The 115,343-nt window shown below is 65.7% G+C and carries 82 protein-coding genes and 1 pseudogene (1 of these 83 running past the window's edge); 46 read left to right on the top strand and 37 right to left on the bottom strand.

Annotated elements, in window-relative coordinates; translation table 11 throughout:
• On the top strand, positions 1-1,077 hold the 3' portion of the coding sequence (locus ACI2JO_RS13620) for a glycoside hydrolase family 3 N-terminal domain-containing protein (RefSeq protein ID WP_404721238.1). The gene continues 1,179 nt to the left of window position 1, outside the view; 1,077 of the gene's 2,256 nt are visible here — the last part of the coding sequence; its start codon lies off the left edge, out of view; the stop codon is at positions 1,075-1,077.
• 48 nt (positions 1,078-1,125) lie between these two features.
• Here the strand turns inward: ACI2JO_RS13620 and ACI2JO_RS13615 are convergent, their stop codons facing one another.
• On the bottom strand, positions 1,126-1,692 hold the full coding sequence (locus ACI2JO_RS13615; protein ID WP_404721237.1) for a glutathione S-transferase family protein: 567 nt from the start codon (positions 1,690-1,692) through the stop codon (positions 1,126-1,128).
• A 91-nt stretch (positions 1,693-1,783) separates the two neighbouring features.
• Here ACI2JO_RS13615 and ACI2JO_RS13610 point away from each other — a divergent pair, with 91 nt between their 5' ends.
• From ACI2JO_RS13610 to ACI2JO_RS13550, 13 genes are all read left to right on the top strand, one after another.
• Positions 1,784-2,485, top strand: a complete 702-nt coding sequence (locus ACI2JO_RS13610; RefSeq protein ID WP_404721236.1) for a helix-turn-helix transcriptional regulator — start codon at positions 1,784-1,786, stop codon at positions 2,483-2,485.
• 89 nt (positions 2,486-2,574) lie between these two features.
• The gene (locus ACI2JO_RS13605; RefSeq protein WP_404721235.1) at positions 2,575-2,937 is read left to right on the top strand and encodes a hypothetical protein; all 363 of its coding nucleotides are present in this window, start codon (positions 2,575-2,577) and stop codon (positions 2,935-2,937) included.
• 148 nt (positions 2,938-3,085) lie between these two features.
• Positions 3,086-4,141, top strand: coding sequence for an exo-alpha-sialidase (locus ACI2JO_RS13600; protein ID WP_404721234.1), 1,056 nt, complete (start codon positions 3,086-3,088; stop codon positions 4,139-4,141).
• Positions 4,142-4,144: 3 nt separating this feature from the next.
• The gene (locus ACI2JO_RS13595) at positions 4,145-4,324 is read left to right on the top strand and encodes a hypothetical protein (protein ID WP_028964939.1); all 180 of its coding nucleotides are present in this window, start codon (positions 4,145-4,147) and stop codon (positions 4,322-4,324) included.
• Positions 4,325-4,652: 328 nt separating this feature from the next.
• On the top strand, positions 4,653-7,889 hold the full coding sequence (locus ACI2JO_RS13590) for a TonB-dependent receptor domain-containing protein (protein ID WP_404721233.1): 3,237 nt from the start codon (positions 4,653-4,655) through the stop codon (positions 7,887-7,889).
• 71 nt (positions 7,890-7,960) lie between these two features.
• Positions 7,961-8,944: a 2OG-Fe(II) oxygenase gene (locus ACI2JO_RS13585; RefSeq protein WP_404721232.1), complete on the top strand. Its 984-nt coding sequence runs from the start codon at positions 7,961-7,963 to the stop codon at positions 8,942-8,944.
• 56 nt (positions 8,945-9,000) lie between these two features.
• Entirely contained in the window at positions 9,001-9,144 is a 144-nt protein-coding gene (locus tag ACI2JO_RS13580; RefSeq protein ID WP_404721231.1) for a hypothetical protein, read from the top strand.
• Positions 9,145-9,181: 37 nt separating this feature from the next.
• A complete protein-coding gene (locus tag ACI2JO_RS13575) occupies positions 9,182-9,457 on the top strand; it encodes a hypothetical protein (protein ID WP_404721230.1) in 276 nt (91 codons plus the stop codon).
• Between the two features lie 73 nt (positions 9,458-9,530).
• Positions 9,531-10,886 carry an O-antigen ligase family protein gene (locus tag ACI2JO_RS13570; protein ID WP_404721229.1) on the top strand — a complete coding sequence of 452 codons (1,356 nt, stop codon included), beginning with the start codon at positions 9,531-9,533 and terminating at the stop codon, positions 10,884-10,886.
• A gap of 134 nt (positions 10,887-11,020) precedes the next feature.
• Positions 11,021-11,515, top strand: coding sequence for a hypothetical protein (locus ACI2JO_RS13565; protein WP_404721228.1), 495 nt, complete (start codon positions 11,021-11,023; stop codon positions 11,513-11,515).
• A gap of 172 nt (positions 11,516-11,687) precedes the next feature.
• Entirely contained in the window at positions 11,688-13,778 is a 2,091-nt protein-coding gene (locus tag ACI2JO_RS13560) for a carbon starvation CstA family protein (RefSeq protein WP_404721227.1), read from the top strand.
• Positions 13,762-13,950 carry a YbdD/YjiX family protein gene (locus ACI2JO_RS13555; RefSeq protein WP_404721226.1) on the top strand — a complete coding sequence of 63 codons (189 nt, stop codon included), beginning with the start codon at positions 13,762-13,764 and terminating at the stop codon, positions 13,948-13,950. Before ACI2JO_RS13560 ends, ACI2JO_RS13555 begins: the two co-directional genes overlap by 17 nt.
• A 73-nt stretch (positions 13,951-14,023) precedes the next feature.
• Positions 14,024-14,614, top strand: a complete 591-nt coding sequence (locus ACI2JO_RS13550) for a hypothetical protein (RefSeq protein ID WP_404721225.1) — start codon at positions 14,024-14,026, stop codon at positions 14,612-14,614.
• Between the two features lie 126 nt (positions 14,615-14,740).
• Here ACI2JO_RS13550 and ACI2JO_RS13545 read toward each other — a convergent pair whose 3' ends face one another.
• Positions 14,741-15,145, bottom strand: coding sequence for a hypothetical protein (locus ACI2JO_RS13545; protein ID WP_404721224.1), 405 nt, complete (start codon positions 15,143-15,145; stop codon positions 14,741-14,743).
• Between the two features lie 504 nt (positions 15,146-15,649).
• Here ACI2JO_RS13545 and ACI2JO_RS13540 point away from each other — a divergent pair.
• The 3 genes from ACI2JO_RS13540 to repC all read left to right on the top strand — a co-directional run bounded on the left by ACI2JO_RS13540 (position 15,650) and on the right by repC (position 19,128).
• Complete coding sequence (locus tag ACI2JO_RS13540) at positions 15,650-16,000, top strand: DUF3147 family protein (RefSeq protein ID WP_404721223.1); 351 nt, start codon at positions 15,650-15,652, stop codon at positions 15,998-16,000.
• A gap of 368 nt (positions 16,001-16,368) precedes the next feature.
• Positions 16,369-17,280 carry a replication initiator protein A gene (locus tag ACI2JO_RS13535; protein WP_404721222.1) on the top strand — a complete coding sequence of 304 codons (912 nt, stop codon included), beginning with the start codon at positions 16,369-16,371 and terminating at the stop codon, positions 17,278-17,280.
• Positions 17,281-17,889: 609 nt separating this feature from the next.
• On the top strand, positions 17,890-19,128 hold the full coding sequence (repC, locus tag ACI2JO_RS13530; protein ID WP_404721221.1) for a plasmid replication protein RepC: 1,239 nt from the start codon (positions 17,890-17,892) through the stop codon (positions 19,126-19,128).
• A gap of 204 nt (positions 19,129-19,332) precedes the next feature.
• Here repC and ACI2JO_RS13525 read toward each other — a convergent pair whose 3' ends face one another.
• From ACI2JO_RS13525 to ACI2JO_RS13505, 5 genes are all read right to left on the bottom strand, one after another.
• Positions 19,333-21,513 carry a S8 family serine peptidase gene (locus tag ACI2JO_RS13525; protein ID WP_404721220.1) on the bottom strand — a complete coding sequence of 727 codons (2,181 nt, stop codon included), beginning with the start codon at positions 21,511-21,513 and terminating at the stop codon, positions 19,333-19,335.
• Between the two features lie 145 nt (positions 21,514-21,658).
• The gene (locus tag ACI2JO_RS13520) at positions 21,659-22,453 is read right to left on the bottom strand and encodes a PEPxxWA-CTERM sorting domain-containing protein (protein ID WP_404721219.1); all 795 of its coding nucleotides are present in this window, start codon (positions 22,451-22,453) and stop codon (positions 21,659-21,661) included.
• 32 nt (positions 22,454-22,485) lie between these two features.
• A complete protein-coding gene (locus tag ACI2JO_RS13515; RefSeq protein WP_404721218.1) occupies positions 22,486-24,576 on the bottom strand; it encodes a LamG-like jellyroll fold domain-containing protein in 2,091 nt (696 codons plus the stop codon).
• Between the two features lie 175 nt (positions 24,577-24,751).
• Positions 24,752-25,252, bottom strand: coding sequence for an O-antigen ligase family protein (locus tag ACI2JO_RS13510; protein ID WP_404721351.1), 501 nt, complete (start codon positions 25,250-25,252; stop codon positions 24,752-24,754).
• A gap of 24 nt (positions 25,253-25,276) precedes the next feature.
• Entirely contained in the window at positions 25,277-25,417 is a 141-nt protein-coding gene (locus ACI2JO_RS13505; RefSeq protein ID WP_404721217.1) for a hypothetical protein, read from the bottom strand.
• A gap of 164 nt (positions 25,418-25,581) precedes the next feature.
• Here ACI2JO_RS13505 and parA point away from each other — a divergent pair, with 164 nt between their 5' ends.
• The 4 genes from parA (at position 25,582) to ACI2JO_RS13485 (ending at position 31,464) form a co-directional block, all read left to right on the top strand.
• Positions 25,582-26,238, top strand: coding sequence for a ParA family partition ATPase (gene parA, locus ACI2JO_RS13500; RefSeq protein WP_404721216.1), 657 nt, complete (start codon positions 25,582-25,584; stop codon positions 26,236-26,238).
• The gene (locus ACI2JO_RS13495) at positions 26,235-26,552 is read left to right on the top strand and encodes a ribbon-helix-helix domain-containing protein (RefSeq protein WP_404721215.1); all 318 of its coding nucleotides are present in this window, start codon (positions 26,235-26,237) and stop codon (positions 26,550-26,552) included. The genes parA and ACI2JO_RS13495 overlap by 4 nt, the downstream gene beginning before the upstream one ends.
• 403 nt (positions 26,553-26,955) lie before the next feature.
• Positions 26,956-29,319, top strand: coding sequence for a TonB-dependent receptor domain-containing protein (locus ACI2JO_RS13490; protein ID WP_404721214.1), 2,364 nt, complete (start codon positions 26,956-26,958; stop codon positions 29,317-29,319).
• A 66-nt stretch (positions 29,320-29,385) separates the two neighbouring features.
• Positions 29,386-31,464, top strand: a complete 2,079-nt coding sequence (locus tag ACI2JO_RS13485) for a phosphocholine-specific phospholipase C (protein WP_404721213.1) — start codon at positions 29,386-29,388, stop codon at positions 31,462-31,464.
• Positions 31,465-31,506: 42 nt separating this feature from the next.
• Here ACI2JO_RS13485 and ACI2JO_RS13480 read toward each other — a convergent pair whose 3' ends face one another.
• A complete protein-coding gene (locus ACI2JO_RS13480; RefSeq protein WP_404721212.1) occupies positions 31,507-32,166 on the bottom strand; it encodes a PEPxxWA-CTERM sorting domain-containing protein in 660 nt (219 codons plus the stop codon).
• Between the two features lie 168 nt (positions 32,167-32,334).
• On the opposite strand from ACI2JO_RS13480, the gene ACI2JO_RS13475 reads away from it, so the two are divergent.
• The gene (locus ACI2JO_RS13475) at positions 32,335-35,058 is read left to right on the top strand and encodes a Calx-beta domain-containing protein (protein ID WP_404721211.1); all 2,724 of its coding nucleotides are present in this window, start codon (positions 32,335-32,337) and stop codon (positions 35,056-35,058) included.
• A gap of 123 nt (positions 35,059-35,181) precedes the next feature.
• Here ACI2JO_RS13475 and ACI2JO_RS13470 read toward each other — a convergent pair whose 3' ends face one another.
• From ACI2JO_RS13470 to rfbB, 9 genes are all read right to left on the bottom strand, one after another.
• Complete coding sequence (locus tag ACI2JO_RS13470) at positions 35,182-35,961, bottom strand: glycosyltransferase family 2 protein (protein ID WP_404721210.1); 780 nt, start codon at positions 35,959-35,961, stop codon at positions 35,182-35,184.
• Positions 35,958-36,308, bottom strand: coding sequence for a capsular biosynthesis protein (locus ACI2JO_RS13465; RefSeq protein WP_404721209.1), 351 nt, complete (start codon positions 36,306-36,308; stop codon positions 35,958-35,960). The genes ACI2JO_RS13470 and ACI2JO_RS13465 overlap by 4 nt, the downstream gene beginning before the upstream one ends.
• Positions 36,309-36,349: 41 nt before the next feature.
• A complete protein-coding gene (locus tag ACI2JO_RS13460; RefSeq protein WP_404721208.1) occupies positions 36,350-37,810 on the bottom strand; it encodes a hypothetical protein in 1,461 nt (486 codons plus the stop codon).
• A 6-nt stretch (positions 37,811-37,816) separates the two neighbouring features.
• Positions 37,817-38,752: a lysylphosphatidylglycerol synthase domain-containing protein gene (locus ACI2JO_RS13455; protein ID WP_404721207.1), complete on the bottom strand. Its 936-nt coding sequence runs from the start codon at positions 38,750-38,752 to the stop codon at positions 37,817-37,819.
• Positions 38,749-39,570 (bottom strand): glycosyltransferase family 2 protein, encoded by an 822-nt coding sequence (locus ACI2JO_RS13450; protein WP_404721206.1) that lies wholly within the window; start codon positions 39,568-39,570, stop codon positions 38,749-38,751. The genes ACI2JO_RS13455 and ACI2JO_RS13450 overlap by 4 nt, the downstream gene beginning before the upstream one ends.
• 10 nt (positions 39,571-39,580) lie before the next feature.
• Complete coding sequence (locus ACI2JO_RS13445; protein ID WP_404721205.1) at positions 39,581-40,087, bottom strand: GtrA family protein; 507 nt, start codon at positions 40,085-40,087, stop codon at positions 39,581-39,583.
• Positions 40,081-41,742, bottom strand: coding sequence for a hypothetical protein (locus ACI2JO_RS13440; RefSeq protein WP_404721204.1), 1,662 nt, complete (start codon positions 41,740-41,742; stop codon positions 40,081-40,083). The genes ACI2JO_RS13445 and ACI2JO_RS13440 overlap by 7 nt, the downstream gene beginning before the upstream one ends.
• A gap of 309 nt (positions 41,743-42,051) precedes the next feature.
• Complete coding sequence (locus tag ACI2JO_RS13435) at positions 42,052-42,825, bottom strand: FkbM family methyltransferase (protein WP_404721203.1); 774 nt, start codon at positions 42,823-42,825, stop codon at positions 42,052-42,054.
• A 264-nt stretch (positions 42,826-43,089) separates the two neighbouring features.
• Positions 43,090-44,148 (bottom strand): dTDP-glucose 4,6-dehydratase, encoded by a 1,059-nt coding sequence (gene rfbB / locus ACI2JO_RS13430; protein ID WP_404721202.1) that lies wholly within the window; start codon positions 44,146-44,148, stop codon positions 43,090-43,092.
• Positions 44,149-44,505: 357 nt separating this feature from the next.
• Here rfbB and ACI2JO_RS13425 point away from each other — a divergent pair, with 357 nt between their 5' ends.
• The 4 genes from ACI2JO_RS13425 to ACI2JO_RS13410 are packed head-to-tail and all read left to right on the top strand — an operon-like array spanning position 44,506 to position 49,892.
• Positions 44,506-45,693, top strand: a complete 1,188-nt coding sequence (locus tag ACI2JO_RS13425) for an O-antigen ligase family protein (protein WP_404721201.1) — start codon at positions 44,506-44,508, stop codon at positions 45,691-45,693.
• A 37-nt stretch (positions 45,694-45,730) separates the two neighbouring features.
• Entirely contained in the window at positions 45,731-46,438 is a 708-nt protein-coding gene (locus ACI2JO_RS13420; protein ID WP_404721200.1) for a polysaccharide biosynthesis/export family protein, read from the top strand.
• 8 nt (positions 46,439-46,446) lie between these two features.
• A complete protein-coding gene (locus ACI2JO_RS13415; RefSeq protein WP_404721199.1) occupies positions 46,447-48,651 on the top strand; it encodes a GumC family protein in 2,205 nt (734 codons plus the stop codon).
• On the top strand, positions 48,648-49,892 hold the full coding sequence (locus tag ACI2JO_RS13410) for a hypothetical protein (protein ID WP_404721198.1): 1,245 nt from the start codon (positions 48,648-48,650) through the stop codon (positions 49,890-49,892). Before ACI2JO_RS13415 ends, ACI2JO_RS13410 begins: the two co-directional genes overlap by 4 nt.
• A 273-nt stretch (positions 49,893-50,165) precedes the next feature.
• Here ACI2JO_RS13410 and ACI2JO_RS13405 read toward each other — a convergent pair whose 3' ends face one another.
• Entirely contained in the window at positions 50,166-50,336 is a 171-nt protein-coding gene (locus tag ACI2JO_RS13405; RefSeq protein ID WP_404721197.1) for a hypothetical protein, read from the bottom strand.
• A 26-nt stretch (positions 50,337-50,362) separates the two neighbouring features.
• Between ACI2JO_RS13405 and wecB the strand changes: the two genes are divergently transcribed.
• The 3 genes from wecB to ACI2JO_RS13390 all read left to right on the top strand — a co-directional run bounded on the left by wecB (position 50,363) and on the right by ACI2JO_RS13390 (position 54,497).
• Positions 50,363-51,484, top strand: coding sequence for a non-hydrolyzing UDP-N-acetylglucosamine 2-epimerase (gene wecB, locus ACI2JO_RS13400; RefSeq protein ID WP_404721196.1), 1,122 nt, complete (start codon positions 50,363-50,365; stop codon positions 51,482-51,484).
• A gap of 99 nt (positions 51,485-51,583) precedes the next feature.
• On the top strand, positions 51,584-52,849 hold the full coding sequence (locus ACI2JO_RS13395) for a sugar transferase (RefSeq protein WP_404721195.1): 1,266 nt from the start codon (positions 51,584-51,586) through the stop codon (positions 52,847-52,849).
• A 55-nt stretch (positions 52,850-52,904) separates the two neighbouring features.
• Positions 52,905-54,497 (top strand): hypothetical protein, encoded by a 1,593-nt coding sequence (locus tag ACI2JO_RS13390; RefSeq protein WP_404721194.1) that lies wholly within the window; start codon positions 52,905-52,907, stop codon positions 54,495-54,497.
• A 33-nt stretch (positions 54,498-54,530) separates the two neighbouring features.
• On the opposite strand, the gene ACI2JO_RS13385 is transcribed toward ACI2JO_RS13390, so the two are convergent.
• Together ACI2JO_RS13385 and ACI2JO_RS13380 are read right to left on the bottom strand one after the other, a co-directional pair.
• A complete protein-coding gene (locus ACI2JO_RS13385) occupies positions 54,531-55,613 on the bottom strand; it encodes a glycosyltransferase (RefSeq protein WP_404721193.1) in 1,083 nt (360 codons plus the stop codon).
• Between the two features lie 70 nt (positions 55,614-55,683).
• A complete protein-coding gene (locus tag ACI2JO_RS13380; RefSeq protein ID WP_404721192.1) occupies positions 55,684-56,817 on the bottom strand; it encodes a glycosyltransferase in 1,134 nt (377 codons plus the stop codon).
• A 268-nt stretch (positions 56,818-57,085) separates the two neighbouring features.
• On the opposite strand from ACI2JO_RS13380, the gene ACI2JO_RS13375 reads away from it, so the two are divergent.
• The 3 genes from ACI2JO_RS13375 to ACI2JO_RS13365 all read left to right on the top strand — a co-directional run bounded on the left by ACI2JO_RS13375 (position 57,086) and on the right by ACI2JO_RS13365 (position 60,790).
• Entirely contained in the window at positions 57,086-58,474 is a 1,389-nt protein-coding gene (locus ACI2JO_RS13375; RefSeq protein ID WP_404721191.1) for a hypothetical protein, read from the top strand.
• Between the two features lie 147 nt (positions 58,475-58,621).
• Complete coding sequence (locus tag ACI2JO_RS13370; protein WP_404721190.1) at positions 58,622-59,635, top strand: EpsG family protein; 1,014 nt, start codon at positions 58,622-58,624, stop codon at positions 59,633-59,635.
• Positions 59,636-59,641: 6 nt separating this feature from the next.
• On the top strand, positions 59,642-60,790 hold the full coding sequence (locus ACI2JO_RS13365; protein WP_404721189.1) for a glycosyltransferase family 4 protein: 1,149 nt from the start codon (positions 59,642-59,644) through the stop codon (positions 60,788-60,790).
• 73 nt (positions 60,791-60,863) lie between these two features.
• Here the strand turns inward: ACI2JO_RS13365 and ACI2JO_RS13360 are convergent, their stop codons facing one another.
• The 4 genes from ACI2JO_RS13360 to ACI2JO_RS13345 all read right to left on the bottom strand — a co-directional run bounded on the left by ACI2JO_RS13360 (position 60,864) and on the right by ACI2JO_RS13345 (position 66,881).
• Positions 60,864-62,021 carry a hypothetical protein gene (locus ACI2JO_RS13360; RefSeq protein WP_404721188.1) on the bottom strand — a complete coding sequence of 386 codons (1,158 nt, stop codon included), beginning with the start codon at positions 62,019-62,021 and terminating at the stop codon, positions 60,864-60,866.
• Positions 62,022-62,063: 42 nt separating this feature from the next.
• Positions 62,064-63,095: a phytase gene (locus tag ACI2JO_RS13355; protein ID WP_404721187.1), complete on the bottom strand. Its 1,032-nt coding sequence runs from the start codon at positions 63,093-63,095 to the stop codon at positions 62,064-62,066.
• Positions 63,092-65,914 (bottom strand): TonB-dependent receptor, encoded by a 2,823-nt coding sequence (locus ACI2JO_RS13350; protein ID WP_404721186.1) that lies wholly within the window; start codon positions 65,912-65,914, stop codon positions 63,092-63,094. Before ACI2JO_RS13350 ends, ACI2JO_RS13355 begins: the two co-directional genes overlap by 4 nt.
• Positions 65,915-66,134: 220 nt before the next feature.
• Positions 66,135-66,881, bottom strand: coding sequence for an SIMPL domain-containing protein (locus tag ACI2JO_RS13345; protein WP_404721185.1), 747 nt, complete (start codon positions 66,879-66,881; stop codon positions 66,135-66,137).
• A gap of 160 nt (positions 66,882-67,041) precedes the next feature.
• On the opposite strand from ACI2JO_RS13345, the gene ACI2JO_RS13340 reads away from it, so the two are divergent.
• The 3 genes from ACI2JO_RS13340 to ACI2JO_RS13330 are packed head-to-tail and all read left to right on the top strand — an operon-like array spanning position 67,042 to position 68,523.
• A complete protein-coding gene (locus ACI2JO_RS13340; protein ID WP_404721184.1) occupies positions 67,042-67,311 on the top strand; it encodes a WGR domain-containing protein in 270 nt (89 codons plus the stop codon).
• A gap of 52 nt (positions 67,312-67,363) precedes the next feature.
• The gene (locus ACI2JO_RS13335; RefSeq protein WP_404721183.1) at positions 67,364-67,963 is read left to right on the top strand and encodes a hypothetical protein; all 600 of its coding nucleotides are present in this window, start codon (positions 67,364-67,366) and stop codon (positions 67,961-67,963) included.
• Between the two features lie 11 nt (positions 67,964-67,974).
• Positions 67,975-68,523, top strand: a complete 549-nt coding sequence (locus ACI2JO_RS13330; RefSeq protein WP_404721182.1) for an RES family NAD+ phosphorylase — start codon at positions 67,975-67,977, stop codon at positions 68,521-68,523.
• Between the two features lie 3 nt (positions 68,524-68,526).
• On the opposite strand, the gene ACI2JO_RS13325 is transcribed toward ACI2JO_RS13330, so the two are convergent.
• From ACI2JO_RS13325 to ACI2JO_RS13315, 3 genes are all read right to left on the bottom strand, one after another.
• Positions 68,527-71,556: a TonB-dependent receptor domain-containing protein gene (locus tag ACI2JO_RS13325; RefSeq protein ID WP_404721181.1), complete on the bottom strand. Its 3,030-nt coding sequence runs from the start codon at positions 71,554-71,556 to the stop codon at positions 68,527-68,529.
• 107 nt (positions 71,557-71,663) lie between these two features.
• Positions 71,664-72,851 (bottom strand): histidine-type phosphatase, encoded by a 1,188-nt coding sequence (locus ACI2JO_RS13320; RefSeq protein WP_404721180.1) that lies wholly within the window; start codon positions 72,849-72,851, stop codon positions 71,664-71,666.
• A 124-nt stretch (positions 72,852-72,975) separates the two neighbouring features.
• Positions 72,976-75,777, bottom strand: a complete 2,802-nt coding sequence (locus ACI2JO_RS13315; RefSeq protein WP_404721179.1) for a TonB-dependent receptor — start codon at positions 75,775-75,777, stop codon at positions 72,976-72,978.
• Positions 75,778-75,956: 179 nt separating this feature from the next.
• Between ACI2JO_RS13315 and ACI2JO_RS13310 the strand changes: the two genes are divergently transcribed.
• Complete coding sequence (locus ACI2JO_RS13310) at positions 75,957-77,711, top strand: chloride channel protein (RefSeq protein WP_404721178.1); 1,755 nt, start codon at positions 75,957-75,959, stop codon at positions 77,709-77,711.
• 365 nt (positions 77,712-78,076) lie between these two features.
• On the opposite strand, the gene ACI2JO_RS13305 is transcribed toward ACI2JO_RS13310, so the two are convergent.
• The gene (locus ACI2JO_RS13305) at positions 78,077-78,550 is read right to left on the bottom strand and encodes a hypothetical protein (protein WP_404721177.1); all 474 of its coding nucleotides are present in this window, start codon (positions 78,548-78,550) and stop codon (positions 78,077-78,079) included.
• Between ACI2JO_RS13305 and ACI2JO_RS13300 the strand changes: the two genes are divergently transcribed.
• From ACI2JO_RS13300 to ACI2JO_RS13275, 6 genes are all read left to right on the top strand, one after another.
• The gene (locus ACI2JO_RS13300; protein WP_404721176.1) at positions 78,549-80,522 is read left to right on the top strand and encodes an energy transducer TonB; all 1,974 of its coding nucleotides are present in this window, start codon (positions 78,549-78,551) and stop codon (positions 80,520-80,522) included. The two genes, ACI2JO_RS13305 and ACI2JO_RS13300, sit on opposite strands and share 2 nt — an antisense overlap.
• Positions 80,523-80,539: 17 nt before the next feature.
• Positions 80,540-80,917, top strand: coding sequence for a GFA family protein (locus ACI2JO_RS13295; RefSeq protein ID WP_404721175.1), 378 nt, complete (start codon positions 80,540-80,542; stop codon positions 80,915-80,917).
• A 70-nt stretch (positions 80,918-80,987) separates the two neighbouring features.
• Positions 80,988-82,550: a cryptochrome/photolyase family protein gene (locus tag ACI2JO_RS13290; protein WP_404721174.1), complete on the top strand. Its 1,563-nt coding sequence runs from the start codon at positions 80,988-80,990 to the stop codon at positions 82,548-82,550.
• Positions 82,551-82,638: 88 nt separating this feature from the next.
• Positions 82,639-83,214 carry a hypothetical protein gene (locus ACI2JO_RS13285; protein WP_404721173.1) on the top strand — a complete coding sequence of 192 codons (576 nt, stop codon included), beginning with the start codon at positions 82,639-82,641 and terminating at the stop codon, positions 83,212-83,214.
• 60 nt (positions 83,215-83,274) lie between these two features.
• Positions 83,275-85,674 (top strand): M10 family metallopeptidase C-terminal domain-containing protein, encoded by a 2,400-nt coding sequence (locus ACI2JO_RS13280; protein ID WP_404721172.1) that lies wholly within the window; start codon positions 83,275-83,277, stop codon positions 85,672-85,674.
• 304 nt (positions 85,675-85,978) lie between these two features.
• Positions 85,979-89,035: a TonB-dependent receptor domain-containing protein gene (locus tag ACI2JO_RS13275; protein ID WP_404721171.1), complete on the top strand. Its 3,057-nt coding sequence runs from the start codon at positions 85,979-85,981 to the stop codon at positions 89,033-89,035.
• 48 nt (positions 89,036-89,083) lie between these two features.
• Here the strand turns inward: ACI2JO_RS13275 and ACI2JO_RS13270 are convergent, their stop codons facing one another.
• Positions 89,084-89,644 carry a septal ring lytic transglycosylase RlpA family protein gene (locus ACI2JO_RS13270; protein ID WP_404721170.1) on the bottom strand — a complete coding sequence of 187 codons (561 nt, stop codon included), beginning with the start codon at positions 89,642-89,644 and terminating at the stop codon, positions 89,084-89,086.
• 180 nt (positions 89,645-89,824) lie between these two features.
• Between ACI2JO_RS13270 and ACI2JO_RS13265 the strand changes: the two genes are divergently transcribed.
• Positions 89,825-91,585, top strand: a complete 1,761-nt coding sequence (locus ACI2JO_RS13265; RefSeq protein WP_404721169.1) for a von Willebrand factor type A domain-containing protein — start codon at positions 89,825-89,827, stop codon at positions 91,583-91,585.
• A 63-nt stretch (positions 91,586-91,648) separates the two neighbouring features.
• Here the strand turns inward: ACI2JO_RS13265 and ACI2JO_RS13260 are convergent, their stop codons facing one another.
• Positions 91,649-94,609 carry a TonB-dependent receptor domain-containing protein gene (locus ACI2JO_RS13260; protein ID WP_404721168.1) on the bottom strand — a complete coding sequence of 987 codons (2,961 nt, stop codon included), beginning with the start codon at positions 94,607-94,609 and terminating at the stop codon, positions 91,649-91,651.
• Between the two features lie 251 nt (positions 94,610-94,860).
• A complete protein-coding gene (locus tag ACI2JO_RS13255) occupies positions 94,861-95,355 on the bottom strand; it encodes a hypothetical protein (RefSeq protein WP_404721167.1) in 495 nt (164 codons plus the stop codon).
• Between the two features lie 214 nt (positions 95,356-95,569).
• Between ACI2JO_RS13255 and ACI2JO_RS13250 the strand changes: the two genes are divergently transcribed.
• The 3 genes from ACI2JO_RS13250 to ACI2JO_RS13240 all read left to right on the top strand — a co-directional run bounded on the left by ACI2JO_RS13250 (position 95,570) and on the right by ACI2JO_RS13240 (position 102,471).
• Complete coding sequence (locus ACI2JO_RS13250; RefSeq protein WP_404721166.1) at positions 95,570-98,755, top strand: TonB-dependent receptor domain-containing protein; 3,186 nt, start codon at positions 95,570-95,572, stop codon at positions 98,753-98,755.
• Positions 98,756-99,110: 355 nt separating this feature from the next.
• Positions 99,111-100,595, top strand: a complete 1,485-nt coding sequence (locus tag ACI2JO_RS13245) for a putative 2OG-Fe(II) oxygenase (RefSeq protein WP_404721165.1) — start codon at positions 99,111-99,113, stop codon at positions 100,593-100,595.
• Between the two features lie 10 nt (positions 100,596-100,605).
• Positions 100,606-102,471 carry a tetratricopeptide repeat-containing sulfotransferase family protein gene (locus ACI2JO_RS13240; RefSeq protein WP_404721164.1) on the top strand — a complete coding sequence of 622 codons (1,866 nt, stop codon included), beginning with the start codon at positions 100,606-100,608 and terminating at the stop codon, positions 102,469-102,471.
• A gap of 3 nt (positions 102,472-102,474) precedes the next feature.
• Here the strand turns inward: ACI2JO_RS13240 and ACI2JO_RS13235 are convergent, their stop codons facing one another.
• The 6 genes and pseudogenes from ACI2JO_RS13235 to bamA form a co-directional block, all read right to left on the bottom strand.
• Positions 102,475-102,684: a hypothetical protein gene (locus ACI2JO_RS13235; protein WP_404721163.1), complete on the bottom strand. Its 210-nt coding sequence runs from the start codon at positions 102,682-102,684 to the stop codon at positions 102,475-102,477.
• Between the two features lie 126 nt (positions 102,685-102,810).
• Positions 102,811-103,191 (bottom strand): hypothetical protein, encoded by a 381-nt coding sequence (locus ACI2JO_RS13230; protein ID WP_404721162.1) that lies wholly within the window; start codon positions 103,189-103,191, stop codon positions 102,811-102,813.
• Positions 103,192-103,388: 197 nt separating this feature from the next.
• Positions 103,389-112,097, bottom strand: coding sequence for an autotransporter-associated beta strand repeat-containing protein (locus ACI2JO_RS13225; RefSeq protein WP_404721161.1), 8,709 nt, complete (start codon positions 112,095-112,097; stop codon positions 103,389-103,391).
• Positions 112,098-112,431: 334 nt separating this feature from the next.
• A pseudogene (locus tag ACI2JO_RS13220) lies at positions 112,432-112,815 on the bottom strand (integrase core domain-containing protein); the annotation flags it as partial.
• A gap of 160 nt (positions 112,816-112,975) precedes the next feature.
• Positions 112,976-113,695: a Spy/CpxP family protein refolding chaperone gene (locus ACI2JO_RS13215; RefSeq protein WP_404721160.1), complete on the bottom strand. Its 720-nt coding sequence runs from the start codon at positions 113,693-113,695 to the stop codon at positions 112,976-112,978.
• A 199-nt stretch (positions 113,696-113,894) separates the two neighbouring features.
• A partial coding sequence (gene bamA / locus ACI2JO_RS13210) for an outer membrane protein assembly factor BamA (protein ID WP_404721159.1) occupies positions 113,895-115,343 on the bottom strand: 1,449 nt, incomplete at its 5' end.

Below are 115,343 nucleotides of genomic sequence, written 5' to 3'. Positions count from 1 at the left end.
CTGCGCACGCCGGAGACGCTGGCGCTCGCGCGCGAGGCGGGCGCGCGAAGCATCGTCATGCTGCGCAACGAGGGCGCGCTGCTCCCCCTGCCCCGTTCGGGCAAGAAGATCGCGCTGATCGGTCCGTTCGCGGGCGGCGGCCACGATCTGATCGGACCGTGGAACGTCTATGGCACCGATCGTGAGGCGGTCGACCTCGAGACCGCGGTGCGCGCGATCGCGCCGGGCGCGACCGTCGACGACGGCAGCGACGTGGCGCGCGCGGTCGCCGCGGCGCGCGCGGCCGATGTGGTGGTGCTCGCGATCGGCGAGACGCAGAACATGTCGGGCGAGGCGCAGTCGCGCACCGAGATCGTCGTGCCGGCCGAACAACAGGCGCTCGCCGAGGCGATCGCCGCGACGGGCAAGCCGTACGTCGTGCTGCTCCGCACCGGCCGCGCGCTCGCGCTGGCCGGCGCGGTGGCCAAGGCGCCCGCGCTGCTGGTGACGTGGTTCCTCGGCTCGCAGGACGGCCCGGCGATCGCCGACGTGCTGTTCGGCGCGGTATCACCTTCGGCGCGGCTGCCGGTGTCTTTCCCGCGCGCCGGCGGGCAGGTGCCCTATTATTACGCGCACCGCAGCACCGGCCGCCCCAACCCGCCCGGCGCGCTCCAGCCCTATAAGGCGCATTATCGCGGGGTGCCGAACAGCGCGCTGTTCCCGTTCGGCCACGGCCTCACCTATGGCGAGATCGCTTATTCGGACCTGCGGCTGAGCGCGAAGACGCTGACCGACGCCCCGCTGACGATCCGCGCGACGATCGCCAACACCGGCCGCAATGCTGCGACCGAGGTGGTGCAGCTCTACGTCCACGACGTGGTCGCCAGCGTGACGCAGCCGGTGCGCGTGATGAAGGCGTTCACCCGCGTCACGCTCGCGCCCGGCGAGCGCCGGACGGTCGAGTTCACGCTCACCCGCGCCGATCTGGCCTTCATCGGGCGTGACCTGAAGCCGACCGTTGAACCCGGTGCCTTCCGCCTGTGGGTCGCGCCCTCGGCCGAGGCCGAGGGGCTGGCGGGGACGTTTTTGCTGGGGTGAGGCGGTGCCCATCTCCGTTGCCCGCCGCCTCTCCGACCGGCCGTTATGTCACCCGGCGCTCATCCGCTCGCGGCAGCGGGCGACCCAGTCGCGGATCGCCGGGTCGGCGGGCATCATCTCGGTGAACCAGAAGAACGGCGAACTGCACAACATGTCGGCGGCGGAGAAGCGCTGGCCGAGCAGCCACGGCCCGCGCCGCAGCGGCTCGGCCAGCCGCTCGATCATCGTGTCGAAATCGCGCAGTCCGGCGGTGATCGCGGGATGGCTGATGTTCGCCCACTTCAGGATGCAAAGCGGTTCGATGACGCCCTGATAATAGAACAGCCACGACAGATAGTCGCCGCGCTGCGCCTCTCCGGGCAACGGGCCGAGCCCCGCATCCGGATAGGCGTCGGTCAGATAAAGCATGATCGCGCCGCGCTCGCGCACCGCATCGTCGCCATCGACCAGATAGGGCACCTTGCCCTCGGGATGCGGATTGGCGGGGTCGCGACGTCCCGACCCGTCCTGTCGCACGATGGTCACTTCGCGCAGATCGACGTCGGCGGACAGCATCCTGACGAGGGTGACGACCGTGTCCGAACGCGAGTTGGGAGAGAAATACAGGATCGGCATCGGGTTGCTCCTTGTGCTTGATGAGGTGCTCGATCTACGAGCGGCCTCCTGACAATTTCGGGCAGCAGGGATGGCACGTTCGGATCGCCTGATGCGCTTGCTCGACACGCTGCGGCGGCTTCCCAAGCCGGTGACGGCGGCGCGGCTCGCCACGGAGACGGAAGTCTCCCCGCGCCAATTGTACCGCGACATCGCGACCTTGCGGGCGGGCGGCGTGCTGATCGACGGCACCGCGGGCTATGGCTACACGCTGACCGAAGACCCCACCCTTCCGCCGCAGAGCTTCTCACGTCTCGAGATCGAGGCGCTGATGCTGGCGGTCGCCGGCCTCGGTGACCTGGGCGACGCGGCGCTGACGACGGCGGGACGCGATGCGCTGGCGCGGATCGTCGCGACGCTTCCCGACCGGCAGGCACGGCAGGCCGCCCATGTGACGATCCGGTCGTGGCGACCGCCCGAGCCGCGCGCCGCGGTCACGATCGATCTCGACCAGCTGCGCCAGGCCTGTTGGGACGAAGTGAGTGTCCGCATCAGCTATCGCGATGCCAAGGAACGGCGGACCGACCGCGAAATCCTGCCGCTCGGCATGTCGTACAGTCCGCGAACGCTGATGCTTGTCGCATGGTGTCAGTTGCGCGCCGGCTATCGGACCTTCGAGGTGCCGCGCATCGAGGCGCTGGAGCGAGGCGCGGTCAGCTTCCGTCCGCGCCGGGTGCAGCTCCTCCGCGACTATGTCACGCTGCGCACCGCGGAGTGGAAAAGGCAGGAACAGCGCGCGCGGGCGGCCTCCTGATCGCACCGGACAGTCGCGGCGATGATTAATCGTTCATCGACAATTACATAGTACGATGGTCGGCTTCGACGAGAAAGCTGGCCGCCTCCATGTACACCATCGACTATGACGCAGCGACCCGCACGCTGCACATCGTGACCGAGGGGTTCTGGACGCCCGGCGTCACCGCCGCCTTCGTCGCCGAGCTGCTCGCGCGCGGCACCGCGATCCGGTTGCGGCACGGGCCGTTCGTGGTGCTCGCGGACCTGCGCGCCGCGGCGATCCAGCCGCCGCAGGTCGTCGATGCGCTCGCCGCGATGATGCCGCGCGCGCTAAGGGTCACGTCGCGGCCGATCGCGGCGGTGGTCGCGAACAATCTCGCGAAGCTGCAGACCGAACGCTATCTGGTCGGCGCCAACTGCCGCACCTTCCTCGACGCCGACGACGCGAAGCGCTGGCTGGCGGCGGCGTAACCCCGTCATTGCGAGCGTAGCGCGGCAATCCAGGCGTCCTGATCCGGCCTTGGGTTGCTTCGCGTGCGCTCGCAATGACGGTCGCGGCCCCTCCCCCACCCGCAAAGGCGTTTGGGCCCCCCGCCGCGCTGCGCTAAGCCGGCGCGCAATGCCCCTCCCCTTCCCTACCCGCCGGCTGCTGCTCGCCGCGCCCGTGCTGCTCGCGCTCACTGCCGCCGTGCCGTCCGCCATCGTGACGTCGGAATTCATCGACCCCGCCCCACCCTATCCGCAGGCGCACGCCTCGACGATCGTTGCGCTGGCCGACGCCACCATTGCGGCTGCGTGGTTCGGCGGCTCGGGCGAAGGGCGTCCCGATGTCGCGATCTGGTTCGCGCGCCGCGGTGCCAGGGGTTGGGAGACACCGATCGCGGTCGCACGCGACGCGCGCTTCCCGACATGGAACCCGGTGCTGTTCCAGCCGCCCGGCCAGCCGCTCCACCTGTTCTACAAGGTCGGACCCAACCCGCGCGACTGGTGGGGAATGGTCATCACCTCCAGCGACGGCGGCCGCCACTGGAGCGCGCCGACCCGGCTGCCCGACGGCGTACTCGGCCCGATCAAGAACAAGCCGGTCGTGCTCGCCGACGGCACTTGGCTGGCACCGTCGAGCCGCGAGGTCGGCACGCCTGAGCGTAATCGCTGGTTCCTGCGCATGGAACGCTCCACCGATCGTGGCCGGACCTGGACCGCCGGCCCCGAGATCGCCTCGCCGGTCGGGCTGGAGGCGATCCAGCCGAGCGTGCTGACCTTGAGGGACGGCACGCTCGCGCTGGTCGCGCGGACGCGGCAGGGCGTGGTCGCCACCAGCCGTTCGCACGACGGCGGCCGGACATGGTCGCCGCTCGCCGCGCTCGCCTTGCCCAACCCCAATGCCGGCACCGACGCGGTGACGCTGGCGGACGGGCGGCAGCTGATCGTCTACAACCATGCCGCGCACGATCCCGCCACCCCCGGCGATGGCCCGCGCTGGCCGCTGAACGTCGCGCTGTCCGACGACGGCGTCCACTGGCGCGCGGTGCTGACGCTGGAAAGCCGGCCGATCAGGGACGGTTACGCCTATCCGGCGGTGATCCAGTCGCGCGACGGGCGTATCCACATTACCTATACATGGAACCGCACGCGCATTCGCCACGTCGTGCTCGATCCCAACAAACTGAGGTAAGTCATGGCCGAACGCTTCGAACGCCACCGCCAGCCGTGGCGCCCCGACGAGATCCAGAAACTCCACCAGCTCGCCAAAAAGGGCATGGCGCTCAAGGCGATCGCCAAGGCGCTGACCCGCAGCGAAGAATCGGTCAAGGACCGCGCGAAGGAAGACGGGCTGTCGATTGCAAAGTTGCGATAGCATGACGCAGCCGTAACAGTCGGATGATTATTTCGCCGAACTATTAATATGTTGCGCAAAGTGATTGTTTAATTGCGCGGGCATCGTCTTGCAATTTTCAGTCGTGAGCGCGGACCAGCGGGCAAGCCAAATGCCTAAAATAGGGCATAATTGTAATTTTCTGGCAGATAGCTGCACATGGGTACGAAGCGGCCATGTCAGCGCTGTGACTTTTATGTGACTATCGTTTAAGAAACATTTATTACAGTTCGGCAGAAGCCCGCTCGCGGCTTGTCACTGATGCGATCCGCCGTCTTCATGAACCCCATATGAAAAAGGGGTTAAAACCATGAAGTTGTCGCGTTACCTTTGCGCCACGGCGATCATCGGCGCTTTCGCCGCCATCCCGTCCGTCGCCAGCGCGCAGACCGAGACCGGTGCGCTCGCCGCCCAGCCCGAAACCGCCGGTGAAGACCTCGGCGGCGACGTCGTCGTCACCGGTTCGCGCATCCGCCGTCCGAACGAGGATTCGGCGATCCCGATCACCACGATCACCCCGCAGGAAATCCTGCAGACCGGGCGCATCTCGATCGGCGACGCGCTCAACCAGCTGCCGCAGCTGCGTCCGTCGCTGGGCTCGCAGAACTCGACCTCGGGTCTGGGCACGCGCGGGCTCAACTTCCTCGAGCTGCGCAACCTCGACCGTGCGCGCACGCTGACGCTGGTCAACGGCCGCCGTCATGTTACCGCCGACATCATCAACAACGGCAACGCCGTCGACATCAATACGATGCCGACCGACCTGATCGAGCGCGTCGACATCCTGACCGGCGGCGTGTCGTCGGTGTACGGGTCGGACGCGATCGCGGGCGTCGTCAACTTCGTGCTGAAGCGCGACTATGAAGGCGCGCAGATCCGCGCGCAGGGCGGCATCAGCGACAAGGGCGACGCGGGCAACCAGCTCGTCTCGCTGCTCGCCGGCAAGAATTTCGCCGACGGTCGCGGCAACATCGCGATCAACGCCGAATATGCGCACCAGCAGGATTATTACGCGTCGGGCCGCCGCAACCTGCGCCAGAACGACGCCTTCGTCGTCGTCGACACCGATCCGGCCAGCGCGCCGTCGGACGGCGTGTTCGACCGCAAATTCTACCGCGACATCCGCAGCACCACGATCGGGCTCGGCGGCCAGCTCGGCTTCCGTTACGCCAACAGCGCGCCGGGCTGCGGCTCGGACGCGGTCGGCTCGGCCTTCACCTGCGCCTATCTGTTCCAGCCCGACGGCAGCCTGGTGCCGCAGACCGGCGAGCGCGTCGGCCTCGGCCCGAACGGCAATTTCGTCGGCGGCAACGGCGCGACCGGGCGTGACGGCAAGCTGCTCGTCCTGTCGCCGGACACGACCCGCTACGTCGTCAACGTCCTCGGCCATTTCGAGGTCACGCCGGCGTTCGAGCCGTTCATCGAGGCCAAGTACGTCCGCACCGAGGCGTTCGGTTCGCAGAGCGGCCCGTTCTTCTCGCAGGGCACGACGCTGGGCGATGCCGCGACCATCGCCGGCTTCACCGACCGTTCGTACTCGAACGCGGGCACCAGCAACGTCAACCGCGAGGGCATCCGCCTCGACAATCCGTACCTGTCGGCCGCGGCGCGCGGCACGATCTCGCAGCAGCTGGTCGCCGCCATCAACTCGGGCGTGAACCCGAACACCGGCGCGGCATTCAAGACCGCCACCAACACCGCCGCACAGGCCGCCGCCAACCAGGCCGCGGCGCTGGCGCAGGTCGCGGCGGGCACCTACCGCTTCTCGTCGCGTCGCAACTGGGTCGACCTCGGCACGCGTGACGAGCGGCTGCAGCGCGACACGTTCCGCGCGGTGGTCGGCGTTCGTGGTAACTTCAACGACGACTGGAATTACGAAGTGTCGGCCAACTATGGCCAGCACAAGGAAAACAGCGTCATCACCGGCAACGTCAACACGCAGCGGTTCCTGCTGGCGCAGGACACGACCGTCAACGCCGCCGGGCAGATCGTCTGCCGCTCCCAGGTCGACGGCGCCTATGCCGGCGACGATGTCGGCGGAGATCCGACGCGTCTTGCGGCGGACGTCGCCGCCTGCGTTCCGCTCAACCCGTTCGGGCAGGGCTCGACCAGCGATGCGGCGCGCAACTATCTGGTCTCCCCGACCACCGCGAGCGGCAAGGCGACGCAGTTCGTCGTCAACGGCTTCGTCGCGGGCGATCTCAGCCAGTTGTTCGAGCTGCCGGGCGGCCCGGTCGGCTTCTCGGTCGGCGCCGAATATCGCCGCGAGACGCTGAGCTACGATCTCGATCCGCTCACCCAAGCCGGCTACAACTTCTACAACGCGATCCCCAGTTTCCGCGCCCCGGCCTTCGAGGTGAAGGAAGCCTATGGCGAGCTGTCGATCCCGCTGTTGAAGGACGTGTTCCTGTTCAAGGAACTGCGCCTGAGCGGCGCGGGCCGTGTCGCCGACTACAAGGGCGGTGCGGGCACCGTCTACGCATGGGACGGCCGCCTCGAATGGCGTCCGGTGCAGGACCTGCTGCTGCGCGGCGGTTATTCGCGCGCGGTGCGTGCGCCGTACCTTGGCGAAAGCTACTCGCCGCTCGGGCAGAACTTCAGCCCGGCCCCGAACGATCCGTGCTCGGCGCGCAACATCGGCACCGGCTCGGCGACGCGCGCGGCCAATTGCGCCGCGGCGGGTATCCCGACGACCTACGACTTCGCCTATACCTCTTCGATCGAGATCCGCAGCGGCGGCAACCCGGACCTGAAGGCGGAGACGTCGAACTCGCTGACGCTGGGCGGCGTGTTCCAGCCGACCTTCCTGCCCGGCCTGTCTGTGTCGGTCGATTATTACGACATCAAGGTGAAGGACGTCATCACCGGGCCGACCGTCCAGCAAGCGCTCGACGCCTGCTATGACTCGCCGACGCTCGACAACCAGTTCTGCGCGCTGTTCCAGCGTGCGGGTGCCGATGGTGGTCCGGCCGGCGAAGTGCCGTACCAGATCCTTCAGGGCTCGTATCGCGACGTGCCGCAGAACTATGCGCAGCTCCGCACGCGCGGCATCGATACCGAGATCGTCTACACTCACGATTTCGGGTTCGTGCGCGCCAACCTGCGCGGCGTGTGGAACCACATGATCCAGCTCGACCGCTTCACCGATCCGTCGCGGCCGGATTTCCGCAACGTCCAGACCGACGAACTGGGCCTGCCGTCGGATCGCTTCAACATCCTGTCGAACCTGACGTTCGGGCCGGTCCGCATCGGGCACACGCTGCGCTGGATCGACGGCATGTACCTGAACACCTGGGAGGATTATAACGCGGTCAACGGTCAGCCGGCGCAGAACACCGATTATGCGCCGATCGAGAAGTATCCCGCGGTCGTCTACAACGACATCAACTTCAACATCGCGGTCAACGACAAGTTCGACTTCTACGGCGGCGTCAACAACGTCGGCGACGTCAATCCGCCCTACGGCCTGACCGGCATCGGTCTCGGTTCGGGCATCTACGACAACCGTGGCCGCTTCTTCTACGCGGGCATCACCGCCCGCTTCTGATCCGGCCGGGTCGTGCCAAGGGAAGGGGTCGGACGGTGTCCGGCCCCTTTTTGTTTGAGGGAGATGACCGAATGACCGAGGGGCGGGCCAGTCGCGCCGGGCAATTGGCGGCGACCGGACAGGTCGATGCGGCGGTGACGCTGCTGGTCGAGGGTGCGTCGGGCGGCGATGCCGAGGCGGCGATGCTGCTGGCCGTCTGGCATTTGCGCGGTACGCCGGTCGCGCGCGACCTGCCGCGGGCGCGCGCGCTGCTGCGCCGGGCGGTCGAGATCGGCCATGTCGACGCCGCGCTCATGGAGGTAGCGCTGACCGCGAACGGCAGCGGGGGCGCACCCGACTGGCCGGCGGCGGTGGCGCTGCTCCGCATCGCGGCCCGGGGTGATCCGGTCGCGGCTGCGCAACTGGCGCTGATCGCGGCGATGGCGCTCGACGCCGATGGCCGTCCGGCGGTGCCGCTGACCGGCACCCCGCTCGCGACGACCCCGCGGCTCGCGCATTTTCCCGGCTTCCTCACCGCGGCGGAGTGCGCGCATGTTGCGAGGGTCGCGGGCGCGATGCTCGAGCCGGCGCGGATCATCGATCCGGCGACTGGTCGGCTGGTCGCGCACCCGGTCCGCACCTCGGATGGCGCCGCGATCGGCCCGGTGCACGAAGACCTCGTGGTCCGCGCGATCAACGCGCGGATTGCGGCGGCCAGCGGCACCGCGATCGAGCAGGGCGAGGCGCTGACCGTGCTCCGCTACGCGCCCGGACAGGAATATCGCCCGCATCTCGACACGATCCAGGGTGCCGACAACCAGCGCGTCGCGACGATGCTCGTCTATCTAAACGGCGGGTTCGCGGGCGGCGAGACGCATTTTCCCGTGCCCGGCGTGACGGTCACCCCGCGCGGCGGCGATGCGCTGCTGTTCTTCAACACCCTGCCCGACGGCCGCCCCGACCCGGCGACCCGCCATGCCGGACTGCCGGTGCGCAGCGGCGCGAAATGGCTGGCGACGCGCTGGATCCGCGCGCGCGCGCTCGATGCCTGGCAGCAGCCCGTCGCCCCGGTCTGATCGCGGGCACATCCGAACGGCGTGACAGCGGCGTTCTTCCGTGCCACAGGAAATTCATGATCGAGCTTTCCCGCGAACTGGTTGCCTATGCGATCATCGGCGTGCTGGTGATCGTCGCGGTGCCGACTGGCATCGTGATCGCGCGCAAGCGCCGCCGCGAAAAGTTGCGCCGCCGCGGCATCAAGACCTACGGGCATTGAGCCCCGGCCCTTTCTCTCGTAACACCCGGCCCGCAACATGGCGAAACGCCGCCATTATCTGACCGCGCGGCTGCCCGACGGCTATGTCAAGACGATCGGCCCGACCGCACAGCCGTTCACGCATTACTGGCGGATTGTCGCCACGCTGGAGAACGGCAGGACCGAGGTCTTCTGGGGCCACACTGCGTCGCTCGCCGAGGCGAAGCGCAAGCGCGCCCCGCTCGCCGACGCCGCCCGCCAGCGCGGCTGGCGCGATCACGTGTTCGAGATCGTCGAACTGGAGCGTAGCGCCGCACCGCCGGCGCAGGAATGACGGCGTGAGCGTCGGTGGTGCCGGCGCCGGCCGGAAAGCGTTCGTTTACCATCCTCGTTTAGATTTGCGCGTCATGACCGACGCGATCCCGCTCGCCTTGTCTTCCACCAGTCCCGCGAGCGCCGGGCAGGACCGCTTGCCATGGCGGCTGGGGCTTGTCGGCGGACTTGTCCTGCCGATGATCGCGGCGGCGCTCTATGCCACCTACGAGATAGCGATGCGCTCGCCATGGCTGGAGGAGACGCGTCAGCTCGGATATCTGTGGTTGCTCGCGGAGATCGGCTTCATCTTCCACGCCATGCGACACGGCTTCAGGCTGCACGACGTCTGGGCGGGGCTGCCGCGCTGGGCGCGTATCGCGGTGGCGCTCTTCCTGCTCAGCTTCTGGATCAGCTCGGCGTTCGTATCGCCCTACCCCGGCTTTTCGCTGGGCCTGACGGTCGGCTGGGCGATCCAGTTGTTGTTCGCGGCGGCGCTGTCGCAGCGATTGGCGCACGTTCCGGTCGCAAGGCTCGAGGAGATCTGGCCGGGCTTCGCGATCGGGCTCGCGGCGCTCGCGCTCGTGATCGCGGTGCATTTCGTCTGGCTGCCCGCTGCGCTGCGCGGCCAGGAGCACAGCATCGATTGGGGCAATGCCATACCCGGCTTCATTTCGGTGCGGCTGTTCGGATCGTGGTGCGGGGCGGTGCTGGCGCTGCTCACCGGCGTGGCGTGGCACGAGCACGGCGATCCGCGACGTCGCCATCTGCTGTACCTCGCGCTCGCACTTGCCTTCGGCATGACCTTCTGGAGCGCGACGCGTGCGGCGCTGCTCGGCTGGCTCTGCATATTGCCGGTCGCCTGGGCGATGGCGGGGGCGCCACGATCACGCTCCATGGCGACCGTGCTACCGGTCTATCTTCTGGCGGGCGCGGTAATGGCCGTCTGGCTTCAGCCCTATCACCATCCCTCCTTCACGCTGTTCGACGCGTTCAATCCGGACGTGAACAGGTCGGCGGACAGTTTCTCGTCGGGACGGCTGACGTTCTGGCGCGCTTCGCTCGACGTGGCGCGTCACTATCCCCTGCTCGGCGCCGGCGCCGGGTCGTCCTGGTGGGCTGTCCCGCTTGCCGAACAGCATCACGTGCAGCCGCATAACGCCGTCGTCCAGTTTCTTCTCAACTGGGGCATCATCCCTACCCTTCCCGCCCTGACGCTTCTCGTCGGCGGGACCATGGCCGTCCATCGTCGGGCACGGAGCGAGCAGGCGCTGCTGCCCTTCGTCCTGATGCTCGATTGTCTTCTTCTGATGAGCCTGCTTGATGGCATGCTGCATTTCGCGCAGTTCATCATGCTCAGTGCCGGGTGCTTCGCTGTTTGCCTGGCGGCGCCCCGCCGGGCAATCGATCGCCGCGCGGAACCAGAGCGGGCGGGCGCGCCGGTACTATAGTGGTAACAGCGAGGCCGTCTGTCGAAGCAAAAAGATGCTAAAAAGCGATGTTCTTGACACATGTAAAGGTATTAATCTCGACTGATGAGTCGCCGATCACGTACCGGTAAACAAATCCCGGTAGTGCTGTGCTGATGACGGGGGTATCCAAACAAACCAGATCGGAGCGGCTGGCCGCCCTGACTGCGGGCATTTTTCGTATTGTCGAGGAGAAGAAGGTATTGCTGCGCGCGCCCACGGCATCAACCCGTGTCGCGATGCTCGCCTGTCACCGATGGCAATTGACCAAGGCCGTCTGCAACTATCGCTGGTTCATCAAATCCGCGCTGGCACCGTGCGTGCGCGTCACCGAGACTTCCGGGCAGGCGGCGGCGCTGATCGCGGCGGTCGATGCCGTGCATGACCTGTTGAGCGGCTATGTGCTCCACTGGAGCAACGGTGACAATACCGCGCGCTGGCCGGACTATCAGGCCGCCGCGACCGCCACGCTCGACGACATCGCGACCCGGGTCCGCCGTATCTCCGATGCATCGGCGGTCTTGCTGCCAGAGACGGTGGCACCCGATGGCGCCGCGCCGCGCGGGCCTCTGGATCGGGTGATACGGACGACAACGTCAGTGCACGAATAGCATCGTCGGCCAAGTCGTACGGCGGATGCTTGAAGGCTCAGCCCCGACCCGATCCTCAATAGCCATGTCGATGCGTCGACCTGTCGACACGCCGGCCAGAGATCAAAACCGCACTGGCGCGCCACGTGCCGGAATGCGATGCTCGCCCGACCATACAGGCGAGAGGATCGACATGGCGGCGGCGCAACAACGGCTCACACCGCAAACCCCGCGTGAGTGGTTGCTATGGGGTGCGGTGACGCTGCTCGGCGCCGGGGCGCTCGGGGTGGTGGCGCTCCATCGTGGCGAGCCGGTCAATGCGCTGTGGATCGTTACCGCCGCGCTGTGCACCTACCTCGTCGCCTACCGCTTCTACGCGCTGTTTATCGCCACGCGCGTCGCTCAGGTCGACCCGGCGCGTGCCACCCCGGCGGTGCGCCGCGCTGACGGGCTCGACTTCGTGCCGACCGACCGCAACGTGCTGTTCGGGCATCACTTCGCCGCAATCGCCGGGGCGGGGCCGCTGGTCGGGCCGGTGCTCGCGGCGCAGATGGGCTATCTGCCCGGCACCTTGTGGCTGCTGGTCGGGGTGGTGTTCGCGGGCGCGGTGCAGGATTTCCTGATCCTGTTCTGCTCCACCCGCCGCGACGCGCGCTCGCTCGGCGACATGATCCGCACCGAGATGGGGCGCGTCCCCGGCACGATCGCGCTGGTCGGGGTGCTCGCGATCATGGTCATCCTGCTCGCGGTGCTGGCGTTGGTCGTCGTCAAGGCACTCGCCGACAGCCCGTGGGGGACGTTCACCGTCGCCGCGACGATCCCGATCGCGCTGTTCATGGGGCTGTACAGCCGCTTCCTGCGTCCGGGCCGGATTGCGGAGATGTCGGGGATCGGCTTCGTGCTGCTGATGGCGGCGATCTTCGGCGGGCAGCATGTCGCCGCCTCCCCTGCCCTCGCGCCGCTGTTCACGCTGACCGGGCCGACGCTCGCGCTCGCGCTGATGGCCTATGGTTTCATCGCCTCGGTAGTGCCGGTGTGGCTGCTGCTCGCACCGCGCGACTATCTGTCGACCTTCCTCAAGATCGGCGTGATCGCCGGCCTCGCGCTCGGCATCCTGATCGTGCGGCCCACGCTGCAGATGCCGGCGGTCACGCACTTCATCGACGGCACCGGCCCGGCGTTCGCGGGGGCGCTGTTCCCGTTCCTGTTCATCACGATCGCGTGCGGCGCGGTATCCGGCTTCCACGCGCTGATCGCCAGCGGCACCACGCCGAAGATGATCGCGACCGAGCACGACCTGCGCTTCATCGGCTATGGCGCGATGCTGACGGAGAGCTTCGTCGCGGTGATGGCGCTGATCGCGGCGTGCGTGCTTGACCCGGCGGTCTATTTCGCGATGAACGCGCCCGCCGCGCTGATCGGCACCGATGTCGGCAGCGCCGCGCAGGCGATCGGCCAATGGGGCTTCCAGATCCAGCCCGAGGCGCTGGCGCAGATCGCGCGCGATGTCGGCGAGGGCACGATCCTCAGCCGCGCGGGCGGCGCGCCGACGCTGGCGGTCGGGATGGCGCACATCCTCAGCCGCGTGATCGGCGGGCAAGCGCTGATGGCCTTCTGGTACCATTTCGCGATCCTGTTCGAGGCGCTGTTCATCCTGACCACCGTCGACGCGGGGACGCGCGTCGCGCGGTTCATGATCCAGGACCTGCTCGGCAGCGTCATCCCGGCGATGCGCGCGACCGAGAAACTGGCGCCGAACCTGATCGCGACCGCGCTGGCGGTCGGGGCATGGGGCTGGTTTCTGTATCAGGGCGTCACTGATCCGCTCGGCGGGATCAACACGCTCTGGCCGCTGTTCGGCATCTCGAACCAGATGCTCGCCGCGATTGCGCTGACGCTTGCGACGGTGATCCTGTTCCGCATGAAGCGGCAGCGTTATGCGTGGGTGACGATCGCGCCGACGATTTGGCTGCTGATCTGCACGCTCACCGCGGGGTGGCAGAAGCTGTTCCACCCCGATCCGCGCATCGGTTTCCTGGCGCACGCCGACAAGTTCGCGACCGCGCTGGCGGAAGGCCGCCTGCTCGCCCCCGCCAAGACCCCGGCCGACATGGCGCGGATCGTCTTCAACGACCGTGTCGATGCGGCGGTGTGCGCGTTCTTCGTCGTGCTGGTGCTCGCGATCGTGGTGTACGGGGTGGCGGTGGCGCGTCGCGCGCTCGCCAGCGACCGCCCGACCGCACAGGAGATCGGGCAGGAGGTCGGGGATGTCGTGGTGGCGTAAGGCGGCGCAGACCGCGCGGCTGATGGTCGGCGTCCCCGATTATGATGCTTACCTCGCGCACCGTGCCGCGCATCATCCCGGCGAGCCGGTGCTGAACCGCGCGGACTTCCACCGCGACCGGATCGAGCGCCGCTACGGCGTCGGCAAGGGGGCGCCGCCGCGTTGTTGCTGACCCGCTCTGAGGGTCGTCGGATTGTGGTCCGGTCGTGCCGGACTGGGCTGGGCAAGCAGCGGGGAGGACGAAGATGCGGGCGAACATTGTCTGGGGCGTGAGCGCGGGCTTGGTGTTGCTGGCGGCGGGTTGGCTGCTCGGTCGGCATAGCGCGCCCTCCCTTGCCCGGCCGGCGGAGGGCGTGAAGGTGGTCGCGGCGCAGGCGGTCGCACCGGCCCCGGCGCGGGAGAACAGGCGCGCCGATGCGCCCGTCGCGCCGATGACACCCGCGGCATCTGCGACCGGAGCAGCCACGCATATTCCCGAGGATAGGGACGTGCAGGGAACGTTGTTCGAGCTCGCGCTGCAACCGGAGGCCTTGTATCGCCGTATTCGTGCCGAGCCGATCGACGCGGCGGCGAACGCCCCGATGCAGCGCGCGATCGACGCGGGGCTGGTGAAGGTGCCCTATCTCGATCGCGACAAGCTGCGCGTGCGCTGCGCGACGACGCTGTGCGAGATCCATGGCGGCTTCGCGGCGGGTGCCAGCATGGACAATGTCAATGTCGCAATGCAGGAATTGCAGGGCGGCGCCTTGGCGGATCGGCTGCACGCCGCCGGGCTGGAGATTGCGCTCGCCTCGTTCGGACGTGACGGTTTCACGATCTACACCAAGCCGCGCTGAAGATCGACATGATGACACGACGACGTATCGACATGTCTACATACCGACAAATAGACACATCGACTTGTCGGTTTTACGTCGTTCCTGGAACGTCGCGACGATGTGCGCCGCGCGCGACAGCCGCCGTCAGTGCGCGGAAGGCGCGCACGTCCCGTTGACGGACCATCCGCCATCGAGGCCTCCGCCGTGCGCATCGAAGGTCAGCGTGCCGCGATCGAGATGAAACGACGTTGAATAAAGCGGATCGGCGTTTGGTATCCGACTGACGCTGACGTGCACGAGCTCCTTGCTCACCTCGATCGTGCATGTTGCGCCGGGCGGACAGATGTTCTGATCCTTGCCGCCCCGCGTCCAGACGTGGGTCTGCGGCCCCCTGCCCTCCACCCGGTACCGCGTCTCGCCACGCTGCTGTACGCCAGACGGGTAGCCGCTCGACTGGCCCGTTCCGACGCAGTCGAGGCTTGCGACGGACGGGCCAGCGGCGCTGGCGGGTGACAGGAGCGCGGCGATCGCTGCAATCGGCCAGTCCATTACGCGTTCCCTGCCCCGTACATCGGAAAGTGGCTGATGGTGACGGAAACCGGACGAACCGCAAGGCCATACGCCCGGGCACTGCTCGTGACATCCCCGACCACCGCTGTTCGACAGCGTCGGACCATGTCTCCTGCATCAGGCGCAGCATGATACATGTCTGAACGTCGACGTATCGACCTGTCGGCATGTAGACCAGCGCGAGTAACAACCAGATCGCAGCGGGTGGCTCACGTCATCGTCGCCTGTCGTCGAACGGTCCGCAATCCAGGCTCCCGACTGCCGCAGCGGGTTCGTAGCGCCCGGCCTGTCTCCGCGCTCCGCCGCCGCTGCCTGTCGACATGTCGAGGTGTCGCAAAGGTAATCCGCTGTTGGCCTCACCGGACCGCCTCCGCTCCCCTCCCCGATCGGACCGGCGGACGCCATCGTGCGTGGTACATGTCGACAGCTCGACAAGCCGACACCCCCTTCCCTCTCCTGTCGCCACGGCTCTAAAAGCCGGCCATGGTCCCGTTCCTGCTCAAGTCGGCCGTCTCCGGGCTGCTGATCGCCGCCGCCTCGACGCTCGCAAAGCGCTATCCCGGGATCGGCGCGCTGGTCGCGTCGCTGCCGCTCGTCTCGGTGCTCGGGATGATGTGGCTGTGGCATGAAAAGCCCGACGCCGCGAACATGGCCGCGCACGCCGGCGCAACCTTCTGGTACGTGCTGCCGTCACTGCCGATGTTCCTGCTGATCCCGGCGTTGCTGCGACATGGTGTCGGCTTCTGGCCGGCGCTGGCAGCGGGCTGCGCGCTGACGATCGCGCTCTATATGGCGATGACATGGCTCGCGCCGCGCTTCGGGCTGCCGCTATAGCCGACATGTCGGCATGTCGACGTATCGACATGTTTTCGATACGGGGGGGAGCGTGTCGTCAGGCCTACGTGTCTACATGGCCTTCGCCGTGACTTACAAAGCGCTGACGGATAAACAGGCGACATCCGCAAAGCGCGACGTCGACACGTCTATCTGCCGACATGTCGACGCGCACGGCGCTGAACCCCCGTTTTGCACCAACTTCGCAAACATCCGCGCCGGCGGGGCGCTCCGACCGCCGGTTTGACACGCGCGGCCGGCGCCCGGTAAATCGCCGGCATGCGCACGCCATGGCCCGCGACGACCGGCTCGGCCGGGCAGGGGTTTTCCGCCCGAAAGCACGAACGCATCCGCACGGAGCCTCGTCCATGACCAAGGTCATTCCGCCGCAGGGCGATCTCTTCCGGCTCGACAGCCCGCTGCTCGGCGACATCCAGGGCGAGCGCACCGTCGCCGAGTTCCCGTTCTTCGCGCTCACCAAGCGCGCGCAGATGGAGCCGATGACCTTCGAGAGTCCGTCGGCGCGGATCGAGATCAACCCCAGCAAGACCGGGGTGGCGACGATCTACGACAAGGAAATCCTGCTCTATATCGCCAGCATCATGGTCGGGCGGCTCGAGGCGGGGGAGACGGTCGACCGCACGCTCAGCTTCACCGCCAACGACCTGTTCCGGATGACCGGCACCAACGCCTCGGCGCGCTCGTACAGCGCGCTCAAGGCGTCGCTGTCGCGGCTGCAGGGCACGCAGATCATCACCAATATCGAGACGGGCGGGGAGGGGTCGGACAGCGCCTTCTCGTGGCTGCTCAAGGCCGACATCAAATATACCAAGCTTCCCAACGGCGAACGCCGCGTGAAGCATATCGAGGTGATGCTGTGCGACTGGCTGCACCGCGCGATCCTCACCGATCGCCGCATCGCCGCCTATCATGACGATTTCTTCAAGCTCGGCCCGATCGAGCGGCGCCTGTACGAGCTGGCAAAGTTCAATTGCGTCGACGGCGCGCGCTTCGAGATCGACGCGGTCGAGCTGGCGGGCAGGGTAGGGTGCTCGCTCGAGCCACGCTCGCTCGAGAACTTCCGCCGCACGCTGCGCGAGGTGGTGCGCAACCAGTCGATCCCCGAATATCTGTTGTCGCTGGCGGACCATAAGGAGCCCGGCCCCAACGGCGGGCGCCCGCGGCTGACGACGATGGTCACGATCACGCACGATGAGGCACTGAACTTCGTCGGCCCGCCCGCGCCGGCGCCGAGCGGCCCCACACCCGCCGACGCCTGACGCGCGCGAGAGCAGGGCAGGGGTTTCCCGCCCGAAAGCACGAACCCGCCCGATCGTTTTCCGCGCGTAAGCACGAAGGCGCAACAATGCCCGCCCGTGGCAGCGTTTCGGGGCTATTCCGCCGCGATCGGCGCTGTCGTCGCCACTCCCCGCACCTTCGGAGCCGCGATTCGCGGGCCCGACGGCGCTTTCACCGCCCCGGACCGGGGGTTTTCCGCCCGAAAGCACGAATGATCACTGGCTGGTGGTGAGAAGGGCGCTGCGCGGCGCCAGTGGTTTCCCGCCCGAAAGCACGAGCATTCGTACGGTTTTCCGCCCGAAAGCACGAATATTCGCGCTTTCCTACATCAGGAGCGTCCGACAAAAAGACAGGAAGGAGGCGGTTGCGCGGTCGCGCCGCTGATGGGGAAAATGGCTGTGAGCACATAAACGAATGCCCGGCACGAAGGCCGGGCACCCGAGATTGCTAATGGCAGCGTCGCCAAACGCTGACAGGTCCTAACGAACGACCTTCCATTTAGCGATTTACGAGCTTCGGTTCAAGGGAGCGCGCTTCGCGCCACGCTCGAGTTTTGCCTGCTGACGGCCCCTTGTGTGAGGGGACGAACGATGACCTGTACCCAGACGGCCTTTACGGGGGCCACGGGGGCGCGGCCGATCACCGCGTGGTCGCGCCGGCTGGTGCGCGAGCTGGAAGCGCGCGCGCCCGACGCGGGCGCAGTGGAGCGCAACCGGCTCTACCCGGTGCTGGAGGGCGCGAAGGTCGCGCTGGGGCTGGGGACGCCCGCGCTGGAGACGCTCAAGCATCTGATCGGCTTTACCCGCCCCGACGACTGGAAGGAGGGGCGCACCCCGCTCGCCTGGCCGAGCAATTACACGCTGGCGGAACTCGCGGGGGTGACCGAAAGCGCGATCAAGGCGCGGCTGCGGCAGTTGCGCGGGCTGGGGCTGGTCGCCGCGCACGACAGCGCGCACGGGCGCCGCACCGGACGCCGTGACGCCTCGGGGGCGATCACCTCGGCCTATGGGCTCGACCTGTCGCCGCTCAGGATCCGTTTCGCCGAATTGGCCGCACTCGCCGAGGCGCAGACCGCGCAGTCACGACTGTTCAAGGAAGGCCGGCTGGCGATCGCGCGGACGCGGCGGCTGGTCGGGCAGGTGCTCGCGCAGGCCGCCGACCTGCGGCTGACCGGTGCGCACTGGCTCGCGTTGCAGGAGGCGATCGATGACATCGCCGAACAAGCGGCAGCGGCGCGGCATGTACGCGACAGCAATGCCTATCAGGCGGCACTGGATCGGCTGCCGATACTCGAGCGGCAGACTGGCGAGACGATCGATGCCTATATGTTTTATGAGGAAACTAACGCCGAGGGGTCAAAATCCGCACCCGTCATACATGTACAAACCAATCCCTTCCCTAACAATGTAACAGGCGTTCGAGAGAGTAGTCCTGAGCCGCAGCGATCCGATCGATCCGCGCCGGTTCTTTCGGCGTCGCCGTCGGGAAGTGTGTTCAAGGCGAAGCCAGCCGACTTGCTCGCGATGTTCCCGAGTGCGGCGATGTACGTCACGACATCACGCGTGGGTTGGCCCGATCTCCACGCTGCCGCGGCGCGGCTGCGCCACGATCTTGGCATCCGAACCGATACCTGGGTCGATGCGGTCGAGCGATTGGGGCGCGACGGCGCGGCGATCGCGATGTTCATCACCGCCGAACGCCAGGCGCGCGGTGACATACGGGTGACCACCGGCGCCTATTTCGCCGGCATGCTCGCCAAGGCCCGCGTCGACCAGCTCGATCTGCCACGCAGCCTGTGGGGGTTCCGCGGCTCGGGAGGGGTGCAGTGACGCAGCGCGAACGGGATGCTTCCGTGCCGGCCTTAACCTAGGGGGAAGGGAGTGCAGGAAGGAGTAAGTACTATCACTTGTGTGACAGACGTCCCACAAATCGCGCTTACCCCACTGCTGCACGGAGCGTCGGACGGATGCGGGTCGGTTCGATCCGGCAGGTATCGGGAAGGCAACACGTGATGGATCGCCGGTCTGCCGAGGCTAGCGCCACGTCATGCTCACGAACCCCGCGGTGTCGTGTGCGCCCGCGACATGGCCCGCGTCGACCGCATGCGCGATGCCGAGCCGGATCGCGCCGTGCTCGCCCACCGCAGCGGACCAGCCGAGTTCGACATCCCATTCGCGCGCTTGAGGGGTCAGATCGAGCCGCTGGACGGTCTCGCGGAGCGTGCCGCCGATCAGGTCGTAGGACAGTGGCACCAGCGCCAGTCCCGCCGCATGGTCGAGCCGCAACGGAGACGAGACGCCGAGCGTCGCGATCCCGCCGCGCACCACCCGACGCCCCTCGACCGCGACCGCACTCCCCGACAACCGTCGATCGAGACGGAGCAGCGCCGATCCGCCGCGCGGTTCGGTCCGGCTCGCGGTGACACGCGCGCGCCAGTCGATCCCGGCGATCGCACCCGCCGCGTTCAGCGTCACCAGCATCGTCCGTGCGCCCGCCGCGCCGAGCGTCGCGCCCAGCACCTGCCCGCGCTCGTCGAGCAGCGCCACCTCACTGCCGAAGCCGAACGGCGTCGCCAGCGACAGACGGTGCAGCGCGGCGCGCCCGTCGCGTGATTGCCCGTGCGCCAGCGCCGCCGACCAGCCCGCGCCTTGCCATGCCGTCGTGATCCCGGTGATCCCCGCGCCGCGCAAGGTTCCGCCGCTCAGCCCGTCGCCATCGTCGAGCGCGACCTGCGCGGCGATCGTGACGCGCTGCCCACCGGCCGGCGCGAAGGCGAGCGTCGCCGGGCGCAGCGGCAGCACGCCGGCCCACGCCCCGGTCGCGGGCGGATCGGGCAGCCATGCCGTCGCTTGCCCGCCGACACGCAACCCGGCGCCCTTGCTGCGCAAGTCCGGGCCGCGCAGCGTGAAGTCACGGCCATAAAGATCGACGACGCTCAGCGCGCCGATCCGACCGGCGAGCTGCGGCGCGCCGCCGAACGGTGCCGACAGTGCTAGCGCGGAAAAGCGCCCCAGCAACTGCCGGGCGGCGGCAAAGGCGCTCGCCGGCGCCCGGGCCTGCAGCGCGCGCGCGATATCGAGCACTCCGGCGCCATAGACCGGATCGACCCCGGCCGTGCCGCGATCGTCGGCTGTGTTGAGCAGGATGCGCGCGATCGTCGCGCCGCCGAGCTGTGGCCAATATTGTTTGAGCAGCGCCGCCGCTCCGGCGACGGCGGGCGCCGCGAAGCTGTTGCCGCTGACCGTCACCGCTGCCCCGTTGGCGTCGATCGTGCGCACGCCATTGCCCGCTACCGCCAGCGTCCGGTCGGCGAGCGGGCCCGGATCGCCGTTGCCGTCGCGCGGGCGACCGTTGGCGTCGAGCGCGACCGCATAGAGGAACCAGCGCGCATTGCCGCGCTCGCTGCCGACCAATGCCTGGGCGATGTCGTTGGTCGTGCCGTCGTCGTGATTGGGCACCGCCTGCACGACCAGCCGGTCGGCGGCGCGCACCTTGTCCATCGCGGCATGGAGATCGGCGGCGAGCGTGGTCGACGCCCCGCCGCCCAGCGCCAGCACGCTGACGAACGCGCCCTTGTCGACCGCATAGCGCAGCGCGGGGGCGATCAGCTGCGGGTTGGGCGCATGGCCTTCGGGCAAGGAGGTGCCGTTTGCGGTGAAGTCGGGCGCGACGATCTTGAGCGCGAGCAGGGTCGCCCCGGGCGCGACGCCGTGCATGCCGCTGCCGTCGCGCGCCGCCAGCGCGATTGCGGCGACCCCACTGCCATGCCCGTCGCGATCGTCGATCGGATAGGGCGCGACCGTCTCGGGCGCGCAGGTTGCGCAGCGCGCGACCGTCTGCGCGAAGCCGGTGCTGTCGGGAGAGAGACGACCGGCGAATTCGGCCGATGCGCGCGCCACGCCGCTGTCGAGCACCGCGATCGTCACGCCCTTGCCGGTGAGGCCGCGGTCATAGGCCGTGCCCGCCTGCGCCAGCACCGCCGCGGCCGACGCGTCATCCTCGGCGCGTTGTGCTGCCGAGACGCTCGCAGCCGGCGTTGGCGTCGAAGCGGGTGCGGGCGTCGGTGCCGGGGAGGGGGCGATGGTCCCCGGTGCAGCGACGCCCGCACCGCTGCCGCACGCTGCCACCCCCAGCGCCGCGGCGAGTGCCGTGGCCGTGCGGAGCGCGAGGCGCGGCCTCTGCGTATCGTGAGGGTCGCTGGCGCTGATCGACATGCACGATGTCCTTGCGGTCATCGCCCCGGAGATGATCCGGGGCGACGCTTCTTTTTGGCGGCAGAGGTGAGAAGAAGCGGGATCCCGGATCACGTCCAAGATGACGGAAGATCGCAGATGATGCGGACTGTCGCTCCCGCCACCCTCACGCAGCCGCCGCGACCCCGCGCCGGCGGCGCAGTAGTACGCCGATCGTCGCGAAGCCGAGCAGCAGCATCGCCCAGGTCTTCGGCTCGGGCACCGGCGCGGCGAAATTGACGATCCGCGCGACCTGCTCCGTGCTCAGCCCCTCGAGCCGCGGCGCGGCGAGCAGCGCCTGTCCGGTGCTGGTCGCCAGCGCGACGTCGTCGGCGGTCGGGCCGTTCACGTCGCGCGCCAGAAACGCGAAGTTGAGCAGGCTGACGCTCTGCCCCGGCAGCACGTTGAGCAGATAGCTGGCATTGTAGCGGTCGGGCGTGATCGCCGCCGTGCCGAGCCCGTTGTTGCCCGAAACGAGTGCGATCACCGCATCCTCGATGCATGCGCCCGCGCCATCGTCCTGGCACGAGACGATCAGGCCACCCCGATCATGGCTGACCAGCTCGTCGCCGTCCGAGCCGAGATTGCCGAAGAAGTTCACGGTCACGTTGGCGACGCTGCCGCCGTTGTTGGTGAAGGTGTCGAAGAAGCGGAAGGTGTTGCCGCTCAGCAGCTCGACCTGCCGCGTCAGCGCCAGCCCGCCGGTGCCCTTATTGTACCAGCCGAAGGCGTCGAACGTGTCCGCGCCGCCGCCCCATACCGAGCCGAGCGCCTTGTTCGACGGCTGCACATTGCCGCCCGGTCCGACATAGCTGGCGGCATAGCCGCTGCCGGTGAAGATGTCGGGCGAGGCGGTGAACTGCTGCGCCTCGGCGGTGCCGGCCGCGAGCAGCGCGCTCGCGGCGATCAGATAAAATTTCATGGTCATGGGTCCGTCAGAAAGGGGAAGGGAGGTCACGACGCGCGGCGCGCGGTCAGCCACTGGTCGGGGGTCAGCGGGCGCGGCACGAGCCGGACCTCGCCGATCCAGCCGAAGAAGCCGTCCTTGCGCAGCCCGTCCCACCACGACGCGCCGAGGATCCACGGCTTGTCGAGGCCTTGCGAACGCATCCCGATCTCGCCAATCACGTTGCGCAGCACCGGCGCGCCATCGACGTACATGGTCGTCTCGCGCGTCTTGGGGTCGCAGACGATCGCGATATGATACCAGGTGTTGCGCATGATCTCGCCCGACCAGTTGGTCTGCGGATAGCTGGCGTTGCTGGCGGGGACGACCTCCCACTGCACCTCGCGCAGCGACGAGATTGCAAACAGCACCGACGACGCCTGTTTGTCGCCGCCCTTGAACCCGGGCAGGTTGCCGCGATTGCCGACGCGGCCGAGGATATTGCCCCAGCGGTGGTTCTCGCGCGTCCAGTCGGGGTCGACCTTGATGAACGCCTCGACGGTATAGCCGTCCCAGAAGCTGCGATTGTTGATCGCCGCGCCGACGTCGGTCGAGAAGCTGCTGTTGCGCACCGTCACCTTGTCGGTGTTCAGGAAGCGCACGCTGCCCGCGGCCGACGACAGATAGTGTTTGTCGTCGGACCACACCACGTCCTCGACCTGCGCCGGCGCGACCAACGGCACGCGCTTCATCGGGAACTGCCCGGTCGCGTCGGGCAGCACGTCACCGACCTGCACGATCGCGCCCGCGACGCCCGCAGGGCGCCAGTGCGCATAGGTATCGGCCTGCTTGGGATAATCGTCGGTGTCGCGCGGGGGCACGGGGGGCACGACGACCGGGTCGGTGTAATTGGCGAGCAGTCGCGACGTGACCGCGGGCAGGATCGGTGCGCCGCTGGTCGCCAGCGTCGGCTTCCACTTGGTGAAGCCTGCGAAGCGCTTCTTGAAGTTGATCGCGATCGAGAATTTCTCGTTCGCCTCGGTCAGCACCGCGCGGTCGAACTGGTTGAGCGTGTTCGCCGGCTTCTGCACCACCCAGGGCGAGAAGGACATCACGTCGATCTTGTTGTTGGTGAAGTCGAATTCGTACAGCCGCATCAGCGCGTTGCCGCCCTGATACGCCATCTGGTAGTCGACCACCATTTCCTCGACCGGATTGCCGAAGTCGTTGGTCTTGGTCAGGTGCGCCGCGCCGTGGTGATGGCCGTTCAGCGTCATGAAGATCTGATCGTTGTCGCGGATCAGCTTTTCCCACAGCATTTTGCCATATTCGGTTTCGAGCGGGCTGACCGCGTCGACGTCGATGTTGAGCAACTGGTGGTTCGACAGGATCACCGGCAGCGTCGGGTTGCGGCGGATCACGTCGCGCGCCCAGGCGATCCCGGCGTCCGAGATCCGCCACGACAGCGACAGCACCATGAAGGTGACGCCGAACTTCGTGAAGGTGTGATATTCGTGGAAGCCGCTGCCGTCGCGCTCGCGGAACGTCGTCTGCTGCGCGGCGCGGCTGGCCGGGAACCATTGCAGATATGGTTCGGCCTTCAGGTCGCGCTGCGCGTCGGTGCCGGCGCCCTGATCCCAGGCGCCGCGATAGTCGTAATCCACCAGTACGTCGTGATTGCCGGCGAGGATCGAATAGGGGATCTTCGCATCCTCAAGCTTCTTCATCGCCGCATCGGCGACCTTCCACTGGTCGGGCTTGCCGACCTGGTCGACGACATCGCCGAGGTGGATCACGAACGGGATGTTCGCGACGGCCGCATTGTCGACGATCCACTGCGTCTGCGCGGCATAGGGCTCGCTGCCATATTTGCGCATGAACTGGTTGTTCTCGGCGCTGGTGGCGTAGCGCGAGTAGAATTGCGTGTCGGGCAGCACCGCGATCGCGAAGCTGGTCGTCGCCAGCCCCGAGAAATGCGCGCCATTGGCGTCGGCGACCAGCACGCGGCCGGCGTCGGCGGACGCGCCGCCGGCCTGATCCGCGCCGCAGCCGCTCAACATCCCCGCGCCCAGCGGCAGCAGCGAGAAGCCAACCGCGTTGCGCAACACGGCGCGGCGGTCGGCGACGCGGCCTGCGCCGCGATCGTCGTCGTTCTTCATCGATAAATCCCTCAGAAGACCGGCTTGCTACCGGCGTTGGTGTGCCATTGGCCTTCTTTGGTGACTCACAGGTTCCAGATTGGTTATAAATTTATGAACGGCCGTTAATCGTGTCTCAACGTCCTAGGCCGGCACAGCATATCTGCCGGACAGGATTGTGACGCCGCCTCGCGATTCAGCCGGCCGTCGCCCGCTCCCGCGCCGCGAACAGCACCGCAAAACCGACCGCGATCATCATGATGAAGCGCGGGTAGTGGAGCATGCCCTCCAGCAGGCTCATGAACAGCAGCGCGTAGAGCATCCCGGTCAGCGGCAGCAGCCGCGCGTCGCCGATGCCCGTGCGGTGCGTCGCGCCGATCGCGCGCCCGAGCAGCCACAGTCCGCCCACCGCACCGACCAAGCCCCACGAGATCAGGAACTGCAGCACGACGTTGTGCGGCTGGGTATGCGTCCAGCCGACATAGACTTCCCAAAAGGTCGAGCCCGATCCCCAGCCGAACAGCGGCGCGTCCCGCCAGCGCGCCAAGGTCGCATGCCACAAGGCGAGCCGCCCGCCGGTCACCATATTGGCATCCTGACCGTCTCCGGCGACATAGAGGTGGAAATCGGGATGGTCGGGCAGTAACGGCAATGCGAGCCCCATTGCCAGTGCGCTCAGTACGGCAACCCGCATCAGCCGCGCGCGTCTCCGACCAGCAGGTCAGCCCGGATCGACGCGGTGAATGTAGGTCGGATAGAGCAGCGCGGCGAGCACCGGCATTACGACACCCAGCCCGACCCCCAGCCAGTCGTAGAGCGTCCAGCGGGTCATGGTCGCGTTGATCGTCGCCGCCTTGGTCATGCGCCTGCCATCTCGTCGCCGCCCGACCACGAGCCGCCTCACGCTCACTGTAGCGCGCAGGGCTTGGCGAATGGTTAATCGGTCATCAGTCGCGCCGCGAAATCGTCACTGTCGACGCGCATTCATGTTGCCATGTCGACACTGCGACATGTAGGGATAGCGACATGCCGACGATTGCCATCATCAGCCAAAAGGGCGGGGCGGGGAAGACGACGCTGGCGCTGCACCTCGCCGCCGCGGCGCAGGATGCGGGCGCGGTGTCGCTCATCATCGATACCGATCCGCAAGCCACCGCCAGTCAATGGGCCGCGTGGCGGCAGGACGCCCCGCCCGAGGTGATCGACAGCCCGCCGCCCCGGCTCGCCGCCAAAGTGAAGCAGGCCGGCGAGCAAGGCGCACAGGTGATCGTCATCGATACGCCGCCGCACGCCGACAGCGCGGCGCGCGCCGCGGTCGAGGTCGCCGATCTGGTGCTGATCCCGTGTCGGCCGAGCGCCTTCGATCTCGCCGCGATCCAGACCAGCGCCAAGCTGGTGCAATTGCTCCGCAAGCCCGCATTCGTCGTGTTCAGCGCCGGCAGCCCCAACGCGCCGCGCGTCTATGCCGAGGCCGCCGAGCTTGTCGAAAGCTATGGCACGCCGGCGTGCCCGGTGCTGCTCCCCGACCGCGCCGCCTTCCGCCACGCCAGCGCCGAGGGGCGCACCGTCATGGAAGCCGAGCCCAACGGCCGCGCCGCGCAGGACGTGCGTGACCTCTACAAATGGGTATGTCGACAGCTCGACATGCCTGCCCCCCGTTTTCGCAAGAAGGTCGCCGCATGAGCCGCAAGCCCAGTTTTGCCAATCTGCGCGGTACCGCGACCCCGCCGCCTGCTGCTGCCCCCGCGCCGCGCGTCAAGACAGCCCCCGCGCCGGCCCCGGCCGCGGTATCCGCGCCGTCGCCCGAACCTGTCCCGGTGTCGACCCGCCCGGTGAGCCGCGAGGGCCGCAAGCAGATCGCGGGCTTCTTCTCGCCCGACATGTCGCTGGCGATGCACATGCTCGCCCGCCGGCAGGGCCGCAGCCTGCAGGCGTTGATGGCCGAGGCATTCAACGACGTGCTGCGCAAACATGGCGAAAGCCCAATCGGCGATTGAACGCGACACGGGCAGGGGCGTTGACCGGGGAGAGCAGCCGGAGCCCGATGCGATGACCGACCCCGACGATCTGCCGACCGAAGACGAAGCGCCCGCCGATCTGCCGGAGGATGAGGCCGAGGATCTTGGCGACTTCGCTTGAGCGCAGAAATGAACGGCCCCGGATGGCGCGCGGACAGCGCGCTTCGGGGTTCCTCATCCCCGGCTGGAGCGAGCAGGCAATTCGCCCTCACAGTTCACCATGAAAACCGGAAGTGTCCAATCGACGTATGATGCAGCCAAAATGATGTGGCAGTCATCGTTATGATACGTCGTGAAATGTCACACATCCGTCATTCCGCTATGTAAGGGGCCCGCCCGTGCCGAAGACCGATTGAGTCCTTACGGCGTGGGGAGATCATTGATGAAGTGGAAGATCAGCGCTGCGATCCTTGCGATCGCGGCGGGGACGGGTCATGCCTGGGCCCAGACGACGCCGCCTGCGGCTGATGTGTCAAGTGTTGACGCGGTGGCCGCCAATGACGACATCGTCGTTACGGGCCGCGCGCAAGTGTTCGCCAGCGCGCAGGTCACGGCTCCGATGGTCGAGCGGCAATCCGCACTGAGCAGCGTCAATGACGTCATCAAGGAACTGCCCGGCGTCTTCATTGCCGAAGGCGACTCTTTCGGTTCGTCGGACTGGGCGACGTCGATCAGCATTCGTGGTTTCAGCTCGGGCGGGGGCGGGGGGCAGCAGATCGGCTCGACGATCGATGGCCTGCCGAATGGTGGCTCGGGTTATGGCGGCGGGTCGCGCGCGAACCGTTATCTCGACGTGCTGGATCTCAAGACCGTCGTCGTGTCGCAGGGCACCGCCGACATTTCCTCGCGGTCGAACGAGGCGTTGGGGGGCACGCTCAACTACGTCACCGGCGACCCGACGGCGGATCGACGGGTGCGGTTCACGCTGGCCGGTGGCGATTTCAGCGCGCGCAAGGCCTATGGCCGGCTCGACACCGGTGAGATCGCGCCGAATACCACCGCCTATGTCAGTGCCTCGACCTCGCGGGTGAAGGACTGGATCGGCGGATCGGGCGAGACGCGCCGCGATCATGTCGACGCCAAGCTCGTCAGCCAGATCAATGCCGTGAAACTGACCGGCTGGGTCAGCTATGACGATGCGGATGAATCCGAATTCGGGTCGGTGAGCCCGGCGATGTTCGCCAACGATCCGAACCACGATGCCTATACCGATCAGTGGACGGGCATCCCCTATATCGACCAGGCCTATCGCTCGACCTCGCGCGCCTTGCGTCGCAACCTCTTCGGCTACCTGCGCGCCGAAACCGAGATTGGCGAGGTGAAGCTGTCGGCGAACGGTTATTATCACCGGATGCGCGGCCGCGGCGATTTCGCGCCGCCGTATCTGGTGAACGTCCGCACCGACGGCGCGGGCAATCCGGAGAGCGAATTCACCGGCGCGCAGCCGACGCAGCTTGGCGGTTCGCCACTCGGCAAGATCTACTTCGTCGACCCGGCCGGGGTGGCCGCGACCCGGATCGCGGGCTGCAGCGGCACGGCGGTGGTGCCGCCGGAATCGTCGGCGAGCTGCTATCCGGCCGGGTCGCTGGCGGTCATGTCGTACCGTCACACCCATTATGAGAACGATCGCGGCGGCATGACCGCGGATGCGGCGTGGACGCATGATTTCGGCGGCGTCCAGAACGTGTTGCGCGGCGGCATCTGGTGGGAGCGCGGTCGCGCCAACCAGTTGCGCGACTGGCACAAGGTCACCAATCCGCTGGTCGGCCCGGCTTTCGACGGCAAGCCTTATTACGTGCAGTTCAGCACCGACTACGGGCTGGACGAGCTGATGTATTATGCCGAGGACGCGCTGACGTTCGGCCCGGTGACCGCGCGGTTTGGCGTCAAGCAGTTCTTCCTCGACCAGACGCGGCGCGAGCTGCTGAACGATCGTAGCGGCACGAAGCTGACCTCGCACAGCAATCCGCTGATCTCGACCGGCATCGTCTATCACGCGCCGTTGCCGGGGCTTGAGGCGTTCGCCGGCTATTCGCAGAATTTCGCAGCGATCGGTAACGGCCCGCTGGGCGAGCCGCGCGAAGTGATCGCGCGGATCAAGCCCGAGACCGCGAACAATCTCGAGATCGGTGCACGCTACAACACCGGCCGCATCCAGGCGTCGGTGACCGCCTATGACATCAAGTTCGACAACCACATTCAGTCAATTTCCGCCAATCTGGTGACGGGTATCGATTATCTGGAGGAACAGTCGAGCGTGTATCTGAACGTCGGCGGCATCAAGAGCCGGGGTATCGAGGCGGCGCTGGCCTATCATGTGCTGCCCGCGCTGACGCTGACCGGCAGCTATACCTTGAACCACGCCACCTATATCGGCACCGGCAATGCCGCGCAGGACGATGATATCGGGGTGACGCCGGGGCGGCAGGTCATCAATTCGCCACGGCACATGTGGGTGCTGGCGGCGGATTATGCCCGGTCCGTCTTCAAGCTGGGCGGTGCGGCGAAATTCGTCGGCGATCGCTTCCTCGACAGCGGTGGCGCCGAGGTCGCGCCGAATTTCGTGACCATCGACGCTTATGCCGGGGTCGATCTGGGCGCGGTGAACGACACGCTGAAGGGGCTGGCGCTGACGGTTCAGGCCAACAATCTCGCCGATCGCCGCTATCTGGCCGGCGCGGATGGCGGTTCCGCCTTCCTCGGCGCGCCGCGCACGGTGACGGCGGCACTGACGCTGGACTTCTGACGTTCGGACGGGGCGGCGCGTCCGCCCCGTCCTCCTGCCCCCGTCCTCCTGCCCCGGACACCATCAATGGTCGATCTTTCCCGCCGCTCGTTGCTCTCGGCCGGTCTGGCCGCCGGCGGGGCCGGGCTGATCCCGCCGGCGATCGCGCGCGCGGCGTCGATCGCCCCGGACATCAGGACCGGGACCATCCGGGATATCGACCATGTCGTGATCCTGATGCAGGAAAACCGCGGCTTCGATCATTACTTCGGCACGTTGCGGGGCGTGCGTGGCTTCGCGGACCGTTTCCCCATCCCGCTCGCACCCGTGGACGGTGACGGTCCGCCGCGAACCGTCTGGCAGCAATATGACCGCACTGCGCCGGGCGGTCCGCGCCTGGTGTCGCCCTTTCATCTCGATACCCGCGCGAACTTCGACCTGATGCGCATGGAGGGCACGCCGCACGCCTGGCCCGATGCGCAGGCTGCGTGGGACGATGGCCGCATGGCGCACTGGCCGGAGGCCAAGCACCAGCGCGCGATGGGGCATTACCGGCGCGCCGACCTGCCGTTCCAGTTTGCCTTGGCCGAGGCGTTCACGCTGTGCGACGCCTATCATTGTTCGGCGCAGACCGGCACCAACACGAACCGCCTGTTCCTGTGGAGCGGCACCAACGATCCGCTGGGGCAGGCCGGCGGCCCGGCGATCGGCAATTCGCACGACAGTTTCGTCGAACAGGGCGGTGCCGCCGATCCCTATCGCTGGCAGACCGTCGTCGAGGCGCTGCAATCGGCCGGTATCGACTGGCGCATCTATCAGGACATGGACGACAATTTCACGGATAACCCGCTGGTCGGTTTCGCCGCCTTCCGCGCGGCATACCGGGGGCAGGGCGCAGCGGCGCTGAAGGAGCGCGCGCTGACCACCCACGGCCTCGACCGGTTGCGGGCCGATGCAATCGCCGGACGGTTGCCGCAGGTATCCTATGTCATCGCCACCGCGGCCGGTTCGGAGCACCCCGGTCCTTCCAGCCCCGCGCAAGGCGCCGATTATACCGCGCAGGTGCTCGACGCGCTGACCGCCAATCCGGCGATCTGGGCGCGCACTGCGCTGCTGGTCATGTTCGATGAGAATGACGGTTTCTTCGATCACGTCCCGCCTCCCGCACCGCCGTCGCGCGCGCCCGACGGCACGCTGGCGGGTGAGGCGGATGTCGATCTGACCGGTGCCTATCATCTCGTGCCGAGCGCGGGCGACCACGAGTTGGACCTGCCCGCCTATCGCGGCCGTGCCTATGGGCTGGGGCCGCGTGTGCCGATGTACGTCGTTTCGCCGTGGAGCCGCGGCGGATGGGTCAACTCGCAGGTGTTCGACCATAGCTCGGTCATCCGCTTTCTGGAGCGACGGTTCGATTTTCACGCGCCGAACATCTTGCCGTGGCGGCGGGCGATCTGCGGCGATCTGACCTCGGCGTTCGACTTCACCAAGCCCGACCTTTCCCTCACCACCCCGCCCGATACACGGCCGGCGGCCCGTCGCGCCGCCATCGTGCGGCATCAGGTCGCACCGGATGCACCCGCCGCGCTCGGGCGCGCGCCATGGCAGGAGCCGGGCGTCCGCCGCTCGCGACCGCTGCCCTACCGGCTGGAGGTGGTCGACCATCTCTCGGCGACCGACATCGCGTTGTCGTTCATGGCTGACGGGCAGGGCACGGTCTTCCACGTCTATGACCGAAACGCGCTCGGGCAGACGCCACGGCGCTATATGATCGCGGCGGGCGGCCGGCTGACCGGCCGGTGGCGCTTCGACCAGCAGGGCCGCTACGACCTGTGGGTATTGGGGCCGAATGGCTTTCACCGCCGGTTCGCCGGGCATCGCGACCGACGGCCCGAACTAACGTGGCAGATCGGCGCGTCGGACGTGTCGCTACATGTCACGACCCTGCCGGACGAGCGCGGGACGACGGTCAGCCGCTTGCTGCCGGGTGGTCAGTCGGTGTCGACCCCGCTGATGCACGGCGATCAGCACTGGTCGACGCGCGACGTGTTCGGCTGGTACGACATCACCATCGCAGATCGCGCCGGTTCCTACGTCCGCCGCCTCGCCGGACGCTGTGACGTGCCGGGCCGCGACAGTATCAGCGACCCGTTCGTCCCGCACGCCTGAAGGTACCGGGAGGGAGGGCGGTGATGCCGACCCCCCTCTGTCTCACACCAATTGCTGCGCCACCCGCGTCCCACGCGCGCGGCGCAGCGAGTAGCCGACCGCGCCGAAGCCGAGCAGCAGCATCGCCCAGCTTGCCGGCTCGGGCACCGCGCCACCGCTCGCGCCGCTGCTGGTGAAGCGGAAGTTCGCGTCGCAAATCCCCTTGGTGCAATTGCTCGCCGCGTTGAACGTCGGCTTGCTGGTCAGCAGCTGTCCGCCGGCATAGCCATCGGCGGTCGCGTTCGCCGCCGGGCCGTAGACCAGCCCCAGCCGGTCGGTGGTCGCGCTCACCACCGCGGTATAGGTCGCGCCGTCGGTCAGTGCGAAGCCGCCGAGATCGAAATCATACCAGAAGTTCTGACGCGCCGCGCCCGCGACCGGCGTGCCGGTCACCTGCTTGAGCAAGGTCGCGCCCAGCGTGCTGCCGTCCAGCAGCGAGAAGGTCAGCGCGGCGTTGGTCTGCGCGGTGCTGATCGTCTGGAACTGGAAGCCGAACGACGCCAGCGACGTGCCGACCATCGTGAACGACTGGCCGACCGGGCCGTACTGGAAGATGCTGGTGCCGCGCGATCCGCCCGCGTCCTGCACGACCGTCACCGCCTGCGCCGGTGCCGCCATCACGCCTGCCGTGGCCAGCGCCGTCGCCATCATCACCCGCTTCATGATCCACAACCCCCTGTTAATCTTCGTAAACGCCGCGGCGTCTATCAGCACGATGTTGCAGTCGCGCGACATGGCGAAAGTGGTCGAAGCCACTGATCTGCAACCCGACTGTCATGATGACTGAGTAGGCCGCTCACGAACGAAACGGGTTAACGGGGGCGTCGTCTCATGAGCACGAACTATTGGAAGCTGGGCACCGGCGATCTGGTCCAGGACTGGAGCGACGCGTCGCTGATCACCAAGGACGACGACTGGAGCCGCGTGCCGAGCATCATGGGCTTTCGCGGCGACGATCTGACGACGCGCACCGGCACCGATCCGCGCACGATCACCGGCAGCAGCGACGTCGTCGACGTAATCGCCAACCAGATCAGCACCGCGATCACCAACGGCGGCGTCGCCGAATTCGAGATCACCAATCCGGTCGTCGCACTGCAGGGATCGGGGACCGCCGACGCGCCATACCTCGCCTTCTATCTCGATGCGAGCGGGCGCAGCGATGTCCATTTCACCGCGCTGGTCCGCGACATCGACGGCACGTCGGACAATGCGATCCAGCAGGTTGCGGTCCAGTATCGGCTCAACGACACGTCGGCGTGGGTCGACCTGCCGTCGGCCTATATCGCCGATGCGACCACCGGCGGCACCGCGACGCAGGAAAGCAAGATCGACGTGACGCTGCCGGAGGCGGCGAACGGCGTCGCGACGTTGCAGATCCGCGTCATCACCACCAACGCGGTCGGCAGCGACGAATGGGTCGGGATCGACGACATCCGCGTCACCAGCAACGGTGCGGGCGCGCCGCAGCCAGGCGCGCTGTCGATCGCAGACGCCACCACCACCGAGGGCAACAGCGGGACGCACGACATCGCCTTCACCGTCTCACGCGTCGGCGGCAGCAGCGGCGCGGTCGCGGCGGACTGGAGCGTGACGCTCCCCGGCGGCGCGGACGGCGCGAGCGCCGATGATTTCGCGGCGGGCACGGTCTTTTCGGGCAAGGTGCAGTTTGCCGACGGCCAGACCAGCGCGACGATCCGCCTGCCGGTGGTCGGCGATACGGTGCTGGAAGGCAACGAGAGCTTCTCGGTCGCGCTGTCGGGCGTGACCGGCGGCGCGACGCTCGACCGCGCGACCGCGACCGGCACGATCCTCAACGACGATATCGGCTATCGCACGATCGGCGCGATTCAGGGGACGGCTGCGAAGTCGGCGTTCGAGGGGCAGCAGGTGCTCACCACCGGCGTCGTCACCGCGATCGACAGCAACGGCTTCTACATCCAGGATTATGGCGACGGCGACGCGCGCACCTCGGACGCGATCTTCGTCTTCACCTCCTCGGCGCCGCAGGACGTGTTCGTCGGTGACACGCTGACGATCGAAGGCCGGGTCAGCGAATATCGCGCCGGCACCGGCGGGCTGACCGTGACGCAGCTCAACCCGACCGCGATCACCGTCGACAGTTTCGGCGATGCGCTGCCCGACGCGGTGCTGATCGGAAAGGGCGGGCTGACGATCCCGACCGAGAAGATCACTGATGGCATCGCTTTCTGGGAAGCGCTGGAGGGGATGCGCGTCACGCTTGATGCGCCGCACGTCGTCTCGAACACCACCGACGATCAGTGGCGCGAAACCGATGTCGTCGTCTCGGGCGGGGCAGGCGCGACCGGGCTGAACGCGCGTGGTGGGATTACGATTTCGCCGGGCGACTACAATCCCGAGAAGATCCAGTTGCAGGCCGATCGCGCGGTGTTCGACGGCTTCGACCCGCATTACAGCATCGGCGACCAGCTCTCGAGCGTCACCGGCATCGTCAATTACGCCAACGCCACTTACGAAGTGATCGTCACCGAGGCGGTGTCGGTGACGAAGGACGTGACGCTCGCGCAGGAAGTGAGCGCGCTCAAGGGCGATGCGACCCATCTGTCGATCGCGACCTATAACGTCGAAAATCTCGACAGCAGCGACGGCAAGTTCGACGTGCTCGCCGGCAACATCGTCTACAATCTCCGCGCGCCCGACATCGTCGCGTTGCAGGAGATCCAGGACGCCGACGGCGCGGGCAAGGGCAGCGACCTGTCGGGCGTCAAGACCGCGCAGGGGCTGATCGATGCGATCGCGGCAATCAATGGCGGGCGCTATGCCTATGTCGAGATCGCGCCGACTGTTGCGGGGTCGACCGGCGGCGAGCCGGGTGGCAACATCCGCAACGGCTATCTCTACAACCTCGACCGCGTCGGCTATGTCGACGGCAGCGCGACGCTGATCACCGGCGATGCCTATGCCAACAGCCGCAAGCCGCTCGCCGCGACGTGGGACTTCCACGGCGAGCAGCTGACGACGATCAACGTCCACCTGACCTCGCGCGGCGGCAGCGAGCCGTTGTGGGGCGCCAACCAGCCGGCGTTCGACGCCGGCGACGCCGCGCGCACCGCACAGGCGGCGGGGGTGAAGGCATGGATCAACGACAAGCTCGCCGCCGACCCGTCGCTCAACATCGCGATCATGGGCGACTGGAACGGCTTCTATTTCGAACAGGCACAGACCCAGCTCACCGATCCGGCGCAGGGCGGAAAGTTCACCAACCTGAACACGCTGCTGCCCGAGGAAGAACGCTACAGCTACATGTTCCAGGGCAATGCGCAGGCGCTCGACAACATGCTGGTGACCGGCGGGTTGCTGGACGGCGCGTCATTCGACGCGGTGCATCTCAACGCGGAATTCGGCGGCGATCGCCCGACCGACCACGACCCGCAGCTCGCGTTGTTCAAGCTCGGCAAGGACATCGCTCCGGCGGTGCTCACCACCGATGCGTGGAGCGACGACACGGGTGCCGGCTGGATGCTGGGCAATCACGCGCGCTACAGCGGGATGGAATTGCTGCACATCGCGTGAGGCGCTGGGGGCGGGGCAGCGAGACTAGTTCTGTCCCGGCTCTGACCTTTGGACCGCCAGCAGGTCGCACAGGGGGGGGGCCAAGTGTGACCCGCCTGGGCGACCTGCTCGCTACTGCCGACCTCACGAAGCGGTCGGCAACGCCGCGAGCGCGCTTGCGGGTGGGTGCGTCGCAAAGGCGGTAACCTGATCGGGCGTGCCCAGCATGCCGACCATCTCGAACGGCACATCCAGAATGCGGACCCGGCCATCGGACTGGATCAGGCTGTTGTACATCGGCGCGATATAGCGCTCGCCTTTTTCTACACCCGCACCGTCGGCGAAATGGCGATCATATAGCGTGCGATACGCTCGCGCGGATTCGAACCAGTAAAAGCCGATCGTGGCATGCGATGATATGCGTACCTTTTCGCGCAATTCGGCGACGTATCCGTCCTCACCGACGCGCGCAAACGACCAGCCGTCACCCGGCGCATCGAAGCACGGGACCCATCCCTTGAGCTCGCTGTCGATCAGCTCGGGGCGGAGCCTGTCGGGGGCGACGAAGGTATCGATGTTGAAGACCGCAAACGGTGCATCCTGGTCGCTCCGTTCGGCGAGATAGAGCGCCGTCGTCGCCTGGCCGTCAGTCACGCCGTCGAGTTCGATGACCGGACCCATCGTAAGGCCGAGCGTTGCGCAGCGTTGCGTGACGAACGGTATCGCCGATTCCTCACGGCGCGTCGCGAAGGTGAATTCCCACCCCGCGTCCTTGAAGGCGTTCAACCCGCACAACGACCAGTCGAACAATGGGCGGCCGAGCACTTCGATTTCATATTTCGGGCAGGTGTAACCGGCTTTGGTGAAGCGGCTGCCAAGCCCTGCCATCGTGATCCCGATGGTCCCCGGTCGCATCATGGTCATATGTTCCGGTCCCGGTCGCAGATTGCCTTGAGCTCTTCCATGCTGTGGGTCAGGAACTCGCGCGGGCGAACCGTCCTGTCATCGATGTAGAAGCCGTCGTGCCCCGGCCACGGCTTGGCCATCCAGATTTCGTCATAACCGACGTCGTGGCGCTTGAGCCACTCGACGAGCGTCGGAAACACGTTGCGCAGGATCTCTCCCGCGTTGCCGTCGTAGGTACGCATGCCCCGCGATGAGGATAGGATGATGCGCCAGCCTGCCGCGCGCAACTCGGCCAGGCGGTCGCGCATCGCGACGTCGACCGGCAGGTCCCGATAGTCCTCACCGCTCTGCTTGATCGGGCACAAAGTGCCGTCGATATCGACGACCAGAACTTGATGATTATGTATCAAAGCGCATCCTCCAGTTCGCGCATGATGATGCAGGCCGTCAGGCAGAAGGCCGGCAGCTTACGCGGGACGTCGACATGCAGCGGCAGCATGGACAGGAACAGTGACAATTCGAACGCTCGCACCAGGCGCGGCTCATATCCTTCCGCCTGCAACCGGGCGAGGAAAGCGGCGCGCATCCAATCGGGCGGACCGCCATTATCCAGCATCAGGCGAAGCTGCAGCATGTCGTCGACCTGCGTCTCGAACAGCCCGTTGTTGATGAAGTCATAGCCGCCCAGGATCGAGTGGCTGAATTTCGCGACATCGTAGAGGGGATGGAGCAATGCTTCCTCCATCGAGGTTGCACCACGCGGATCGATCAACCGGAACAACCCGATGTCGCGGTTGAAGAGGATATTGGACAGGCACGGATCCCCGTGGCTCACCGCCATTTCCTCGTATTTGTCGGTGTCGAGACAGCGCTCGATCAGGATGCGGGCATGCGCTTCCATGGCGGTTATGCCACCATAAGGGCCGCTCGCGGCCATCAACGCGTCCAGGCGACGGCCGATGTCGGTTTCCAGAAGATCGGACAGGCGGCGGGCAGTCTTTTCCAGTGCCGCGGAGCGTGCCGCCCCGCGCACGGTCTCCCGGTCGGCGCGAACGGTCGCACGCGTCCGAAGAAAGTCGAAAAACCGGTCCAGCAGCAAGGCGAAGCTGACGGGATCGAAGCTGTCGTGGACGATCTGGATCGCGGCGTCGGGCACCGCCAGATGCTCCATCGCATAGCTGGCGCGCCCATCCGCTTCTTCCCAGCCGAACGTCGGGATGAGGAAACGGCGCATCGGTTCCGGAACGACGTGGAAGTAGCGATACTCGCCACGCATCTTTGCGACGTCGCTCGACGACTTCCTGAACACACCATCGACGATGTTCACGGCGTTGAAGTGGCGCGCCTCGGTCGCGCCGCTCATGTAAGCGAGGAAAGCGCCGATCTGGCGAAGATCGGTCACGCCCATGACGTCGGCAACCTGAAGTGCGGTATCGCCGAACGTGCCGAAGAACGCCCGACGTTCACTGACATCTTCGATTGTCAGCAGGCGGACGAGATCGGCGGGCGGCAGCAGTGCGACCTGTTCGTCATCGAAACGCGCGCCGAAGGCCGCCGCGCCGAGCGCATATGGCAATTTGCGCAGTGTCGCGGAAAAGCGTTCACGATCGCTCGGCATCAGACTGCTGGGCAAGCGGAAGATCGGGGTGTCGTCGGGAAGCCGTTCGAGACGCTCGATCAATGCGCGGCGCTCGCCCGCGCTGCCGATACGGACGAAATGCATCATGGTGCCGCAGTTCAGCACGACATCCTCGACGATATCGGCCAGATGCCGCTTCCGGCTCAGCACATCGCCGAAGCGATCGGCGCCGATCATCTGCCGGATCGACGGGGGGATCGCTCCCGAGTCATCATATACGAATAGCATTGTCGTTCAGAGCCGCGTTAGGATGGGCGCGGGCCGTGTCGCCGCCAGGGTACGGAGCGGTTCGCTCCCACGACGTCGCCCGTACAGCAAGGCCGCCGGGACGAAGGCGGCGACCAGCCCCCATACGAAGGTCATGGTCAGGATCGCGGCCCGCTGGTGCGACATGTCGCCGAGCAACAGAATCCGCCAACTGATGTCCGTGCGCACGAGCATCAGGTCGATCGCATCGAAGATCGAGGTCGCGGGGTCGATCCCTGCGAGCACTGTTGCAACCGCCGCCAGTTCCACGATCCAGATCCAGAAGGTGATGATCGCCAGAAACAATGCCGTGCGATTGATCGTCGTCCGTCCGGCCGTCAACAACCGGCGCAGATAATCGATCACCCGCAGCGAGCGGAGCGCGTGGGCCCCGTAATGATGCTGAAAGATATAGGATTGCACCGCCTCCAGGAGGATCGGCAGTGTGAAGAGCATGATCAGGATGATCGTCAGGACGAAGCCCGACAGACCGAGCAGCATGATGTTCCCGGGGCGGCCTGAGAGCAGCAGCGTCAGACCCAGCGTTAGGAGCACCAATCCATCCATCGACCGGTCGATGAGCAGCGTGATCATCGCGCGTGACCATGACTTGCCGGTGTGCCGCAGCTCATACAGGCGGATCGCTTCGTCGAGCTTGAAGGGCATGATGAGCGACCAGGGCGCGACGAAAAGGTGGAGCAGAAACGCGGTCCGGAAGCTCAGCCCGAGCATCGGCATCGCAATGACCGCCAGGCGCGCCGCGCGCATCATATGGGCGAGCAGATAGAGGGTCGCTGCCGCAACGAGAAACGGAAGCGTGGTCCAGCTGTGCAGTGCGTCGACCGGCGCAAGCGTCCGCATCGCCGCAATGGCGATCACGACAAGGATGATCGGGACGAACCGGATGCTGGTACGCGACGTCACGGTGCCGGCCACTGGCGCACGATCGTCGCCGGATAGCGATCGCGACGCTTCTCGCGGTGATCGGCAGAATAGAAACCGTGCTTCGACGTGACGCGCGACGAGAGCAGCCGCAGCATCTGGAGACCCTGGCTAAACAGCTTCGCGTTGGAGACCTGATCGTCTTCCCGCCAATTGATCGGGAAGAAACTGAAGCGGGCCTTACGATCCGCCAGCGCGAGGATGAGATAGTAGTTGAAGGTGAGATTGTCGGCGAAGCGCAGATGGAAGCCGTCGTCGAAATAGGCGCGCCGGAACAGGTTCAGTCCTGAGCCCAGGTCGTAGAGCCGGTGCGTGCCGACGCCGGAAAATATCAGGTTGAATGCGCGATTGGCCCAGGTGCGGAGCGGCGAATAACCCGCCAACGTCGCCCCCTTCATGAAGCGCGCGCCGAGCAACGCGTCGTGATCGCGATGGCGGCCATCGATCAGCAGCGGGGTAAGGTCTGTAATCGATCCCTGATCGTCACCGTGCAGCACGATCACATAATCGAAGTTATGGGCCTTGGCGAATTCGAAGGCGACCTTGTGCGAACCACCCAGGCCGTAATTGTCGTCGTTTCGCAGCAGATATTTCTCGGTGACCGGGCTGGAGGCCAGCGCCCGCTCGGCAGCCTGCAAGGTTTCGTCGGACGAGCGATTGTCGATACACACGACCGCGACCTCGCCCGGCACGTCCGCCAGGTGTTCGAATTGCGCGATCACGCGGCCGATCTGCGGTGCGCAATTGTACATGGGCACGAACACGAGAAAGCGGTCGGTGGTGGTCGATCTGGAACTCATCGTTTGTCCTTCAAACGAGATGCAGGCGCCGCTCGACGATCAAGCCCATGGCGACAAAGTTGGCGTACATGCTGATGGGCGTCAGCGCGATCTTGGCTGCCGGCGGGATCAGGGCGTGGAGCAGTGACGTGGCATCAGGGCTGAGCTGACCATAGCGGGAGAGAAGCGGCAATAGAATGGTCGTGCAGATATCTCCCAGCCCGGCGATCGCCCATGACATCGCGGCAATCGCAACGACGTTCCAGATCGCATAGGCGAAAACAGCTGTCGACAGCCTGGTCCGAACGTCGCGGAAAATGTACCGCCGACCGGTGACAAACACGAAGCTGACCCCACAAGTGGCCCCAACGACGTTCGCTACAAAGAGTGACAAGCCAAGATAGACGAGGAGATTGAAGATTGAGAAATCGATCAGCCAACCGATACCGGAAAGGATAGCGAAGTGATGTAGCCGGGCAGGGCGATGGGCCGATTGCCCCTGTTCATCGGGGCAATAGCCGCTGCTTTTGATTAGCACAGTGCACGCCCAGCGCAATTGTTTCGAGCGTACAACGTCCAGTTCCCGGTTTTTCCGACGGGATGGAAGTCGCGACGCAAATTCTGGCTGTAGATGGCGCTCATCGCGATGGTCGTGTCGTACATGTAATAGCGATTTGGTACGAAAACATAGTCGATCGCGCCGAGTAGCTGGGCAGCATCAGGATGAATCTGTGAATTGAAGGTGCGCCCGTCGTGCCACCAGGCCAGCTCGTGCCGGACGGGCCTGAGCCCAAGAAGTGTCGGCCAAGGATTGTTCCAGGTGAGTGGCAAGACGGTGACATCGTGTCGTTTGCCAATATGGCTTCTTAGCAACGAGACACCTTCGCCCAAAGATTCGAGGTATTGGACGTCGTTGTCGAACGCGTTCGGCGATGTTGATTGTTCCGTTCTCCACGGGGTCGCCATTATGCGAAGATCGCGCATCGGGGTCGACTGCAGCCACGCAAGCTTTGGATCGGCGATGGTCGCACCGCGTGCGGTCCATGCCAGGGTGCCGATGTCCTGCACCATAGGGATCAGAAATACTCCGATGATCACCAAGGGGCTTGCCAGTCGGCGCAGCAAAACGAGAAGCTGGCCATCGCTGTCGGGCACCAAGGTGGTGCCGGTTTCGTCATCATCGAAAGATCGGCCACCGTACCACGCGACGAGCGCCGCAATCGGCAGCATTGGATTTTCGGGTTCGGGATGGTTCTGGATCGCGACCGCCCAGCCCATGGCAAAGATGGCGAGCGCGAGCAGGATGGGCGAGAGCGTCGACCACCGCTTGGATGGCCGCCGTGGGGCCCAGAGTGCAAGAAGGACGACGACGAGCCCGCCCGGCGCGAAAGCCAGTGCTAGGTTGAAGGCCGAGGCGAGCCGCAGCTTGGTGGGTTGTACCGCAACCGTTGCGCGCATTTCCGCAAGATACGCACTGATCATCCCTGTCGATATCTGCACCGACGCGAGTACGACTATGAGCACGATCGCGGCCGCAGCGCCGAAGCGAAAGGGTGTCGTACGGCGGACTGTGACCAACGCCAGGATCAGCAGACCAACGCCGGCAACGAAGTAGGTGATCTTGATCATGAACAACGCGGCGAGCAGCAGCCCGACGACGCTACCCTCGATCACGGTAGTCCTTTGCGTCGCCCGTGGGTGAGGCAGAGCGAGTAGCAACGCCGAAACGGCCAATATCGCCCACGACCAGCGGTTATAACTGGCATTATTGGTAACGATGATCAGCTTTTCGCCCAGCTGACGCGTTGAGAGCGCGACAAGGCCGGTATACAGGCTGGTGACAGCTGCGAGCCAGGCAGGTAGCCGGCCGTATGCGATCCGAGCAGTGAAACTGAACGCTACCACCGCGACGATCAGGTTCGACCAGATCGCAGTGCGCGCCGAAAGTGGGGCAATTAACGTCGGTAAATATTGGATGAAATAATAAAGACAGCCAACTGGAGTGCCGAAATCGAGGTGCGGCAGTTGGCCATGCTTGAGATGGATGACGCCCTCCAAGGGCACGAAGATATCCTGAGCCCAGCTTTCGTACATGGCGCCACGCGCTGAAGACGCCCAGGCAAGCAGGATCAGCGCGGTAAACGCGGCGACGGGCAAAATTACCGCGCGCGAGCCCCTCGACGCCTGGAACAAAGCTACACCCCTTAATCCGGATCGATCCATCGCCGGCGGCAAAGCAGGTTCTACGCCAAGAGACAAGCGCGCTGCGGCCTTGCGGCGAGACTACCGATCAAAACTGTTGGCTGCGCTCGTTCGTATCGGCGGTGATGCCGGTTGAAGCCACTGTCTGATCAGCGCGCCGCATGGCCGCGCGTTTTCGAAGCGGCTATGTAAGTCTCTTGCCAGATCGGCGGCTCGCCCCAGTCCATCGTTCGCCGACGCTTCCCGACTTCTTCTATCGCGACACATCCATCCTACTCGAAATAGGGCGAGTTGGTAACATCAGCGCAAATAAATAAGGTTTTCGTTCGAGATAAGGAGGTCGAAGTTCCTCGAGGAAAGCTCTTTTTGAAAACCTCTGGTGCTCATTTTGTTGGGCAGCATCCACTCGTGCGGCTCAATCATGACTGCAGACACTTCGTCCAGCCAATCGAGATTTTCTGAGAAGAGATTGTCCTCGAAACCTTCGATGTCAATCTTGCAAAAAACAAGCTCTCCGTTGGGGACGGTGGCGAGTGCATCTGCAATCGTTATCATGGGGCACCCACTCTCCGAGGGGATTGTGATGCGCCCCGCGGCACTGATGCCGTTCATAATGTCGACATAACCAGCGCGGCTACCAACTGCCGCTTCAATTACGTGCGTATTCAAAATATTTCTACAGTTTCTTCTCGCCATTTCGGCATTTGATGGATCCGGCTCTATCGCGACAACATGTGCCCGCTTGTAAGTATGAGCGAAAAATACAGTGGCCGCGCCAATATTAGCTCCGGCATCAATAATCACGGGAGTTTTTCCGGATGATACAATGGCATCAATGCGTCTATTGATCCTAATTCTAACTTCAGGAACAGGAGGATCATAGTCGAGGTTAGAAAATACCTGCCTGACTGCTTCTGAATCACTTTCGGATAAGCGAACAGAGATAGGCCCGCCTATTGTCTTAACCGTGAGATTTGAAACTCCAATCCTGCGCAAAACCGTTCGGGCGGCAAATTTAAGACCAAAGCGCCTCGCATCACCGATGCGTGCGAAGATGATTTCACTAAGCGACATTGTCCACCACGTTCTTGTCAATTGCGAGCTTGTCGCACGATGGCCAAACTAGCAGGCGAGAGCCATGAAGCTCAAGCCATGCTGGCTTTTTATGTTTCTCGGCCTGAAAGAGGCTCCGGAAGGGAGCCTTTCTCGCGTGACAGGCACGCGGATAGAGCGTCTGTAATTCTTCTCTCCTGCCTTCGGTTCTATGCGAAGCTGACTGGCGGCTCGGGCGTGGCGCCTTTATCGGAAACGGGTGAGCTTTGAGCCATGGCGAGTTCGTCATCTCGGCAGGCCTTGTCGAATAGTGGCCGTGGTCATGGTTTGCCACCATGGTTGATGTTGAAGGTACCACTGCACGGTGTCTTCCAAGCCATTCTGTAATGTGTGGCGTGGCCGCCAACCGAGCTCATGACGTATTCGGGTCGCATCGATCGCATAACGGTAATCATGGCCCGGCCGTTCGGCCACAAAGGCCACTGCGTCTGCATGTGGCCACGGGCGTGGAATATGTCGATCGAGAATCGAGCAAAGATCCAGTACGAGATCGATGTTGCGTCGCTCACTATCGCCACCGATCATATATCGTCGTCCTGGGACACCGTCTTGCAAGACCGACAACAAGCCCGAAATATGATCCTCCACGTGTATCCAGTCACGCACCTGTTCGCCCCGACCGTAAACCGGTATGGTTTCGCCGCGAAAGGCCTTGGTGATCGTGAGCGGAATGAGCTTTTCGGGATACTGCCACGGCCCGTAATTATTCGAGCAGTTGGTGACCAGTACGGGTATGCCGTAACTGTGCCCCCAAGCTGCAACGATATGGTCCGATGCGGCTTTGCTCGCTGAGTAAGGTGAACGCGGGTCGTAGGCCGTTGTCTCGCTGAACCGGCCCACATTGCCTAATGAACCGAACACTTCATCCGTGGAAATGTGATGAAAGCGGAACCTCTCAGCGTCTTGACGCGGCAATGCTGCCCAATATGCGCGGACCGCCTCCAGCAACTCGAATGTACCAACTATGTTCGTCGAGATGAAATCGCCGGGCGCATCGAGCGAGCGGTCCACATGGCTTTCCGCCGCAAGGTGTGAGACCCAGGTGGGGCGAAAGGCCGCCAAAATCTCGGACACCTTCTGTCTGTTACGAATATCCGCCATGACGATACGACACCGCGGATGGTGCTTTACCTCATCTAGCGAGCCGCGTGATCCGGCGTAGGTAAAGGCATCGAGCGCGAGAACCTCATACGGGGTTGCCGCGATGAGCTGTCGCACCAGCGCTGAACCGATGAACCCCGCACCGCCGGTAACGAGAACACGCTGTACAGCGGGAGTGACCATGGCGACGTTCTATCTATTTAGCTTGCAACGGCAATGCTTGGTGACCCCGGAGGTGCCGGTGCCTCGCTCCGGCCGCGATCGGCATCGACCGCTTTTCTGATTTCTTTCGTGTTCTTCCCCCAAACCGATAGATCGCGTAAGTGCCGGCACATGGCTGCCCCATCACGTTCGCGAAGATTCAGTCCTCTTACCGCGTATCCTATCTGGCTCATCGGCCTTCTCTGCATCCTATGGCTGGCAGGCGGAGCCTCGCGTGCCGACGCTTTGGGGCAGGTGGTCGTTCGCGGAGTCTCGGCTGGCGTGTTGGTGGCGGCGGCCTTGTTCGGTCCAAGATTGTCAGTGGCGAACGCTCGTCCGGTGGCGCTTTTGCTGGCCTGCGCGATCGCTCTGCCATTGCTGCAGCTAGTGCCACTGCCGCCAGCATGGTGGAGCGGCCTGCCGGGCCGAGGTATTTTGCTTGAAGCGGCCCGATTGAGTGGCGATAGCCAACCATGGCGACCGCTCGCGATTGTTCCGGGTGCCACCTTCAATGCTGCGGCCTCGCTGCTCGTCCCCGTCGCCGTCTTCGTGCTGGTGTTGCAAGCCGGTGACATCGGGCGTCGATGGGCCATTCCGACGCTCGTCGCCCTGATCACCTGCTCGATGCTCTTGGGGCTTTTGCAATTCGCTGGTGCCGGTCTGAACAACCCCTTCATCAATGATTCGGTCGGGCAGGTCAGCGGACCCATGGCGAACCGCAATCACTTTGCACTGATGCTTGCGGTGGGATGTCTGCTCTGTCCGGCGTGGGCGTTTTCCGGGCGCCGTCGCGCGAGCTGGCGCGCGCCGGCCGCGCTTGGTCTGGTACTGATTTTCGTGCTGACCATCATCGCGACAGGATCGCGTGCGGGTCTGCTGCTGGGGGGCGTGGCAATCTTGCTGGGCTTGTTCCTGGCACGTGACGGCATTCGCCGCGAGCTTAGGCATCGCCCGTCATGGGTGCTCCCTGCGCTGACGGTCGGCACGGTCGGCATGATTGTAGTCGCGGTATTGCTGACAGTGAACGCAGATCGAGCCGTGGCGATCGATCGTGTGTTTTCGGTAGAAATCGGCCAGGACATGCGGCATCGGGCCATGCCGACCATTTTAGGGATGATCCGGACCTATTTTCCCGTCGGAACCGGCTTTGGCAGCTTTGATCCCATCTTCCGCATCCACGAACCCTTTGCCTTGCTGAAACTGACCTATTTCAATCACGCGCATAACGACTGGCTTGAGGTCGCTCTTGACGGTGGATTGCTCGGCTTGGCGCTGCTGCTGGCGGCGGTGATCTGGTGGGGATGGGCAACGATTGCTGCTTGGAGAGCCGGCAGGAACGAGGATGCACAGTTGGCTCGTGTCGGTTCTGCCATCGTGTTGCTGGTCATGGTTGCCAGCCTTTTCGATTATCCGGCGAGAACACCGATAATCATGGCGCTGTTGATCATGGCGGCGACTTGGTTGAGCATCGGGAGCCGCAGTTCGGTCCGTGGCTCAGCTTTACCCGGCGACGAGCACCATCTATAGCGCCGCCGCGAGCTGTCGGCCTGGATCATATAATCGCATGCGTAAGAATTTCATCGTCGGCCTGATGGCGCTCTCTCTCTCTGCTTGCGGTGGTCGGATGCCCCTGCAAAGCACGTCGAGCCTCACGGTGGTGGAGAGCACTGCCCTGCCGGCACCGGTACGGACGGACTTGGTGGCGGCCGACCGGCCGGCACTGATCGGCCCGCTCGACACCATCCAGGTCGATGTGTTCAACGTGCCCGAACTCAGCCGCGAGATCCAGGTGGACTCAAGTGGACGTATCACCATGCCACTTGTCGGCATGATCGACGCGCGTGGCCGAACCGCGACGGAATTGGCCGGGACGATCGAGGCCGCCCTGCGTGCGCGGTACGTTCGGAAGCCCGAAGTGACGATCAACATCAAGACTTCGGTCAGCCAGGTCGTCACCATCGATGGCCAAGTGGTCGAACCCGGGCTTTACCCTGTCACCAACCAAATGACCCTTATGCGAGCCATCGCGTCCGCAAAGGGCTTTTCCGAATATGCCCGTGAAGACGATGTGGTGATCCTCCGCACAGTCGACGGGAAGAAAATGGCGGGACTGTACAACGTTGCTGCGATCCGACGGGGCGCCTACGATGACCCGTCCATCTATGCCAACGACGTGATCATCGTCGGCGATTCACCGCAGCGTCGCCTGTTCCGTGACCTTGTCTCGGCCACGCCACTGATCGCAGCCCCGCTCATCGCGATTTTGCAATAGGCAGCTATATGAACAGTCTTACGTCAAATCGCCTGCCTGGCGGCATTGTCGCAGCCCGTCCCAATTCAGCCAATCCGCAAACCTTTGAAGGCGATCGACTTCCGATCATCCGTCAGTACCTACGGATTGCGGCCCGGTGGCGTTACATAATTCTGGGCATTACCGCCGCGTGTATTTTGCTTGGCCTGATCATCACGTTGCTGATGACGCCGAAATATACGGCCGAAGTTACTCTCGAAATTGCGCGAGAGGCGAACAAGGTCACCGATCTGCAGGGTGTCGCCCGCGATGCTAGCGTTGGGGATCAGGAGTTCTATCAAACGCAATACGGGCTACTGGAATCGCGTGCCTTGTCCGAGCGCGTGGCTGCGCAATTGAAGCTGATTGACGATCCCAAATTTTTTGAAGCGTTCGGTGTTTCGGACAGCGATCCTGAATTTCAGACGATAAGCGGCCGGTACCCGGCATCGGGACGCAGTGCACGGCAGCGCCGTGCCGGTGAGATCCTGCTTGATCATTTGAAGATTTCGCCGGCCCGGCTGTCACGCCTGGTGGTTATCCGGTTCACCAGCCCGGTACCGGATCTTTCGGCGAAAGTCGCAAACGCCTGGGCAGAGAATTTCATCGAAACCAACTTGGAGCGCAAGGTCCAGGCGACGTCTTACGGACGCAATCTTCTCCAGCGGCAGCTGTCGCAGCTCAAGGAGCGTCTGGATGAATCACAGCGGCAGCTCGTCGCTTACGCCTCGTCGCAGCGCATCATCAATCTTCCCCCGCAGTCTGGAGATGGGCGCAGTACGTCGGAACGATCGATCGTCGCGGACGATCTCGCCGCGCTGAATGCCTCGCTGTCTCAGGCTACGGCTGACCGTATCCAGGCAGAGGCGCAATATGAGCAGGTGGGACGGGCTGGGGCATCCCCGGAGGCATTGCGCAATCAGGCCATCAACGCACTCCGACAGCGGCGCGCCGAACTGGCCGCCGATTATCAGCGGCTGATGTTGCAATTTGAACCCGGCTATCCTGCCGCCCAAGCCATTCAGTCCCAGATCGGCCAAATCGACCGTGCAATCACGCGTGAGGAGCAACGGGTTTCCGGAGCGCTGCAGGCTGGGTATCGGCAGGCCGTTGAGCGTGAACGCGCGCTAAAGGGTAAGGTCGATCAGCTTAAGACAAGCTATCTGGATCTTCGTCGCCGAAGCATTCAGTACAATATCTATCAGCAGGAAGTCGATACCAACCGGTCGCTCTACGACGGTCTGTTGCAGCGTTACAAAGAGATTGGGATCGCTGGCGGCGTCGGCGTCAACAATGTCTCGATCGTCGACGCTGCTGAGGTGCCCCAGCGGCCGTCCAGTCCGCGACTTCTGCTGAACCTCGCGGCGGCAATATTCGTTGGCCTTAGTCTTGGGGCGCTGGTCGCATTGGGTCTTGAGCAGATCGATGAGGCAATCGCTGATCCGGCTGAGGTTGAGCGCCGGCTGGGGTTGCCGTTCCTAGGGTCGATACCGAAAATCACGTCGGGGACGCCCAAGGATGCTTTGCAGGACCGGAAGTCGGACTTGGTGGATGCCTATCTTGCCGTCCAGACGAACCTCGCCTTCACGACCGAAAACGGCGTGCCGAGATCCTTTTCCGTCACGTCGACCCGGCCGGCCGAAGGAAAATCGACGACCGCACTGGCGTTGGCGACAACGCTGGCGCGCGGCCAGCGTCGGGTGATCCTGGTGGATGGCGACATGCGCTCGCCGTCGATCCATCATCTCGGCGGGGTCAACCATGACCGGGGTCTCAGCAACTTCCTGACCGGCCACGACACGATCGAAGACCTGGTGTTCGAAATGACCGAATTGGGCTTTATGGCAATGACCGCAGGGCCGATCCCGCCGAACGCTGCCGAACTATTGACGGGAACCCGGCTGCGGACGTTGATCGAAAGGCTGCTGGAGTCCTACGATCACGTGGTGATCGACTCCCCGCCGGTGATGGGGCTGGCCGACGCTCCGCTCATCGCCAGCCGGGTCGAAGGCGTTATTTACGCGGTGGAGTCACATGGCATCCGCTCGAGCATGGTCAAAACGGCGTTGACTCGCCTGGTAAGTGCGAATGCGCGGATCATCGGTGGTGTGTTGACCAAGTTCGAGGCGCGCAAGGCGCATTATGGTTATGGCTATGAATATGGCTATGGCTATGGCCGAGGTGACGCCAAATGAGACGTCGCCGTGCACAGCGCTCTCCCGTCGAATGGATGGTGCGCGTCGCACTGGCGATGATCGCGGCGGTTGCCGGTATCGTTTCGATCACGTCGTCATTCGGTTACGTAATCCGCGGTAAGGATCCAGCCCGTGCACATACGCTTGCGAGGAGCGATGGGCGGATCACAGGGCAATATGCGTTGACGCTGGCCTCGACAACGAACCCGGATGTTCCCGGACTTCGCCGGGCGGGGCGATTGGCCGCCACAGCATTGAAGCAGGATCCGACCGCAGTCGCGGCGGCTTCGGCGCTGGGGATCGAGGCGCAGTTGCGTGGCAACATGCGGGGAGCCCGCCGCGCATTTAACTATGCCATGGTGCTCAGCCGTCGCGACTTGCAGTCGCAATTGTGGGCGATCGAGGACTCGGTCTCGCGTGGCGATGTTGCAGGAGCGCTGCGTCACTATGATATAGCGCTACGTACCTCGCGCTATGCGCCGGACTTGCTTTTCCCGGTTCTTGCGGCGGCCATTGCCGATCCGCAGATCAGGAGTGCCGTGGTGCGGACCCTGGCGGCCAAGCCGGCATGGAACGGGTTCTTCGTCGATTATGTCGCGGGGCATGGTCCCGATCCGCAATCCATCGCCGACTTGTTCATTGCGCTTGCCCGTGCATCGGTGGTGGTATCGCCAAATGCGCAGCGGGCAGCTGTGGATGGCCTTGTGGAAGCAGGCAAGTTTGACCAGGCATGGTCCTACTATCGCATGATCCGGCCGGGTGCGAAGCGCAATGAGTCACATGATCCAACATTTGTCGCTGCGCTCGATAGTCGGTCGGTATTTGATTGGCGCCCGCGTAATGATGTTGGGATCAACAGTTCCATACAGCCCAATGGCAAACAAGGTGTGTTCGACTTCGCTGTCGCGTCGGGCGCTGGCGGTCCGGTGCTGGAGCAGAGCCTGTTATTGCCTGCTGGACGGTATAGGCTGAAGGGCATCAGCCAGGATCTTACAGCAGCGGAAGGCTCGCGACCTTATTGGACGTTGAGCTGTCAGGCAACCAAGGCTGAATTTGGCCGTTTTGATCTCACGCCGTCCGAGGGCGCCAAAGATTTCGAGGGCTACTTCACCGTACCGCAGAATTGCCCGTTACAGCTTCTTCAGCTCGTCACCCGGCCTTCCGACGCGATCGGTGGCGTTTCCGGTCGTATTGTTCAGGTCCGGCTTGTCTCTGCGCAGCAGCATGGCGGAGAGAAATGATGCCCGCGCGTCGGTCCGAATTGCATTTCCTGCGCAGACTTGTTGTCAGCACCGGTGTTGCGGCAGGTCTGGTGGGCGCCACGTCTGCATTTGCGCAGAACGAAGCAGCGGGACGCGCCATCGATACCGCGAACGGGCAAGTGGGGCAGCGGCAATCCTTAACGCCCTCCGCGCAACTCGATCCGACAAGCCGCCTATCGACACGTATAACCAATCGGATCGAGAGCAGGCTTCGTAATCGCTTGGACAGGTTCTATAATCCGAGCTCAAACTCTACCTCATCGTTACAAGTCGCAGCGGATCAGATAAAATCTTCACAGCGTACCAGGCGCTGAAGAAGAATGTTAAGTTGACCGCGATTTCGACCGAGACCGTGAAGATCACGAAACGCTTGCGAGTAATCCATTGATCCGGCGGCTGGCGCACAATCGCGGTTGCGAGCATCCAGCGGCCTCCTTTAAGGCGCTATCATGACATCGCATCGCATTCTGATCGTGTTCGGAACTCGTCCCGAGGCCATAAAGCTGTTTCCGGTCGTGCGTGCGCTCGCAACCCGACCCGGGATAGAGGTCAGGACCTGTGTTACCGCCCAGCATCGTGGGCTTCTGGATCAGGTACTCGATGTGGCGGGTATCATACCCGATCACGACCTCGACATCATGGAGCCGAACCAGAGCCTTGATCGACTGACCGCCAGGTTGTTGACGGGGGTCGGTGCCGTTCTTGATAAGGAGCCGATCGACCGGGTGATCGTTCAGGGCGATACCGCGACGGCGCTGGTCGGCGCGATGGCCGCTTATTACCGCAAAATCCCCGTCGCACATGTCGAGGCGGGGCTGCGCTCGGGTGATATCTACCATCCCTGGCCGGAAGAGGTGAACCGCCGGATGATCGCTCCGATCGCCGATTTTCATTTCGCGCCGACTGAGACTGCTGCGGCTGCGTTGCGCCGCGAGGGGATCACGCACGGTGTCCATGTGACGGGCAACACGGTCATCGATGCCTTGCATGCAACGAAGGCGCGCATCGCGGCGCAGCCGTCGTTGGCTGCAGGCTTTGAAACGCTGCGTGAGCGGGTGGCTGGACGCAGGATCGTTTTGGTGACGACGCATCGACGTGAGAATTTCGGCGATGGCATGCGGCAGATTGCTGAAGCTGTTGCACAGATCGCACGACGCGACGATCTCGCAGTTCTGTTTCCGGTCCATCCCAATCCCGGGGTGACTGCGGTCATGGAACAGATGCTGGGGGATCACGAAAATGTCCTGCGGGTCGCACCGCTGGATTATCCAAGCTTTGTCAGCGCACTATCCGAGGCGCATATTGTGCTCACGGACTCGGGCGGCGTGCAGGAGGAGGCTCCGGCGTTGGGCAAACCGGTTTTGGTCATGCGCGAGACCACGGAGCGTCCCGAGGGCGTGGTGGCCGGTACGGCAAAGCTGGTCGGGGCGAAAACCGAGCAGATCGTGGCCGGCCTGACCGAGCTTTTGGACAATGCTGAAGCCTATGCCGCGATGGCGCGCGCTCATAATCCGTTTGGTGACGGACAATCCGCTTTGCGGATCGCCGACCTGCTCGCCGACGCTGCGTGACCTGCAGCGGGCTGAACTGATGGCGCATGATAGCGCGGCATCGGGAGCATGAATGCGCTCAACGGTCCGTGCGAAGCTCTTCGGGCCTAGGAAATCACGATGTCGTCCCAACCTGTCCAGAGCCGGCGGATCCGCCATTCGCTGCGTAATCAAATTTGTGCCGTCCTGATCAGTGCAATCCTGCCGTACCTCGTCCGATTACTGTTCATCGATCAGCAACAGCAGGATTTTACCGGTCTTCACGTTACGTTGGTTGCCGCGATATGTGGAGGGCTCGCCAGTGTTTTCTCGCTGCGCAACCTCATACGGTATCCGGGCACGGAGGCAGTATCCTCCATTCTATCAATCACCTCGTTGATCTATGGCGCTATTGCTGCCACGTTCTTGTTCGGTCGCATCGACTATGTACGTGCGGTGTTGATCGGAAACTACCTTCTTTGCGTATCGTTGTTGTTTACTGAGCAGGTCGCCGGATCAGCGCGGCGCCAGATGCGCATCGCCATTCTTGAGCAGGGAACGGCGCGGCGTTTCGCAGCATCGAATATCGCGTGGATCACCGTTTCGGATCCTGCTGAGCCGATTATCGACGTCGATGCCGTCACTGTCGATCTGCGCGCCGACCTGTCCGACGCGTGGGAGCGCAGGATTACCGAACTCGCGTTGGTCGGAGTGCCAGTCTATCATATCAAGCATCTGCGAGAATCTCTGACGGGGATGGTGGAGCTCGAGCATCTCGCCGAGACCAGCTACGGCACTTTGGCACCGCCATACCTCTACATTCTGTGCAAGCGAATTATTGACACGTTGATAGCTGGTCTCATTCTTCTGATCGCCTTCCCGATCATGATCGCGGTCGCTGTGATCATCAGGATGGACTCGCCAGGCCCGGCAATCTTTCGACAAACTCGCATCGGCTTTCGCGGGCGGCCTTTTGTCGTGCAGAAGTTTCGTACGATGCACGTCGCTTCGTCGGATCCCGACAGTCGGTCGGCCGCGATGACGCAAACGGATGACGTGCGTATCACCAGGATCGGCCGCTTTCTCCGCAAGACGCGGATTGACGAACTTCCGCAGCTGATCAACATTCTGCGCGGAGAAATGAGCCTCATTGGTCCGAGGCCGGAGGCTGCGGTCCTCTCGGCCTGGTACGAGAAGGAGATACCGTTCTATCGTTACCGGCATATCGTGATGCCCGGAGTGACGGGTTGGGCCCAAATTAATCAGGGCCATGTCACTAATGTTGAGGATGTGACGACAAAACTTCACTACGACTTTTACTATATCAGGCATCTTTCGCCTTGGATCGACATGCTTATCGTTTTGAGAACGATAATGACAATGATTTCGGGTCATGGTGCAAAGTAATCGCGCGTGATTGCTGCGGCGAGCGCCTCTCGCTAATGTGGAAGTAGATAGAAGAATGTCGGCGGAAAGCGATAGAGGGCCGGGCCACGCGCCAGGAAACGCGCGTATCGCAACGAACGCGGTGTGGACGCTCCTGCGCTACGGCGTCAATTGGCTTGCGCTACTTGCCATTCCCCCCTTGATTATCAGGGATCTTGGCAAGGAAAGCTATGCGACATGGACAATCGTGTTGCAGATCGCGGCTTACTACTCGATGATCGATATACATATTCAGACCGCTGCGGCGCGGTTTATCGCGAGGTCGGCGGCAAGCGGCGACCGGGCGGAATTGAACGACACGATCGCCAGCGTCATGCTCTTCCTGTTGGCGTTGACAGCTCTTCTGATCGGCCCGGCTTTGTGGGGCACTTTATCGATCGACGCTCTGTTTCCGGCGATCCCGGACGCTTTGGCGGGGCAGGCCCGTGTCTCTGCAACCATTATGCTACTTGGTCTGGCCGCGTCGCTCCCGTTTACGGCGATGTTAGGTACTTTTCTGGGTTTGGAGCGATCCGGTAACGTCACCATCGCGACCGTCATGGCCAAGATCGTGTCGGTTGGCTTGATGGTCGTGGCCGTAAAGCTGGGTGGAGGCATCGTCTCGCTTGCTGGCTGCTTCGTGGCTGGAATAGTCGTCACAGTGATCTATTATATTCGCAGCTGGCGATCTCTAAGAGAGGTAAATCGCGTTGATCTGCGATCGGCGCGCAGCGATATCGTCAGAAGCTTTGGCGCATATTCCGGGTCGAGCTTTCTTCTAGCGGTTTGTTCTGTTCTACTCGTTGGAGTGGCAATACCAATCATCACCACATATGACTTCGGAGGAGTAGCAAGGTACGCGCTGGCGGCGATCTATGCAAATCTGCTTTTGATACCGCAGTCGGCGATACTTTGGGTGGTTCTTCCGAGAATGTCGGAGCGCAGCCGCTCTAATGACCCGGACTTGATGGAAAGCCTGCTGTTGAAGCTGGCATCTCTGTCCAGTATTTCGCTCGCCTGCATCACGAGCGGATTGGTGGCGATCGCCCCGGCTTTTCTCGGGCTGTGGGTAGGTCCGGCGATGGCGAAGGAAGTGTTGCCCTTGGCAATCCCGCTCGTCTTGGCGCAATTCATCGGTCTCACGATGCATCCCTACCGGGTGGCCGTTGCCGGCACAGGGGAGCAACTTCGAACGGTGCCCGCGATTTTGGTCGAAGGAACGACAACGGCGGTGTTGTCGCTCGTTCTGGTGAGGTCGTATGGCGCTTGGGGTGTTGCGGTTGCTGGCCTGGCCGGTGCACTCGCCGGGGTCATCGCCCATCTTACGGTAAGCGTCCGCCTGATTGACTCAGTGAACGTCTCCCGGCGACGCTATCTTCGGTTTGGCATTCTGCTTCCCGCTATGGCGACCGCACCGGCAGTCATTGCCTCATGCGTCGGTTTTGATGCTTTCTCGCCCTATGCGGCGTCCATCGTTACCGCGGCCGTTTGCTGCGGCTTCGCATTGGGATTCCTGTGGCGATTTTCGCTCGGCCGGGCAGATCGACGCGAGTTGCAGTCGATTGCCCATGCCGCATGGACGCGGCTGACCAATGCTAGCGTGTTTCTCGCCAAGCGACCGGAGAGATAGACGGTATGGTCAGCATGCGCGGCGTCCTTACCGTCACCCATGCGCGATCGATGTGGGTTTGTTCGGCCCGAAGCCCGCAGCCTTGGCAAAAAAGCCATCAAGCTGGCGTGCGCGAAGATTGGAATAGTGATTGTCCCAGAAGCGGCGGGCTCGCTGTCCAGCATCCATACAATCGGCCTTGTCGATAGCCGACAAGGTGGCAATTGCCGACTTCAACGTTCCATCAAAGAAGAAGCCCGATGCGGATTGTTTCGCCATCGCCGCCGGCGGAATGCCCGAGTTGGTAAAAAGCGCCTTCCCAAGCATATAATGCTCAAAGATCTTGTTTGGCGAAGCAAACCTATGGGCCGGCGCCGACAGTAGGTATGGGGCATATAAAAGGTCAGCGGATGTCATGAGTGCAATCGCATCTGCATAATCCATCCGCCCCAAATAGCTGAGGTTTTCGACACACTCTGATTCTTCGATGAGCTGACGCTCGATCTGGCCGGTACCGCCGATCACAAATTCGACATGGTCGGGAAGCGCTCGGCAGATTTCCGCGATATATTCCAAGCCGCGATGATGCGCTTCAAGCGTTCCTACGTAAACGCATCGAAGGCGATGATTATCGGGGCGGGCGGCGTGTCCGGTATCCATCGCGACCGGAGCGATGTCGGTGTCTGGAATATTGCTGACGATGGCGACGTTGTCGCGCTTGCAAATGCCGTACTGATCCAGCCGAACCGGATCGGGGAAGATCGCCACGTCAGATCGCGCGATGAGAAAGCGCTCGATCTTTTTCAGGATTGTGGCGAGGTGGCCAGCACCCAGGATGGCCGAGATGCTGTCAAAGGCATCATATACTACCTTCTTACGAAGGATAAGCGCGAGCGGTACCGAGACGATCGCCGTGTCGAGGTCGACGGTGTGAATAACCCGATACCGTTTCCGCGTCTTGATCATCGTAAGCGCGATGAACGCCATCCATTTCAGGCGCGCGGAAAGGCTCTTCAGTTGGTCGCCATAGCCGGCTCGAACCGTGCAGACGAAACCCTCATCGGCGTCGGCGGCCTCGCCGCGCGACCATGTCACCGGCGTGACATGATAGCCGCGATCACGATAGGCGGTCACCATCTTGGTTGATCGAGAATCCCGTCGCAATGGGATAGAACGAATAAGTAAGACGCCGACGGCGGTGAACGGATCAGCAGGCGTAGGGAAGGTCATATATCAACCTTTGCCATCGCGTCACTGTTTCGTCGACATCGTACTGGCGCGCCTTCATCCTGCCTGCTGTCGAGAACATGCGTCGCAGCTCCGGCTCGTTCATCAATCTGGTCAGATTGGCAGCAAAGCCGTGAACATCACCGATTTCGGAGAGCAGGCCGCAATTCTCGACCAATTGGGTTGTGCCTGGGCCTGATCGGGTGCTGACGATGGGCAACCCACATGCCAATGCCTCCAGGGCCACCATGCACAAGCCTTCGTAGCGTGAGGAGAGGGCGAAAATGGCGGCACGTGATAGCAGCGCCTCGACTTCCCGGCTGGGGGAATGAAGGGTGACGCTGTGCGTCAGCTGATGACGTTCGATCGCGTCCTGGATCGCGCTCCGCTCGAAGCCTTCGCCATAAATGTCGAGGTGCCATCCCGCTGGTCGCTCCGCGGTCGCCCACGCTTCGACGAGCATCGTGAAGTCCTTCTGCGGGTGAAGCCGACCGATCGCAACGACGCGGCGTTCGCGATCCTCCACGTCCGGGACCGCCGCGGGATAGAAGCTTACCGGGTTGGGCATGGCTGTGGCACGGGCAACGCCAGCTCGGTCGAACTGCTCAGCATCCTCCTCCGTCAACGCCAGGAACGCAGACGCCCTGCCGCTCACGCGACGCAGGGCCGAGATAACGCGTCCATCGGCAATCGAGGCAAAGCTATTGTGAAATTGAACGATGATTTTGCTGTCTTTAAGATGCGCCTCGGTGGCAATCTCCGCCATCAAGGTGTCAAAAACGATGATCGCGTCGGGACGCAATCGGTCGACGAGATTGCGCAGCTTTGTTTGTGCTCGCCGGTAGGCGATCGATCTCAATCTAAAGAGTCTGCGACCCCGCAAGTGCAGGTTCCCAAGCGCTGGTCGTTGCAGGAATCGGTGAAGACGGCTCTCTGTGAAGAGAGCCCCTATCTCGGCATTGCCATAATCAAACCCACCGGCTGCCCGCTCAGCGAGCGACAAGATAACGACGTGATATCCACGACGTGAAAACTCGTGAGCAAGGGTAGCGAGAACACGCTGGACACCGCCGACCTCTCGTGCATCATCGCACAGGAAAACTATCGATTTCATGAGCTACCTGTAGTCTTCCGGATCGAAAAATGCTTTCGGGTACATGCATGTGCATTGGAACGCATAAGTGTAAGAACTCGCAACTTTCAAGAATGTAGCTCCACCACCGCCGGACGGCAACCGCGCTTCTTCCCGCGTTGTGCTCGGTCGAGATCATCAGCCGTGCGACCTGGGCGGGCGACAGGCGCGGTACAATTTCCACCTTGCGTCAAGGTTGATCCATCCGCAGAGCGCCAAGGCGTGTGCGTGTCCACGTGCGAGGTGGTGGATGGACGAGTTTCGGGACGATCGCCGCAGTGTCTTGGCGTCATTGGCGAGTGTAGCGGTGGGCGGTGCGGCGGTCGGCAAATCTGCCGCTGCGCCGCCCGTCGCTGATGGTCCGGCAATGTCAGCGCGCGTGACGATCGAGGCGTTCGGCGCAACCGGAAACGGCAGCGACGACGACCTGGCGGCTTTTCAAAGAGCGCTCGACACGGTCGTCCCAGGAACGGCGATCCAGCTGGCGCCCGGTCGTACTTACAGGCTGGCGGGCTCCTTGCGTTTCGACAAGCCTGTCATGCTGGTGGGCGGCACCAAGGAGGACACGAAGCTTCTTTTTGACAACGGCGCTTACGATGCGATCGGCAATCAGCGAGCGGCGATTTTGTTACCGCATACCTCGAGTGCGGAGCTGCACGGCAACAAGGGAGCGCAGCGCAGCATACTCTCCGGATTTTCGGCTCATTGGGCAGGAAAAGGGGACGCAGGCCTTCATGGCTTGCTCATCAGCTCACCCGTCTACCTATCGGAGGTGGATGTGCACGCGTTCCCACAGGACGGATTTCGTATCGAGGCGGAGAGCGATCACGTCAAAGGCAATGCGAATGGCAGCAGCTTTCTCAATTGCTCGGCTTACCTGAACGGGCAAAACGGATTTTCCGCACATGGCAATAACGCCAACGCGTGTTTGTTCATGGGCGTGCGTGCCTTTAACAACCGGGGTGTAGGGTTTTACGATAACAGTCTTCTTGGCAATAGTTATATTGCCGCTGAAGTCGATGGTAATGGCAAGGGCGGCTTCGTCTCCAACCACGATCTTCCAAACCACAGTGTGTATGTGGGCTGTTACGCGGAGCCGGGTCAGAAGTACGATCTTAATCCGAGAAATATTGTGATCGGTCCGCTAGGGCATACGAACGGTTATTGCCCCGCATTGCTGGCATCTCTACCCACCGGTGAGCTATTTTCACCGGCAGGTCTGGTAATTGGACCGGATCCTACTGTCGCTGTTACGGGAAAGGCCGGCGATTACTTGCGACTTTCGGGCGCGGGTGTGGAGCTCAGCAACGCGGACGGGCAACAGGTACGCCTCGTTAAGCGGCTTTCGTCGAATTATCTGGATCTTCTGAACGGGGAGACCCCAGTGCTCCGACTGCCGGTCAAGGCGGTCACCGGCAACGTTGACCCTAATCGCGTTTTCCTGCCAGCGGGCTTTGCCCTAGGCGATACAGGGCGGTCCGGCATCGTTGGTGCTGGTTCCCGTCCCCCGGTCAATGGAGCCTATGCAAAGGGCGCCTTATGGCTCAATGACGAGCCGACCGCAAAGGGCTTTGTCGGATGGGTCTGCATCCAGTCGGGCTCGCCGGGAACCTGGCGCGGATTTGGCCGCATTGAATAGTGGCTGTATAGTAAGCATTTACAGTATTTCGGCGTACTCGGCATCGATCCAGGGCTTATTGGCGGGTCTCTTCGTGAGAGAAGATCGGTAAGGAAATTAGAGTTGCTTGTTTACATAGCGATATTTCTCTCATTCGCCACGATAGCGATGCTTAAGATCTGGTCTCGTAAAGACCAGATTGTTATACCTGTGGTTGCGTTCGCTTTCATATCGTTTTTTGTGGGATATCGATACCAAATTGGTGTTGACTGGGTAACGTACGAGATTATCTTTTTGGATAACGTGCGCTCCCCACTTCTTGAGGCAGTTGCTCAAGGCGATAGTGCCTATTCGTTGATCAACTGGATCGTAGGACGTCTGGGTGGTCAGGTCTGGGACGTGAACCTCATCTGCGCAGGAATATTTTCATTCGGATTAATACAATTCTGTCGATCGTTGCATCGACCAGGCCTTGCACTGGCGGTGGCAACGCCGACGCTGATCATTATCACGGCAATGGGATACACGCGCCAGTCGGTCGCCGTCGGCTGTATCATGATGGCATGTCACACGTTCCGCGGATCAATCCACTGGAAGTGGGTGGCCTGGCTGTGCCTTTCCGTCCTTTTCCATAAATCAGCGATCTTGGTTTTTCCTGCCTTTATTCTGGCGGCGGCGCACAATCGTTGGATAACCATCGTCGTAGGAGGGGCAATTGCCGCAGCCGTCGTCGTGCTGGTCGTCTCTCGGGGCCTAGGCGAAACACTTGCCTTGTACCTCGAAGGAGATATCGATTCATCCGGTGCCTTGCCGCGAATAGCCGTCGGGGCGATCGCGGGTGCGGCGTTTTTCTTGAATGGCGATCGTGTATCGATATTTGAGCACAAGTTTGCGTTATATCGGAACATGTGCGTATTAATGCTCATGTTATTCCCACTATACTTTGTTTTTCCATCGAGAACAATTCTCGACAGAATTGGAATCCTTCTAGTGCCATTTCAAAGTGTGGCTTATGTGGGTCTTGCAGAATTCCTGTATCGGAAGGCGAGAGCGCTCGAACTTCCGTTCACGGCGATCATCATGGTGGCTTACGGTGCGCAGTTGGCGATCTGGCTGCTCTTTGCCACGTTCTCCGAATTCTGGATCCCATATGAGAACGCCATTTGGATAAAGTGGATCTGACCGGTCATGATCATCGCCATCATCGGTAACGGAGCCCAATCCCTTTTATTGTTCAGGGCCTCACTGATCAGAAATCTGGTTGAGCGAGGGCATACGGTTCTAGCTTACGCCCCTGATTACACGCCAGGAAGCATGGCGGACGTCGCGGATCTGGGCGCGCGTGCGATAAGGTATCCGCTTTCGCGCGCTGGCACGAACCCCATATCCGAAGCACGTACGACAGCGGCGCTCTATCGCTCGCTGCGCCACGAGCGGCCTGACGTCGTCCTTTGTTATTTTATCAAACCGGCGATCTATGGCTCGATCGCTGCGATCCTCGCCCGGGTGCCGCGAAGGATCGTGCTTCTCGAAGGCTTGGGGTATGGATTTGCGCCCGAGCGTGGTGCGTCGCCCCGCCATCGTGCCGTCGGGTTGGCGATGCGATCGCTGCTGCGATTATCCTTGCGGGGTGCCGACCAAGTCATCGTTTTGAATGCGGAGGATCTGGCGGCGGTTCGGGGGATCGGTGTCCCAGTTGCTCGATCGCGGAACATGGGCGGCATCGGCGTCGAGCTTGATCGCTACGAGGTGCCGCCGGTGCGAGCCCAAAGCGTGTCGTTCGCGCTTGCCGCACGATTGATCAGGGAAAAGGGCGTCGTCGAGTTCGTGTCGGCGGCGCGCCGGGTCAAGGAACTGCATCCTGAGGCGACTTTTTACATCTTGGGGGACGTGGATGAAAATCCTGGCTCGCTGCAGGCTGCGGAACTGTCTGAGTGGGTTGATGAGCAACTGATCGTCTGGCCGGGCCGGGTATCTGATGTGCAGCACTGGTTACGGAAGTGCGACGTGTTCGTGCTTCCCTCGTTTTATCGGGAAGGCGTGCCGAGGAGCATTCAGGAGGCGATGGCTTTGGGTCGAGCAATTATCACCACCGACCACGTCGGCTGTCGGGATACGGTCGATCACGGGATCAACGGATTTCTGGTGCCGCCGCGCGATGTCGAGGCCTTGACCCAGGCTATGCTGAGGTTTCTGGAAGAACCGGGCTTGGCCAAGCGGATGGGAACGGAGAGCCGCAGATTGGCCGAGGAACGGTTCGATGCCAGGCGCGCCGATCAGATCCTGACGAGCTGTATCGAGGGAGAGGGAGACGTGACGCCAGAGGCAAGGCGTTGAGAGCAGATAATCGAGGACCGCGAGACCTGCTGCTCCCCACCTTGCTCATGCAGGCTGATGGCAGGGTCTGAGCCTAGGGCTGCGTCGCCACCATTTCCTGCGTCTCCGCCGTCCGGCGGGCCTCGCTCATCGCCTCGGTTTCGGTCAGGTCGATGACATGCACCGACAGATTGCCCATCCGCTGCCGGAAGCGCGTGCCGGTCGGCGTGTCGATGGTGCCGCGCACCGTGAAGCGATCGATGCGATAAAGCCCCGGCTGTCCGTCCGGTAGGCGCAGCGGGGCATAACGGCGCGCGGTGACGTGGCGCACGATGCCCGGCTTCCACTGGCCCAGTCCGTTGGTGCGCAGCATCTCGACATCGTCGACATGGCCATCGGCGCGGATCCAGTAGCCGATATCGGCGAAGCGGATCGCGTCGTCGCGTTGCGAGGGCGATGCCACATCGCCGCGCGGCGGGTTCACGTCAGTGATCGGCGGGGCGTATAGCAGCACCGGTTGCGCGCCCGCGCTCTGGCGCAGCTGCGCCGCCAGCGCGTCGACCGCGCCATCGTCGCCCTTGCGCACCGCGATGCGCGTCCGCACGATCTCGCGCAATTGCATCATCATCGCATCGCCCGGGCCGGCCAGCGCCACCGCCTCGTCCGCGAACCGCTGCGCCTCGCGATCGCGCTGGCGGGCGAGCGCCAGCCACGCGCGGCGAAACGCCGCACCCGCCGCCAGATCGGAGCGGCGGTTCGCCGCTGCGAGACGCTGGACCTTGGCGTAAGTGCCATCGGCGGCGAGCGGCTGGCCGAGCCCAACCATATCGTCGGCGAAGTGCAATTGCTCGGTCAGCGTCGCGGCGTCGCTCTCCCCCAGATGTTCGCGCAATGTCAGCAGGTTGTTGCGTGATGCGGTTTTCCACAATCCTGTGTCGCCCTCATGCTCGGCGACCGTTGCCAGCGTCGCATACAGGCTCGACACCGGCCCCGGCAGCTCCGCGGCGTAACGCTTGTTGCGGCCGATCGCGCGTTGCAGCGTCTTGCGCGCATCGTCGTAGCGGCCGTCGGCGAATTGTTCGACCGACGCCTGCAACGATGCCTCAACCTCCTGTGCGGGCGGGCAATTTTGGGCGAGGCACGCGGCGAGTTCCTTTTCCGCGCGGTGGCCGACGACGATCACGTCCTTCGCTTCCGAAGGGGTGGGGGAAGCGGCGACTTGCGCCAATAGGAGCAGCAGCGGACCCGTCATGAAGCGAGGCTCACCCGCCGCCCATCCCATGTCAAGCGCGGCCTACCTCAGTTTGAGCGCCTTCAGCACCGCCGCCCAGCTCACATATTTGAAGTTCTGCGTGTCGGGCGCATTGTCACCGTCCTGTGCGACGAACAGCCCGTTCGGATAGTCAGGGCCGAAATCGCCGAGCGCCAGTTCGATGCCGTCGGTCTCGCTTGTGCCGTCGATGGTGCCACCACCGATGCGAAAATACCCCGCAAAAGTCACGTCCGGTAGCCGGTAGAGCGTGTATTTGCTGTCGCCCTGACTGGAAACGACGAGAAATCCGCCGTTCCGTCCGCGCGGCGCAAGCGCGAGCCCTTCGGCATCCGCGACCAGCGTCGTGCCGTCGACCGACGCGACCTTCGTGCCGGTGGTCGGTGCGGCGGGATCGGCGGCGAAGCGCCACAGCCCGACGTCTTCCTCGGCGACATACAATTGCCCGGTGCGATCGTCGGCGACGCAGCCCTCGGACTGGGTCGCAAGCTTCATCGAGCGGACGGTGGTGACGCGCGGCGTCGCGGCGGTGAGGTCGATCGCGACCTGATCGATGCGCCCGTCCTTCATCACCACGAAGCCGAACAGCGCCTTGTCGCGCGCGCGCTGCCACAGGCACATGCCGTACGCCTCGCCCTCGCCCGACGGATAGCGGCCGAGCGGCACCAGGGTGGCGCGCGCGGTGTCGAGCGTGAACAAGGCGACATGCCCGTGCGCATTGTCGGCGCGGTCGCTCGCGGCGACGATCACGCGCCCGTTGAGATCGCGCAGGTCGACGTTGTTGAGCCGCGCCGCCGGGGTGAACGACCGGCGCTTCCCCTTCAGATCGTAGACGTGGATGCCGGCCTGCTTGTCGGTGCCGATCACGAGGCTCTTCGCCGGGTCGCGGGGATTGCGCCAGATCGCGGGATCGTCCGCGGCATCCGCGGCGGTATCGACCGGATCGGTTTCGGCGCTTGCGGCGACGGTCGGCGCGGTGTCCGGGATCGGCGTCGCGACCGGCGTCGCCGTCGCGCACGCCGACAGCAACAGCATGAAGGGAAGCGCGCGGCTCACAGCTTCACCCGCACGCCGCCGAAGATCGTGTAACCGAACTTCTCATATTCATAGACGCGCTGGCGTTCCCCGTAATAGCGCACACCGGCCGAGTTGGTGAGGTTTTTGCCTTCGACGAACAAATTGATCTCCTTGGTGAGTTGCACGCTGCCGGTCGCATCGAGCTGCCCGCGACCCTCCCAATAGAGGTCGAGCGCCGGCAGATCGGCGTTGATCTCGTCGAGGTAATCGCTGCGCTTGGTATAGGCGACGCGCAGGTTCACCGGGCCGCGCTCGTAGAACAGGCTGGCGTTCCACATGTGCGTCGACTGGCCGGGCAGGCGGAAGCGCGTGCGCCCGCCAAACGGCGTGTCGAAGCGCGCGTCACCAGCGGTGTAGGTGTAGTTCGCAAACACCCCGAACCCGCCCAGCGCACCGGGCAGGAACGACAGATGCTGCTGCCAATTGACCTCGACGCCGTAGAGCTTGCCCTCGCGCGCGTTGACCGGGCGGCTGAGCACCGCCCCCGCGACACCGTTATAGGTGCCGAAGCCGGTGACGTTGTAGCGATAGTCGCTCAGGTCCTTGTAGAAGGCGTTGACCGCGATCACGCCGAGCGGACGGAGGTAATATTCGACCCCCGCATCGACATTGTTGGCCAGCGTCGGACGCAAATTGGGGTTGCCGAATTCGACGCGCACCGTCGTGCCCTCGGTCGTTTCCAGCACGCGCGGCGCGATCTGCGGGAAGTTGGGGCGGTTGATCGCGCGGGTCAGCGCGACGCGCCCGATCAGATTGGGCGTGAACGCCTGCCGCAGCGTCAGATTGGGGAAGAAATCGGTATAGCTGGTGTCGCCGCGCGCGCTGCCGATCACGCCCTTGGTCGAGACGGTCGGCGCCTCGCTGCGGAACGCGGTCGCCTCGACGCGCAGGCCCGCGATCAGCGTCGTGTCGCCGAATTCGAACGTGCCCATCCCGAACATCGCGAGCAGCTTTTCGGTCGCGTGGTAATCGGCGCTGACCGATTGCGGCAGGCGGCGCTGCGCCGCGCTCTTGGTCGCGTCGAAATAGCTGTCGACCAGCCCGGTGTTGAAGCGGTCGCCGAGCGCATAGTCGAAGTTGCGCGAATCCTCGTCGGACAGCAATCCGGCGAGCGTCTGCGTCGGTGCGGCGGTCGCGCGCTGGTCGCGCAGCCGCTCCTCGTCGGCGCGGATGTTGCGCGCGCGGAACTTGCCGCCGGTCGACAGCGTCGCGGTGCCGCTGCCCAGCGGCTGCGGAATGTCCATGCGGATCTGCGCGGTGAATTCGTCGTTCTTGGTCGTGTTGCTGCGATAGCTGTTCTCGCGGAATCCGTAGCGATCGAGCTGGAGATGCTCGTTCGAGCTGAACAGCGAATAGCTCGGCAGATCGGTGTCGCGTCCGAAATCGTACGACAGCGTCGGGCGCAGCGTCGAGCGGAACACCAGTTCGTCGCGGCGCGGATAGGTCTGCGACGTCTCGCTATACGCGACATCGGCGCGGACCTGCCCGTCGCCCAGTTGCTGCTCGATACCGCCGGTGACGGTCTTGATCTCGTTGACCTGCATCCGGTGGCGCAGCGCCTTCTCGATGCGCGTCTTGGTCCAGGTCGCGGCGGTGTCGGTCGATCCGGCGACCGGCGCGGCCTGATCGGCGTTCCAGGTGACGCCGATCCGGTCGCGATATTCGTTATCCTCGAAGCGCGCATAGGTGCCGCGCACCCAGGTGCGCGTCGCGTCGGTCGGGCGCCATTCGAGCGCCGCAGTGCCCGCGATCCGCTCGCGCGTCGTCACATAATCCTTGAACAGGGTCTCGGTGACGCGCAGCCCGGCATTGGTCGGCGTCCAGCTGTTCTCGACATTGTCGGGCTGGCGGTCGGTGCGCGAATAGCTGCCCGACAGCAGCACGCCGAACTGGCGATCCGCGCCGAAGCGATCGCCGACCGAGCCCGAGGCGCGATAGTCGCTGCCCTTGCCGAGCTGGTTGTAGCTCGCGCCCGCCATGCCGGTCAGCGCGAAGCCCTTGCGATCGAACGCCGAGCGCGTGGTGATGTTGACCGCGCCGGCGATCGAATCCGCGTCCTGATACGGCAGCAGCGACTTGGTGACTTCGAGATTGGCGACGATGTCCGACGGCAGGGTATCGAGATCGACCGCGCGCGTCGTCGGGTCGACCGACGGGATCTGGATGCCGTCGACCGAGATCGCAGACCATTCGCTCGGTGCGCCGCGCACGTTGATGTAGCGGCCCTCGCCCTGGTCGCGCTCGATCCCGACGCCGGGCGCGCGTTGCAGCGCCTCGGCGATGTTCGGATCGGGAAAGCGCCCGATCGCGTCCGCCGAGATCACGGTGATCGTGTTGTTGGCGGTGCGCTGCTGGTTGAGCGCGCGCGCGGTATTGTCGAACAGCGACGCGCCGCGCACGACGATGTCGCCGCTGTTGTCGCCCGCGGCGGGCAGCACGATCTCGACGTCGCGTACGCGCTCCGCGGCGGTGACGCCCTGCGTCGCCTGCGGACGGCCGAGATAGTCGATCAGCAGCGTCACCGCGCTGGTTGCATCGGGGGTGGCGATCGTGAAGCCGCCCTGCAGGTCGGTGGTCGCCTGTGCGCCCGTCCCCTCGACGACGATCCGCGCGCCGGGCAGTGCCGCGCCGGTCGCGTCATAGACGTGCCCCGACACGCTCGGCCCCGCGACCGCGGCGACGGTGCCGGCGGGCGCGGCGTCAGGCGCGGTGCGGGCGGTGGCCGGCTGCGCGGCGATGGCGAGGGCGATGAGCGAGACGCCCGCGATCGCGCGGACGCCGGATTGAGTGACGGTCATGTGGCTCCCCCTGAGCGCTGTGGCGCCGGCGTTGGCCGCCGGCCGGTGCTGGGGATGCGCATGGCGGGGTTGTGTGACGGAACCGGGGAGGTTCGATTACGCGGGTGTGACAGCGGCGGGGCTGTGGTGGTGGGGTGACAGGGGGGAGGGAGGGGATCGACCTCCAGCTCTGCTTACTTCTTCCCTCTCCCCTGTCCAGGGGAGAGGGAAGAAGGGTCACCTATGGCGCGATCGCGTAGGTGACGATGAGGGTCGCGGTTGTGTCGACCGGTTCGGGTGTGATGTCGATCGCGACCGGGGCGGGGGCGAAGACGGCAGGGCTACGCATTCCGGTGACGACGATATCCTGCCCGCCCGATCGTGCCTCCGGGTCTTCTACGCTCAGCAGCCGTCCGAGCCGCGCGCCCGAGGCGGCGGCGATCGCGGCGGCGCGTGCGCGTGCGTCGGCCATCGCCGCGGCCTCGGCGCGTTGCTGCGCCGTGCTGGCGTTACCGATCGAGAAGCCGCCGAGCCGTGCGTTGACGGCCCCCAGCCGGCTGGCGAGGCTCAGCGCGGTACCCGCGTCCTTGACCGGGCTGATCCGCAGCGATCCCTCCATAGCCGCGATATAGCCGCGCACCGCGCACGCACCCGACGAGAGTTTGGGACGCTCGTCGTCACCGTCGGTGCCGAAGCAGGCGCGGTCGCGCACCTCGGCCATCGACAGGTCGCCGGTTCGCAGCACCGCCTTCGGGCCGAGCAACCCGGCCAGCCCGTCGGCGATCGCGGCGCGCTTGCGCGACAGGGCGCGGGCGGCGTCATCGGAGCTGGTGCCTTCGCCGCGGATCGTGAACGACAGCGACGCCACGTCGGGATCGGTGCTGACCTTGCCGTGGCCGGTGACCTTGATCCGCGAGGGATCGTCGGGCGCGGTCGCCAGGGCAGGGGTCGTGACGAGCGCCGCCACCAACAGGATGTTTCGTACCATGAAGTCCCCCCGTCTTTCGGCATAGCTTAGCCACGGCGCGGTACCTGTCGAGCGCGATTGATCGAGTGCCTGACTCACCGCGTCGCCGGTGAGTCAGGAAATCCGTCGGACAGCCTCGCGCCGTCGCGCTACCTTCCGGCGTACACCGCAGGAGGCCGCGATGACGCCCAATACGCTCCCCTACACCGCGATCGAGCTGGTCGCACGCAACCCGGTGCGCGGGGTGCATCGCCGTTGGCGGATGCAGGCGGCGCGTGACCTGTTCGGGCGCTTCACCGTCGAGACCGCTTGGGGGCGGATCGGCGCGCCGGGGCGAACGTTGATGCGCAGCTTCGCCGCCGAGGACGAGGCGTTGCGCTACGTGCGTGCGCTGCTGCGGCGCCGGGCGAGTGCCCCGCGTCGGCTCGGCGTCCGCTATCTTGCCGTATGACCTTGTCCAATCTGTCCATATCGTCTATATCGAGGACAGGAAGGACAATTCCATGACCGCGCTTGCCCGCCCGCTTGCCGCCCCTGACACGCTGCGCCGCCGCGCGATGCAGGCGCTGACCGACGCGGTCGCGCGTGCGCTCGACAGCGCCAGCGAGGAGACGCTCGCCGCGATCGTCGGGGCGCAGGACCCGCGCGAGGCGCTGGCGATCGCCCCGCGCGACCTCGCCCCCGCGCCCCCCGAACGGCTCGCCGCCGAACGCGCGGCGCGCGCGCGCACCGCCGGGTTCCGCGCCGAGCTGGCGGCGCGGGTCGGGGGGATGTACGACCGCGCAGAGGTCGCCGAATTGCTCGGCGTCACCCCCGCCGCGATCGACAAGCAGCGGCAACGGCGGCAGATTCTCGGCGTGCCTTATGGCAATGAGCTCCGCTATCCGGCGGCGCAGTTCCGCGACGGCGTGGCGCTCGCCGGGCTCAAGCCGATCCTCGATGCGCTGGGCGACATGAATCCGTGGGGGCAGTTGCAATTGCTCGCCGCGCCGCTCGACGGGTTCGGTGAGGCGCCGGCCTCGGTGCTGGCGCTGCTGGCGGCGGGTGTGGACGCCGATACGCGCGCGCGGCTCGCGGCGCTGGCGGCGGGCTGGGCGGGCTGACGCACCGCGCGATGCTGCGGCTGCGCCGGATGCGCGAGGGCGCGGTGTTCCACCGCATCCATCGCAAGACCTTGTCGGCGCTGTTCTTCGGCCCGAGCGGCGCGGTGCCGCTGCAACGCTACGACGATCCGGCGGGCGGGTATAAGCTGCTGTATCTCGCGCTCGATCTGGAGACTGCGTTTGGCGAGACATTGGTGCGCGTGCCGACCGTCACCGACGTGCTGTCGAGCGACGTGGCGGCGCGCGCGCGCAGCGAACTGGTCGTGCGGCGCGCGCTACGGCTCTATCCGCTGATTGATGCCGGCGTCTCGGCGCACGGGCTGTCGTTCACCGAGTTGCACGGCAGCGACTATCGCCGCACGCAGGCGATCGGGGCGGAGATCCACGCGCGGAGCAGCGCGGACGGGATCCTCTACACGTCGCGGTTCAACGACCGCCGCTGCGTCGCGCTGTTCGACCGCGCGCGTGACGCGGTGGAGGTCGCGACGACCGCCGCGCTGCTTCCCGAAGACGCGCACGCGCTCGCGGCGCGGTTCGGGAAGCAGTACGTCGATCCGTAAGCGTTAGAAGCGCGCCGAGAGGCCGACCCGCACCGTCCGTCCGCGGACCTGATAATAGGTCGGGAAGGTGTTGTACCCGTAGCCGATCCCGTACGTCAGGTCCTGCCCGATCAGCGGCGGATCCTTGTCGAACAGGTTCTGGACGTTGAACCGCACGTCGATCCCCTTCACCAGCGTCACGTTGGCGTTGAAGTCGAAGTAGCTGTAGGCCGGGATGCGGTTGGCGAGCGGATAGGTCTGGCCCGCGGCCGCCTTCAGCACCGTGCTGCTCGACAGCTTCGAATTATCGGTGCCGCCGATATAGCGCCACGTGAAGCCGATCCCGCCCTTGATCCACGGCAGCTGCCAGTTGACGCCCGCGACATGCCGCCAGCGCGGCATCGGATCCTGGCAGGCGAAGCCGAAATAGCCGAGGCACGACCAAGGCGTGTTGCCCGGCGCGAACTGCCGCTCGAACTTGGTGGTCAGCGTGCCGTTGAAGTTCAGCCCGAAGGTGCCGATGTTATCAGCGATGCCGAGCCGCTTGGGATCGAGCGCGTAGCTGGTGCTGAAATCGATGCCGCGCGTCGCGGTATAGCCCGAATTGTTGTAGCGCGCGTCGGCGACCACCAGCTGACCGGTCTGCGGGTCGCGCTGGTAGAACTGGCAGAAGAACTCGACCTTGTTGTCGTAGCATTGGTTGAACGCCATCCCGATCCGCGTCCATTCGAACGCGCCCTGGATGTTGATGTCGTACCAGTCGGCCGAGGCGGTGAAACCGGGGATCCCCCGCGGTTGCAGCACCACGCCGAGCGTCTTGCTGCGCGAGCGTTCGGGTTGCAGCGCCGAATTGCCGCCGTTGACCAACGTCGTTGGGCAGAAGCCTTGGGTATCGCACCCTGTGTAGCTGCTCAGCGCGTCATATTGCGCGCGCGTCATGCCGATCGAGCATTGGTCGAACGTATAGCGCGTCGCACCCTTGCCGTCGCTGGCGGCGCGCGGCGGGGCGCACAGATCGAGCATCGGCGTATTGGGATAGCGGTTCTCGCCCTCGAGCCGCTGCTGCACCCCGACGCGCACCGCGCGATTGTAGCTGCCACGGAAGCGCAGCCCGTCGACCGGCGCCCAGCTCGCCTCCGCCTTCCAGCTGCGGATCAGCTTCTCGTAGACGTCGTAATCGGAGATACGATAGCCGCCGTTGATGCTGAGTTCCTTGAAGAACGGCTTGTCCTCGATCAGCGGAATGTCGATCTCGCCGCCCAGCTCCTTCACGCTGGTGCGCCCGTCGAAGGTGGTGAAGATCGACCAGGCGCCGAAGCCCTGCGACTGGTTGCGGTATTTGCGATATTCGCCGGTGACCGCGAAGCCGATGCCGCTGGTCGCGAACGGGCTCCTGAGCCCGTATTTCTCCAGCGTGCCGGAGATGACGCCGTTGAAGACCTGCAGATCGTTCTGCTGGCGGCGGCTGCCGACGCCCGACACGTAATTATAGACCGCGTCGCTGATCGTCGCATTCGAGGAGAAGGCGTCGATCGGCTGGCAGGCGGGATCGGTGCCGTCGATCGTCGACAGGCAGGTCGGCACGCCGTTCACGTTGCGGACCTGCAACCCCTTCGCCAGCCGGTCGGCCTGGTCCGCGAACCACAGATGGTCGGACGACCCCTCCATGATGTTGCGGGTCTGCTGATAGCTCAGCTCGAAGCGGATGTTGTCGACGATCCGTCCCGACAGGTTGAGCGCGCCGCGCCAGTCGGTGGTGCTGTTGCGGAAGTTCTGGATCATCCCCGGACGGAACAGCGACAGCGCGATCGGATTGCTGAGCGCGGTGGTGCCGGCCGCGGCGCCGCAGATCTCCTGCGCCTGCGCGGCGCTGAGGAACGGATTGTCGCAATTGACCGGCGCGTTCGGTGTGTAGAGGCCGCCGTCGACCGAGTTCGCGCCGCGCTCGTTGATCCGGCTGTAGAGGAAGCTGCCGTTGAGCCGCAGCCCGAGCGGCAGTTCGGCGGTCAGGAAACCGCCGGCATTATAGGTTTCGCTGCGCCGCTGGATCGAATCGACGCGCTGGATGCGGACCTCGTCGGCGGTGTCATACGGGCGGAAGGCGCGCGATCCGTCGCGGGCGTTGGTGCGGTCCTGATTGTTGATGCTGAAATAATTGTACGGATTGTAGGTGGTGCCGTCGCACGCATAGCTGGTGTTGCCCGCATCGCGGTTGTTCGGGTCGAACATCAGCAGCGGGCAATTGACCGTATCGATATCACGATAGGCAATCGGCAGCGCCAGCTTGTAGGTCGCAAACGCGCTGATGTTGAGCGCGCCGCCGAGCAGGTTCTTGCCCGCCGCCAGCGACGCGAAGTAATTGCCGCCGCCCAGCCACGGCCCGCGCGGATAGCTGTAACCGGCCTTTTGCGCGGTCTGTTGCAGCAGCGGATTGTCGTTGTTGTGGCTGAACCCGCTGACCTCGCCGTCGAAGGCGATGCCGTCGAACTTGCGCTTGAGGATGAAGTTGACGACGCCCGCGATCGCGTCGGAGCCATAGACCGCCGAGGCGCCGCCGGTCATGATGTCGATCCGGTCGATCAGCGCGCCGGGGATGATGTTGACGTCATTGTCCATCCGCTGCCCGTTGAGCAGCGTCAGCGTGCGGCCCGCGCCGAGATTGCGCAAGCCGACCGGCGCCGCGCCCGACGTCCAGCTCTGCCCCTGCAATCCCAGCATCGGGGTGACCTGCGGCAGTTGCGCCAGCGCATCCTCGACGCGCGCGAGCCCGCGCTCCTTCAGATAGGTCGAGTCGATCGTCGCGATCGGCGCGTTGCTGGTCATGTTGGGGCGGACGATCCGCGTGCCGGTGACGATGACGTCCGCCGGGTCGACCTTGTCCTGCTTCGCATCGATCCGGTCGGTCGAGGCGGCGACGCCGGTGACGGGGGGCGTTTCGTCCTGAGCCGCAGCGGTAACGCTATCGGCAGCCACCTGCGCGGCAGCGATCCCCGGCCATGCCAACGCAAGAATCGACACCCCGAGCAGATGCCGCACGCAACGAAAGTCCCTCACTTGAGTCCCCCCAGATCTTTTCTGAGTCTCTTCAAGCATATAAAGGGCTACATGACAAATATATTATACAGTATTTGACTGTCCCATCTTGCGGTGTGCGGCAGCGGTCAGCCGCGCCACGCCGGCGCGAGCCGCGCGTCCAGCAGCGCCGCAAAGCGATCGACCGGGCACAGCCGGGTGCAGCCTGGTACCGTCATCGGCGTCGTCGTCACGCGCCTGCCCAGCCGCGCCAGCTCGGCGGGGGTCTGGGTTCGGTAGGATAGGCGCACGAACCGCGCACCCGCGCTGTCGCGGAGCACTTCCATCACCAGCGCACCCGCCGGCGCGGTGTCGTTGCGCGCATAGCCGGGCGAGACGAGGTCGACCCCCAGCGCCGCCGCGAGCGCGGTGACGTTGGTGTCGTGCCCGACCAGCAGGTCGAGCGCCGGGCCGTCCGGCGCGGTCAGCGAGGCGAGCACGCGCCGCCCGAGCGGCCCGGCCTGATGCGCGGCCATATAAGGCGCGCGGGTGAAGACGTCGAACAGCGCGGCGTGCAGCCGCCCGATCCGCGCCAGCACGTCGGGGGTCGCGCGGCCCCAGCCGGGCTGCGGCATCCCCTCGGCGGCCTCGAGCAGCAGCACCTGCGCGATCCCCGAGGTGCGGCGGATCGGACCGTCCAGCTCGATCCCGCGGCCATCGGCGGTGGCACGCACCGCGGCGGGCGCGCCGGGGCTGCACGTCGGCTGCGCGCACGCCAGCACGCGGTCGAGCAGCCGCAACTCGGCGGCGTGCTTCGCCACCAGCCGGTCCATGCCGCCGGTGAACCTGTCGATTGAGGCGATCGCCTCGGCGGCGCGGAAGTCGGTGGTGTGGGCCCGGAGCGCCTCGAACAGCGGGTCCACCGCGCCCGCTGCGCGGTGCCCGATCGCGATGGCGCAGCCGGGGGCGAAGCCCGCGACGAAGCCGGTGCCGCTGTCGATCGTCCGCTGGCTGACGTTGGTCCACACCCGCACGCGGCCGGGCGCGGGGCAGCCGGTCGCGGGAAGCACGCCGCGCGCCGCGAGCCACGCGCGGTCGGCGCGGCCGCGAACCGCCATCGCCTGTGCGCCGTGGGGCGTGATCTGTTCGGCGGCGACCGGCCAGCGCGGCCACGGCGCGGCGGTCAGCGTGCCGGCGGGAACCTCGCCGTCGATCGGTGCGCGCACGCCGTGGCGCATCACCATAACCACCCGCTCGACCTCGGGGCTGGGGCTGGCGCTCGCGAGGGTGGGGATGAGCGCGAGGGCGAAGGCGAGCAGGGTGCGGGCGAGTGTCATGGCGTGGTCCTTCAAGCCGTTGCCCCGGCCTTGCGCCGGGCCCCGCTTCTGACCGAACGTCGCAGAAGAAGCGGGGCCCCAGCGCAAGGCCGGGGCAACGGGAGGGCGGAAGTGACGGGTGCGCTTACCGCGTCATCGTCAGGCTGATCTGGAAGACGCGGCCGGTCTTCAGATAGCCGCCGTTGCGGTCGTTCGAGATGTATTTCTCGGACTTGCCGACCGTCGTCCAATAGCTGGCGCTGTCGAGCAGGTTGCGCGCCGACACGCCGATCTCGAGATGATCGGTCGCCGCGAAGGCGAGGCCGAAGTTCAGCTCCTTGAGCGGCTGGACCCAGATATCGGGCTGCGTGTCCTGTACGGTCGCCAGCACGCGGCCGGTGTAATTGTACCACAGGTTCGCGCGCATCGGCCCGGCGGCATAGAACAGCTCGGCGTTGTAGATCAGGTTGGGCGCCTGCGGCAGCCGCGAGGTGCGGATGTCGTTGGCGGCGATCTGATAGGTCGCCTCGGTCGTCTGCCACGTCACGTTGCCGCCGACGCCGACGCCGCTGAGCAGCGGTGAGGTGACGAGGTCGCCGATCGTGAAGCGGCCCGACGCTTCGATGCCGGTCGCCTTGCCGGTGCCGCCGTTGTTGGGGCGCGTGTACTGGATGCCGTCGATCGTCTGGCCGGCGCTGCGCACCGCGGTGGGGACGAGGATGTTCGTCAGATCCTTGTGATAGACCGCGACCTGCGCATAGCGCCCGGTGCCGCCGTAATATTCGATGCCGAGGTCGTAGCTCCACGCCTGCACCGGCTTCAGGTTCGGGTTCGGCTGGCTGATCGCGGTGATCACCGACTGGCCGGTCGTCGGATCGATGTCGCGCGTGATGCGCGTCGGACCGGCGAGCTGGTCGAATGCCGGACGCGCATAGCTGGAGCGCACCGCGCCGCGCACCACGAAGCGCTCGTCGGGGCGCCACGCCGCCAGCACGCTGGGATCGACATGGTCGTAGCGGCGACCGGCGTTGACGAAGCGCGCGCCGTCCGCGTCGGACAGATAATAGCGCGCCGAGAATTTGTTGTCCTCGTAGCGGACGCCCGGCACCAGCTCGAACGTGCCGGCGGCGAGCGTCGCGGTGGCGTAGAGCGCCTTGCGCTGCTCCTCGCCCTGCAACAGCCCCTGGTTGATCGTCGCTTGCGACACCGCGACCGACGGCACCAGCAACCGCGCCTGGCTGTCGAGCTGCGCGCGCGACAGCACCTTGATCGGGCGGACCGGATAGTAATCGAGGAAGTCCTTGAGGACGTAGCCCAGATATTCGTTGATCGTCGGGCCTGTCACCGTGCCGCTCTGGAGCGGGGTCTTGAACCTGTAGCGCGTCGCGTCGGGCGCGAGCGAGCGGCCGGTGCGATCCGCATCCTCGTACAGCCCACCGATCTCGACCCGGCGCAGCACGCCGTCGCCGTCATGCCCGATGCTGGCGCGCAACGTCTTCTTCTGCTCGCTCAGATAGTCATAGCCCTGCTGGACGTAGAGCTGCGTCGGGCGGTCGAGCGACGCGACATAGGCCTGCGCGCCCGTCGACAGCACCGGACGCGGCGAGATCGGGTTGGACAGGTCGACGCTCCACGCCTCGGTCGCGGTGCCGCTCTGCGTGGCATTGCCGTAGGCGATGCCGCGGAACGCCGCCTCGATGCGGCTCGGCTGGTCGAAGCGGCCGTCGGCATAGGCCCCCTCCAGCGCGGCGGTGAAGCCGTTCCAATGCGCCTTGGCGCCGAGCTGCGCGGAGAACAATTCCTGCTCGACGTCCTCGGTGCGGAAATAGCTCGCCGGGTTGACGCCGACCGGATTGTAGACCCCCGCCGCGCTATAGGCGGTGGTGGTGCCGCCGTTGTGCGCCTGCTTCGGGTTGGGGCTGGTCTGGCCGCTGGTCAGCTCGTTGCGCAGCCCGGTCTGGTTCATCGTATTGGTATTGAGGTACGTCGCATAATTGACGCGTGCGTACAGGTCGAGCGCGTCGGTGCGCATGTCGAGCGAACCGCTCGCGCCGTACCGCTTGATCTTGTTGTTGTAGAAGTTCCACTGCACGCCGTCCGCCGACAGCGCATCGCCATTGGCGCGCGCGGTGCCGACGTTGACCTTGGTGGTCTTGTAATCGTTCTGCACCGCGGTCGATTCCGCGGCATTGGCACGCTCCTCGTAATAGCCCGCGAGGTAGAAGCCGAACTGCTGCTCGGCACCGAAGCGCCGCGCCGCGTCGATCCCCATCGCGCCGCCCCACGCTTCCTGCTGGCGGTCGAGCGCGAGCCCCGCGCCCTGCGCCAGCACGCGGCCGCGCGTGAAATTGGTGCTGAAATCGAACGCGGTCGGCGTGCGCAGGTCGATGATGCCCGCGATCGCATCGGCGTCACGCGCCGCGCCCGGCGTCTTGTCGACCACCAGCCCGCCGATCGCGAACGGCGAGAACAGGTTGAGCGAGATCGCGCGCCCGCTGCCCGCGGTCTGCGGCAAGCGCACGCCGTCCAGCGTATAGGCGTTGAACCCGGCGTCGAAGCCGCGGATCGTCGCATATTGCGTCTCGCCGGTCGCGCTCTGGTTGCGGCCCTGATCGCGCGCCACCGACACGCCGGGCAGCCGCCGCGCGAGATCGGTGACGTTGGTCTGCGAGTTGATCGCGACGTCGCCGGTGGTGATGATGTCGACCACGCCGGGCATGTTGCGCTCTTCGGCGAGCGCGCTGCGATCGCGGCGGCCGTTGATGACGATATCGCCGGTCAGCACCTCACTGGTCGTCTGTCCCGCGGTGTCGGGTGCGTCGGGTGCGCGCTCCTGCGCGACGGCGGGCAGGCTGAGCGCGAGCGCCGAACAGGTCAGCAGCTGACGGACGCAGGACGAACGACGCCGACACCACCGGACACCCGGCAGCGGAAGATGCGAGAACATGGAACCCCCGATATGATGTGCTTATGGGCGGCAGAAGCCGCGTCGGCGTCGCGTTAAAGCCGGCCTGCGACGATTCGATGACACCAATCTATAACTTTTATGAATCCATCGCTGTGCGCCGCCGCAGTGGCGGAACATTGGCCATTGACGCTGCGCCGCAGGAGGCTTTGAGCAACGCCATGGCGCTGTTCGCTTCCCCGTCGTTCCGCGTGCTGCTCGCGCGCCAGCGCCGGCGGTTGCGCAAGAGCGAGGCGGCGTTCATCGCGCTGGCGGCGGTCGCGGGCGCGGTCGCCGGGCTGCTCGCGATCGCGCAGCAGCTGCTGGCGCACGGGCTGCAGAGCCTGTTCTACGGCGTCAGCGTCAACCGGCTGAGCGCGCTCGGCGCGATCCACCATCCGTGGCGGTTGCTCGCGCTGCCGCTCGGCGGGCTGCTGCTCGTCGTGCTGACCGCGGCGCTGCGCCGCCGCGTGCCCGCGCCGCTCGACGTCGTCGAGGCCAATGCGCTGCACGGCGGGCGCATTCCGCCCGCCGACAGCCTCGCCGTGTCGGCGCAGACGATCCTCTCCAACGGCGCGGGGGCGTCGGTCGGGCTCGAGGCCGCCTATGCGCAAATGGGCGGCGGCGCGGCGTCGCTGCTGGGCGTGTGGCTCGGGCTGCGGCGCAACGACCTGCGCACCCTGGTCGGGGCGGGGGCGGGCAGCGCGATCGCCGCCGCGTTCGGCGCGCCGCTGACCGGCGCCTTCTATGCGTTCGAGATCGTGATCGGCACCTACAGCCCGGCGACGATCGCGCCGGTGCTGGCGGCGTCGCTCGCCGCGGTGTCGCTGTCGCACGCGCTCGGCATCGCGCCCTATCTGATCGCGACCACCGCGACGCCCGCCTTTCCGCTGTCGCATTATCTCGCCTTCGCGGTGCTGGGGCTCGCGTGCGCGCTGCTCGGCATTTGCATCATGCGGCTGGTCGCGGCGGTCGAGCAGGCGACCGCGCGGCTCGGGCGCTGGACGAGGTGGCGGCCGGTGATCGGCGGCGTGTTGCTGATCCCGCTCGCGCTCGTCTCGCCGCAGACACTGTCGGCGGGGCATGGCGCGTTGCACCTCGACCTCGTGCTGCGCCCGACGATCGCCTTCCTCGCCACCGTGCTGGCGCTCAAGATCGCGGCGTCGGTCATCTCGCTGGCGTTCGGGTTCCGCGGCGGGCTGTTCTTCGCGTCGCTGTTCCTGGGGTCGATCGTCGGGCAGATCTTCGCGGCGGCGCTCGACCATGTGGTGCCCGGGCTGGCGATCGACCCGCAGGATGCCGCGCTGGTCGGGATGGCGGCGCTGAGTGTGTCGATCGTCGGCGGGCCGATGACGCTGTCGATCCTGATGCTGGAGATCACGCACGATTTCGCGCTGATGGGGGTGGTGCTGCTCGCGACATTGCTGTCCAGCGCGGTCACGCGCGAGCTGTTCGGCTATTCCTTCTCGACCTGGCGGCTCCACCTGCGCGGCTCGCGGGTGCGCAGCCCGCGGGATATCGGCTGGACCAGCGACCTGCCCGCCGGGCGGATCATGCGCCGCGACGTCGTCACGGTGCCCGCCAGCCTCACCGTCGGGCAGTTCCGCGCCGCAGTGCCGCTCGGCACCGCGACCAAGGTCGTCGCGCTCGATGATGAGGAGCATTACGCCGGCATCCTCGCCACGGCCGCCGGCCACGCCAGCGACGTCGCCGCCGAGACCCCGCTCGCCGGGCTGCTCACGCTGCAGGACGTGGCGGTCACGCGCGCGACCCCGATCGACGTGCTGCTCAAGGCGTTCGACAGCGAGGTCGCCGACGAGATCGCGGTGGTCGACGACGAACGACGCGTGGTGGGGATCGTGACCGAAGTCTATGCGCGCCGCCGCTATTTCGAGGAACTCGACCGGCGCCAGCGCGAGATCTTCGGCGAGCGGTGAGGGATGGGGCGGACCGTCGTCGCTGCCCACCGGCCCTCGACACCGGCGCGCAACGACGACGCGGTCACGGCTTGCGCCGCAGCGACCAGATGACATTCGCCAACGCGGTGAGGATCGTGGCCACCGCCAGCAGCACGGGCGTGTCGATCATCATGACTCGACCTCCTTTCCTGCTGCCACCTCAGCAGGTTAGGGGCATGTAGGAAAGAACAAAAACGGAACAAAGATTCTCCCCTTCCTTTCAAGGGAGGGGTCGGGGGTGGGTGGCGTGCTCGTGGTACGGTCTACCGGCACCCCCACGGCAACCGTACCACCCGGACGCCACCCACCCCCAGCCCCTCCCTTGAAAGGAAGGGGAGATGCGGTCAGCACCCTCTCACCAGCGCTACCACCCGCGTCGCATCCATGCCCCCGTCGCGCGTCGCGCAGACGCGGCCGCGCGCATCGGTTGCGATCGCAAAGGGCAGCCCTGCCGCCCGCCCCAGCGCATCGGTGCGGTAGCGGCGTACCTCGCCATCGGGCGGCGTCCAGCGATAGGCCTCGGGCACGCGTCGCCACATCGCCGCGGCGCGCGCGCCGTCCTCGACCATGAACACCCGCACCGCGCGCGGGCGCGCCGCCGCGGCGATCGTATCGAGCCGCGCCAGTTCCGCATGGCACGGCGCACACCACGGCGCGATCAGCAGCAGCACGCTGTCGGCGGGATAGCGCGGCGTGTCCGCGACCGGCGCGGCGGCCCCGAGCGCCAGCACCAGCGCCGCCAGCCGCAGCGGGCTACATCCCCCCTCGACAGCGCGCACGCGCCGTGATGTGTTCGCCGGAGCAACGGGAGGGTTCATGTCGATATCTTTGCTCGCGCTGGCGATCGCCGGTCAAGCCGCCGCGCCCGCCGCAGCCGCGGCGCCAGCGGGCCCGCAGGCCTTGTTCGACGCAGGCAGCACTGCCGCCTCCGACGGGCGCTGCGCCGAGGCGGTGCGCTATTTCGACCAGCTCGAGGCGAGCGGGGCGACGAAGCGCAACGCGCTGCTCGCCGCGACGGTCGACGTTCGCAAGGGGCGGTGCCTGCTCGACGGGCCGCGTGCCGCGGAGGGCAAGGCGGCGCTCGCGCGCGGGTTGCCGCTGCTCCGCGGGAAGGGCGAGGACTTCGCGGGCGACGTCTATGAGGCGCAGATGGCGCTCGGGCGCCGGGCGCAGCGCGACTTCGACTATGCCGCCGCGGCCACCGCCTATGCCGACGCCGCCGCGCAGTCGAAGGATGCCGCGCGGATCGCGGCGCTGCTCCGGGTGGCGCAGATGACGATGTTCGACCACGACGGCCGCGCGCTGGCTGCGGCCGACGAGGCGCTGCGGCTCGCCGCCGCATCCGATCTCGGCAAGAAGAACCTCGCCGCGGTGCAGACGATCCGCGCGCGCGTGCTGCTCAACGAGGGGCGCGCGAAAGACGCCTATGCGCTGCTGAAGGACAGCCTCACCAAGCAGGGCGGGCTCACCAATCGCGTCGGCGCATCGGACATCGCGACGCGATCGGACCTCGCGATCGCCGCGCTCAAGAACAACGACCGCGACAATGCGCGCATGTACCTCGCCTATACCGGCGCGGGGCGCGTCCAGAACACGCCGTTTACCTCGCACGGCGCGATCGAGCCGCCGACGTGCGGGGAGGGCGGGCTGACGCCGGAGGACGAGGCGATCGTCGAATTCTCGATGGAGGAGGACGGCCATGTTTCGGGGGTCGCGCCGATCTATGCCACCGGCGGGCGTGACAAGGCGCTCGCCTTCGCACGCGCGGTCAGCGACTGGTCGTGGCGCGCGGAGGATGCCGCGAAGATCCCGCCGTTGTTCCGGGTGGCGACGCGGGTCGAGATCCGGTGCGTCGTCGCCGATCGCGCGCCGGAACTGATCAAGCCGCTCGCCGATGCCGCGGAGGCGTGGCTGGCCGAAAAGGGTGCGGGCGCGCCGGCCTGGGCGGATCGCGCCCCAGCGGTCGCCTTGCCGATGCAGCGCGCCGCACTGACCGCCGCGACCGCGAGCGGCGACCGTCTGCACCAATTGCAGGCCGCGCTGGCGGTGGGCAAGAACCCGGTGAAGGCGGACGCCGACAAGGCAAGCGCCTATGCCACCGCCCGCGCCGCGGTCGACGCGCTGGCGGCGCCGACGGCGGTGCGCGGCTATATCGATATCGAGGACGACACCAGCAGCGACCGCAGCAAGCCCGAAACCGAGCGCAAGCGCTTGCGCGCGTTGCTGGCGCGCCCCGATCTGGCGCGCGATCCGTTGACCGCGGCGACGCTGCGGCTGCTGATCGCGCAACCGGTCTTCACCACGCGCCCGCCCGCCGACGCCGATGCGTTGCTGCGCGCGGTTGCCGACGAACCGTCGTTCCCGACGCAGCATCCGCTGAAGATCGCCGCCTTGTTGCAGCAGGCCAATCTGCTCGCGGCGAAGGGCGATCTGGCGGCGGCGAGCGGCGTGTTCGCACGCACCGGGCTGACCGGCGAGCAATGTTCAATGCTCGGGCTGCAACCCGCGATGAAGCGCGCCGGCTTCGGCCCGAGCAGCTATCCCGCCGAGGCGATCCGGATGGGGTTCGAGGGCTGGGTGCGGATCGCGTATGACATCGCCGCGGACGGCCACACGGTCGCGCCGCGCAGCGTGATCGCCTATCCGCCGTTCATCTTCGACGAGGCGGCGGCCGGCATGGTCCGCGACACCCGCTACACCAGCACCTTCCGTCCCGAAGGCGCGCTGGCCTGTTCGGGCGAGCAGCAATCGGTGCGCTTCCTGCTGCCGGGCGGCGTGCCGCCGGCGTAAGGAAGGAGGGCAGCGGAGTGCAATGGCAGGCAGAATGCAATTGCGGCCAGCTTCGAGCGAGCTGCACCGGCAAGCCGGACCGCGTCTCCGTTTGCCACTGCACAAACTGCAAGCGTCGGACGGGCAGCGCCTTTGCGTGGAATGCGAGCTTTCCTGCCGAGGCGGTGAAGACGGTGGGCGACCGCCATCGCTTTGCGCGTGTGACCGACGCCGGTCGAACCAACGTCTACTACTTCTGCCCGACCTGCGGCGCGACGGTCTTTTACGATGTGGAGATGCGTCCCGGTATGATCTCGGTGCCGGCAGGGGCATTTGCGTCGGCCGACTTTCCTTCACCCACGGTGCAGGTGTTCGACCAGCGTCGCGTCGCCTGGTGCATCATCGACGCGGAATAGGGCGTGTTCCGCGCTGCGATCACCGCTGTCACGCCTGAGCCCCAAAAACGCTGCCGGGCGTTCCCGACCCATGACCACCCTGATCCCGGTGCTGGGCGACCAGCTCACCCACACGCTTGCCTCGTTGCGTGACGCGGACCGCGCCGGAGCGGTGGTGCTGATGATGGAGGTGTGGGACGAAGCGACCTACGTCCGCCACCACAAGAAGAAGATCGCGCTGATCTTCTCCGCGATGCGCCATTTCGCCGCGGAGCTGCGCGCCGATGGCTGGACGGTCGACTACGTCGCGCTCGACGCGGCCGACAACACGCACAGCTTTACCGGCGAGGTCGCGCGCGCGGCGGTGCGCCACGATGCGCGCGTGATCCGCACCGTCGCGGGCGCCGAATATCGCGTGCGTCAGGCGCAGGATGACTGGGGCCTGCGCACCGGCTTGCCCGTGGAAATCTTTGAGGACGATCGCTTCATCTGCCCGCTGCCCGATTTCTATGCCTGGGCGCAGGGGCGACGCGAGGTGCGCATGGAATATTTCTACCGCGACATGCGCCGCCGCACCGGCTTGCTGATGACCGCCGATGGCAAGCCCGAGGGCGGCAAATGGAACTACGACCACGACAATCGCGACACGCCGCCGCGCGGGGTGAACTATCCCGCCCCCGAACGCTTCGCCCCCGATGCGATCACCAACGAGGTGCTGGCGCTGGTGGCGAAGCGCTTCGCGGATCATTTCGGCGATCTGGCGCCGTTCGCGCTGCCGGTGACGCGCACGCAGGCGCTGAGCGGGCTCGATCATTTCATTGCCGCCGCGCTCCCCGATTTCGGCCGCTATCAGGATGCGATGATCGCGGGGCAGGATTATCTGTTCCACAGCAGCCTGTCCTCGAGCATCAACCTCGGATTGCTCGGCCCCATCGAGGTCTGCGAGGCGGCGGTCGCGGCCTATGAACGCGGCGACGCGCCGCTCAACGCGGTCGAGGGGTTCGTGCGACAGATCATCGGCTGGCGCGAATATATGCGCGGCATGTACTGGTGGGACATGCCGCGGCTGGCGACGCGCAACGCGCTGGAGGCGAAGCGCCCGCTCCCCGATTTCTACTGGACCGGCGAGACCGACCTGCGCTGCCTCGCCGAAAGCGTCGGCCAGACGAAGCGCGAGGCCTATGCGCATCATATCCAGCGGTTGATGGTGCTCGGCAATTTCGCACTGCTCGCCGGGATCGATCCGCAGGCGGTGTCGGACTGGTATCTGGTCGTCTATTTCGACGCCTATGAATGGGTCGAGATGCCCAACGTGATCGGGATGAGCCAGTTCGCCGACGGCGGCGCGATCGCGTCGAAACCCTATGTGTCGAGCGGAGCGTATATCGACCGGATGTCCGATTATTGCGGGCGTTGCCGCTATGACGTGAAGAAGAAGACCGGCGAGGGCGCGTGCCCGTTCAACGCGCTCTACTGGGACTTCCTGGCGCGCCACGAGCAGCGCTTCGCGGGCAATGCGCGGATGCGGAACATGTACGGGACGTGGGGGCGATTCTCCGAGGAGAAGCGCGCGGAATATCGCGCCAGCGCGGCGGCGTTCCTCGACACGCTGACGCCGGCAGAGGAAGGATGGGCCCGTATTTCAACGAAGTGAAATACGGGTGAGACATTCGTTAAAATCCCATTGACGCTATCCCCAGGACAGGACAGTCTCCGTCGAAACCTCCTTGGGGGAGACGGGAGTGGCGGCAGGGTATCGGTCGGGGGCAGGGATCGCAGCGGCGTCGTCGCTGGCGTTGCTCGCGGCCGAGGCGGGCGCCCAGCCTGACGCCGCGAGCCCGCCTGCCGCTGGCCAGCCTGCCGCGCCCGCTGCGGCTAACATCGCGCCGTTCTGGCAGGATATCACGGCGCTTGGCGTCACCTGCCTCGTCCACACACCGCGCGGCATCGATACCGGCGCGCTCCACGACCGGTTGTGCGCCGCGGTCGCGACCCAGGCGGCGAAGGGTGCGCCGGTGCCCGTTGCCGCCGCGCCGCTCGGCAGCGCGACGCTGGCGGCCGGGCGCGTGACGTTGCTGGTGCAGGCGACCGTCATGCCCGTCAACGGCGCGGACGCGATCGCGCTGACGCTGCGCCCGTTCCGCAACACCGCAGAATCCGGGCAATTCTTCGCCGCCGCCCCGCGCATCGTCGCGGGCGGCGATGCCGCGGCGCTCGACCGGGCGGTCGCGGCGCTGCTCGCCGATACCCTGCCCTGGCAGGCCGGCAGCAAGCCGCGCGGGCGGCTGCTGCCCAACGACCGACCACCGCGATCGTAACGCGGGGCGCTTCACCACCAGACCATCATCGTTGAGAGCAAAAAGAGGGGAATCGGGTTTATGGCGATTGGAAATGCGGCCGAGATCGAGCGGCTGATCCAGCATTCGGACCATCAGACCGAATTGCTGAAGGGCGTGGCCTGCACCTGCCCGGCGTGCACCGGCGGGGTGCAGAAGGACGTCGGCTTCGTTGATCCGCTGGCGGGGCTCAAGCTGACCGCCGAGCACGGATCGGTCGACTATCTCGCCGGCACCACCGCGGCGAACGGCAAGGCGATCTGGTCGGCGGACCAGATCGCCGCCTATCTGAACCGCTCGGGCGCGAGCTGGATCGGCGGCAGCGATCCGGGCCGGCAGAGCGACAGCAACCTCAACGAGATCACCTTCGGCTTCCACACCTCGCAGGAAGAGCTGGCGAACAACGGCTATTCGTATCGCTGGACCGACGGCAACACCTATTATTTCGACGAATATTACAACTTTGCCGGCTTCTCCGCCGAGCAGAAGGACGCCGCGCGGCTGGCGATCAGCTTCTGGGACGATGTCGTGAAAGTGTCGTTCAAGGAAGTCGACACGCCGTATCGCGCCGACATCGCGTTCGGCAATCTCGCCAATGCCCCCAACACCCAGGCCTATGCCTATCTGCCGCAGGGCACCGTCTATGCCGGTGACGCGACGGTCAATGGCGATATCGAGCGCGTGGTCGGCGACGTGTGGATCTCGGCCAGCCAGGCGAGCAATTTCCAGCTCACGCCGGGCGGCTACGGCCTCAACACGCTGACCCACGAGCTGGGCCATGCGATCGGCCTGTCGCACCCGGGCAATTACAATTTTGGCCCCGGCTTCGCGGTCAACTACGCCAACGGCGCCGAATATTACCAGGACGCGCGCAACTATTCGATCATGTCCTACTGGAACCCGGGCGCGATCGGCGCGGGCGACATCGACTGGAACACCATGGCCTATGCCTATGGTGGCACGCCGATGATCCACGACATCCTGGCGGTGCAGAAGATGTACGGCGCGGATACCACCACGCGTACCGGCGACACGATCTATGGCTTCAACTCGACCGCCGGCAAGTCGGTGTTCGACTTCACGATCAACAAGGCGCCGATCGTGACGATCTGGGATGCCGGCGGCAACGACACGCTCGACGCCTCGGGCTATCGCACCAACCAGGAGATCAACCTCAACCCGGGCTCGCTCAGCAGCATCGGCGGCGTGACGATCGAGGAAGTGCGCGAGCGGCTGTCGTTCGCTCAGGTCAACGCCAATCGCGCCGCGCTCGGCTATGGCCCGATCGATCAGGCCAGCTATGACCGGCTCTATGCGCAGCTGATCAGCGGGCAGCGCAATCTGGCGCTGACCGACAACGTCGGCATCGCCTATGGCGCGACCATCGAGAATGCGGTCGGTGGCAGCGGCAACGACACGATCATCGGCAACAGCGTCGCCAACCGGCTGGACGGCGGCGCGGGCACCGACATCGTCAGCTATCGTGACTCGGCGGACGCGGTTGCGGTTTCGCTGCTCACCGGGCGCGGCACGGCGGGCGATGCCAAGGGTGACATCTACCTCAATTTCGAGGGGATCGAGGGCGGCCGCGGCAACGACACGCTGACCGGCGACAATGCCGCCAACACGCTGATCGGCGGCGCGGGCGCCGATACGCTGATCGGCAACGGCGGGTTCGACACCGCCAGCTATCGCACCTCGACGATCGGCGTCACCGCGTCGCTGATGTCGAACACCGGCAGCGTCGGCGATGCCAAGGGCGACAAGTTCGTGAGCATCGAGGCGCTGGAAGGCGGTCGCGGCGACGACACCTTCTACGGTTCGAACAATGCCGACACGCTGACCGGCAACGCCGGCAACGACAAGCTGTTCGGCAATGGGGGCGACGACACGCTGTTCGGCGGCGCCGGCGACGACGTCCTCTACGGGCATGACGGCAACGACTGGCTCGACGGCGGCACCGGCAATGACCAGCTGTACGGCGGGCGCGGCACCGACACGCTGTACGGTGGCGACGGTGACGACATCCTCGACGGCGTGTTCGACGACGACGTGCTGTTCGGCGGCGCGGGCAACGACACGCTGCTGGGCGGCGACGGCGACGATCTGCTGATCGGCGGCAGCGGCAACAACACCTATACCGGCGGCTATGGCGCGGACGTCTTCCGCTTCGTCAGCCTGGGCGTGAAGGACACGATCAAGGACTTCACGCGCGGCGTCGACAAGATCGACCTCAGCCAGCTCGACGCCAAGACCGGCGGCGCGATCGATCCATTCAAGTGGCTCGGCGACGGCGCCTTCACCAAGACCGCCGGCGAGCTGCACACGGTGCGCGTCGACGGCCTGAACTATCTGGAAGGCGATGTGGACGGCGACGGGATCGCCGACTTCTCGATCCAGACCAACAACAAGATCGTGATCACCGACATCATCTTCGGCTGATCCGGGCGCACGCGGGCCGATCGGCCCACGCGCGGTAAAACGAATCACGGCGCGGGGGCTCAATCCCCGCGCCGCTTTTCGTCGGGGTTGGCGACACACCAGTAACATCCACGAAGGGCGAAGAAATTTTCCAATCGTATCAAAAGGTTTTGCGAATAAAATAGATTGGTATTGTTAAAACATCCGCCTGGTGTCAGCCTTTTGCTGCTGAGGCCGGGGGGATTAGCCAGTCAGACGAACAAGCCAGCCGAAAAGGCGGCGAGGCAGGTCCCCCCGGACGCTCGGGAAGCAAGGGGGACTTTTGATGATGGTGATGAAGGGTTTGCTGGCCAGCGGCTGCTGCTTGGCTGCATTGGTTGCGATGCCGTCGATGGCGACGGCGCAGACGGATACGGCACCGAATACGGCGATCGGCGATCCGGTCGCGTCCGCCAAGCTGGCAGCCGATGTCGCCACGGACAAGGATGCCGGGCGGTCAATGACGAACGAAGTGATCGTCACCGGCACGCGCATCACGCGGCCGAACAACCGCTCCGCCGCGCCGATCACCACGACCACCGCTGCCGAGATCGCGGCGCAGGGCGCGACCACGATCGAGGAAGTGCTCAATCGCCTGCCGCAGGTGCAGGCGAATGCCGAGCAGAATTACGCCGATTCCGACGGGCGCCAGCGCATCAAGCTGCGCAGCCTCGGGTTCGAGCGCACGTTGACACTGGTCGACGGGCTGCGGCTCGGCATCCAGAACGGCATGGATGTCAGCCTGATCCCCAACGAGCTGGTCGAGCGGATTGACGTTCTGTCGGGCGGCGCTTCCTCGGTCTATGGCTCGGATGCGGTCGCCGGTGTGGTCAACTTCGTGCTGAAGAAGGACTATAACGGCGTCTCGCTGACCGGCAACTACAGCTTCTTCAATCATTACAACAACGCCAATGCGGTGACCGCCGCGGCCGATCGCGCCTTCTTCCCGTCGGCGCGCGGCTGGGCGAATGATGGCGGCCGCGCGAACGTCACGCTGTCGGCGGGCAAGACCTTCCTCGATGGTGCGCTCAGCATCTCGGGCTATGCCAATTACCGCCGCTCGGATCAGGTGAGCCTCGACGATCGCTCGCTGTCGGCGTGCGAAGTGTCGCAGACCATCGCGACCGGCGCGCTCAGCTGCACGCGCAGCACCTACACGCAGGTCGGTACGATCGTCCCCGGCGGGATCGGGCGGGGCAGTACGCTCGTCAACAACCCGAACGGCTCGGGCACGCTGCTGCCGTACAATTCCGGCCGCGGCACCGCGACCGATCCGTTCGACAATCTGGCGTTCCAGCGCAACTTCAACCGCATCAATACCGGTGCGTTCGTCACCGCGCGGATCTCCGACGAGATCGAACTCTATTCGACCGCGATGTTCTATCGCGACCGATCGTTCAACACGCTGCCCAACCGCGTCTATTCGTACAGCGTCTATGGCAACACGCCCTATCAGGTGAACTGCGACAATCCGTTTCTGTCGGCATCGCAGCGTACGACGCTGTGTGGAACGGCGACCAGCGGGCTCGTGCCGCTCGACCTCCGCTACCGCTTTGATGGTGCGCCGCTGGTTGCGACCGGCTTCGAGAACCGCGGCGCGCGCATTGCCGGCGGCTTGCGCGGCCGGGTGCTCGACGATGCGTGGAGCTACGACATTGCCGGTGTCTATTCGCTGCTCAAGGCGAAGTCGATCTATCCGGCGCAGCCCGATTTCGACCGCGTCAACCGTTCGCTCAACGTCGTTAACGTCGGCGGTGTGCCGACCTGCGCGTCGGTGGTCAGCGGCCTTGATCGCGCCTGCGTGCCGTTCAATGCCTTCCGCCCGTATAACAATGATCTCGCGCTCAACAATTATCTGTACACCAGCGTCGACGGCACGCAGAACAGCACCTCGCTGATGTGGCAGGCACTGGCGGTGCTGAACGGTGACCTCGGCAAATACGGGCTCACCTCGCCGCTCGCCGAACAGGGGATCGCAGTCGCGATCGCGAGCGAGTTTCGCGCCGAACTCTACAAGAGTGGCGCCGACGCGCAGTTCCGCCAGACCAATGGCGGCAGCGATCAGCGCTTCACGCAGAATGTGCTCGAATCCAATATCGAGGTGCAGGTCCCGCTGATCGAGAACAAGCCCTATACCGATCAGCTACAGGTCAATGCCGGCTATCGCGTGTCGAAGTACAACCGCCTGAACGGCACGTTCAACACCTGGAAGGTCGAGGGCGTCTGGGGGCCGATCGCGGACATCGGCTTCCGCGCCTCGTTCAACAAGGCGCAGCGCGCGCCGACCGTGATCGAGGCCGATCAGGCGAGCAACATCTATTACGATCGAAATGGCCGTAACGACCCGTGCGCCTCGACGCCCGACCCCAATTCATCGGACCCGAACGTCCGTATTGCTCCGACGGCATCACTGGAGCAATGCCGCCGCACCGGACTGCCCGACAATCTGTACGGCAGCGCGGCGCTCAGCTGCCTCGACAACAGTTGCACGATCCGCAGCGGCGGGTTCAACCTGAAGCCGGAGACGGCCTATACCAAGACGTTCGGCGTCATCCTGCGCCCGCGTGTTCTGAAGGGCCTGACGGTGTCGGCCGACCGTTTCATCATCAACCTGAATGATTCGATCAACTACTTCCAGGTCAACGACTTCCTTGACGGGTGTCTGACCACCGGGCTGCAATATTATTGCCGCGGCGTCGTTCGCACCCCGGGCACGTTCCGGCTCGACAGCGCCGCGACCGGCAATCCCACCAGCGGCTATTTCGCGCGGGGCACCAGCAACGGCTACAAGTCGCAGGCGCACGGCTGGGATTTCCAGGCGCAATATACGGTGGGACTCGGCGCGGTCGGCACGCTCGACACGTCCTTCAACGGGTCGCTGACCACGCGCGTCGGCAACCAGGACTCGCCCGATGCGACGGCGCGCAATTGCGTCGGCTATTATGGCGGGGGTTGCGGCGAGAGCATGCCGCGCTGGGCGCACGGGTTGCGCGCGACGTGGACGACGCTCGACAAGACCACCAACGTTTCGGTCAACTGGCGGCACACCTCGGCGATGACGATCGGGTATAACTCACCCGCCGACACCGGCATCCCGCGCAACGAGCCGCAGGTACGCAGCTTCTACACCGGCGTGCCCGCCTATGATTACATCGATCTTTCGACCAGCTTCGATGTCGCCAAGCGCTTCACGCTGCGGCTCGCGGTGAACAATCTGTTCGACCGCGATCCGCCGCTGTTGCCGGACTCGCGCAGCGTGCTCGGGCTGCTGCGGAGCAACACCCTGTTCCGTTACGACCTGCTCGGGCGGCAGATCGTCGTCGGCGCGACCGCGCGTTTCTGACGCGCAACCGGTCAACCACCCTGTCGCCGTGGCGACAGGGTGGTTCACTCACATCCCCGATGCGGCCAGCTGCGATCGCCAGAACGCCAGCGCTGTCGGGTCGGCATCCGGGCGTGGGGTGGCGGGCTTGCCGTGGCGCAGCCGCTCGCGGTCGTGCTCGGATGGCGCGACGACGCGCACCCGCACCGCGCCATGCCCGGCGTCGCGCAAGCCCAGCGCCTGCGCCGCGCCCTTCGACAGATCGATGATCCGCCCGCGCGCGAACGGCCCGCGATCGTTGACGCGCACCACGATCACGCGCCCGGTATCGAGCGACGTCACCTCGACATAGCTCGGCAGCGGCAGCGTCGCGTGCGCGGCGGTGATCCAGCCGGGGCGGAACTTCTCGCCGCGCGCGGTGCGGTTGCCGCTCTCGCCGCCATACCAGCTCGCGCGCCCCAGCATGTCGTAATCGGGCGCGGCGGCGGGGACATAGCTGACGCCGCGCACCACATAGGGGCGCCCGATCGTCACCGGCGTGTCGCTGACCGCGCGATAGCGTCCGCCGCAACCGCCGAGCAGCAGCGCCAGCGCGCCGATCAGCCAGGCGGGGCGGGGGAGCGCGTGCATCCGCCTCCGCTACAAGGCGATCGAAGTGTGAGCAATGCCGCGAACGCGCGCGCTGTTGTGCCCGTGGCGACCATCGACCACCCATATCGCTTGCCCATAGCCACTGGCGAAACGTCACATGCCCCGCCTAGACTGACTGGTGACGGGGGCCGCCAAGGCGCTCGCGCAAGGGGAGTCGCCATGTTCGTCCGTCGTGTCATCGCGCTGTTGATCGCGCCCGCCTTGTTGTCGAATGCCCCGCCGCCCGGCATCGCCGCGCGCGCCGGCGCCGCCGAGCGCTCGCCGGTCCGCTGCAAGCCGGTAGCGCCCGAACGGTTCTATTCCCGCACGTCGGGGATCGCCATGCCGGCCCCTGGCGCGCCGCCCCCTCCACCACCACCACCACCACCACCGCCGCCGGTGTCGGTACAGAGCATCCCCACCCCGGCACCGGTCTTCACCGCAGCGCCGGCCATCGCGCCGGCTGCGCCGCCCGCGCCGCGCGTGTCACCGCGCACCGCCGCGTCGGCCCCCTATGGCGCGCCCGAAAACACCGAGCGCTATGACGGTCGCCCGGTCGCCACGATCACCGACACCGCGACCACCCCGGTCTCGACCTTCTCGGTCGACGTCGACACCGGCTCCTACGCCAATGTCCGCCGCTTCCTGACCAAGGGGCAGCCGGTTCCGTCCGAGGCGGTGCGCACCGAGGAGCTGCTCAACTATTTCCGCTACGATTATCCGCGCCCGGCCGACGCCGCGCAGCCGTTCAGCATTACCACCGACGTAGCGGTCACGCCGTGGAACCCGGCGACGCGGCTGATCCGCATCGGGCTGCGCGGCTATGACGTGGCGGCGGCGACGCGCCCGCCGGTCAACCTCGTCTTCCTCGTCGACACCTCGGGGTCGATGGGGGAGCCCGACAAGCTGCCCTTGGTCAAGACCGCGCTGCGCGGGCTCGCCGACCGGCTGCGCCCCGACGACCGCGTCGCGATCGTCGCTTATGCCGGCAGCGCCGGGATCGTGCTCGAGCCGACCGCGCAGAAGAAGTATGTCGACGCCGCGCTCGCGTGCCTCGACGCGGGCGGATCGACCGCGGGCGGGCAGGGGATCGAACTCGCCTATGCCACCGCGCGCGCGCATTTCCGCAAGGGCGCGGTCAACCGCATCATCCTCGCCACCGACGGCGACTTCAACGTCGGGGTCAGCAATACCAAGGCGCTGGAGCAACTGGTCAAGCGCAACCGCGACGACGGCATCACGCTCACCACGCTCGGCTTTGGCGCGGGCAATTACAACGAGGCGATGATGGAGCGGATCGCCGACGTCGGAAACGGCAATTACGCCTATATCGACAGCGCGATGGAGGCGCAGAAGGTGCTGGGCGACGAGATGGCCGCGACATTGGTCACGATCGCCAAGGACGTGAAGGTGCAGGTCGAGTTCGATCCGGCGCGCATCAGCCAGTATCGGCTGATCGGCTACGAGAACCGCGCGCTGCGCGAGGAGGATTTCACCAACGACGCGGTCGATGCCGGCGACATGGGCGCGGGGCATCAGGTGACCGCGCTCTACGAGGTCGTGCCGGCCGGATCGCCGGGCTGGACGCCCGCGCGCCGCTACGCCGCCAACCGCCCGCCTGCGGTCGCACCGCGCGGGGCGGAGGCGTGCTTCGTCAAGCTGCGCTACAAATTGCCCGACGGCACCACCTCGCGCGAGCTGACCCGCGCGATCCCGGCCAGTGCGCTCGCCGCCGCGCGGGCGCCGAGCGGGGACATGGCGTTTGCCGCCGCGGTCGCGGCCTATGGGCAGAAGCTGCGCGGCGACGCCTATCTCGGCCGCTTCACCTTCGCCGACGCGCGCCGGCTGGCGGGCAGCCCGCGCGATTACTGGCGGCAGGAGTTCGTGAAGCTGACGACGCTCGCCGAGGCGCAGCGCGCCGGGATGGCGAGCGGGGAGTGAGCGGCGCATGAAAAGGGGGAGCACGGTTGCCCGTGCTCCCCCCGATCTGGCGCGGATGGCCACTTAGAAGGTCAGGCGCAGACCCGAATAGAACGAACGCCCGAAGATGTCGTAATAGGCCGGCACCGTGTCGAGCGCCTGCGTGCCCGCCGTGCTGCTCGGGAAGAACGGCGGCTTGCTATCGGCGATATTGTTCACGCCAAGGAAGAATTGGTAGTTCTCGTTGACCGTGAACGACACGCGGGCGTTGTGGTAAAAGCGATCGCCGATCGCTATCTGCGGATCGGCGAACGGGCTGTTACGCGCCGATCCGATATAGCGCATATTGTAGGTCAGCCCCACGCCGTCCTGGCTCGTCCAGCTCGCCGTCGCGTTGCCGGTGAACTTGATATAGCCCTGGTCGGAGGTCGAGCCGCCGGCAAAGCCGAGCAGATCGTCTTCCGGCTCACCCGGCAACGTCCGCTGGCTGGCCTTGTCGTAGAGCGTTCCGATCACGTTGAACGCCGCCCGGCCGCCCAGCAGCGGCGCGGTATAGGCGGCGGTGACGTCGACGCCCTTCACCTTCAGCGCCGCGACGTTGATCAACTGGTCGTTGACCGCGGTCAGGACCCAGGTCGCGCCCGGCACGTTCGGGTTGGTGCTGCGCACCAGATCGCTGCAGAACAGCCGCGCGGTGGTGTCATAGCATTGGTTGGCCTTGGTCTGCCGCCCGACGGTGCTGATGATGTCGTCGAGGCTGATCTCGAACCGGTCGACCGTCACCGAGAAGCCCGGCAGGAAGTCCGGCGCGAAGGCGAAGCCATAGGTCAGCGTCGTCGCGCGCTCCGGCGCCAGGTTCGGATTGCCGCCGACGAAGCCGGCGACCGACTGCTGGACGTTGATCGGCGGCGCATAGGTGGCCGGCACGCCGTCCGCAGCGCAATTGGCGGTGCGGGTCGCGTTGGCGGTGCGCGCCGTGGCAGTGCACGGATCAATCACGGTGCCGAAGTCCTGGCCGACGCCGGACAGCTCGCCCGGCACCGGGGTGCGCACCGCGCGGGCGCGGTTGACGCGCAGCACGAGGCCCGCGAACGGCTCCCAGCTGCCGCCATAGCGCCACGTCTGGTAGCTGCCGCCGACGCTCGGGGCCGAATAACGGAACGAGCCGTCGAGCGTCAGCTTGTGGATCAGCGTGATGTCGCGCAGCACCGGCGCCGAAAGTTCGCCATAGGCTTCCTTGGTGCGCGTCTTGACGTAATCGACGTCGCCGATCTGGTTGCCGGTCACCTCGGCGTTGTTGATCTGGCTGGCGTAATCGAGATTGCCCGAGAAGGTGCGATATTCGGCACCGACCGAGAAAGCCAGATCGCCGCCGGGCAGCCGGAACAGCGCGCCGGAGACGAAGGCGTTGACGTCGTGCAGCACGCTCTCGCCGGTCTGCCCCGCCGACACGGTCAGCGCCTTGCGCTGCGCATCGGTGTAGGGGAGGAACGGGTTGATCGGCACGCAGCCGGTCGCGCGCGCGCCGGGGTCGGCGCATTGCAGCGTGCCGTTCACCTGCTGGGTGCGCAGACCGTAATAAAGCTGGCGGGTGCTGACGAGACCGCGGGTGATCGAGTCCAGCTTCGTGCTGCCGTAGACGTACGAGACTTCATAGTTCCAGTCGCGGCCGAACCCGACGTTGAAGTCGCCCTTGACGCCGGCGACCGCGCGGATCGTGTCGCGGCGGTTCACCGCCCCGCGATCGTCAAACGCCGCGAAGCGCTGCTGCCAGTTGAGCTGCGTGACGCCGCGCGCCAGCGCCGCATTGTAGATCGCGGTCGGGATGATTGGGTTGGCGATCGTGCTGGTCGCGCCGTCCGCGGCGATCGACTGGATCTGCAGCGGGATGCTGGCCTGTAGCCCGGTTACACCCGGCCCGCCGCCGAACAGACTGCCCGCCGCGGACGACTGGAACGGATGCCCCTCGAACGCCGCGGTGGTCTGGCTCTGGCCGTAGTTGAATTCCATGAAGGCATCGACACCCTTCGCGATCGGATAGTCGGCCGATGCCGCGAACAGGATGCGCCGCGTCGGGATCGCGATGTCGCGCGTGCCGTTGCGGTTATAGCCGTCGCGGCGGGCGACGAACGGGATCAGATTGCCGTTGGCGTCGGTGAAGCTGGTGCTGCTGCCGATACGCGTGGCATTGACCGCACCCAGCCCGTTGCCCGCCGGAAGGAAGAAGGTGCCGTTGAGGCCGACCGACGAATAGGCAGCCGGGCCGCGGATCGGATCTGCCGGCGGCGACCAGAAGAAGTCCTGCGCGCACAGCTCGCGCGAGGCGCACTGGACGCGGCCCTGATAGTCGACCTGCGCGGTCAGGTTTATCGCACCGCCGTTTTCGAACTTTTTGCCGAACATCAGATAACCGTTCGGGTTGCGATTATCACCACGCTCGGTGATCCCGTAGCTCGCGCCGGCCTGGAAGCCGTCGATCTGCTTGGTGATGATATTGATGACACCCGCGACCGCATCGGCACCGTAGATCGACGCCGCGCCGCCGGTCAGGATGTCGAGCCGTTCGATGTTCGCCGACGGGATCGTGTTGAAGTCGACCGCGGTGCTCGTGGTCGTGCCGCCCGGCACGCGCCGGCCGTTGATGAGCGTCAGCGTGCGTCCGCCGCCCAGGTTGCGCAGATTGACGGTGTTGAGCCCCGAAGTCGCCGCACCCGAGAAGGTCGATTGTGTGCGCGACGACCCGAACGACGCCGCAAACTGCGGCAATTGCGTCGCGACGTCGGCGAAGTTGGTGAAGTTGCGGTTCTGGAATGCATCCTGCCCGACGACGAGCACCGGCGACGAACTCGTCAGGTCGGGGCGCGCGATGCGCGTGCCGGTTACCACCACGTCGCCGGCCTGTCCGGCGTTGGGATCGGTCGTGCCGGTCGGCGTGCTGACCAGCGCATCTGCCGCGGCGGGCGCCGCGGTATCGGCCTGGCCGTCGGTCTGCGCCCACGCCGGCAACGCGACACAGGCCACCACCGATGACAATACCGATGCCAAAAGACGTGTTTTCAATATATTCATACAGTTAACCCCCAATTTGACCCGATCTTTCCCAGGATCGAGCAAACAACCCGCACTAAAAAGAATTATCGTTCAGAGCAGACACGATGATCCTAGGAAGTCTGGGTTGTAGGAAGCAATTGAGGACGTAACGAAAGTAACAATAAAATGGCACGTGTGTCCGGATGGACACACGTGCCATTAAGTGATGTGACGTGACTATGTAACGGTATTACTGTCGAATTTGTCTACGCCCGGCGCCGCACCCGCACGCCGGGCTGGCGGCCGACCGTCAGCTTGTACGTGCCGAGCGCCGCGCGCTTGACGACCACCGGCTCGCCGGCGCGCGGCGCGACCGCGAACGTCTGCCCGTCGGTCTGGACCCAGCGCGACCCGTCCGCCAGCGTGAAGCTCCAGTTGCCGTCGCTGGTCCGCGCGGCCTGCGCCAGCTTGCCGGTCAGCGTGTCGAGCCGGTTGCCGTCGGCGTCCTGCAACGTCGGCAGGTCGGCGGCGCGGCGGCGTTCGCCGAACCGCGCGCGGCGCTCGGCCTCGACCTTCGCGCGGTCGACCACCACCACCTGCCGCGCGGCGATCGCGCCGTTCAGCGCCCCCGCAGCGGCGTCGAAACACTTCAGCCGTTCCTTGTCGTTCGTGATCGCGCGGCACCGGATCACCGCGTCGGCAACCCCGCTGCGGTCGGCGATTGCGGGATCGGCCCACGCCGTGCCGGGCACGCAAGTCATCAGGACTGCACCAAAAATAGGCAGCGACACCGCGGATTTGCTCATTTTTCCCTCACAAAAGGTCAGAAAGTGTAACTTGGCTGCAACAGATGCAAAATTTCGTTGCATTTAGGACCAGTTGAGATTGCCCATCATTTCCGCCGTTCGTAGCGTCGACCCAAGCGCTGCCATCTAAAGGCGCGATAGAACACGGCTATTCCAAAATGGGGGTCTTATGAAGACGATTTCGATGAGGCGTCGACTGCTCGCCAGCACGATCGTTGCCGGCGCGATGCTGGGCAGCCTGCCCGCCGCGGCGCAGGTCGCGAACGATCCGACCGGCGCCAGCGCGGGTCCGCTCGAGGGTCAGGCACCGGTCGCGAACGCCGACGGTGACAACAAGGCCGCACAGGGCGGCGACATCGTCGTCACCGGTTCGCGCATCCGCTCGCCGAACCTCGAGGCGACCAGCCCGGTCACCGTCGTTAACAGCGAAGAGTTCAAGCTGACCGGCACGACGCGCACCGAGGATCTGATCAACTCGCTGCCGCAGGCGTTCGCCGGGCAGAGCGGCAACATCTCGAACGGTTCGAGCGGCATCGCCACCATCAACCTGCGTGGCCTGGGCGCCGAGCGCAACCTGGTGCTGGTCAACGGCCGCCGCGTCGTCCCGGGTGATCCCACCTCGGCCGCGGTCGACATCAACGTCATCCCCGCCGCGATCATCAAGCGCGTCGACGTGCTGACCGGCGGCGCCTCGTCGGTGTACGGTGCCGACGCGGTCACCGGCGTCGTCAACTTCGTCATGGACACCGATTTCGAGGGCTTCCGCCTCGACGGCCAGTATTCGCTGTTCAACCACAACAACCGTGGTGGCGGCGGCATTCTGCCCGCGCTCAACAGCAGCTCGCCGTATGGCGCGCCGGCCGGCTATCCGAGCGGCATGGCCACCGACGGCGGCACGATCGACGTCACCGCGGCGTTCGGCACCAGCTTCGACGACGGCCGTGGCCACATCACCGCCTATGGCGGCTACCGCAAGATCAACGCCGTGCTCCAGGCGAACCGCGACTATTCGTCGTGCTCGCTCAGCGCGAACACCGCGTCGGTGGTGCAGAGCACCGGCCGGCCTTACGCCTGCGCCGGTTCGGCGACCTCGCCGCAGGGCTCGTTCGTCGCGTTCGACGGTACGGGTGCCGATTTCACCTCGACCTTCTTCCAGCCCGGTCAGGGCGGGACGTTCGCGGCGGGCCGTACGCCGTTCAACTTCAACCCGCTGAACTATTACCAGCGTCCTGACGAGCGCTACACCGCCGGCTTCTTCGCGAACTACGAAGTGTCGAACGCGATCAAGCCATACGCCGAGTTCATGTTCATGGACGACCGCACCGTCGCGCAGATCGCGCCGTCGGGCAATTTCGGCAACACCACCTCGATCAACTGCGACAACCCGCTGCTGGGCGCCGCGCAGCGCGCGTTTGTCTGCCGCAACGACAACCTGCTCGTCGCGAACAGCGCCGCCAACCAGCTGACCGGCCAGCGCGTCGTCGGCCAGGCGATCTACAACCCGAGCGTCTTCAGCGACACCACGGCCGCCACCTTCTTTGATCCCACCACGGGTGCCGCCTACAACCGCGGCTATCTGCAGACCTTCCGCCGCAACGTCGAGGGCGGTGCGCGTCAGGACGATCTCCAGCACACCAGCTTCCGCGGCGTGCTCGGGTCGCGCGGTGATCTGGGCAGCGCCTGGTCGTATGACGCTTACTACCAGTACGGCCGCACCAATTTCGCGGAAACCTACCTCAACGACTTCTCGATCACGCGCCTCGGCCGTGCGCTCGACGTCGTGTCGAACCCGAACGGCGGCGCACCCGTCTGCCGCTCGGTGCTGACCGGTGAGGATCCGAACTGCGTTCCCTACAACGTCTTCTCGCTCAACAGCGTGACGCCGGAGTCGGTCGCTTATCTGTCGACCCCGGGCTTCCAGCGCGGCGTCGTCAGCGAGCAGGTGGCCTCGGCCAGCTTCTCGGGCCAGCTCGGCGAATACGGGATCAAGAGCCCGTGGGCGAGCGAGGGTCTCGGCCTCGCGATCGGCGCCGAATATCGTAAGGAAGCGCTCGATCTGAAGACCGACCAGGCCTTCCAGACCGGCGACCTGTCGGGTCAGGGCGCGGCGACGCTCCCGGTCTCGGGCTCGTTCAACGTCAAGGAAGTGTTCGGCGAGCTGCGCGTCCCGGTCGTGTTCGACAGCTTCATCTACAACCTGTCGTTCACCGGCGGCTATCGCTACTCGTCGTACAAGACTTCGGCGGGTCGTGGCTTCTCGACCGACACCTACAAGATCGAGGGCGAGTTCGCGCCGATCCGCGACATCCGCTTCCGCGGCGGATACAACCGCGCCGTCCGCGCGCCGACCGTCCAGGATCTGTTCGCCCCGCAGCGCGTCGCGCTCGTCGGCAACAGCGATCCGTGCGCCGGCCGCGTGCTGACCGCGGCGGACCAGGGCTGTCTGTTGCAGGGCCTGCGCGTCGGGCAGACCGTCGCGGAGAACCCGTCGAGCCAGTATAACGGCCTGATCGGCGGCAACCCTAACCTGGTGCCGGAAGTTGCCGACACCTACACCGCGGGTGTGGTGGTGCAGCCGTCGTTCCTGCCGCGCTTCGCGCTGACCGTCGACTTCTTCGACATCAAGGTGAAGGGCGCCGTCACCACGATCGGCACCGACACGATCCTCAACGCCTGCAACACGACGCTCAACACCGAGTTCTGCGGTCTGGTCAATCGTGACGCGGCGGGTTCGCTGTGGCTGACGCCGAACGGCTATGTCACCAACACCACCAAGAACATCGGTGGTCTGGCGACGCGCGGCATCGACGTCGGCGCCAGCTATTCGTATCCGCTGGGTGGGCTCGGTTCGCTGGGCTTCAACTTCAACGGCACGTGGCTGGATCGTCTGGTCACCGACACGGGCGTCAGCGGTTCGTATGACTGCGTCGGCCTGTTCGGCACCACCTGTCTCCAGCCGACCCCGGAATGGCGCCACAATGCCCGCGTCAGCTTCAGCTCGCCGTCGGGCGTGGGTCTGTCGGTGCGGTGGCGCTACTTCGGCAACGTGAAGATCGACGCGACCGATCCGAACTCGAACCTCAACAACCCGGGCGCCAGCGGCCCGGCGCCGGGCGGTACTCCGCGTCCGGGTCTCGCCGAGCTGGGCGTGCAGAGCTACTTCGACCTGGCGATGACGTTCCGTGTCAGCGACGCGTACACGTTCCGCCTCGGCGCGAACAACCTGCTCGACCGCGAGCCGCCGCTGACCGGCTCGCAGGCGTGCCCGGGCGTGGTCTGTAACGGCAACACCTTCCCGGGCGTCTACGACGCGCTCGGCCGTTACATCTACGCGGGCGTGACGCTGAACCTGTAAGGGTCCGGCAGCGCCGAAACAGAGAGGGGCGGGTCTTCGGGCCCGCCCCTTTTTGGTTGAGGGAGGTTGCCGCCGCTTCGTTCGTCATTGCTTCGCTACGCTCGCAATGACGGATCAGGTCGATCCACCCGCTCCAAACCCCGTCACCCCGGCGAAAGCCGGGGTCCAGTCGGGGGACGCCGATGACAAGCGCCCGGCCTTCGCCGCGGTGGCGTTTCGATCGCGAAGGATCACACTGCCCCGTCCTCCCGGACCTGATCCGGGCTCCCGCTTCTTCTCCTGCTCGCCACGAAGAAGCGGAGCCCCGGGCGACGAAACGGGGACGATCGCCCACCCCGCCAACCGGATCGAAACCATGTCCGCTACGCCAGCCACCGCCGCCACGCTCGCCCCGCAGGTCGCGCGCGCCACCGCGACGTGGCGCGAGGCCGACGTGATCGCCGCGCTGACCGCCGCGCTCGGCCGCAGCCCCGACGATGCGGCGCTGTGGCAATTGCTCGCCGCCGCGCAGCGTTCGGCGCAGGACCACGCCGCCGCGCTCGCCGCCGCGCGCCGCGCCGCGACGCTCGCACCCGATGACGCGCTGATCGCGCACACGCTGGCGCGCATCACGCTCGAGGCGGGCGACCCCGCGGTCGCGCTCTTCGACCGCGCGCTGGCGCTTGCGCCGCTCGACGCCGGGGTAATGCTCGGCCGCGCCGCCGCGCTGGTCGCGGCAGGGCAGGGCGATGCCGCAGCCACTTTCCTCGCCGGCGTGCTGCGCCAGCATCCCGGCTGGTACGACGGCCATGCCACGCTCGCGCGGCTGCGCTGGCAGGCGGGCGACCGTCAGGACTATGCCGCCGGTTATGCCGCTGCGCTCGCGACGCGCCCCCGCGACGGTGTGCTGTGGCGCGACCATGCCGCGACCGTCGCGCGCGCCGGGCAGACCGACGCCGCACGCCGCATCGTGACGCAGGCGCGCGCCGCGGTCGGCGCGAGCCGCACGCTCGACCTCATCGAGGCCGGTAGCTGGTCCGAGGACGGCGAGATCGCCGCGGCCGATCGCCTGTACCGCGCGCACCTGCCGATCACGGATGCCGAGGCGCTGCCCGGCTACGTCCGTCATCTGCTGCGCGCGCGCCGCGCCGATGCCGCGCGCGCGGCGCTCGAAGGACGGCTGACGCGCGAGGCGCACGATCTATGGCCGCTCGCCGCGCTGGCATGGCGGCTGACCGGCGACCCGCGCAGCGACTGGCTGGAGCGGGGCGGGGCGTTCGTGCGTGTCTTCGATCTCTCGGCGCAGCTAGGCCCGGTCGACGAGCTTGCCGCGACGCTGCGCATGCTCCACCGCACGATCGCCGCACCGCTCGACCAGTCGCTGCGCGGCGGCACGCAGACCGACGGCCCGTTGTTCGCGCGGCAGGATGCGGCGATCGTGCGGCTGCGCGACGCGGTGCGCGCGGCGGTCGCCGATTATGTCGCCGACCTGCCGCCCGCCGATCCCGCGCATCCGCTGCGCGCGCCGCGCCGCGATGCGCTGCGTTTCGCCGGATCATGGTCGGTGCGGCTCACCGATCGCGGGCATCATGTCGACCACGTCCATCCGGCGGGCTGGATCAGCTCGGCCTGCTACGTCGCGCTCCCCGACGCGCAGCCGGACGACACGCCGCAGGCGGGCTGGCTCAGCCTCGGCGATGCCCCGACGTTGCTCGGCGACACGCTCGCGCCGTGGCAGACGATCGCGCCGCAGCCGGGGCGGCTGGTGCTGTTCCCGTCCTATATGTGGCACCGCACGCACGCGTTCGCGGCCGGCGAGCGGCTGACCGTCGCCTTCGACATCGCGCGCCCGCCGGTCTAGGATTGCCGATATGACAGACGTTTCCGAGCTGATCGCGGCGGCGACCGCCCGTGCCCGCGCCAATGATGCCGCCGGCGGCCTCACGCTGATCGAAACGGCGTTGCAGCACACCCCCGATGAGCCCGCCTTGCTCGAACTCGGCGGGCTGCTGGCGGCGCATGCCAGGAAGACCGATCGTGCGGCGGCGCTGTTCGGGCGACTGCTCGCGCTCGCGCCCGACAATCCTTCGGCGCGGATCAACCTCGCGACCGCCTTGATGAGCGCCGGGCGTGCCGCGGAGGCGCTGGCGGTCGCCGACGGCGATGCGCATCCCAAGCTGCGCCTGCTCGCCGCGCATGCGCGGGTCGCGACCGGGGCGGGGGAGGCGGCGGATTACGAGACGATCGTCGCCGCCGACCCGCGCGACTATCGCGCGTGGAACAACCTCGGCAGCGCGCGGCTGGCCGAGGGCAGGGTGGACGACGCGGTCGCGGCGTTCGACGAGGCGGTACGCTACGCGCCGAACGAGGTCGGCCTGTACCTCAATCTTGCGCAGGCGTTGCGCGACGCCGGGCGTTTCGACGTCCGCCAGCAGGTGATGCGCGACACCGCCGCGCTCTTCCCGAACGATCCCGAGGTGCAGCTCGAACTCGGCACCGCCGAGGCGGCGTGCGAGAACCCGCTGGCCGCCGAACAGGCGTTCCGCCGCGCGATCGCGCTCGCCGACGGCTACACCGGCGCGTTCGTCGAACTCGGGCTGCTGCTCGAAAGCGTCAACCGCATCGACGAGCTGGAGCAGGTGGTCGACGCGCTGGCGGCGCGCGCGCCCGACGCGATCGAGCTGGACTTCCTGCGCGCGTGGGTCGCGCGGCGGCGCGGCCATGTCGCCGAGGCGCTCGCGCTGGCCGAGCGCGTGCCCGAGACGATCCACCCGCTGCGCCGGCATCAATTGCTCGGCGATCTCTACGACCGGCAGGGGCAGTCCGAAAAAGCCTTCGCCGCCTTCACCGCGATGAACGCGGCGGCGGAATCGCTCTATCCTGCCGCACCGGGCGACACCTATCGTGATCGGCTGGGGGTAATTTCGGCGCGGTTGACGCCCGGACAGGTCGCTTCATGGCACCCGCTGGCCCCCGACCGGCATCGCGCCGCGCCGGTCTTCGTGGTCGGCTTCCCGCGGTCGGGCACCACCTTGCTCGACACGTTGCTGATGAACGTTGAGGGCGTGCATGTCCTTGAGGAACAACCGTTCCTTGCGCTCGCTACCCAGTCGCTGGGATTGACGGAGGACGGTCTGGCGACGCTTGACGACGCCGGCGCGGCTGCGCTGCGGAAAAGCTATTTCGATCAGGCGGATGCGGTCACCCCGCCGGGCACGCGGCTGCTCGTCGACAAGCACCCGCTCCACATGGTGCGCATCGCCACGATCCACCGGCTGTTTCCGACCGCGAAAATCGTGCTGGTCGAACGACATCCGTGCGATGCAGTGCTCAGCTGCTTCATGGCCAACTTCCGGCTCAACACCGCGATGCGCAGCTTCACCACGCTCGACGAGACCGCGCGCGTCTACGATGCCGCCTTCACGATTTTCTCACGCGGAACCAGTCTCTTCCCCGACATGCCGGTCCACCGCGTCCGCTATGAACGGATGATCGCGGATCTCGAGCAGGAGCTGCGCGCGCTCTTCGACGCCCTCGGGCTAGACTGGCAGCCGCATTACGCCGACCACCGCGTCAGCGCCCTTGCGCGTGGCGCTGTAAAAACAGCCAGTTATGCGCAGATCACCGAACCGCTCTACACCCGCGCGCTGGCGCGTTGGGAACGGTATCGCCAGCCGCTGGCGCCGGTGATGCCGATCCTGAAGCCCTGGATCGACGCGCTCGGCTACACCGACTAACCCTCAGTTGTTCTTGTAGCGATTGGCCTGAACGCGCTCGATATCCTGTTGATTGATGGCCTTTTCGGCCGCCCAATCGCGCGCGGACATGCAACGCTTGGTCTTGGAGAGGCGGCTGCCGGTGTTTTCCTCGGAGCGGCAGATGATCTTGTCGGGATCGGTCACGGCAGCGGGCTTGCGCTCGCGTGCCACCGCGCCGCTCGCCAGCATCATCGCGACGGCTCCCAATCCCAGACCCACGTAGCGCATCAGAATATCTCCCCGGACCGCTCCTGCGACCGATCCGCGAATGTCGTGCGGTTCGGCTGGTACGTCAATACCATGCCGCCGCCCGCCGCCTCACTGACGGCCGGTCGTGAACAGGTCGGCGTTCGTCCAGTCCGCCCCCGGGCGCACCGTCGCCGGTCGCCCGGTGCTGTCGATGCTCAGCGGATTGTTGTTGCGCAGCGTGCGGGCGTAGCGCGCGTTGATCGCATCGAGCCGCGTCTGGATCGACGCGCGGCTGTCGGCGGACAACGTGCCGCCGTCGCGCTGCTGCCGGAGCAACGCCACCTTGCGCAAGGCCAGCAGGTCCTGACGATAGGTGAAGGCGATCTGGTCGGGCAGCGCGCGAACGACCGCGCCGCTTCCCGAAAACACCGGCCCGGCCTGCGCGACCGCCGGGAGCAGCGCCACCGCGCCCGCAGCGATCGCGAGCCGTGTCATCGAAGAGAGGTTCATCGGCAAACTCCCGTTATTTGAAGGTGATAGCTATCCACCGGCGGGTTCTGTTCCGGTCGGCAGCCTGCGCCCGGCCACCTGCATAGTCAAGCAAGTCGCCCCGATGCGAAAACGCCCGCCGCCTTCCATGCGGGAAGGCGACGGACGTCTCCGGGCTTGCGGCCAGCCGGGGTCGCCCCCGGCCGGCGCGCGTCGCATCAGAAGCGGAAGCGGACGTTGCCTCCGATGCGATAGCTTTCGTAATTACCCGCGCTCGCGTCGACGCCGATCCGCACGCCCTGGCCGACATCGAACTGCACGCCCACCCCGGCATTGACGCGGTCGCGCGCCAGCCCCGGATTGGTCATCGTCACGTTGATCGGGTCGATCGCGCCATCGGCGGTGATCGGGGTCAGCCCGTCCTTGAATTCATGGACATAACCGACTTTGAGGTAGGTCAGCGCATTCGGGGTCACCGAATAACCGACCTGGGCGTTCAGTCGACCGATCCCGCCGTCGCGACGCTGGCGCTGGATCCGGAAGAGGTCCAGCCCGGCCTCACCGGTTTCGGCGAAGCCGTCGACGCGCTGGTTGATCCCCAGCACCTCGGCCGTGCCGCTCAGCACCGTGGCGCCGAACTGCTGGTAATAGCCGAAGCCGCCGCCATAGACGAAGCTGTTGGCATTGACCGAGCGGAAGCGCGCGCTACCGCCGATCACCCCGCGGGTGCCGCTGCTGGTGTAGTCGCCATAAGCGACCCGACCGATCAGGCGCAGCGCCTGGTCGCCCGTCAGCGGCGCGGACACGCCCAGCGCGATCTGGTTGCCGTTCAGCTTGGCATCCATGTTCGTGCTGCGGAAGCCACCCTCCGAATGGGCGTAGCTGAGGTTGGCGCGCAGCACCGACAGATCGTGGCTGACCCCGATCTGATAGGCGACGTCGCGGAAGCGGTTGTATGCCGCCCCTTCCTTGTTCAGCCCGCGCAGCTGCCCGCCGTGGATGCCGCCGGTGAAGGCGCTCTTGCCCGGGGTGAGCGCGTCATAATCGCTCACCTCGACCAGACCGTCGATCATCGACGCACGCATCCCGTCGCTGATGCCGGCATAGGCATCCGGCGACCAGCGTGCGAAGCTCGCCTGCGTCGCGTCGCGCCCGTTCGCCACATTGGCGGCCAGCGACTGGAGCAGGTTGCCGCCGTAATATTGCGGCACGCCCCCGGTGGTCTTGACCAGCATCGCCGCCAGCGCGTTCTTCTGGCCGGTGGTGATCGCGGTCGCATCAGACAGCGTCTGCGGCGTGTACGAACCCATGCCGATCACCGTGCCGTTCGACAGGTTGAAGGCGAGGTTCTGGCCGAAGTTCGCCTTCGTCACCGATCCGAACGACCCGGTAATGCTGCCCGGGCGGAACTGGAAGATCTGGATCGCGGTGCCCAGCGGCAGCTCGTAGCTGTTCGCCGGAACGCTCTTGTCCAGTGCCAGTACCGAGCTGCCCGACAGCGTCAGCTTGCCCGTCACGACGATCCGGTCGTACCCGTTCGCCACGCCCGCGCCGGCATTGCCGTCGATCTGCATCGCGGCCACCGAGTTATCCCCGAACGCCAGGTCGGCGAAGGTCAGGATACCCGGCGAGTTGCCCGGCGCGATCACGCCGAGGCTGTTGCCGCCGACGGTGGTCGTGCCGCTGATCGAGCCGTTGCCCGTGACCTGCCCGCCGCCATTGACGATGGTGGTGGTGCTGGTCAGCTGGCCCGCCGTGGCCCCCGCGGTGTTGAGCGCCAGCCCGTTGCCCAGGTGCAGCGTGCTCTTGTCGGTCACCGTGGTGGTGGTCGCCGTGGCGGCACCGGCCAGGTTGATCCGGCTGTTGGCGGCGCTCAGCGTCTGCGTCGCCAGCGTGGTGGTCGCGCCGACGTTCAGCGTGCTGCCCGGCTGCACCGCGAAGGTGCCGCTGGCCACGGTGCCCGCGGTGTTGAGGTCGAGCGCGCCCGAGGTCAGCGCGATCCGTCCGGTGCCATTCACCTTGCCGGTGAAATTGCCGCCGGTCGACAACGTCAGGGTGTTGGCCCCGATGTTGAGCGCGCCCGCGCCGCTCAGGTCGCGGATCGTCTGGTCGGCCTGCAGCGTCAGCGCGGCGGGTGCCGCGATCGACACCAGCAGCGCCTTGTCGAGCAGGCCGGCATTGGCGACGACCAGCTGCCCCTGCTCGATCGCCAGCGACGTTGGTGCGAAGCTGTCGACCGCACCGGCCAGCGTCAGCGTCGCCGCGCCCAGCTTCGTCACCGTGCCGGTGCCCGCGATCACGCCCTTGTAGGTGCCGTCGACCGTCTGGTTGATGGTCAGGCGGTTGGCGTTGATCGTGATCGTGCCACCCGCGCCGGACAGCGACCCGGTCGCCATCGCCGCATTGGCGGTCAGCGAGCCGGCGTCCTGCTGATAGGCACCGGTGATGGTCAGCGCGTCATTGGCGACGATCGTACCGCTGTTGGTCAGGCTGCCCAGCGTCGGGGTCGAACCCGCCGCCAGCGTCAGCGACGCACCCGCAGCGTTGGTGATCGCGCCGTTCACCGCGAACGCCTTGCTGGCGGTCAGGGTGCCGGTGTTGCGCACGCTGCCCGCGACGAGGCGCGCGTCGAACTGCGCGGTCCCGTTGTTGGCAAGCGTGGTGACACCGTAATCGGCGCTGGTGGTCAGCGTGCCGGCGTTGGTGACGCTGCGTACCACATCGGTGGTGCCCACGGCGTAGGTCGCACCCTGCGCGACCGTTACGTCAAGCGTGTCGGCGAAGGTGCCGCCGCCCGTCGTGTCGATCGTGCCGGCGTCGATCGCGAACGTGCCCGTGAAGGTGTTCGCGCCCGTCAGCACCAACGAACCGGCGCCCGCCTTGCTCAGCTGGCCCGCACCGGCGACGATGCCGGCGTAGGTGCTGTTGCCCGACTGGTCGATCGTCAGCTTGCCCGCATCGGCTACCGTGACCACGCCGGTGGCGTTGCCCGCGAAGGTCGAGGTGTGGAGCGTACGCGCGCCGGTCACCGCGATCTGGCCGTTGTTGACCGTCCCGCCGCTGGTGGTCAGGTCGGCGTTCAGCGCCACCAGACCGTCGTTGGCGAGCGTGGCGATCGACTGATCGGCCTGCACCGACAGCGTGCCCGGTGCGGACACCGCCACGGCCAGCGCGTTGCCGAAGATGCCCGCGTTGGCGGCGGTCACCTGGCCCTGCGCCACGGTCAGCGACGTCGGCGCGATGCTGTTCGTCGCCCCCGCCAGCGTCAGCGTCGCCGCACCGGTCTTGGTCAGCGTGCCGGTGCCGGTCAGCGTGCCGGCGTAGCTGCCGTCGACGCTCTGGGCGACCAGCATCTGCGTCGCGCCGTTCAGCACGATGTCGCCGCCCGCACCCGACAGCGAACCCGTCGAGATGTTGGCATTGGCGGTCAGCGTGCCGGCGTTCTGGGTATAGCCGCCCGCCACGGTCACGATGTCGTTGCCGACGATCGTGCCCGCATTGGTCAGGCTGCCCAGCACCGGCGCCGAGGTGGCGTCGAAGGTGATCGTGCCGCTGGCGGCGTTATCGACCGCGCCCGTCACGAGCAGCGCGTGCGCCGCATTGACGGTGCCGGCGTTGGTCAGGCTGCCGAGCTGGGTGGTGCCGCCGTTCGTCATCGACAGCACGCCGCCCTGTGCGTTGGCGACATCGGTGTCGACCACCAGCGCCCCCGCCGCAGTGACGGTGCCGGTGTTGACCAGCTTGCCCATCACGCGGGTGCCCGACGTGCTGGCGAGGTCGAGCTGTCCGCTGTTGCTCACGTCGCCGCTGGTGACGAGGACCGCATTGACCTGCGCCGTGCCGCTGTTGGTCAGCGACGCCGCGCCGTAATTGGCATTGGTGGTCAGCTGCCCGGCGTTGGTGACGTTGCGCACGATGTCGTTGGTGCCGACCACATAGGTCGCGCCGTTCGCCACCGCGATGTCGAGCGCGTCAGACAGCGTACCGCCGCCCGTCGTGTCGATCGTGCCCGCGTCGATCGCGAACCCGCCGGTGAAGTCGCTGGCGCCGGTCAGCGTCAGCGTGCCCGCACCCGTCTTGGTCAACGCGCCCGCGCCGGTGACGATACCGGCATAGGTGCTGTTGCCCGACTGGTCGATCGTCAGCTTGCCCGCATCGGCCAGCGCGACGACGCCGTTGGTGCCGCCCGCGAAGGTCGAGGTGTGGAGCGTCCGCTCGCCCGTCACCGCGATGCCACCGTCGTTGACGGTGCCGTCGATGGTGGTCAGGTCGGCGTTCAGGCGCGTCACGCCCAGGTTGGCGAGCGTAGCGATCGTCTGGTCGGCCTCGACCGACAGCGTGCCCGGTGCGGACACCGCCACGGCCAGCGCATGGCCGAGGATGTCGGCGTTCGCGGTGGTCACGCGGCCTTCGGCGACGGTCAGCGCGGTCGGCGTGATGCTGCCCACGGCGCCCGCCAGCGTCAGTGTGGCGGCGCCCGTCTTGGTCAGCGTGCCGGTGCCCGACAGCGTGCCGGCATAGCTGCCGTCGACGCTCTGGTTGACCAGCATCTGCGTCGCGCCGTTCAGCACGATGTCGCCACCCGCACCCGACAGCGAACCCGTCGAAATGTTGGCATTGGCGGTCAGTGTGCCGGCATCCTGCGTATAGCCGTTCGCGATCGTCAGCACGTCGTTGGTGACGACGGTGCCGGCGTTGGTCAGGCTGCCCAGCCACGGGGCCGCGCCCGCGCCGAGGTCGAGCGTCGCGTTCACCGCATTGGTGACCGCGCCGGTGACGACCAGCTGGTGCCGCGCGGCGACATAGCCGGCGTTGGCGAGGCTGGCGAATTGTGTCGCGCCGCCGCTATACAGGATCATCCCCGCACCGGCGTCGTTGCTCACCGCGCCGTCGACCAGCAACTGCCCGCTGCTGCGGAAATCGCCGCTGCCGGTGTTGGCCAGCGTGCCGCGCAGATGCGCGATCGCGGGCGCATCCATCCACAGCTGACCGCTGTTGCTCACCGCGCCGTCGGCGATGAAGCCGTTGGCGACGCGCATCAACCCGCTGTTGATCAGGTCGGTCACCCCGAAATTCTGGGAGGCGATCGTCGCACCGGCGTTGGTGAGATTGTGGATCGTGTCGGCGGTGCCGACCAGGTAATAAGCGCCATTCGCCACCGCCACGTCGAGCGTGTCGGCGAGCGTGCCGCCGCCATAGGTGTCGACCACGCCGTTGTTGATCGCGAACCCGCCGGTGAAGCTGTTCGCTCCGGTCAGCGTCAGGCGACCCAGTCCGGCCTTGGTCAGCGCGCCCGCGCCGCCGAAGGCACCGGCATAAAGGCTGTTGCCCGACTGGTCGATCGTCAGCGCGCCCGCGGTACCGTCCGCACCGCCCAGCAGTACGCCGCCGTTGGCATTGCCGCCGAAGCCGGTGGTGGACAGCGTGCGCGTGCCGCTCACCGTCACCAGCCCGTTGTTGGTCACGGTGCCCGACGCGGCGATCGCGCCGGTCATCGCCCAGGTGCCGTTGTTGGTGATCACGCCGGCCGCGAGATCGGCGTTCTGGAGCAGCAGCCCGGACTGGTCGTTCAGGATGTTGCCCGCGGTGCTGACATCGTTGAACACCAGCCGGCCGGTGTTGGTGATGTTGCCGGTGTTGGCGGTCGTGGCGAAGCGGATCGTGCCCGCGTTGATGATCGAGCCGGTGCTGGTCGCGCTGTCGGCGATCAGCAGGCCGTGATCGGCGACGTTGACGGTCGTCAGCTTCTCGGCATTGGCCAGCCGCAGCGTACCACCGGTGACGGTGACATAGCCCCCCGCCGACGCATCCATCAGGCGACCCGACAGCGTGTCCAGCTTGGTCGAGACCAGGCCGTTGTTGACGGTGATGCCGCGCAGCGTGTTCTGCCCGGTCAGGTACAGGCTGCCGCTGTAATTGGTGTCATTGACGGTCAGGAAGCCGTTGGTGACATTGCCGGTCAGCAGCGCGAAGTCGCCGGTGCCGACCAGATTGTCATAGACCGCGACCTTGCCGTCCAGCCCGCGCATGTCGATGTTGTTCATCAACCGCACCGCGCCGGTCGCCTCCACGGCGTCCGACCCGAACACCAACGTGTCGGCCGTACGGACGAACCCGCCCGAGTTCCACGCCAGGTCCTGGCCCTGGCCGCCGTTCAGCGATCCGAAGTTGAGCGTCAGGCCGTTGGCGAGCGCGGCGAAGCCGCCGCTGCCGCCGGCAGTGCCGGTCGAGTCGGTCCACGACACCTGGTTCGGCATCACGCCGACGCGGCGTGTCACCGTGCCCGAGGTCAGCAGCGTGCCGGCGTTGGCGGTCGCCAGCGACGTGGTGCCGCCGATCGTGCCCGCGCCCTCGAACAGGATGTGGCTGTTGGCATGGATGCCGACGCCGTCGTCGGCGCGCAGCGTGCCGCCCTGCAGGCGCGTGTTGCCGGTATAGGTGTTGACGTTGTTGAAGCGGACCAGCCCGCCGCCCGCGATCGTGATGTCCGCGCCGTAGCCCGAGGCGATCCCGGTGCTGCCGATGCTCGCCGCGCTGTCGTCGGCGATCGTGCCGTTGAAGGTGATCGTCTTGCCCGCGCCCGGCGACAGGATGACGGTCGACCCGCGCATCATGAACAGGTCGCTGCCCGCCGCGCTGCCGGCCGCGCCGCCGTTGTTGCTCGATCCGCCCAGCGCCGCGTTGCCGTCGAACAGCGCATCGCCGTTGATCTGCAGGGTGCCGCCGTCGCGGACGAAGATCGCGCCGCCGTAGCCGGAGCCACCGCCGCCGCCCTGGCCGTTCGACGAGCCGACACCGCCGCCGAAGCCGGCCGCGCCACCCGCGCCCGCCGCGCCGTCGAGGCTCTGGCCGCCCTGGCCGCCGGCACCGCCGGCACCACCCGAACCGCCGCCCGCGCCGAAGCCGCCGGCACCGCCCGTGCCGCCCTGACCGCCTGCGCCACCGTCGGTGATCGACAGCGCGCCCGCGCCGCCCGAGCCGCCTCCGCCGCCGGCACCGCCGCCGAAGAAGGTCGCGCCGGCACCGCCGTTACCGCCCGCGCCACCGGCGCCGCCGAACGCGACCTTGCCGTTGGCCATGTCGATGTTCCACGTCACCAGATCGGCGATCGCCTTGGCGAGCAGCACCCCGGTATAGGCCGTGTCCGCCGCCAGCGAGGCCGACAGTGCGGCCGCCGGCGGGAAGTTGGCCAGCGCCGCGCCGACCTTGACCGCGTTGAGCGTGAACTGGACGCCCGTTTCGATCACGGCCTGCGTCATCGCGGCGTTGATCGGCGCGCCGCTGCTGCCGCTGCCGCCGCTTCCGCCGTTGCCGCCGGCCGCGCCGTTGCCCGCACCGGCGTTATAGCCGTTGGTGCCTGCCGATCCCTCACCATCGTTGAGGATCGCGTTGAAGTTGCTGGCCGTGCGCCCGCCCGAACCGTTGTTGCCGACCGTACCGGTCGACACCAGCGAGTTCATCGACCCGCCCTTGACCAGATTGGCGACCGCCGGATTGATGCTGAACGTGACAGTGTTGGTGGCGACATCGATGCCGGTGACGACCGCATTGTTCGGGATCGCCGGATCGCCGGACAGCACCTGGCCGATCTTCATCCCGCTGATCGACACCAGCGTGACCCTGTTGCCGCTGACGCTGGCAACCGGGCTCAGCGTCAGCAGCATCTTGCCCTTGTTGATCGCGTTCAGCCCCGCGCTGGCGATCGTGCCGCTCAGCGTGACCGTGCCGTTGACGGTGTCGATGCCGGTGATCGTCGTGCCATCGGCGATGCCCTGGCCGCTGACCTTCTGGCCGACGCGCATCCCGTTGGTCGAATTGACCTTCAGCTGCGAGGTGCCGTTGGCGTTCGACAGCACCGGGTTGGACGCTGCCTTCAGCGAGGTGACGCTGTTGAGGTCAACCTGGTTCGACAGCGTGATCGCGCCGGTATCCGGATCGATCGCGGTAACTTTGGTGTTCGCGGGAACGCCGTTGCCGGTGACGACCATCCCGACCTCGAAGCCGGCCAGCGTGCCGCCGGTCGGCGCCTCGATGACGTTCGTCAGCTGCGGAGTGATCGAGGCCTTGAAGCGGGTGATGTCGAACTGTGTCGCCGACGACACCGCGACGTTCTGCACGCTGGTCGAGCCGTTCGACAGCGTGAAGCTCTTGACCTTCTGGTTGCTGTCGTAGGTGACGTCCTTGACGGTCACGCCGGCGTCGATGCCGTCGCCATAGACGACCGCGCCCGGCAGCAGCTTGGACGCGTCGATCGTCCCGCTGACGTAATAGCCCGCCGGATTGGTGCCGCTGGCGTCCTGGTATCTTGCGGTGACGACGTTGCTCGAATCCAGCGTGTACGGTTGCGTCAGCGTGACCTGCTGCTTGCCGTCAGCGTCGATCGCGACCGACTGGACCGTTGCGCCGACCGTGCCGCCGCCCAGCGCGACGCCGGCACCGACGCCGATCAGCGAATTCTCGTTATCCAGCGTGAAGCCGGTGATCTGCAGCCCGTGCGCGGTGCTGTAGGACGCGGTGACCTTGGGGAAGTACAGCGAGACCGCATCCGCATTGGCGCTGTTGGTGGCCAGCGAGAAGACCTTGGGCGCGACCGAGAAGATCGGTGCCCCGCCGCCTTCGCCGCCCTTGGTGGTGTTGCTGGAGAAGCTGACGTTGTTGAGCGTCAGGCTGCCGCCCTGGTCGATGAAGAACACGCCGCCGAAGCCGCCGCCCCCGCCCGAACCGGCGCCGCCTTCGGTGTTGAAATCGGTGTAGACCGTCTGGTGCCCGTCGTCGCCGCGTGACTCGCTGCTCGAGATGATCGCGCCCTTGGCGCCGTTACCGTCGACGACCGTCGCGGTGTTGGTGTTCTGCGCCTGAGCATGGACCGCGGTCAGCGCGCCCATCGCGAGCGCGGTCGATGCCAGCAATTTCACCCGGTTCTTCACGTAGGATAACCCCCAAAAGCGTCGTGAGCTCGGGCAGCCGCATGCATCCCGCCTCTCACAGGATCGGCCTAATGGGGGAAAAGGGTTAATTTGCGGTAAGTGCGACGCGACGCGCGAAGTCAATACTTACAATTGGCCTCGGAAAAATATCTATTCGATTTGATATCTATCGGGCGTCAAAGAGTTATTCGAAAATCCAATCCCATTTGCGCGGTAGGCGTCGCTATGTCGTTATTAACGCGCGCGGACAACAATTTGAGGAAAGGCAACGTATTGGGTCGACATTCAACGGGTCTCCCAAAACGCATGTAGATTAGTGAATATCCGTTACAATTTATTGCATGTAGCCCATGGCCGGGATGAGCTGCGACTGACGTGCTCTCTCCTTTTCAGGCCACCGATCAATTAGCTTCGGTGTCTTTAAGCCCCTTGCGGGAGCGGTTGGTGAACTCGGCGGTACCATGCCGCCGAGGCTGCGATGCGGACACACGGTGTTGTAGTCCGTCCACTATGCCTCGATGATCCGTCTTGCCGCAGCCAGCGAGCGGAACAGGTGCTCGTTCAGGCACTCGTCGCGCAAGCGGCCCCTGAACGATTCCACAAAGCCAATCTGCTGCGGGTTGCCGGGCGCGATGTAATGCCACTCGACGCCGGTGTTCTGGCGCCAAGCGAGCACGGCATGACTGGTCAACTCGGTGCCGTTGTCGCTGGCCACCATGTATAGCGGCGCATCTCGCGTGCATGCCAGCAGCTGCCTACCTCAGCGAACAGGCCGAGCGCTGATTTTGGCAGGCTGCCTAACTACGGGCGAATTCAAGAGGAGGCGGCCGTGCCCGGAAGGGCTTGAGTGAGCCGCCACCTTTAAGCATTTCTGATCGTCATTCGTGCGGTAATGCCCCTGCGATCGGCGTACCGTCCGGTCTGTAGTCTCTTGGCTTGCCGGGGCCACCGAATTCAGGGCCTGCAGCACCATGTCCGCCTCTTGGGCCATGGCGCAGGCGCATTACGGCATCGAACACTTTTCTTTGATGGTCATCGAGTTGATCGTAGAAAACATGCCCGGCATCGATCCGTCGCCGCGCCTCGGCGCTATGTCGCGCGTCTTGATCCGCCATCCAGTCCAGTTCCGCCTCAAAGCTCTCGGCCGGGACGGCGCGCATAGAAGAGCGTGAGGGGGCCGCTGGAGGCGCGGGAGGGCGCGAGGCCTGCAGAAAGGCACTCAATGCTGGTCGCTGTGTTTCTCGCAAACCGAGCACCAGCGAGAGATCATCAACTTCGCGGACTCGCTCAGTCGTCAGGTCAGGCCGGTCGAGTGCCCGCGGCGGTGCACCGGCCGGTTGCTGTGCAAATACAGGCAGCGTCAGTCCCATCGCCGCGACAGACACGATCATCCCTTTTCTCATCGGTGTATTCCCTTCGACGTTTCCACTCTGATCGATCGGGACATCGTGGTTACGAATCTCGCGAATGTTTCTGCCATCGAAATGAGGCTCACTGTGACATTGAGGCCACAGCGCGACGTTGTATGCAGCCTTGCCGCAGAAATATGTGCCATTAGTATCAGGATTGAACCGTGTTGAAATAACTGCCCAAACCACGGCACTTCTGCTGCGCTATATCAGGTGCCGTGGCTCGCTAAATGTAGCTCTCGGAAGCATAGAGGCCTGTATCATCCTGGCAAATAGCAGCTGTAACGTCGGATTTTTCGATGCGAGCCTCCTTAAAGCCGGCAGCTGTGGAAGTCGCAGCATGCACGAGTTGATATCTCGCCTTGTACCATTTCATTGGCGGACTATCTCAGAATTGCGTACCGACGTTGAAGGTGATGAGCTTGGTGTCGTCGCCTGGCTGCTTAAGGATGGCTTTGGCAAGATCGATGCGAAGCGGCCCGAACGGCGAGGCCCAATTGACGCCGACGCCGATCGACAGCCGCGGGGACGCGCTGTTGCCCTGATAAGTCTCACGGTACGCACCTAGCGAGTAAGTATAGGGCGTTCCGGTGTTCGTCGTCGTCGCAAGACCGCTAGAGTCAAGATACAGCAGGTTGCCGTTGCCGTCGCTGTATTGGCGGGTCGGCACGGTGCAGGCGGTCCCACCGGCAATCGCTGCCGCACAGGTGTCGGTCAGCGTCGGGATACGTCCGCCGAACACCGCACCCGCATCAAGGTAGATCGACGGCCGCAGCCCTATCTCACGCGCCCCGGACCCCAGCGGCAGCTCCAGTTCGAGCCGGGCGTGATAGTAACTGGTGCCGCCCAGCGCATCCTGTGTCGTGGTTGTCGTGCTGCCAGACAGCGTGGCAGGGATCGTCGAAGTATCGTAGGTCTGGCGCGTCACCCGTGGGCCGATGCCGCGAATGTCGAACCCGCGGAGTTGCGGGTCGCCGAGGAAGAAGCGATCGGTGAGCAGGACGTCCTGTCCGAGCCCTTCGATGTGCCCGCCATCGGCCTGAACGCTCGCGACGAAGCCTTTGCCCAGTCCGAAATATTTTGCCGCCTCGACGCGGGTGCGGATATATCTCATGTCGCCGCCCAACCCTGCAAAATCCTGACTGAAGGTGAAGCGGTCTCCGGCCGTCGGGCGCAGCCGGCTGTTCAGACTGTCGTGGATCAGCGAATAGCCGATCGAAGAGGTCCAGCGATTGCCGACCGCGTCGCACAGATATTGCCCCGCCAGCACAGGATCGCAGCGACCGTCGGTGTAGTAGGTGTCCTTGTCGAGCGAGACCTGATCGTAGCTGAGCGTGTACCGACCGGACAGCTGCCAAAATTCGTCGAGCGGCACGCCGGTGCGCAGCTGGAGGCCGGTCGAAACCTGTTGATAGGTGGTGCTGTCGGTGTCGCCAATCGTGTTGTACGATCGATAATCGCGCCGGAAGAGGTCGCCGCCGAAGGCGACGTTGTGATCGAATAGATATGGCTCGGTGAAGCCAAGGTTCAGCGATTTGGAATAGCTGGACAGCGATCCGCTCAGGCGCAACTCCTGCCCTTGCCCGCGGAAATTGCGCTGCGTCAGGCTCGCCTGCAACAACAGGTTCTCAAGGCTGGAATAACCGGCGGACAATTGCAGCTCGCCGCTGGACCGCTCCTCGACGTTGGCGTCCAGCACCACGCGATCCGGCGCCGAGCCCGGCGTCTGCTTGATTTCGAATTTGTCCTGGAAGAACCCGAGCGAGTTGATGCGATCCTGCGAGCGCTTCACCTGGAAGCTGTTGAACGCGTCGCCCTCACCCAGACGCACTTCGCG

The organism is Sphingomonas sp. NPDC079357 (assembly GCF_044901155.1).
GTDB lineage: Bacteria > Pseudomonadota > Alphaproteobacteria > Sphingomonadales > Sphingomonadaceae > Sphingomonas.
This window is presented reverse-complemented; position numbering and strand designations above follow the sequence as displayed.

What these genes read in the sequence shown, in the direction of transcription:
- ACI2JO_RS13545 (WP_404721224.1), bottom strand. Translation starts at nt 15,145, where the DNA reads ATGGACTGGCCGATTGCAGCGATCGCCGCGCTCCTGTCACCCGCCAGC.
- ACI2JO_RS13560 (WP_404721227.1), top strand. Translation starts at nt 11,688, where the DNA reads ATGGCGGCGGCGCAACAACGGCTCACACCGCAAACCCCGCGTGAGTGG.
- ACI2JO_RS13480 (WP_404721212.1), bottom strand. Translation starts at nt 32,166, where the DNA reads ATGAAGCGGGTGATGATGGCGACGGCGCTGGCCACGGCAGGCGTGATG.
- ACI2JO_RS13540 (WP_404721223.1), top strand. Translation starts at nt 15,650, where the DNA reads ATGGTCCCGTTCCTGCTCAAGTCGGCCGTCTCCGGGCTGCTGATCGCC.
- ACI2JO_RS13410 (WP_404721198.1), top strand. Translation starts at nt 48,648, where the DNA reads ATGAGACGTCGCCGTGCACAGCGCTCTCCCGTCGAATGGATGGTGCGC.
- ACI2JO_RS13230 (WP_404721162.1), bottom strand. Translation starts at nt 103,191, where the DNA reads ATGAACCTCTCTTCGATGACACGGCTCGCGATCGCTGCGGGCGCGGTG.
- ACI2JO_RS13345 (WP_404721185.1), bottom strand. Translation starts at nt 66,881, where the DNA reads ATGGTACGAAACATCCTGTTGGTGGCGGCGCTCGTCACGACCCCTGCC.
- ACI2JO_RS13505 (WP_404721217.1), bottom strand. Translation starts at nt 25,417, where the DNA reads ATGACCAAGGCGGCGACGATCAACGCGACCATGACCCGCTGGACGCTC.
- ACI2JO_RS13265 (WP_404721169.1), top strand. Translation starts at nt 89,825, where the DNA reads ATGTTCGTCCGTCGTGTCATCGCGCTGTTGATCGCGCCCGCCTTGTTG.
- ACI2JO_RS13485 (WP_404721213.1), top strand. Translation starts at nt 29,386, where the DNA reads ATGGTCGATCTTTCCCGCCGCTCGTTGCTCTCGGCCGGTCTGGCCGCC.
- ACI2JO_RS13470 (WP_404721210.1), bottom strand. Translation starts at nt 35,961, where the DNA reads ATGACCATGATGCGACCGGGGACCATCGGGATCACGATGGCAGGGCTT.
- ACI2JO_RS13300 (WP_404721176.1), top strand. Translation starts at nt 78,549, where the DNA reads ATGTCGATATCTTTGCTCGCGCTGGCGATCGCCGGTCAAGCCGCCGCG.
- ACI2JO_RS13420 (WP_404721200.1), top strand. Translation starts at nt 45,731, where the DNA reads ATGCGTAAGAATTTCATCGTCGGCCTGATGGCGCTCTCTCTCTCTGCT.
- ACI2JO_RS13435 (WP_404721203.1), bottom strand. Translation starts at nt 42,825, where the DNA reads ATGTCGCTTAGTGAAATCATCTTCGCACGCATCGGTGATGCGAGGCGC.
- ACI2JO_RS13575 (WP_404721230.1), top strand. Translation starts at nt 9,182, where the DNA reads ATGGCGAAACGCCGCCATTATCTGACCGCGCGGCTGCCCGACGGCTAT.
- ACI2JO_RS13525 (WP_404721220.1), bottom strand. Translation starts at nt 21,513, where the DNA reads ATGTCGATCAGCGCCAGCGACCCTCACGATACGCAGAGGCCGCGCCTC.
- ACI2JO_RS13460 (WP_404721208.1), bottom strand. Translation starts at nt 37,810, where the DNA reads ATGCTATTCGTATATGATGACTCGGGAGCGATCCCCCCGTCGATCCGG.
- ACI2JO_RS13370 (WP_404721190.1), top strand. Translation starts at nt 58,622, where the DNA reads ATGCTTAAGATCTGGTCTCGTAAAGACCAGATTGTTATACCTGTGGTT.
- ACI2JO_RS13280 (WP_404721172.1), top strand. Translation starts at nt 83,275, where the DNA reads ATGGCGATTGGAAATGCGGCCGAGATCGAGCGGCTGATCCAGCATTCG.
- ACI2JO_RS13450 (WP_404721206.1), bottom strand. Translation starts at nt 39,570, where the DNA reads ATGAGTTCCAGATCGACCACCACCGACCGCTTTCTCGTGTTCGTGCCC.
- ACI2JO_RS13565 (WP_404721228.1), top strand. Translation starts at nt 11,021, where the DNA reads ATGACGGGGGTATCCAAACAAACCAGATCGGAGCGGCTGGCCGCCCTG.
- wecB (WP_404721196.1), top strand. Translation starts at nt 50,363, where the DNA reads ATGACATCGCATCGCATTCTGATCGTGTTCGGAACTCGTCCCGAGGCC.
- repC (WP_404721221.1), top strand. Translation starts at nt 17,890, where the DNA reads ATGACCTGTACCCAGACGGCCTTTACGGGGGCCACGGGGGCGCGGCCG.
- ACI2JO_RS13490 (WP_404721214.1), top strand. Translation starts at nt 26,956, where the DNA reads ATGAAGTGGAAGATCAGCGCTGCGATCCTTGCGATCGCGGCGGGGACG.
- ACI2JO_RS13240 (WP_404721164.1), top strand. Translation starts at nt 100,606, where the DNA reads ATGACAGACGTTTCCGAGCTGATCGCGGCGGCGACCGCCCGTGCCCGC.
- ACI2JO_RS13385 (WP_404721193.1), bottom strand. Translation starts at nt 55,613, where the DNA reads ATGGTGACCGCCTATCGTGATCGCGGCTATCATGTCACGCCGGTGACA.
- ACI2JO_RS13255 (WP_404721167.1), bottom strand. Translation starts at nt 95,355, where the DNA reads ATGACTTGCGTGCCCGGCACGGCGTGGGCCGATCCCGCAATCGCCGAC.
- ACI2JO_RS13415 (WP_404721199.1), top strand. Translation starts at nt 46,447, where the DNA reads ATGAACAGTCTTACGTCAAATCGCCTGCCTGGCGGCATTGTCGCAGCC.
- ACI2JO_RS13600 (WP_404721234.1), top strand. Translation starts at nt 3,086, where the DNA reads ATGCCCCTCCCCTTCCCTACCCGCCGGCTGCTGCTCGCCGCGCCCGTG.
- ACI2JO_RS13535 (WP_404721222.1), top strand. Translation starts at nt 16,369, where the DNA reads ATGACCAAGGTCATTCCGCCGCAGGGCGATCTCTTCCGGCTCGACAGC.
- ACI2JO_RS13320 (WP_404721180.1), bottom strand. Translation starts at nt 72,851, where the DNA reads ATGACACTCGCCCGCACCCTGCTCGCCTTCGCCCTCGCGCTCATCCCC.
- ACI2JO_RS13270 (WP_404721170.1), bottom strand. Translation starts at nt 89,644, where the DNA reads ATGCACGCGCTCCCCCGCCCCGCCTGGCTGATCGGCGCGCTGGCGCTG.
- rfbB (WP_404721202.1), bottom strand. Translation starts at nt 44,148, where the DNA reads ATGGTCACTCCCGCTGTACAGCGTGTTCTCGTTACCGGCGGTGCGGGG.
- ACI2JO_RS13405 (WP_404721197.1), bottom strand. Translation starts at nt 50,336, where the DNA reads ATGCTCGCAACCGCGATTGTGCGCCAGCCGCCGGATCAATGGATTACT.
- ACI2JO_RS13515 (WP_404721218.1), bottom strand. Translation starts at nt 24,576, where the DNA reads ATGAAGAACGACGACGATCGCGGCGCAGGCCGCGTCGCCGACCGCCGC.
- ACI2JO_RS13250 (WP_404721166.1), top strand. Translation starts at nt 95,570, where the DNA reads ATGAAGACGATTTCGATGAGGCGTCGACTGCTCGCCAGCACGATCGTT.
- ACI2JO_RS13610 (WP_404721236.1), top strand. Translation starts at nt 1,784, where the DNA reads ATGCGCTTGCTCGACACGCTGCGGCGGCTTCCCAAGCCGGTGACGGCG.
- ACI2JO_RS13520 (WP_404721219.1), bottom strand. Translation starts at nt 22,453, where the DNA reads ATGAAATTTTATCTGATCGCCGCGAGCGCGCTGCTCGCGGCCGGCACC.
- ACI2JO_RS13350 (WP_404721186.1), bottom strand. Translation starts at nt 65,914, where the DNA reads ATGACCGTCACTCAATCCGGCGTCCGCGCGATCGCGGGCGTCTCGCTC.
- ACI2JO_RS13275 (WP_404721171.1), top strand. Translation starts at nt 85,979, where the DNA reads ATGATGGTGATGAAGGGTTTGCTGGCCAGCGGCTGCTGCTTGGCTGCA.
- ACI2JO_RS13375 (WP_404721191.1), top strand. Translation starts at nt 57,086, where the DNA reads ATGGACGAGTTTCGGGACGATCGCCGCAGTGTCTTGGCGTCATTGGCG.
- ACI2JO_RS13245 (WP_404721165.1), top strand. Translation starts at nt 99,111, where the DNA reads ATGTCCGCTACGCCAGCCACCGCCGCCACGCTCGCCCCGCAGGTCGCG.
- ACI2JO_RS13555 (WP_404721226.1), top strand. Translation starts at nt 13,762, where the DNA reads ATGTCGTGGTGGCGTAAGGCGGCGCAGACCGCGCGGCTGATGGTCGGC.
- ACI2JO_RS13580 (WP_404721231.1), top strand. Translation starts at nt 9,001, where the DNA reads ATGATCGAGCTTTCCCGCGAACTGGTTGCCTATGCGATCATCGGCGTG.
- ACI2JO_RS13570 (WP_404721229.1), top strand. Translation starts at nt 9,531, where the DNA reads ATGACCGACGCGATCCCGCTCGCCTTGTCTTCCACCAGTCCCGCGAGC.
- ACI2JO_RS13590 (WP_404721233.1), top strand. Translation starts at nt 4,653, where the DNA reads ATGAAGTTGTCGCGTTACCTTTGCGCCACGGCGATCATCGGCGCTTTC.
- ACI2JO_RS13475 (WP_404721211.1), top strand. Translation starts at nt 32,335, where the DNA reads ATGAGCACGAACTATTGGAAGCTGGGCACCGGCGATCTGGTCCAGGAC.
- ACI2JO_RS13550 (WP_404721225.1), top strand. Translation starts at nt 14,024, where the DNA reads ATGCGGGCGAACATTGTCTGGGGCGTGAGCGCGGGCTTGGTGTTGCTG.
- ACI2JO_RS13335 (WP_404721183.1), top strand. Translation starts at nt 67,364, where the DNA reads ATGACCGCGCTTGCCCGCCCGCTTGCCGCCCCTGACACGCTGCGCCGC.
- ACI2JO_RS13235 (WP_404721163.1), bottom strand. Translation starts at nt 102,684, where the DNA reads ATGATGCTGGCGAGCGGCGCGGTGGCACGCGAGCGCAAGCCCGCTGCC.
- ACI2JO_RS13305 (WP_404721177.1), bottom strand. Translation starts at nt 78,550, where the DNA reads ATGAACCCTCCCGTTGCTCCGGCGAACACATCACGGCGCGTGCGCGCT.
- ACI2JO_RS13310 (WP_404721178.1), top strand. Translation starts at nt 75,957, where the DNA reads ATGGCGCTGTTCGCTTCCCCGTCGTTCCGCGTGCTGCTCGCGCGCCAG.
- ACI2JO_RS13395 (WP_404721195.1), top strand. Translation starts at nt 51,584, where the DNA reads ATGTCGTCCCAACCTGTCCAGAGCCGGCGGATCCGCCATTCGCTGCGT.
- ACI2JO_RS13330 (WP_404721182.1), top strand. Translation starts at nt 67,975, where the DNA reads ATGCTGCGGCTGCGCCGGATGCGCGAGGGCGCGGTGTTCCACCGCATC.
- ACI2JO_RS13615 (WP_404721237.1), bottom strand. Translation starts at nt 1,692, where the DNA reads ATGCCGATCCTGTATTTCTCTCCCAACTCGCGTTCGGACACGGTCGTC.
- ACI2JO_RS13495 (WP_404721215.1), top strand. Translation starts at nt 26,235, where the DNA reads ATGAGCCGCAAGCCCAGTTTTGCCAATCTGCGCGGTACCGCGACCCCG.
- ACI2JO_RS13390 (WP_404721194.1), top strand. Translation starts at nt 52,905, where the DNA reads ATGTCGGCGGAAAGCGATAGAGGGCCGGGCCACGCGCCAGGAAACGCG.
- ACI2JO_RS13290 (WP_404721174.1), top strand. Translation starts at nt 80,988, where the DNA reads ATGACCACCCTGATCCCGGTGCTGGGCGACCAGCTCACCCACACGCTT.
- parA (WP_404721216.1), top strand. Translation starts at nt 25,582, where the DNA reads ATGCCGACGATTGCCATCATCAGCCAAAAGGGCGGGGCGGGGAAGACG.
- ACI2JO_RS13380 (WP_404721192.1), bottom strand. Translation starts at nt 56,817, where the DNA reads ATGAAATCGATAGTTTTCCTGTGCGATGATGCACGAGAGGTCGGCGGT.
- ACI2JO_RS13365 (WP_404721189.1), top strand. Translation starts at nt 59,642, where the DNA reads ATGATCATCGCCATCATCGGTAACGGAGCCCAATCCCTTTTATTGTTC.
- ACI2JO_RS13315 (WP_404721179.1), bottom strand. Translation starts at nt 75,777, where the DNA reads ATGTTCTCGCATCTTCCGCTGCCGGGTGTCCGGTGGTGTCGGCGTCGT.
- ACI2JO_RS13360 (WP_404721188.1), bottom strand. Translation starts at nt 62,021, where the DNA reads ATGACGGGTCCGCTGCTGCTCCTATTGGCGCAAGTCGCCGCTTCCCCC.
- ACI2JO_RS13605 (WP_404721235.1), top strand. Translation starts at nt 2,575, where the DNA reads ATGTACACCATCGACTATGACGCAGCGACCCGCACGCTGCACATCGTG.
- ACI2JO_RS13340 (WP_404721184.1), top strand. Translation starts at nt 67,042, where the DNA reads ATGACGCCCAATACGCTCCCCTACACCGCGATCGAGCTGGTCGCACGC.
- ACI2JO_RS13585 (WP_404721232.1), top strand. Translation starts at nt 7,961, where the DNA reads ATGACCGAGGGGCGGGCCAGTCGCGCCGGGCAATTGGCGGCGACCGGA.
- ACI2JO_RS13595 (WP_028964939.1), top strand. Translation starts at nt 4,145, where the DNA reads ATGGCCGAACGCTTCGAACGCCACCGCCAGCCGTGGCGCCCCGACGAG.